Annotated in this window: 86 protein-coding genes and 2 tRNA genes (1 of these 88 running past the window's edge); 62 read left to right on the forward strand and 26 right to left on the reverse strand. The window is 61.2% G+C overall.

Going from position 1 to position 115,343, the window contains the following annotated elements; genetic code table 11:
* Positions 1-190: 190 nt before the first annotated feature.
* On the reverse strand, positions 191-1,609 hold the full coding sequence (locus tag ACTNDJ_RS01795; protein WP_441048324.1) for a citrate synthase: 1,419 nt from the start codon (positions 1,607-1,609) through the stop codon (positions 191-193).
* Between the two features lie 74 nt (positions 1,610-1,683).
* Positions 1,684-1,971, reverse strand: coding sequence for an ACT domain-containing protein (locus ACTNDJ_RS01800; protein ID WP_006235289.1), 288 nt, complete (start codon positions 1,969-1,971; stop codon positions 1,684-1,686).
* Positions 1,972-2,320: 349 nt separating this feature from the next.
* Between ACTNDJ_RS01800 and rpmE the strand changes: the two genes are divergently transcribed.
* The 14 genes from rpmE to ACTNDJ_RS01870 all read left to right on the forward strand — a co-directional run bounded on the left by rpmE (position 2,321) and on the right by ACTNDJ_RS01870 (position 18,375).
* Positions 2,321-2,746: a 50S ribosomal protein L31 gene (rpmE, locus tag ACTNDJ_RS01805; RefSeq protein ID WP_154516018.1), complete on the forward strand. Its 426-nt coding sequence runs from the start codon at positions 2,321-2,323 to the stop codon at positions 2,744-2,746.
* Between the two features lie 190 nt (positions 2,747-2,936).
* Positions 2,937-4,040, forward strand: a complete 1,104-nt coding sequence (locus ACTNDJ_RS01810; protein ID WP_441032943.1) for a hypothetical protein — start codon at positions 2,937-2,939, stop codon at positions 4,038-4,040.
* Positions 4,027-4,299, forward strand: coding sequence for a hypothetical protein (locus ACTNDJ_RS01815; RefSeq protein WP_441048323.1), 273 nt, complete (start codon positions 4,027-4,029; stop codon positions 4,297-4,299). Before ACTNDJ_RS01810 ends, ACTNDJ_RS01815 begins: the two co-directional genes overlap by 14 nt.
* A 156-nt stretch (positions 4,300-4,455) precedes the next feature.
* On the forward strand, positions 4,456-7,263 hold the full coding sequence (gene secA, locus ACTNDJ_RS01820) for a preprotein translocase subunit SecA (RefSeq protein WP_441048321.1): 2,808 nt from the start codon (positions 4,456-4,458) through the stop codon (positions 7,261-7,263).
* Positions 7,263-8,411, forward strand: a complete 1,149-nt coding sequence (gene prfB / locus ACTNDJ_RS01825) for a peptide chain release factor 2 (protein WP_441048320.1) — start codon at positions 7,263-7,265, stop codon at positions 8,409-8,411. The genes secA and prfB overlap by 1 nt, the downstream gene beginning before the upstream one ends.
* A 162-nt stretch (positions 8,412-8,573) precedes the next feature.
* The gene (locus tag ACTNDJ_RS01830) at positions 8,574-9,464 is read left to right on the forward strand and encodes a YitT family protein (RefSeq protein WP_441048319.1); all 891 of its coding nucleotides are present in this window, start codon (positions 8,574-8,576) and stop codon (positions 9,462-9,464) included.
* Positions 9,465-9,671: 207 nt separating this feature from the next.
* A complete protein-coding gene (locus ACTNDJ_RS01835; protein ID WP_154516003.1) occupies positions 9,672-10,502 on the forward strand; it encodes a transketolase in 831 nt (276 codons plus the stop codon).
* 1 nt (position 10,503) lies between these two features.
* The gene (locus tag ACTNDJ_RS01840; protein WP_441014998.1) at positions 10,504-11,445 is read left to right on the forward strand and encodes a transketolase family protein; all 942 of its coding nucleotides are present in this window, start codon (positions 10,504-10,506) and stop codon (positions 11,443-11,445) included.
* Between the two features lie 451 nt (positions 11,446-11,896).
* Positions 11,897-13,114: a cell division ATP-binding protein FtsE gene (ftsE, locus tag ACTNDJ_RS01845; protein ID WP_441048318.1), complete on the forward strand. Its 1,218-nt coding sequence runs from the start codon at positions 11,897-11,899 to the stop codon at positions 13,112-13,114.
* Entirely contained in the window at positions 13,101-14,021 is a 921-nt protein-coding gene (ftsX, locus tag ACTNDJ_RS01850; RefSeq protein WP_154515997.1) for a permease-like cell division protein FtsX, read from the forward strand. Before ftsE ends, ftsX begins: the two co-directional genes overlap by 14 nt.
* Before the next feature lie 267 nt (positions 14,022-14,288).
* On the forward strand, positions 14,289-16,424 hold the full coding sequence (locus ACTNDJ_RS01855; protein ID WP_441063538.1) for a ribonuclease R family protein: 2,136 nt from the start codon (positions 14,289-14,291) through the stop codon (positions 16,422-16,424).
* 176 nt (positions 16,425-16,600) lie between these two features.
* Positions 16,601-17,206: a recombinase family protein gene (locus ACTNDJ_RS01860; RefSeq protein WP_441063537.1), complete on the forward strand. Its 606-nt coding sequence runs from the start codon at positions 16,601-16,603 to the stop codon at positions 17,204-17,206.
* Positions 17,207-17,326: 120 nt separating this feature from the next.
* On the forward strand, positions 17,327-17,893 hold the full coding sequence (locus tag ACTNDJ_RS01865) for a VanZ family protein (protein WP_441063542.1): 567 nt from the start codon (positions 17,327-17,329) through the stop codon (positions 17,891-17,893).
* Between the two features lie 116 nt (positions 17,894-18,009).
* Positions 18,010-18,375, forward strand: a complete 366-nt coding sequence (locus ACTNDJ_RS01870; protein ID WP_441063541.1) for an arsenate reductase family protein — start codon at positions 18,010-18,012, stop codon at positions 18,373-18,375.
* Between the two features lie 212 nt (positions 18,376-18,587).
* On the opposite strand, the gene ACTNDJ_RS01875 is transcribed toward ACTNDJ_RS01870, so the two are convergent.
* Positions 18,588-18,851, reverse strand: coding sequence for a hypothetical protein (locus tag ACTNDJ_RS01875; protein ID WP_441048315.1), 264 nt, complete (start codon positions 18,849-18,851; stop codon positions 18,588-18,590).
* A 258-nt stretch (positions 18,852-19,109) separates the two neighbouring features.
* Here ACTNDJ_RS01875 and ACTNDJ_RS01880 point away from each other — a divergent pair.
* From ACTNDJ_RS01880 to ACTNDJ_RS01905, 6 genes are all read left to right on the forward strand, one after another.
* Positions 19,110-19,183: transfer RNA gene (locus ACTNDJ_RS01880), tRNA-Gln, on the forward strand.
* Between the two features lie 17 nt (positions 19,184-19,200).
* A tRNA-Glu gene (locus tag ACTNDJ_RS01885) sits at positions 19,201-19,277 on the forward strand.
* Between the two features lie 95 nt (positions 19,278-19,372).
* Positions 19,373-20,290, forward strand: a complete 918-nt coding sequence (locus tag ACTNDJ_RS01890) for a hypothetical protein (protein WP_441063535.1) — start codon at positions 19,373-19,375, stop codon at positions 20,288-20,290.
* Positions 20,280-20,750: an SsrA-binding protein SmpB gene (gene smpB, locus ACTNDJ_RS01895; protein ID WP_196025254.1), complete on the forward strand. Its 471-nt coding sequence runs from the start codon at positions 20,280-20,282 to the stop codon at positions 20,748-20,750. The genes ACTNDJ_RS01890 and smpB overlap by 11 nt, the downstream gene beginning before the upstream one ends.
* 232 nt (positions 20,751-20,982) lie before the next feature.
* A complete protein-coding gene (locus tag ACTNDJ_RS01900; protein ID WP_427717758.1) occupies positions 20,983-21,486 on the forward strand; it encodes a flavin reductase family protein in 504 nt (167 codons plus the stop codon).
* An 89-nt stretch (positions 21,487-21,575) separates the two neighbouring features.
* The gene (locus ACTNDJ_RS01905; protein WP_035137395.1) at positions 21,576-21,719 is read left to right on the forward strand and encodes a rubredoxin-like domain-containing protein; all 144 of its coding nucleotides are present in this window, start codon (positions 21,576-21,578) and stop codon (positions 21,717-21,719) included.
* 469 nt (positions 21,720-22,188) lie between these two features.
* Here the strand turns inward: ACTNDJ_RS01905 and ACTNDJ_RS01910 are convergent, their stop codons facing one another.
* Positions 22,189-23,445 carry an Nramp family divalent metal transporter gene (locus ACTNDJ_RS01910; protein ID WP_441063534.1) on the reverse strand — a complete coding sequence of 419 codons (1,257 nt, stop codon included), beginning with the start codon at positions 23,443-23,445 and terminating at the stop codon, positions 22,189-22,191.
* Positions 23,446-23,968: 523 nt separating this feature from the next.
* On the opposite strand from ACTNDJ_RS01910, the gene gltB reads away from it, so the two are divergent.
* From gltB to ACTNDJ_RS01935, 5 genes are all read left to right on the forward strand, one after another.
* On the forward strand, positions 23,969-28,666 hold the full coding sequence (gene gltB / locus ACTNDJ_RS01915; RefSeq protein ID WP_441063533.1) for a glutamate synthase large subunit: 4,698 nt from the start codon (positions 23,969-23,971) through the stop codon (positions 28,664-28,666).
* 5 nt (positions 28,667-28,671) lie between these two features.
* On the forward strand, positions 28,672-30,153 hold the full coding sequence (locus tag ACTNDJ_RS01920; protein WP_441063532.1) for a glutamate synthase subunit beta: 1,482 nt from the start codon (positions 28,672-28,674) through the stop codon (positions 30,151-30,153).
* A gap of 424 nt (positions 30,154-30,577) precedes the next feature.
* On the forward strand, positions 30,578-31,285 hold the full coding sequence (locus ACTNDJ_RS01925) for a hypothetical protein (RefSeq protein WP_441063531.1): 708 nt from the start codon (positions 30,578-30,580) through the stop codon (positions 31,283-31,285).
* Between the two features lie 438 nt (positions 31,286-31,723).
* Positions 31,724-32,800: a hypothetical protein gene (locus tag ACTNDJ_RS01930; RefSeq protein WP_441063530.1), complete on the forward strand. Its 1,077-nt coding sequence runs from the start codon at positions 31,724-31,726 to the stop codon at positions 32,798-32,800.
* 491 nt (positions 32,801-33,291) lie between these two features.
* Positions 33,292-34,662 carry an amidohydrolase family protein gene (locus ACTNDJ_RS01935; protein WP_441063529.1) on the forward strand — a complete coding sequence of 457 codons (1,371 nt, stop codon included), beginning with the start codon at positions 33,292-33,294 and terminating at the stop codon, positions 34,660-34,662.
* A 90-nt stretch (positions 34,663-34,752) separates the two neighbouring features.
* On the opposite strand, the gene ACTNDJ_RS01940 is transcribed toward ACTNDJ_RS01935, so the two are convergent.
* From ACTNDJ_RS01940 to ACTNDJ_RS01955, 4 genes are all read right to left on the reverse strand, one after another.
* Positions 34,753-35,226 carry a hypothetical protein gene (locus tag ACTNDJ_RS01940; RefSeq protein ID WP_441063528.1) on the reverse strand — a complete coding sequence of 158 codons (474 nt, stop codon included), beginning with the start codon at positions 35,224-35,226 and terminating at the stop codon, positions 34,753-34,755.
* 146 nt (positions 35,227-35,372) lie between these two features.
* Entirely contained in the window at positions 35,373-35,642 is a 270-nt protein-coding gene (locus ACTNDJ_RS01945) for a metal-sensing transcriptional repressor (RefSeq protein ID WP_441014970.1), read from the reverse strand.
* A 51-nt stretch (positions 35,643-35,693) separates the two neighbouring features.
* Positions 35,694-35,915 carry a heavy-metal-associated domain-containing protein gene (locus ACTNDJ_RS01950; protein ID WP_154515953.1) on the reverse strand — a complete coding sequence of 74 codons (222 nt, stop codon included), beginning with the start codon at positions 35,913-35,915 and terminating at the stop codon, positions 35,694-35,696.
* A gap of 147 nt (positions 35,916-36,062) precedes the next feature.
* Positions 36,063-38,405, reverse strand: a complete 2,343-nt coding sequence (locus ACTNDJ_RS01955; RefSeq protein WP_441063525.1) for a heavy metal translocating P-type ATPase — start codon at positions 38,403-38,405, stop codon at positions 36,063-36,065.
* A gap of 638 nt (positions 38,406-39,043) precedes the next feature.
* Here ACTNDJ_RS01955 and ACTNDJ_RS01960 point away from each other — a divergent pair.
* From ACTNDJ_RS01960 to ACTNDJ_RS01970, 3 genes are all read left to right on the forward strand, one after another.
* Positions 39,044-41,248 carry a DEAD/DEAH box helicase gene (locus tag ACTNDJ_RS01960; protein WP_441063522.1) on the forward strand — a complete coding sequence of 735 codons (2,205 nt, stop codon included), beginning with the start codon at positions 39,044-39,046 and terminating at the stop codon, positions 41,246-41,248.
* Between the two features lie 972 nt (positions 41,249-42,220).
* Positions 42,221-42,424 (forward strand): type II toxin-antitoxin system RelB/DinJ family antitoxin, encoded by a 204-nt coding sequence (locus ACTNDJ_RS01965; protein ID WP_117647680.1) that lies wholly within the window; start codon positions 42,221-42,223, stop codon positions 42,422-42,424.
* A gap of 88 nt (positions 42,425-42,512) precedes the next feature.
* Complete coding sequence (locus ACTNDJ_RS01970; RefSeq protein ID WP_441063519.1) at positions 42,513-43,424, forward strand: CPBP family glutamic-type intramembrane protease; 912 nt, start codon at positions 42,513-42,515, stop codon at positions 43,422-43,424.
* Here the strand turns inward: ACTNDJ_RS01970 and ACTNDJ_RS01975 are convergent.
* Positions 43,421-45,556 carry a YgiQ family radical SAM protein gene (locus ACTNDJ_RS01975; RefSeq protein WP_441083253.1) on the reverse strand — a complete coding sequence of 712 codons (2,136 nt, stop codon included), beginning with the start codon at positions 45,554-45,556 and terminating at the stop codon, positions 43,421-43,423. The two genes, ACTNDJ_RS01970 and ACTNDJ_RS01975, sit on opposite strands and share 4 nt — an antisense overlap.
* Before the next feature lie 250 nt (positions 45,557-45,806).
* Here ACTNDJ_RS01975 and ACTNDJ_RS01980 point away from each other — a divergent pair, with 250 nt between their 5' ends.
* The 4 genes from ACTNDJ_RS01980 (at position 45,807) to ACTNDJ_RS01995 (ending at position 50,716) form a co-directional block, all read left to right on the forward strand.
* The gene (locus ACTNDJ_RS01980; RefSeq protein WP_154515938.1) at positions 45,807-46,523 is read left to right on the forward strand and encodes a YoaK family protein; all 717 of its coding nucleotides are present in this window, start codon (positions 45,807-45,809) and stop codon (positions 46,521-46,523) included.
* Positions 46,524-46,752: 229 nt separating this feature from the next.
* Positions 46,753-47,919, forward strand: coding sequence for a lactaldehyde reductase (gene fucO / locus ACTNDJ_RS01985; RefSeq protein WP_154515935.1), 1,167 nt, complete (start codon positions 46,753-46,755; stop codon positions 47,917-47,919).
* Between the two features lie 265 nt (positions 47,920-48,184).
* A complete protein-coding gene (locus ACTNDJ_RS01990) occupies positions 48,185-49,204 on the forward strand; it encodes a M42 family metallopeptidase (protein ID WP_441063540.1) in 1,020 nt (339 codons plus the stop codon).
* A 138-nt stretch (positions 49,205-49,342) separates the two neighbouring features.
* Complete coding sequence (locus tag ACTNDJ_RS01995) at positions 49,343-50,716, forward strand: hypothetical protein (RefSeq protein WP_441063514.1); 1,374 nt, start codon at positions 49,343-49,345, stop codon at positions 50,714-50,716.
* Positions 50,717-50,724: 8 nt separating this feature from the next.
* On the opposite strand, the gene mnmA is transcribed toward ACTNDJ_RS01995, so the two are convergent.
* Entirely contained in the window at positions 50,725-51,990 is a 1,266-nt protein-coding gene (mnmA, locus tag ACTNDJ_RS02000; protein ID WP_441063512.1) for a tRNA 2-thiouridine(34) synthase MnmA, read from the reverse strand.
* Positions 51,991-52,008: 18 nt separating this feature from the next.
* Positions 52,009-52,947 (reverse strand): cysteine synthase A, encoded by a 939-nt coding sequence (cysK, locus tag ACTNDJ_RS02005; protein WP_154515926.1) that lies wholly within the window; start codon positions 52,945-52,947, stop codon positions 52,009-52,011.
* A 249-nt stretch (positions 52,948-53,196) separates the two neighbouring features.
* On the opposite strand from cysK, the gene ACTNDJ_RS02010 reads away from it, so the two are divergent.
* Positions 53,197-53,625 carry an RrF2 family transcriptional regulator gene (locus ACTNDJ_RS02010; RefSeq protein WP_154515923.1) on the forward strand — a complete coding sequence of 143 codons (429 nt, stop codon included), beginning with the start codon at positions 53,197-53,199 and terminating at the stop codon, positions 53,623-53,625.
* 137 nt (positions 53,626-53,762) lie between these two features.
* Here ACTNDJ_RS02010 and ACTNDJ_RS02015 read toward each other — a convergent pair whose 3' ends face one another.
* Positions 53,763-54,128 (reverse strand): phage holin family protein, encoded by a 366-nt coding sequence (locus tag ACTNDJ_RS02015; protein ID WP_441063510.1) that lies wholly within the window; start codon positions 54,126-54,128, stop codon positions 53,763-53,765.
* A gap of 326 nt (positions 54,129-54,454) precedes the next feature.
* Between ACTNDJ_RS02015 and ACTNDJ_RS02020 the strand changes: the two genes are divergently transcribed.
* The 12 genes from ACTNDJ_RS02020 to ACTNDJ_RS02075 all read left to right on the forward strand — a co-directional run bounded on the left by ACTNDJ_RS02020 (position 54,455) and on the right by ACTNDJ_RS02075 (position 76,610).
* Positions 54,455-54,754, forward strand: coding sequence for a YerC/YecD family TrpR-related protein (locus ACTNDJ_RS02020; RefSeq protein ID WP_154515917.1), 300 nt, complete (start codon positions 54,455-54,457; stop codon positions 54,752-54,754).
* Between the two features lie 213 nt (positions 54,755-54,967).
* Positions 54,968-58,066, forward strand: a complete 3,099-nt coding sequence (locus ACTNDJ_RS02025; protein WP_441063507.1) for a PD-(D/E)XK nuclease family protein — start codon at positions 54,968-54,970, stop codon at positions 58,064-58,066.
* A 3-nt stretch (positions 58,067-58,069) separates the two neighbouring features.
* On the forward strand, positions 58,070-61,696 hold the full coding sequence (locus tag ACTNDJ_RS02030; RefSeq protein ID WP_441063505.1) for a UvrD-helicase domain-containing protein: 3,627 nt from the start codon (positions 58,070-58,072) through the stop codon (positions 61,694-61,696).
* A gap of 263 nt (positions 61,697-61,959) precedes the next feature.
* Positions 61,960-65,763, forward strand: coding sequence for a DNA polymerase III subunit alpha (gene dnaE, locus ACTNDJ_RS02035; protein WP_427717806.1), 3,804 nt, complete (start codon positions 61,960-61,962; stop codon positions 65,761-65,763).
* A gap of 162 nt (positions 65,764-65,925) precedes the next feature.
* Positions 65,926-69,399, forward strand: a complete 3,474-nt coding sequence (locus ACTNDJ_RS02040; RefSeq protein ID WP_441063503.1) for a DEAD/DEAH box helicase — start codon at positions 65,926-65,928, stop codon at positions 69,397-69,399.
* Positions 69,400-69,564: 165 nt separating this feature from the next.
* Positions 69,565-69,927: a desulfoferrodoxin family protein gene (locus ACTNDJ_RS02045; RefSeq protein WP_154515902.1), complete on the forward strand. Its 363-nt coding sequence runs from the start codon at positions 69,565-69,567 to the stop codon at positions 69,925-69,927.
* Positions 69,928-70,044: 117 nt separating this feature from the next.
* Positions 70,045-72,030 (forward strand): hypothetical protein, encoded by a 1,986-nt coding sequence (locus ACTNDJ_RS02050; protein WP_441083254.1) that lies wholly within the window; start codon positions 70,045-70,047, stop codon positions 72,028-72,030.
* Positions 72,031-72,167: 137 nt separating this feature from the next.
* Entirely contained in the window at positions 72,168-72,689 is a 522-nt protein-coding gene (gene ruvC / locus ACTNDJ_RS02055) for a crossover junction endodeoxyribonuclease RuvC (protein WP_035137351.1), read from the forward strand.
* Positions 72,689-73,309 carry a Holliday junction branch migration protein RuvA gene (gene ruvA, locus ACTNDJ_RS02060; RefSeq protein ID WP_154515896.1) on the forward strand — a complete coding sequence of 207 codons (621 nt, stop codon included), beginning with the start codon at positions 72,689-72,691 and terminating at the stop codon, positions 73,307-73,309. Before ruvC ends, ruvA begins: the two co-directional genes overlap by 1 nt.
* Positions 73,309-74,376 carry a Holliday junction branch migration DNA helicase RuvB gene (ruvB, locus tag ACTNDJ_RS02065; RefSeq protein WP_128620210.1) on the forward strand — a complete coding sequence of 356 codons (1,068 nt, stop codon included), beginning with the start codon at positions 73,309-73,311 and terminating at the stop codon, positions 74,374-74,376. Before ruvA ends, ruvB begins: the two co-directional genes overlap by 1 nt.
* Before the next feature lie 144 nt (positions 74,377-74,520).
* Positions 74,521-76,188, forward strand: a complete 1,668-nt coding sequence (locus ACTNDJ_RS02070; protein WP_427794639.1) for a formate--tetrahydrofolate ligase — start codon at positions 74,521-74,523, stop codon at positions 76,186-76,188.
* Between the two features lie 122 nt (positions 76,189-76,310).
* Positions 76,311-76,610 carry a hypothetical protein gene (locus ACTNDJ_RS02075; protein ID WP_441057792.1) on the forward strand — a complete coding sequence of 100 codons (300 nt, stop codon included), beginning with the start codon at positions 76,311-76,313 and terminating at the stop codon, positions 76,608-76,610.
* 48 nt (positions 76,611-76,658) lie between these two features.
* On the opposite strand, the gene ACTNDJ_RS02080 is transcribed toward ACTNDJ_RS02075, so the two are convergent.
* Positions 76,659-76,895 (reverse strand): hypothetical protein, encoded by a 237-nt coding sequence (locus tag ACTNDJ_RS02080; RefSeq protein ID WP_035137347.1) that lies wholly within the window; start codon positions 76,893-76,895, stop codon positions 76,659-76,661.
* A 138-nt stretch (positions 76,896-77,033) separates the two neighbouring features.
* Between ACTNDJ_RS02080 and ACTNDJ_RS02085 the strand changes: the two genes are divergently transcribed.
* Positions 77,034-78,014 (forward strand): hypothetical protein, encoded by a 981-nt coding sequence (locus tag ACTNDJ_RS02085; RefSeq protein WP_441057789.1) that lies wholly within the window; start codon positions 77,034-77,036, stop codon positions 78,012-78,014.
* 110 nt (positions 78,015-78,124) lie between these two features.
* Here ACTNDJ_RS02085 and ACTNDJ_RS02090 read toward each other — a convergent pair whose 3' ends face one another.
* On the reverse strand, positions 78,125-79,306 hold the full coding sequence (locus ACTNDJ_RS02090; protein WP_441057786.1) for a cation diffusion facilitator family transporter: 1,182 nt from the start codon (positions 79,304-79,306) through the stop codon (positions 78,125-78,127).
* A gap of 218 nt (positions 79,307-79,524) precedes the next feature.
* Here ACTNDJ_RS02090 and ACTNDJ_RS02095 point away from each other — a divergent pair, with 218 nt between their 5' ends.
* Positions 79,525-80,862, forward strand: coding sequence for a hypothetical protein (locus tag ACTNDJ_RS02095; protein ID WP_441057783.1), 1,338 nt, complete (start codon positions 79,525-79,527; stop codon positions 80,860-80,862).
* 267 nt (positions 80,863-81,129) lie between these two features.
* Here the strand turns inward: ACTNDJ_RS02095 and ACTNDJ_RS02100 are convergent, their stop codons facing one another.
* From ACTNDJ_RS02100 to ACTNDJ_RS02110, 3 genes are all read right to left on the reverse strand, one after another.
* Positions 81,130-81,351: a hypothetical protein gene (locus tag ACTNDJ_RS02100; protein ID WP_441057780.1), complete on the reverse strand. Its 222-nt coding sequence runs from the start codon at positions 81,349-81,351 to the stop codon at positions 81,130-81,132.
* A 35-nt stretch (positions 81,352-81,386) separates the two neighbouring features.
* Positions 81,387-82,175, reverse strand: coding sequence for an ADP-ribosylglycohydrolase family protein (locus tag ACTNDJ_RS02105; protein ID WP_441057777.1), 789 nt, complete (start codon positions 82,173-82,175; stop codon positions 81,387-81,389).
* 139 nt (positions 82,176-82,314) lie between these two features.
* Positions 82,315-82,767 (reverse strand): helix-turn-helix domain-containing protein, encoded by a 453-nt coding sequence (locus tag ACTNDJ_RS02110; RefSeq protein ID WP_441057774.1) that lies wholly within the window; start codon positions 82,765-82,767, stop codon positions 82,315-82,317.
* Between the two features lie 210 nt (positions 82,768-82,977).
* On the opposite strand from ACTNDJ_RS02110, the gene ACTNDJ_RS02115 reads away from it, so the two are divergent.
* Positions 82,978-83,232, forward strand: coding sequence for a hypothetical protein (locus tag ACTNDJ_RS02115; RefSeq protein WP_441057771.1), 255 nt, complete (start codon positions 82,978-82,980; stop codon positions 83,230-83,232).
* Between the two features lie 171 nt (positions 83,233-83,403).
* Here ACTNDJ_RS02115 and ACTNDJ_RS02120 read toward each other — a convergent pair whose 3' ends face one another.
* Positions 83,404-85,857: a phosphatidylinositol-specific phospholipase C gene (locus ACTNDJ_RS02120; protein ID WP_441083255.1), complete on the reverse strand. Its 2,454-nt coding sequence runs from the start codon at positions 85,855-85,857 to the stop codon at positions 83,404-83,406.
* Between the two features lie 44 nt (positions 85,858-85,901).
* Positions 85,902-86,066: a hypothetical protein gene (locus ACTNDJ_RS02125; RefSeq protein ID WP_441057663.1), complete on the reverse strand. Its 165-nt coding sequence runs from the start codon at positions 86,064-86,066 to the stop codon at positions 85,902-85,904.
* Between the two features lie 251 nt (positions 86,067-86,317).
* On the opposite strand from ACTNDJ_RS02125, the gene ACTNDJ_RS02130 reads away from it, so the two are divergent.
* The 7 genes from ACTNDJ_RS02130 to ACTNDJ_RS02160 all read left to right on the forward strand — a co-directional run bounded on the left by ACTNDJ_RS02130 (position 86,318) and on the right by ACTNDJ_RS02160 (position 99,134).
* Positions 86,318-86,950: a cyclodeaminase/cyclohydrolase family protein gene (locus tag ACTNDJ_RS02130; RefSeq protein ID WP_427727505.1), complete on the forward strand. Its 633-nt coding sequence runs from the start codon at positions 86,318-86,320 to the stop codon at positions 86,948-86,950.
* 2 nt (positions 86,951-86,952) lie between these two features.
* Positions 86,953-87,807: a bifunctional 5,10-methylenetetrahydrofolate dehydrogenase/5,10-methenyltetrahydrofolate cyclohydrolase gene (locus ACTNDJ_RS02135; RefSeq protein WP_441057666.1), complete on the forward strand. Its 855-nt coding sequence runs from the start codon at positions 86,953-86,955 to the stop codon at positions 87,805-87,807.
* 99 nt (positions 87,808-87,906) lie between these two features.
* Positions 87,907-89,430 carry a C69 family dipeptidase gene (locus tag ACTNDJ_RS02140; RefSeq protein ID WP_441057669.1) on the forward strand — a complete coding sequence of 508 codons (1,524 nt, stop codon included), beginning with the start codon at positions 87,907-87,909 and terminating at the stop codon, positions 89,428-89,430.
* Positions 89,431-89,583: 153 nt separating this feature from the next.
* Positions 89,584-89,994, forward strand: coding sequence for a hypothetical protein (locus ACTNDJ_RS02145; protein ID WP_441038770.1), 411 nt, complete (start codon positions 89,584-89,586; stop codon positions 89,992-89,994).
* 8 nt (positions 89,995-90,002) lie between these two features.
* Entirely contained in the window at positions 90,003-91,766 is a 1,764-nt protein-coding gene (locus ACTNDJ_RS02150; RefSeq protein ID WP_441057672.1) for an ABC1 kinase family protein, read from the forward strand.
* Positions 91,767-92,351: 585 nt separating this feature from the next.
* Positions 92,352-98,234, forward strand: a complete 5,883-nt coding sequence (locus ACTNDJ_RS02155; RefSeq protein ID WP_441057675.1) for an InlB B-repeat-containing protein — start codon at positions 92,352-92,354, stop codon at positions 98,232-98,234.
* A 9-nt stretch (positions 98,235-98,243) separates the two neighbouring features.
* Positions 98,244-99,134 (forward strand): DUF4430 domain-containing protein, encoded by an 891-nt coding sequence (locus ACTNDJ_RS02160; RefSeq protein WP_441057678.1) that lies wholly within the window; start codon positions 98,244-98,246, stop codon positions 99,132-99,134.
* Between the two features lie 338 nt (positions 99,135-99,472).
* Here the strand turns inward: ACTNDJ_RS02160 and ACTNDJ_RS02165 are convergent, their stop codons facing one another.
* The 3 genes from ACTNDJ_RS02165 to ACTNDJ_RS02175 all read right to left on the reverse strand — a co-directional run bounded on the left by ACTNDJ_RS02165 (position 99,473) and on the right by ACTNDJ_RS02175 (position 102,490).
* The gene (locus ACTNDJ_RS02165; protein ID WP_370450581.1) at positions 99,473-99,880 is read right to left on the reverse strand and encodes a GtrA family protein; all 408 of its coding nucleotides are present in this window, start codon (positions 99,878-99,880) and stop codon (positions 99,473-99,475) included.
* Between the two features lie 219 nt (positions 99,881-100,099).
* Entirely contained in the window at positions 100,100-100,495 is a 396-nt protein-coding gene (locus tag ACTNDJ_RS02170; protein WP_427728966.1) for a GtrA family protein, read from the reverse strand.
* A 78-nt stretch (positions 100,496-100,573) separates the two neighbouring features.
* Positions 100,574-102,490, reverse strand: a complete 1,917-nt coding sequence (locus ACTNDJ_RS02175) for a fructose-1,6-bisphosphatase (RefSeq protein ID WP_441014877.1) — start codon at positions 102,488-102,490, stop codon at positions 100,574-100,576.
* A gap of 318 nt (positions 102,491-102,808) precedes the next feature.
* Here ACTNDJ_RS02175 and ACTNDJ_RS02180 point away from each other — a divergent pair, with 318 nt between their 5' ends.
* Positions 102,809-103,699, forward strand: a complete 891-nt coding sequence (locus ACTNDJ_RS02180) for a DegV family protein (RefSeq protein ID WP_441083256.1) — start codon at positions 102,809-102,811, stop codon at positions 103,697-103,699.
* 107 nt (positions 103,700-103,806) lie between these two features.
* On the opposite strand, the gene ACTNDJ_RS02185 is transcribed toward ACTNDJ_RS02180, so the two are convergent.
* On the reverse strand, positions 103,807-104,898 hold the full coding sequence (locus ACTNDJ_RS02185; protein ID WP_427728970.1) for a hypothetical protein: 1,092 nt from the start codon (positions 104,896-104,898) through the stop codon (positions 103,807-103,809).
* Between the two features lie 190 nt (positions 104,899-105,088).
* Between ACTNDJ_RS02185 and ACTNDJ_RS02190 the strand changes: the two genes are divergently transcribed.
* Positions 105,089-105,259, forward strand: coding sequence for a hypothetical protein (locus ACTNDJ_RS02190; RefSeq protein WP_154515803.1), 171 nt, complete (start codon positions 105,089-105,091; stop codon positions 105,257-105,259).
* A gap of 21 nt (positions 105,260-105,280) precedes the next feature.
* Here ACTNDJ_RS02190 and ACTNDJ_RS02195 read toward each other — a convergent pair whose 3' ends face one another.
* Positions 105,281-106,384 (reverse strand): RsmB/NOP family class I SAM-dependent RNA methyltransferase, encoded by a 1,104-nt coding sequence (locus ACTNDJ_RS02195; protein ID WP_441057684.1) that lies wholly within the window; start codon positions 106,382-106,384, stop codon positions 105,281-105,283.
* A gap of 151 nt (positions 106,385-106,535) precedes the next feature.
* Positions 106,536-108,686, reverse strand: coding sequence for a methionine--tRNA ligase (locus ACTNDJ_RS02200; RefSeq protein ID WP_441057687.1), 2,151 nt, complete (start codon positions 108,684-108,686; stop codon positions 106,536-106,538).
* Between the two features lie 132 nt (positions 108,687-108,818).
* Between ACTNDJ_RS02200 and ACTNDJ_RS02205 the strand changes: the two genes are divergently transcribed.
* From ACTNDJ_RS02205 to queA, 3 genes are all read left to right on the forward strand, one after another.
* Positions 108,819-109,388 carry a DUF3267 domain-containing protein gene (locus ACTNDJ_RS02205; protein WP_427719827.1) on the forward strand — a complete coding sequence of 190 codons (570 nt, stop codon included), beginning with the start codon at positions 108,819-108,821 and terminating at the stop codon, positions 109,386-109,388.
* Between the two features lie 132 nt (positions 109,389-109,520).
* Positions 109,521-110,096 carry an epoxyqueuosine reductase QueH gene (locus ACTNDJ_RS02210; RefSeq protein WP_441057691.1) on the forward strand — a complete coding sequence of 192 codons (576 nt, stop codon included), beginning with the start codon at positions 109,521-109,523 and terminating at the stop codon, positions 110,094-110,096.
* Between the two features lie 70 nt (positions 110,097-110,166).
* Positions 110,167-111,378 (forward strand): tRNA preQ1(34) S-adenosylmethionine ribosyltransferase-isomerase QueA, encoded by a 1,212-nt coding sequence (gene queA, locus ACTNDJ_RS02215; protein WP_441083258.1) that lies wholly within the window; start codon positions 110,167-110,169, stop codon positions 111,376-111,378.
* Positions 111,379-111,712: 334 nt separating this feature from the next.
* Here the strand turns inward: queA and ACTNDJ_RS02220 are convergent, their stop codons facing one another.
* On the reverse strand, positions 111,713-113,485 hold the full coding sequence (locus ACTNDJ_RS02220) for a hypothetical protein (RefSeq protein ID WP_441064238.1): 1,773 nt from the start codon (positions 113,483-113,485) through the stop codon (positions 111,713-111,715).
* Positions 113,486-113,718: 233 nt separating this feature from the next.
* On the opposite strand from ACTNDJ_RS02220, the gene tgt reads away from it, so the two are divergent.
* Both tgt and ACTNDJ_RS02230 read left to right on the forward strand, forming a co-directional pair.
* Entirely contained in the window at positions 113,719-114,858 is a 1,140-nt protein-coding gene (gene tgt / locus ACTNDJ_RS02225; RefSeq protein WP_441064236.1) for a tRNA guanosine(34) transglycosylase Tgt, read from the forward strand.
* Positions 114,859-115,123: 265 nt separating this feature from the next.
* Positions 115,124-115,343: the start of a hypothetical protein gene (locus tag ACTNDJ_RS02230; protein WP_441064235.1), read on the forward strand. Its footprint extends 221 nt past the window's final position; only the first 220 of its 441 coding nucleotides appear in the window; it begins with the start codon at positions 115,124-115,126; its stop codon lies off the right edge, out of view.

The raw sequence follows: 115,343 nt of genomic DNA on the forward strand, positions 1-115,343 counted from the left end.
CTCCCGGGGCCGTTTCAGTTCCAGATCGTTGTTTTCGCCCGCTGAGCTGGGCCTATGCCGGAATCTCTCCCACAGAAACCACCGAAGAGCCAAAAACAATCATTCGATGCAGCCCTTTCTGCTGGCATAAAAAGCGTGGCCGAGGGCGGTGATGCCCTGGCCACGCTCGTGTTCTATAACGGTGCGCGTCCTAACGGTCGGCGAGCGGCTTGTACTCCAGTGGCTCGATTACCGGACGGTATGCCGGGCGAATAATACGATGCGCGCAGAAGAGCTCTTCCATGCGGTGCGCCGACCAGCCTGCCATGCGCGCGACGGCGAACAGCGGCGTAAAGAGCGTCTCGGGCACGCCGAGCATCTTGTAAATAAAGCCTGTATACAGGTCGATGTTGGCACAGATGGGTTTGGTCATGCCGTGGTCCCGCATCACCTGCGGCGCTAGGCGCTCAATACGCTCGATGAGCGCGAACTCCTCGCCCAGGTCCTTCTTGGCGGCCAGCGTGCGCGCGTAGTGGCGGCAGACCTCGGCGCGCGGGTCGCTGAGCGTGTAGACGGCATGTCCCATACCGTAGATGAGCCCCGTGCCGTCGAAGGCCTGCTTGTCCAAGATCTTGCCCAGATAGGAAGCGACCTCGTCGTCGTCTTCCCAGTTGGAAACGTGCGCGCGAATGTCCTCGTGCATGGATACGACCTTGGCGTTGGCGCCGCCGTGGCGTGGGCCCTTGAGCGAGCCGATGGCCGCGGCGTAGGCCGAATACGGGTCGGTGGCCGACGACGACAGTACGCGGCAGGCGAACGTGGAATTGTTGCCGCCGCCGTGCTCGGCATGGAGCATAAGCATCACGTCGAGCAGCATCGCCTCGTCGCGGGTAAACGCCATGCCGCCGCGCAGCACCTGCAAAATGGTCTCGGCCGTGGACAGGCCGGGCGTGGGGTGCGGCACATGCACCTCGGAGCCGCGACGCTTGGCGACCGAAGCCATGTGCGCGAAGGCGGCAATACGGGGCAGACGGGCGAGCATGGAGATGGCAACATCGATCTCGTGCTCGGGGGTGATCACGTCGGGCTCGGCGTCGAAGGCATAGAGCAGCAGCACGGCGCGCTGAAGCACGTTCATGATGCTCGACGACACCGTGGTCATCGGGAATTCCTTAACGTACTCGTCGCTCAGGTGCCTAAACGCGCCCAGACGCCCGCAAAAGCCGTCGAGCTCATCCTTGTTGGGCAGCGAGCCCGTGATGAGCAGGTAGGCGACTTCTTCGTAGCCGTAGCGGTTCTCGGCCTGGGCATTGTTGACCAGATCTTCGATGCTGTAGCCACGAAGCGTGAGCTTACCCTGATCGGGCACAGCCTTTCCGTCGACCTTGTTGTAGCCGTGCACGTCCGAGATACGGGTGAGGCCCGCGACCACGCCCGATCCGTCGGCATTGCGAAGACCGCGCTTAACATTGTGCTCGACAAACAGGCCCTCGTCATAAGGCTCGGTGGGCATGCCGTAGTATAGATTTTCGCTTTCGGGCGAAATCTGGCGGCTTGCTTCGTAGTCCAAGACCAGGCGGCTCAGGTGGTCGTCGAAGCGGTAATAGATTTTCTTGGCGTCGTAGGCCATGCGCGCTCCTCTCCGGGCTATGTGGCGACGTTGCGCCTGGGCGCACGTTGGGCCGTCGTCACGCAGCCTGTTCGCTACAGGCGGTACATAAAGTTAAAGACGTCCTCGCGCTGGATGGACACGTTGACGCCCGAAAGCTCGCCGGCCTCGGCCAGGGCCTTCTGCAGCTCGGCGAAGTCGAGCTTGGACTCGGCGGTGTCGGCCAGCATGGTCATGGTGAAGATGTCCTCGATAATGGACTGCGTAATGTCGCGGATGTCGACATTGGCTTCGCCCAGGACGCGGGTGACGCCGGCGACAATGCCGGGGCGGTTCTTGCCAAGGACGGTGATGACGATACGGGAGGACGAGATCTCGGCCATGGGAAACCCTTTCGCGTGTTAGCGGCGCGCGGCGGCGCTCCGCTACGGTACAGTGTTCATCATTGTACCTGTCCCGTGCAAAAAGGGGCACCTTTGCTGCGGCGTTACACGTCTGCAACATGGAGCGCTTGTCTCGTAGGGTGTATTTTTGGCACCTTGGACAGCTCGGGCGGCTCTGTTGGCGCCGCGATCGGGCAGATTCACCTGTGTACTCCGGCGTAAAGACCGTGAACCTTTTGTGGGACGCTCGGCGCCGTGGTACCATAGCCGAGTTTGTTGTCTTGGTCGGAAACCAAGACGCCTTATGCGCTGATCGGTAACCAGCGCCTGACCAATAAGGAGTCCTACCATGAAGCAGGGTATCCATCCCCAGTATGTCGAGTGCACGGTGACGTGCTCCTGCGGCAACACCTTCAAGACGCACGCTACCGTGTCCGAGATGAGGGTCGAGCTTTGCAACGAGTGCCACCCGTTCTACACCGGCCAGCAGAAGTTCGTCGACACCGGTGGACGCGTCCAGCGCTTCGCCGACAAGTTCGGTGGCGCTGCTGCCGCCCAGCTCAAGAAGGCCGAGGAGGCCAAGGCTGCCAAGGCCGCCAAGGCTGCTGAGGCCGAGGCCGCTCGCAAGGCCGCCGCTGAGGCTAAGGCTGCCGAGAAGGCCAAGCGTGCCGCTAAGTTTGCCGAGGAGGCTGCCAAGCAGGCCGCCGAGGCTCCCGCAGAGGCTCCCGTCGAGGAGGCCGCTGCCGAGGCCGAGACCACCGAGGCTGCTGAGTAAATAGCTCGCCGAGGAATCGCTCGCATTCATGGCAAAAGGGCCGTGCACCCAATTGGTGCACGGCCCTTTTCTTATCGACGCAAAGTAGCACGTCCTCTTTGCACCGAACGGTGGGGATTTTTCGTTTGCCCAGATAAAACCTGCCAAAATAAACCTGTCCCTTTTTGGCAGGTAACCGATAGGAGGCTACGTGGACACATCGACGTCCTTGGGCAATCGCGAGCTCGCGGTGGCAAAGAAGCGTGCGCTCGATGCTGCCTATTTTAGGAAGGGTATCGCTGTCGCGGCGCTTTCGAGCTGCATGTATGCGCTGTACACGGCCTTTGTTACCGCCGGTCAGCTCTTTGGCGTTTGGGCCGGTTGGTTCGATGCATTTGCTCCCTCCGGCCTTTTGGCGGTATTCATCTTGCCCACGATCGCCTCGGGCGTCAATGACGTGCTGAGTGCCGTCTGGGCCACGTTTTTCACTGCCGGTCAGGGCAAACTCGCCGACCTAGGCCGCTGCATCGCCTCAAAGCCCGGCGTCATCGTTATCGCCGCCGCCTTCATTGGCGGGCCCATCGCTTCTGCCGCCTACGTTATCGCGCTTTCGCAGGCAGGCACGCTTGCCGTGCCCATCGCCGCGCTCAACCCCGCGATCGGTGCGGTGCTCGCCCGCGTGCTCTACCGACAGCCGCTTAGCCCCCGTGTCGTCACCGGCATCGTTGTCTGCGTGTTCGCCGGCGCCATGATCGGTAGCGCCGGCCTGAGCGGGCAGGCATCTTCCGGCATGGCGCTCGGCCTGGGTCTGGCGCTGTTAGCCGCCCTGTGCTGGGGCGTCGAGGGATGCGTGGGCGGCCGCGCCACCTGCATGATCGATCCTCAGATTGCCATCAACATCCGTCAGCTTGTCTCGGGCGTCGGCAACCTGTGCTTGGTACTGCCGGCCCTAACCTTGGCATGCGGAGAGCCCCTTGGTCAGAGTTACGTCCTTGTCGCCCAAGCGCTCACCGACAAATCCTCCGTCGTGTTTTTCGCCTGCTCCGGTTTTGCCGCCTACTTTTCGTTTATGAGCTGGTATCGCGCCAACTCCATGTGCGGCACGGCGCTGGGCATGGCCATCAACGGCACCTATACCTTTACAGCGCCGCTGTTTACGTGGATTATCGTCGGCCTGGTCTTGGGCTTTGACGGCTACGCGCTTCCGTCCGTCGCATGGGTGGCGGCCGTCGTCAACCTCGTCGGCATTTGCCTGATCGCCGTGAATCCCCTCGACATGGTTAAAAAGGACGGTGATCGGGATGCTTCCGCTTAACTATGCCATGCTCGATTATTTTGTTTGCCATGACGAGGCTTGCGTCGACGATGTGATGGCCGATCTCGCGGCCGAGTATGCATCGTTTGCCGCCTTTGCAAGGCCGCGCATGCAGGAGGCGCTCATGACCGCGCACAAGAATGGCCTGATTGACGAGGCGCGCTTTGATTTGGATGCCGAAGGCGAGCTTCGCGTCTACTATCGGGCGAGCGCCGAGCAGCGCAAAGTTATCGGCGCTTATCTGGGCCGTAGCCATTAAAAATAAAACGCCCTTTTTGGCAGGTCGGTCGTAGTTATTACGTGGGGGATGAGGTCGAGCGTATAGCGTGCGCCCCGTTTGGCTAAAGTACAACTATCTGTGTTTAACTCGCCCAGTGCAGTGCGCTACGGGCGATGGCCAAAAAAGGAAAACCACATGGGATTCATGTCAAAGCTGCTCTCCTTTGGATCCGATAAGGACCTTAAGCGCTACTACAAGATCGTTGACCAGATCAACGGGCTTGAGCCTCAGTTTGAGAAGATGACCGAGGAGGAACTTCGCGGCCAGACCGATAAGTTCCGCGAGCGTTATGCTAACGGCGAGTCGCTTGACGACATGCTCCCCGAGGCCTTTGCCACCGTGCGCGAGGCTTCAAAGCGCATCACGGGCATGCGTCACTTTGACGTACAGCTCATCGGCGCCATGGCGCTGCACGAGGGTCATATCGCCGAGATGAAGACCGGCGAAGGCAAGACGCTCGTCTCCACCCTGGCCGGCTATCTTAACGCCATCGCCGGCAAGGGCGTGCATGTCGTTACCGTCAACGACTACCTGGCAAAGCGCGACTCCGAGTGGATGGGCCGCATCTACAAGTATTTGGGCATGACCGTCGGCCTGCTGCAGAACAACATGCCGCTCGAGCTTAAGCGCCCGGCCTACCAGGCCGATGTCACCTACGGCACCAACTCCGAGTTTGGCTTTGACTACCTGCGCGACAACATGGTCACCCGCCCCGAGCAGCGCGTCCAGCGCGGCCACAGCTACGCTATCGTCGACGAGGTCGACTCCATCCTGATCGACGAGGCCAGGACCCCGCTGATCATCTCGGGCGCCGGCACCAAGTCGGCCAGCACCTACAAGGACTTCGCGCGCGCCGTGCGCGGGCTGGAGCGCGGCGAGGACGTGTCGCACGATATGCTCACCGCCACCGAGGACGTGGAGCCCACGGGCGACTACGTCATGGACGAGGCCAAGCACACCATTGCCGCCACCGAGCGCGGCCTCAAGAAGATCGAGCGCCGCCTGGGTATCGAGGACATCTACGCCGACCTTTCGGGCCAGCTGGTCAACCACCTGCAGCAGGCGTTGAAGGCCCAATACATGTTCCACCGCGACAAGCAGTACGTCGTTACCAACGGCGAGGTCAAGATTGTCGATGAGTTCACCGGCCGCATCATGGAGGGCCGTCGCTACTCCGAGGGCCTGCATCAGGCTATCGAGGCCAAAGAGGGCGTGCTCGTGCGCGAGGAGAACCAGACCCTTGCCACCATCACCCTGCAGAACTACTTCCGTCTGTATGACAAGCTCTCCGGCATGACCGGTACGGCGCTTACCGAGGACGCCGAGTTCCGCGAGATCTACAAGCTGCCCGTCGAGGTCATTCCCTCCAACAAGCCCGTGCAGCGTGTCGATCACGAGGACCTGGTGTACCGCACCATCCAGGCCAAGTACAACGCCGTTGCCAATGATGTCGAGCAGCGTCACGCCAAGGGCCAGCCGGTCCTGGTCGGTACCGTCTCCATCGAGAGTTCCGAGAAGCTATCGGCAGCCCTTACCAAGCGCGGCATCGCACACGAGGTCCTCAACGCAAAGCACCACGAGCGCGAGGCTCATATCGTGGCCCAGGCCGGTCGTTACGGCGCCGTGACCATCGCTACTAACATGGCCGGTCGTGGTACCGACATCCTGCTGGGCGGCAACCCCGACGAGCTGGTGCGCGAGCGCCTGGAGTACGAGGGCCTGACCATGGAGGACGTGACGCCCGAGCAGCTCGAGCAGTTTAACGCCGAGGCCAAGGAGACCTGCAAGGCCGAGCGCGAACGCGTGCTTGCCGCCGGCGGCCTGACCGTCATCGGCACCGAACGCCATGAGTCCCGCCGTATCGACAATCAGCTGCGTGGCCGCTCCGGTCGTCAGGGCGATCCGGGCGAGACCCAGTTCTACCTGTCGCTCGAGGACGATCTGATGCGCCTGTTCGGTGGCGACAAGATGGACCGCGTCTCCAAGATGATGGTCACGGCAGAAATGGGCGACGACATGCCCATCCAGCACAAGATCATCTCCAAGGCCGTCGAGAGCGCCCAGCACAAGGTCGAGAGCATCAACTTCTCCATGCGCAAGAGCGTTCTTGAGTACGACGACGTGATGAACAAGCAGCGCCAGGTTATCTACGCCGAGCGCAACAAGATTCTGGACGGTAAGGACCTGACCGACCACATCACCGAGGTCATGCACGACACCGTGTACCGCTGCGTGCAGGAGTTTTGCGCTAAGGACAGCCACGACGGCGAGCGCGACCTCGATGGCCTGCGCAAGTGGGTTGTGGAGCTGACCGGCCATATCGATACGCCCAAGTTCCCCGACGAGGATTACGAGGCCCTTGCTGCCGATGTCCTGGCCTACGTCGAGAAGTGCTACAACATGAAGGCCGAGCGCCTGGGTGAGGACCTCATGCGCGAGCTCAACACCCAGGTCATGCTGCGCGTCATCGATACCCGCTGGATGAACTACCTGCAGGAGATGGACTACCTCAAGACCGGTATCGGCCTGCGCGGCTTTGGTCAGCGCGACCCGCTGGTCGAGTACAAGACTGAGGCCTATGGTGCCTTCCAGATGCTCGTTGACACCATGTACGAGGATTACCTGCGCACCGTCCTGCGCATCGAGATCAAGGCCGCCCCGCAGGCTGTGGAGCGCAAGGAGGACCCCGCGCTCGAGGGTGCGCGCTTCTCCGGCCCCGCCGACGTCGATGGCGACAACGGCAACTCGGTCCTGCGCAAGGAGGCACGGGCACAGGCTCGCACGGCCGTCCAGGGCGGACCGGCAGCTGTCAACAACGGCGCTAAGGTGACCACCTACCGCAAGTCCGAGAGCGACGACCCGTATGTCAACGTGGGTCGCAACGAACCGTGCCCTTGCGGCAGCGGCAAGAAGTTCAAGTACTGCCACGGCAGGAATCGTTAATGGCGGATGCTTTAGAGGTAACGCCCGCCGAGCTGGACGCGTTTGCGGACCGGCTCGGCGAGGTTGAGTCGTATCTTCATTTGGACGAGAAGCGCACCCACGTGACCGAGCTTGAGGCCAAGAGCGTCGCTCCCGGCTTTTGGGACGACGCCGATGACGCTCGCGCCACGATGGAAGAGATTGCGCGCGCCAAGGAGGATATCGCCGCCGTGGATACCGCGCGCGGCGAGCTCTCCGATGCCCGCGCGGCGCTGGAACTTGCCGAGGAAATGGGCGATGACCCCGATGCCGCTGCACTGCGTGAGGAGGCTGCCGCCACGGCTGATCGTCTGGCGCGCGCCATCGATGAGCTCGAACTTTCGAGCTGGTTTACCGGCGAGTTCGATCACGGTGACGCGATTGTGACTATCAAGCCCGGACAGGGCGGCTTGGAGGCGCAGGACTGGACCTTCATGCTCTTTAAGATGTACATGAAGTACTGCCAGCGCCGCGGCTGGAAGGTCACCATCAACGATTGCCCCGCTGCCGAGGTCATTGGCATTGATCGCGCGACCTTTACCGTTGAGGGCAAGGATGCCTTCGGTATGCTTCGTGCCGAGGCCGGCGTTCACCGTTTGGTGCGCATTAGCCCCACCGATGACAAGAAGCGTCGACAGACTACGTTTGCCGGCGTCGAGGTCATTCCGGTGCTGCCCGACGATATCGATATCGAGATCAACCCCGACGATATCCGCGTCGACGTGTACCACGCAAGCGGCCCGGGCGGCCAGGGCGTCAACACCACCGACTCCGCCGTGCGCGTGACGCATTTTCCCAGCGGCATTGTAGTGACCTGCCAAAATGAGCGCAGCCAGATTCAGAACAAGGCCGCGTGTATGCAGATTCTCAAGGCCCGTCTGTACGAGATTGAGCTCGAGAAGCGCGCCGAGGCGCTCGACGAGATCCGCGGTCCCAAGACCACGATTGGCTTTGGCAACCAGATCCGCAGCTACGTGCTCTATCCGTATCAGATGGTCAAGGACCTGCGCTCGGGCGTGGAGACCAGCAACGTCGACGCCGTTCTCGACGATGGCGACTTGGATCCGTTTGTGATCGGCTACCATCGCTGGGCTACCGGCAATGCTGATGCGGAGTCTCCGTCCGCTTAAGCCCCGGGTGAGTCACGGACCGACACTAAACTCTGGACAGGCGGTTTTATATCCAGAGCAAACCCGCCGCGGGGTGGTTTTTCCTCGGCGAATCGGTAGAATCAAATACGGTAAGAAGTTCAAAGCGCACCCAAGGGGGTGCGCTTTTTTGAGGGAGGTAGCATGGCATATCGTCTGGATATCAAGCGCATTCTTTCAATGAACTTCTTCCGCGATCTACCCCAGATCATGCTTGGGTGCGCTTTGGCGGCCATCGCGACCGACCTGTTTTTGATTCCCAACGGTCTTGCCGCCGGTGGCGTTACGGGCCTTGCGACTATTATCCAGGCGGTCGGTGCCGCGCGGGGCGTGTCGCTGCCCGTCGGTATCCAAACCATCGTGATGAATGCCTTGCTGTTGCTGGTCGTCATGCGCGAGGGCGGCATGTTCTATGTGGTACAGACGGCGACAGGCTTTGTGCTACTGGGCTTCTTTACCGACCTGTTTGCCCCGTTTGTAGCGCCTCTGGCAGATGCAGACCTGATGCTTCCCGCTATGTGGGGCGGCATTATCACGGGCATTGGTTACGGCATGGTGTTACGCGCCGGCGCCAACACCGGCGGCTCCGACACCATCGGCCAGATTATCTCACGTAATACCTCGCTGCCGGTGGGTTCGACCGTCATGGCGATCGATGTCGCCGTATGCGCGGCATCGGCCCCCGTCTTCTCTCTAGAGAACGCGCTGTATGCAGGGCTTTCGATGGTAATTAGCGGCTATGTGATCGACGCTGTGGTCGATGGCGGCAACAAGCGCCGTATGGTGCTCATCATCTCGGAGAATTTCCCCGATATCGCGGCCGATATCATGTATGGCCTGGGTCGCGGCTGCACTAAATTTAAGGCGACCGGCATGTATTCGGGCGCTGAGAAGCCGGTGATTATGGTGATTGTTAGCCGCCGCGAGCTCAATACACTCAAGACCATCGTGCGCGAGCGCGATCCTCAAGCTATCGTGACGGTCGCCGACGTTACGGAAGCCTTCGGTGAGGGGTTCAAGGACATTAACGCGTAGGGCAGACTGCGCTCCATCCAAAAGACGTTCACATTGATAAACCGATTCATCAGCGGGTCTGCCAGCTAAATTATTCAAATAATGATAAAAACTCTGGTAAAGCCTTCAGTTTCCAGCATAATGAATGGCGCACGTGCATTGCGGCTGGGTTGGGATTACCTTCTGCGCCGTGCGCATCTTGTCTAAAGAGGATGAAAGGAAGGCACAATGAGCGACGAAGAGCTCAAAAAAGTTGCCAACGAGGTAAGGAAGGGCATCGTCACCGGCGTGCACGCTGCCAAGTCCGGCCATCCGGGCGGTTCGCTCGGCTCTGCCGACATCATGACTTATCTGTACTTTGAGGAAATGAATGTCGACCCGGCCGATCCTCGCAAGGCCGACCGCGACCGCTTTGTGCTCTCCAAGGGCCATTGCGCTCCGGGTCTGTACGCCGTGCTCGCCGAGCGCGGATTCTTCCCCAAGGAGGACCTCGAGACGCTGCGCCATATCGGCAGCCACCTGCAGGGCCACCCCAACATGAACGACACCCCGGGCGTCGACATGTCCACCGGCTCGCTGGGCCAGGGCATCTCCGCCGCCGTGGGCATGGCCGTCGCCGCCAAGCACTGGGGCGATACTTACCGCACGTACGCCCTGCTGGGCGACGGCGAGAGCGAGGAGGGCCAGGTCTGGGAGGCCGCCATGTTTGCCGGCAATCAGCAGCTCGACAACCTCTGTGTGATCGTTGACCACAACGGTCTGCAGATTGACGGTCCCGTCGAGGAGGTCAACGATCCCATGCCGCTCGCCGACAAGTTCCGCGCCTTTAAGTTCCACGTGGTGGAGCTCGCCGACGGCAACGACTTCGGTCAGATTCGCGCCGCCTTTGCCGAGGCTCGCGCCACCAAGGGTCAGCCTACCGCCATTATCGCCGAGACCATGAAGGGCAAGGGCGTTTCCTTTATGGAGAACCAGGTTGGTTGGCACGGCAAGGCCCCCAACGATGAACAGTTTGAGCAGGCCATGGCAGAGCTCACGGCCGCCGGAGAGGAGCTCTAGGATGGCAGACGTCAAGAAAATCGCCACGCGTGTAAGCTACGGCGAGGCCCTCGTTGAGCTCGCTGCCGAGCACGACGACTTTGTGGTCCTCGACGCCGACCTGGCTGCCGCCACGCAGACCGGTAAGTTTAAGGCCGCCTGCCCCGACCGCTTCTTCGATGTGGGCATTGCCGAGAGCAACCTGATGGGTGTCGCCGCCGGTATCGCGACCACCGGTCGTACTGCCTTTGCGAGCACCTTTGCCATGTTTGCCGCCGGCCGCGCTTTTGAGCAGGTCCGTAACTCCATCGGCTATCCGCACCTCAACGTCAAGATCGGCGCCACGCACGCCGGTATTTCGGTGGGCGAGGACGGTGCCACGCACCAGTGCTGCGAGGATATCGCCCTTATGCGTGTTATCCCTGGCATGACCGTGATTGTCCCGGCCGACGACGTGGAGGCCCGCGCCGTGGTCCGCGCCGCCTACGAGTGCGACGGCCCCGTGTACATGCGCTTTGCCCGTTTGGCCTCGCCGGTCATCAACGACCCCGAGACCTACAAGTTCGAGCCGGGCCGCGGCATCGTCATGCGTGAGGGCGCCGATGTGACCATCATCGCCTGCGGCCTGATGGTTGGCGAGGCTCTCGAGGCTGCCGAGCAGCTCGCTGCCGAGGGCATCGACGCCGAGGTCATCAACATGCACACCATTAAGCCCATCGACGCCGATCTGATCGTCAAGAGCGCCGCCAAGACCGGCCACGTCGTGACCGTCGAGGAACACTCCGTGATCGGTGGCCTGGGCAGCGCCGTTGCCGACGTGCTCTGCGAGCAGTGCCCGACGCCGCTCAAGAAGATTGGCGTCAACGACACCTTTGGCGAGTCCGGCCCGGGCGCCGAGCTCCTGCACAAGTACGGCCTGGATGCCGCCAACATCGTGGCAACCACCAAGGAGTTCTTGGCCTAGGGCAAGACGAGGCAAAGTATCGCTTTAGCAACCGTATGCAAGCCACAACAGGGGCGCACCCAAAGAGGGCGCCCCTGTTTTTTGTGGGCAACAAACAAATCGGGCCCGCACCAAGCAAGGGCTTCCTCCGGGAAGCGGGCCCAGACCAGCAAAGTGCAACTCAGCCCTCCCAACTTTGTATATGCGGCACCCCAAGAAAAACGCGGCGACTCCTTAGTAGCCGCAGGCCGCGCACAGGGCTACCTCCCAAATCATTCCGCAGGACGGAGGAGTCCCCGCAGCGCGAAGCGCACAGCGGGGACTCCGACATGTCCGAGGACGATTTGGGAGGTAGCCCTGTGCGCGGCCGGTGAGACCAAAACCTTGCCATGCTTCTTATGTGCAGCGAAGCTAATGCTGCTAAAATACAAAGCGCTCATGTAGTTTAAACGCACGATGATAAGGAGCACCAGTGGGTAACCACTTCCGTACCTCCGGTGCGGGCGATGAGGCCCCCAAGACACGGCAAGGTGTCCCGGGCACACGTTTCGCCACTCCGGATTCAGAGGGCCAGCATATTGCTCAGGCCCCCGCACAGCCGGCAGATCAGGCACGGCCGGCATCCGATCCCTTTGCCTACAATCCCACCAGCGATGTCGAGCTTTCTGCCGCTGCGGGCTTTGAGCCCGTCCAAAAGGTGACTGCTCGCGTGAACCAGCCTCAGACGTCAGCCGAGCCTCAGCCGACCATGGCGGGCATTCCCGATCCCATGGTTCCTGCTACGCCCGCGCCGCAGCCGGCGCAGTCCGGCCTCTTTGCCGGCATTCCCGATCCTATGCAGCCCGCTGCGCCCATAGTCGAGAATGATCAGGCTGCCGAGGTCGCAAGTCTTGACAATGCGCTCAACAACCCCGATTTTACGTCGGTGTTCGCGCCTATCGATCCGCAGGCAAGTCGCAAGAAGATGGCCAAGCAGGCCGGTGTCGAGCCCGTCATTCTGATGGAGCATGTCACCAAGATCTACCCGGCACAGCCCAACAAGCCCGCACTCGACGACATCAACATCGAGATCTATCCGGGTGAGTTCGTCTTCTTGGTCGGTCATTCCGGATCGGGTAAGACCACGCTGCTTTCCACGCTCAACCGTGATGTCAGGCCTACGAGCGGTCGCATTTTGGTCGCCGGTCAGGATCTCATGAAAATCAAGAACCGCAAGGTTCCCTTCCTGCGCCGCCAGATTGGCGCCGTGTTCCAGGACTTTAAGCTTCTGCCGCAAAAGACCGCCTATGAAAACGTGGCGTTTGCCCTGCAGTGCATAGGCAAGCCCAAGGGCGTCATTCGCAGCCAGGTGCCCGAGGTACTGCGTCTGGTCGGTTTGGCCGATCAGATGGACTCGCTGCCCGATCAGCTTTCCGGCGGCGAGCAACAGCGCGTGGCCGTCGCCCGCGCCATGGTCAACCGTCCGCCGCTGCTGATTTGCGACGAGCCAACGGGCAACCTCGACCCGGCAATTTCGCTCGGCATCATGAAGCTGCTCGAGCGCATTAACCGCACCGGCACGACCGTGATCGTGGCTACCCACGATCGCGAGATGGTCGATAGTATGCATCGTCGCGTGATCGCCCTCGAGGGCGGCCACGTAATCCGCGACCAGGAGAGGGGAGGTTACGGCAACTATGGCACCAACTAACGTGGGCTATTCGCTCAAAGAGGCAATGAGCCACTTCTTCCGTAACTGGACCACCTCGCTCGGCGCCGTCATCACGATTTTCCTTTCGCTGTTTATCATCGGCCTGTTCATCATGGGTTCCGCGATGCTGAACTCCGTGATCGGCACCGTTGAGGACCAGGTTGTTATCAACGCGTTTATTAGCGATGACGCCGACCAGGCCGACGTCCAGGCTTTCGAGAGTGAGCTCAAGACGTGGAACAACGTTAAGTCCGTGACCTATAAGGACAAGGACGACGCGCTGGCCGAGTACACGAGCAAGATGTCGGGTAACGCCGACGCCACTCTGAGCGCACTTGACGGCCAGAATCCGCTGCCTGCTTCGTTCGCGATCGAGATGGACGATCCGTCCCAGGTCGAGAGCACGGCCAAGAAGCTCAAGAAGAACTCCGATTTCCAGAAGATCGCGGATGACGGTGACGTTGATGCGAGCGTTCTGTACGGTCAGGAGGAAGTGAGCCGCCTGTTCCAGGTGACGAACTACATCCGCATCGCTGCCGTTGTGCTTGTTGGTTTGCTGACGTTTATCGCGTTCATCTTTATCAACAACACGATTCGCCTGTCGATTACGGCTCGCCGCCGCGAGATTGCTATCATGCGCCTGGTGGGCGCCAGCAATGGCTTTATTCGCGGTCCGTTTATCACCGAGGGCGTGCTGCAGGCCGTTTTGGGCTCGCTGCTTTCCATCGGTGTTTTGGAGCTGCTTCGCAACCTGTTGGTTCCGCGTCTTCAGGAGAGCATTGGCTGGATGTCGTTTGCGCTGCCGATGCAATACTACCTGGTGACGTATGCCGCACTGATCCTGGTCGGCGTGATCATCGGTCTCTTTGGTTCCGCCATTGCCATGCGTCGCTACCTGCGCGTGTAGACACAGCTGGAATAAGTTTTGCTAACGGGCCGTCCCGCTCTGGGGCGGCCCGTTTTTTGATCCCGTGCGACGGAGGAAAAGGGCTCACCGGCAGTTCGGCTTGTCTCGATAATTCGATTTTCTCCGTCACATAGGGATCATGATGCGAGGTGCGTGCCCTGTTGTTGATTGGGTAGACTCATTGATGCGTGCGGTTTAGGCCTGCACGGTGTTTTGACATGATGCGGTTGCGCCTGCGGGCCCCGCAACAGATAGTAAGGAGGCGCCATGGGGCGCAATAACAAACATAAGCGTAGCGCTCGCAACAAGCGCGCGCCAGTGCGCAGCGAGCGGCGTCCCAGCCTGACGGGCCGCGTGCAGCTCCATGAGCATAGCGCCTATGTTGTCACCGATAATGGCGACTATAAGGTTATGGGTCGCGGCAAGCGCGAGATTATGGACGGCGACATCGTGGCCGTGAGCATTAAGACCGGACCGCGCGGCGATCGCCGTGCCGTGATCGAGGGCGTTGTCGAGCGCGCGGCCATAAGCGTGGTGGGCACGTATCAGACGGCAGGCCCCCTCGGTGTGATCGAGCCGCTTGATTCGCGTCTCAAGGCCGATTTCTTTATGTTGCCCGAGGATACTTCGGCGGAGCGTTTGGGCGTGCATCCGGGCGATGCAGTCGTCGCACGCATTTTGAGCTATCCGACACGCTTGGAATCGGGCACCGTGACTCTTGAGCGCCGCATTGGCGGCGACGATGCACCCGACTTGGGCGTTCAATATGTCATGGCTCGTTACGGCTATACCGATAGTTATCCCGAGACCGCCCTTGCCGAGGCCGAGGAGCTATCGCTCGACGTGGCGACAGCTCTTAAAGACCCACTTCGCCGTGATCTGCGCGACCGTTTTATCATCACGATCGATCCGGTCGACGCGCGCGACTTTGACGACGCCATCTCGTTGGAGCGCACGACGCAGGGCGGCTACAAGCTGGGTGTCCATATCGCCGATGTATCGCATTATGTGGCCTGGGATGGACACATCGACCTAGAGGCTCGCCATCGCACGACGTCGGTGTACCTTGCCGATCGCGTGCTCCCCATGTTGCCCGAGCGCCTGTCGAATGACCTGTGTTCCTTGCGCCCCGACGAGGATCGCCTGGCGTTTACCGTCGACATCGAGCTCGATGCGCAGGGGCACGTCCGCCACTACGATCCGTATCCCAGTGTGATTCGCTCGCGCGTGCGCATGGACTATGACGGTGCCGAGGCACTGCTGGTGCGTGCCGGTGCGGTGGAGTACTCCGTGTTGAAAGGTGCCGCCGAGGATGTTGCTGCAGCCGAGGCGTCGCGCGAGGAGGCGCTTGAGCGCGGTTTGACTTGCGAAGAGACTGCCCGCGACTACGACGTGGATCTGAGCGATTTCCTAGTTGCTGCCAACGAGCTTGCCGAGCGACGCCGTCGCATTCGCCGTGCGCGCGGCTCGGTCGACTTTGACACGGCGGAGATTCGCGCTTTGCTGGACGAGGACGGCATTCCCGTGCAGATCGTGGCCCGCGAGCGCTCGTGTGCCACGTCGCTCATCGAGGAAGCTATGCTGCTTGCCAACGAGTGCGTTGCCGAGTGGCTGGCAGACCGCGATATTGAGGCATGCTATCGCGTGCATGAGGATCCCAGCCCCGACAGCTTGCACGGGGCCGCTGTGGCGCTGGCGCAGCTGGGTATCATCGACGATCGCCGCGCGGCCGGCATTGCCCTGGGAAGTCCCGATGAGCTGCAGGCGGCGGTTGACGCTGCCGCTGGCACGGCAAATGCCCCGCTTGTCAACACGTTGCTATTGCGCAGCATGCAGCGCGCGCTGTACAAGCCGCGCAACGAGGGCCACTTTGCGCTCGCCGCGCCGTGCTACTGCCACTTTACGAGCCCTATCCGACGCTATCCGGACCTTGTTGTCCATCGTGTGCTCAAATTGCAGCTGGCGTATGAGCAGCTGGGCGGCAAGGATGCCTTGGCGCGCACGCCGCGGCTGATCGGCAGGGGTCGCGAGTCGCTGCCGCGCATCTTGCCGCAGATTTGCCGTGCATGCAGCGATGCCGAGCGTGCGGCCGACGCCGCCAGCCATGCGACGCAAAAGATCAAGATCGCCCAGTATTACGAGGATCGTCTGGGCGAGCGCTATGCCGGAACCATTTCGTGGGTCAGCAGCATGGGCCTCTTTGTGCGCCTCGACCTGACACAGGTCGAGGGCTTGGTCTCGATTAAGAGCTTGGGAAGCGAGTGGTTCGAGTTTGACGAGGACGCGCTCACGTTGACGGGTGCCGACACGGGGCGCCGTTTTGAGTTGGGGCAACGCGTGATTATCGAGGTCTCGCGTGTCAATACCACGCGCGGGCACTTGGATTTCAGGCTTATTCATTAGCCGGAATTTGGTGATTGATAGAGAACGGGGCGGTCTTTTGGGGCTGCCTTTTTTTTGTGGCGGTTCAATCGTCTTGCCGCTCGCGCGCTTGCGTCTTCCGCCTGCTATAGGGGAGATAAAACCTACCAAAATAAACCTGTCCCTTTTTGGGAGGTTTACGAGAGAGCGGGGATGAGATGACAACGGTGTACGGGTATGCGCGGGTGAGCTCGCGTGATCAAAATCTGAATCGGCAGCTGGATGCGCTGGGCGCCTATGGCGTGGAACCGGCGAATATCTTTGCCGACCATGCGAGTGGCAAGGACTTCGATCGACCGCGGTATCGCGAGCTGCTGTGCGCGTTGGATTCCGGCGATGTGCTGGTGGTACTTTCCATTGATCGGCTGGGCCGTAACTACAGCGAGATCCTCGAGGAATGGCGGTGCATAACCAAAGAGCTCGGCGCCGCCATCGTGGTGCTAGACATGCCATTGCTCGACACGCGCGCCAGAGACTGTGGTGGGTCGGACGTGACGAGTACGTTGATTTCCGATATTGTTTTGCAGCTGCTGAGCTATGTGGCGCAGGTGGAGCGCGAGAACATCCACCGGCGCCAAGCCGAGGGCATTGCGGCGGCGCGAGCGCGCGGCGTGCGCTTTGGCCGGCCCCGCAAGCCCTGTCCCCCGCAATTCGAGCTGGTACGCGATGCCTACGAGGCGGGTGATATCACGCGGAGTCAGGCGGCAAAGCGGCTAGGCGTGTGCGTGGGGACGTTCGATCGCTGGATGCGCGAGATGGAGTAGGGGCGCCACGGTCCTTTGGCGCCCCGATTCGAACATTTTGGATTTCGCTACGGCGACAACTGCATTTGGGGGTACACTCGCTGCTGCTCAAAAAATGACGGAGGTTAGCCCTTGGCGCGTGTGAAGCACATGGTCGGATGGATTTCGATTGTCCTGCTGGTCGTGACGCTGGCAAGTATTTGGATGCTGACGGAGCAAAACGTGGAGCAGACGTCGTCGCTCAGCGAGTCCACCGCGCGTGCGGTGGAAGGACGGGCCGCGGACGTGCGGCCCGACGCCACGCAGGAGTTCCAGGCGGGGGATGCCGTCGAGGGCACGGATTCAACGACTGCCACTGTTCATCCCGACCCGCTTGCGCCCGTTCGTCTGTGGATGGGTGCCAACATTCGTCGCGTCGCACATACCGTTGAGTTCTTCTTTGTAGGACTGTTTGCTTCGGCGACAGTGGCATGCCTGGGCGAGTGCCTGCCATGCGCGCGATTCCGGTACGTACTCGCTCTGCTCTTTTGCGCCGTCTGCTCTGTCGGTGACCAAGTGCACAAGATCTTTGTTCCTGGTCGTCATTTCGACATGATTGACCTGGGCTTCGATGCCGCGGGTTACGTTGTCGCCATGCTGTTGGTGCTGTTGGCCGCCGCGCTGGTTCAGCGCGCGACCTGTCCCATTGGCGCCCATGCGAGGCGCTAACCTCAAGATGGAAAATCGCGACCGCCTGTACGTCGGCGCTGGTTACAATATCGGCATCGGTCGCAGATGGCCATCGATGCGCTGTTTGCCAGACACTTGTCTTTTCTAAGAAGGGAATCCCCATGGCAGTGCTGTTTGTTGAATACCCCAAATGCTCGACGTGTAAAAAGGCCAAGGCCTGGTTGGACGAGCATGGGGTTGAGTACGTCGATCGCGATATTGTTACAGACAATCCTTCGGCTGAGGAACTTGCGACCTGGATTGCTCGTTCGGGGCTGCCGGTGCGACGCTTCTTTAACTCGTCGGGCATGAAATATCGAGAGCTTGGTCTGAAAGCGCGCCTGGATGCGGGTATGACGGACCAGGAGTGCTTTGAGCTACTCGCGACTGACGGCATGCTGGTTAAGCGCCCGCTGCTGGTGGGCGACGACTTTGCGATCCCCGGCTTTAGGGAAGCGGCTTGGACCGAGGCGTTGCTGTAGCGGCTTCGGAAAGTGCGTCCCATTTTGAGTGTTGATTCTGGGATGTGCTTTCCGGTTGAGGGCTCTATCGGAAATGACATCCCGTTTCGAGCGCTGATTCTGGGACACGGTTTCCGGTTGAGGGCTCGACGGGAAAGTGGGGACCAGTTTGAGCTTGAAATCTGGGATGCGCTTTCTGCCGGCGGGCCTACTCCAGGGCGGGCCTGCCCCAGTCAGTCCTTCAGCTGCGCCCATTCGTGTGGGTCGTAGATCTTTACGTGCTTGTCGGGCGTGTCGCTCCAGTACTCTTCGTCCATAAAGGGCAGGTATGCCTGAATGCCGGGGCAGATAAACGGAATTCGTTGCCGCTGCCGCCGCTCGCGCTGCCGCCGCTCCAGGTTCGTCTCGGATATGACGGTTGGCATGCCGGACAGCTCGACGAGACTTGCCTGGATGCGCTTGAGGTCGGGGAGCGCCGCATGCCATGACGTCCGCATGATCAAAAGATACTTCGATTGTGTTGCCTGGTGCTATCGTTTTCGCGTTAGTATCTGCCAACGGTTGACGGCTACCGCCCGCGGCGTTTTGCCCTTCGTGTACAGCGGTCGGCATCACAGGTCCTTCACGGGTTGGACGAAATTAGGCCAATTTGACCGAATTTTAAAAAAGTCAAAATTGGGGCTTGCGTCACGGAGCGACTTCCCGTATATTTCTTTCTTGCGCAAAGGCACAGCCGAGCGCAGCGATGCAATCATTGGGATGTCGTCTAATGGCAGGACAGCGGATTCTGGTTCCGTCAATGGGGGTTCGACTCCCTCCATCCCAGCCATTGCATTTGCTACATATGGCCCGTTCGTCTAGCGGTTTAGGACGCCGCCCTCTCAAGGCGGAGATCACCAGTTCGAATCTGGTACGGGCTACCACAAATTGAATGCCCGGGCCTCGCAAGAGACCCGGGTTTTGTGTATACACCGCATGTGTGGAATGAGCCGCGTTTCACCTGGACCGAGGAGTTGCCATGGACCTGCCCATCAGCCTACAAGACATTACGTATGCCGAGAATTACCTGGCGCAGGGAGACCTGGCCACGGCGACGCCGCTGCTGGAGCGTTTGGTGGAGCTCGCCGAGGAGTATATCGATGCCGAGTGCAAAACGGAGGAGAACCGCCAGTACTTTAGCTTCGATAGCAAGTTTGAGCGCCTGGCCTACCGCCGCGTGGAAAAGGATCCACGCGAGCTGGTGCAGGTCGAGGTGCCGTTTGATCGCCTGTACTCCGACATGGCGTTTGCCTACATCCGTCAGCAGGATTATGTGAGCGCCCGCAATGCCTTGATGCAGGCCGTGCGCTGGGACCCCATGAACTGCAACTACCGACTGGATCTGGCCGAGCTGTTCCGTGCGCTCGAGGACAAGCAGGAGTGGGCTTCGCTTTCGTTTTCGGTGCTGGAGCGAGCGAGTGACGGCAGGTGCGCCGCCCGCGCCTACGCCAACTTGGGCCAGTACTTTTTGGAGCCCGAGACCGAGAACGTCTCGGCGGCCGTGGGTTGCGCACGTCTGGCGCTGCGCTTGGCCCCTGGCGATTCACATACGACGCGCTTGCTCAGCAAGATCCATGCCACCTATCCGGATGCCGCCGACGAGAGTGATGAGCATGTGATGGGCGAGCTGGCGTTGCAGGGCGTACCGACCTCGCCTTCGGCCGAGATTGCCATTTGTCTGATTATGTGTGCGACCGACGCTGCGGGCGACGGTGACAAGCAGGAGGCTGCACGCCTGACGGTCCGTGCCCGCGACCTGGTGGGCGAGGAGGCATGCGCGGCGATCATTAAGCTGGTGCGCGAAAGCGATGCCGAGCTCAACGCCGAGCGCAAGGCCAAACGCGAGGCCGCGAGCGGGAAAGCCGATGACGCCGAGGAGGCCGGCGATGCCCAGTAAGCGCGAGCGCAAGCTCATCTCCAAGAATCGTTCGGCGCATCACGAATACTTTATCGACGAGACATTCGAATGCGGCATTGAGTTGAGCGGTACCGAGGTCAAGTCGATTCGCGAGCGCGCCTGTCAGATTACCGATACTTTTGCGCTGATTCGCGGTGGCGAGTGCTGGCTGGTGGGTTTGCACATCCATCCCTATAGTCACGGTGGTGTGTGGAACCGTGATCCCGATCGCCGGCGCCGTCTGCTGCTGCATCGCAAGGAGATTGATTTTCTTGACGGCAAACTGCGCAACCGCGGCTATGCACTGGTGCCGCTCGAGCTCTACTTTAATGCCGATGGTCGCGTTAAGCTGCTGTTGGGCCTGGGCCGTGGCAAAAAGCTCTACGACAAACGCGAGGACATGGCCAAACGTGACGTTCAGCGCGAAATCGATCGCGCGCTTAAGGAGCGTAATCGCTAAGGGTTGATATCCGGGCGGGCGGGGATGTTCATCCATCACTGTTGTCGTACTCCCGGTCTGCTCCTCGCAAGTTGCGGTGGAATAGTTCCTGTTTGTTGGGTATCCAGGCTTAAACAGGGACTTTTTCACCGCAACTGCGTGTGGCTCATTTTTCTTACCGTTCTGACACATATGTCTCATTGTGGGTATATACGTCTGCAAGGCTCAATTCCGAGTTAGGGGAGTGATCGTTTTGGATAAAACTGCGTTCTTTACGATGCCGTGCGGGCTGTATGTGGTGAGTGCCGCGGCAGATGGATCGCGCGCCGGCTGCATTATCAACACCGCAGTGCAGGTGACGTCCACGCCGCCGCGCATTTCGGTTGCCGTGAACAAGGAAAATGTCACGTCTGGCGTTATCTCGTCTGCCAAGGCCTTTGCGCTGACCGTGATCGATCAGACGGCCGATATGCCCTACATTGGTAACTTTGGATTCCGTACCAGCAGCAACTATGACAAATTTGCCAAGTACGAGACGCGCGAGACCGCACTGGGCATGCCCTATGTTCCCGAGCATGCGGCGGCCTTGTTTAGCTGCCGTTTGATCGACACAGTGGATGTGGGCACGCATCTACTGTTTATCGGTGAGGTCGAGGATGCCGAGCGCCTGAGCGACGAGACGCCGCTCACCTACGATTACTACCATAAGGTCCTGAAGGGCAAGACGCCGCCCAAGGCGTCTTCGTACCAAGGGTAGAAATGCGGTAAAACCGCTTGCATTATATTATTAAGAATATATACTAATAAGCAAAGTACACCAGCAGCCACGTTCGAGAGGAGAACATCATGGCCGAGGAAAAGAAGACGTACAAGTTCGTGTGCACCGTTTGCGGTTACGAGGTAGAGGTCGACACGCCCGAACTGCCCGAGGATTACGTGTGCCCGGTGTGTGGCGTCGGTCCCGATCAGTTTGAGCTCGTCGAGGAGTAGCTCGTAGACACACGACTTGCAGCAACATATAGCTCTGTCCAAGGGCCCCGGTCGGATATCCCGGCCGGGGCCCTTTTCCTCCGTCCCCAAGGGATCACGGCTGCTATTAGCCGATCCTGTCTGTTGTGAGTCCGGCCGACCTTTTGTCTTAACCTGCAACATCTAACGGCTCAAAACGGGTCTTCCTGTTACAGAACGAGACAAACCAAAACCATCATTCTCAAAATCTCAATCTATAACATTTAGGCACGTAAAACCCCTCTACTTGTTACAGATCGAGACAAAAGGTTGGGGCTGAAGAAATATCTCGATCTGTAACATCTGGGCGCGGAAATTGGGTCCACTTGTTACAGATCGAGACAAACTGAAACTATCTCTCAGAAAATCTCAATCTGTAACATCTAAGGGCTCAAAACGGCCTCACGTGTTACAGATTGAGACGTTATATCTGGACAGTCACGCCATCCCATTACATCCCCGTTAGCAGCACGATGTCGAGAATCGTCACGATGACGCCGATCCCTACGAGCAACGCGTTGAGCGGGCGCGAGTTGGCGTATTTGCCCATGACGCGGGGCGAGCTGGTGAGTCGTATGAGCACAAAGACCGTAATCGGCAGCTGAAGCGACAACAGTGCCTGACTCCAAATGAGACCCTCAAAAGGATTCGGGACGATCAGGCACGCCGCCACTGCGCCGACGAAACAGGCCGCCACTCCGATCGAGGAATGTCGGTCGTGGATGTCGTATTCCTCGTCGAATATGCCCGCGGTGATGGTGCCCGCCGCCATGCCCGCCGTCACGCTACTCGATATGCCCGCAAACAGCAGTGCCACCGCAAAGATGGTCGAGCTTGCCGGGCCCAGAATGGGGGAGAGCGTGGCCGCTGCGACGGCGAGGTCGTCTACGACAATGCCGTGCGCAAAGAAGGTCGTTGCGGCCAGGATGACCATGGCCGAGTTGATTGCCCAGCCCACACCCATCGAAAATAGCGTGTCGAAGAGCTCGTAGTGCAGGCGTTCTTCGATAACCTGCTCGCCTTGGCCTTCAAAGTGCATGGATTGGATGACCTCGGAGTGCAGGAAGAGGTTGTGGGGCATAACGACCGCGCCTAGGACACTTACGATAATCGCGACTGAGCCGGTGGGCATACTGGGTGTAATCCAGCTTGTGGCGGCTTGCGGCCAGTCGACCTTGACCAGCAGAAGCTCGGCTAAAAACGAAAGTCCCACCACGCCCACGAAGGCGATGATCCAGCGTTCGGCGCGTTTGTAGGAGCTTGTCATGAGCATGGCAATCGATGCCGCCGCCACGATGATGCAGCCGGCACGTACGGGCAGGCCAAAGAGCATTTGAAGTGCGATCGCACCGCCCAGGACTTCGGCCATGGCGGTGGCGACCGTGGCTAGATACGCGCTGCCGAGTATCGCACGCCCGACGAGGCGGGGCAGGTGGCGCGTCGTGGCCTCGGCAAGACACATGCCCGTGGCGATGCCCAAGTGAGCCGCGTTGTGTTGCAGCACGATGAGCATGATCGTGGACAGCGTGACGATCCACAGCAGCGCGTAGCCAAACTGCGAGCCGGCGGCCATATTGGAGGCCCAATTGCCCGGGTCGATAAAGCCGACGGTCACGAGCAGCCCGGGGCCGATATGCCGTGCGATGTCGAGTCCGCCGTGGCCGCCGGTGCGCGGGGAGCCAAAGTGATATTTGAGATGGTCGATCATGGTGCACTCCTGCGTGCCGTTTGTTTGACGCCGCAAAGGATACCCGTTTTAGGCTCGAAATTTGACCATGACTAACAAAATTGTTGTATTTGAATAGGATGGTAAAGGGGGGTTGCCGAAATGTCTTGATCTGTAACAACTAGGGATGGAAATTGGGCCTAGGTGTTACAGATCGAGACAGGAAGAAATGGTCCTATGGAAAATCTCGATCCGTAACAGCTGACCGCCAAAACCGGCCCTTCATGTTACAGATTGAGACATTCGTAACCGTCTCTCGAGAACATCTCAATCTGTAACCGTTAGTCGTCGAAATTGGGTCTTCCTGTTACAGATTGAGATGTTTGAAGCGGTGAGTTTACAGGCCGAACCTGGGGCCCTTGTTGTTGCCCTTGAGGTCGGCGGTGTCCACTCGCAGGGCGTGCGTTACGCAATTGTTTCGAAACGGGCGGGAAACACAATGGGCCGGCGATGCTTCTAGTATGCCTATTCAACTGACTGTCTAAATATCTAGGGGAGGATCGCGATGCAGGCAGATTCCGCTCAGCAGCAGGGCCTTTATCGCCCCGAATTCGACCACGATGCATGTGGCATCGGCGCGCTTGCCGATATCAACGGTGAGCGCCACCACCAGATTCTGGACGATGCGCTGTCCATTCTGGTCAACCTGGAGCACCGCGGTGGCACGGGACTCGAGAAGAATACCGGCGACGGCGCCGGCATCCTGTTCCAGGTTCCGCATCACTTTTTCCGCAAAGAGGCTCAAAAGTGCGGCCAGATTCTGCCGGCAGAGGGCGACTATGGCGTGGCCATGCTGTTCTTCCCGCAGGACGACAAGGGCGTAGAGGATGCCCGCCGCGTGTTTGAGGAAGGCTGTGCCGAGGCCGGCGTGCCGCTGCTCTTTTGGCGCGAGGTGCCGGTCGACCCTCACGATCTGGGCGAGACGGCCCGCGCCTGCATGCCCACCATCCTGCAGGCCTTCCTGGGCCGTCCGGACGACACGCCCGCCGGCGATGCCTTTGAGCGTCGCCTGTACGTGTGCCGCCGTACCATCGAAAAGAAGGCCGACGCCGAGTTTGCCCTGCGCGACAAGATCTTCTATGTGTGCTCTATGAGCTCGCGCACCATCGTGTACAAGGGCATGCTGGTCGCCACGCAGATGCGCCGCTTCTTTATCGATCTCAACGACGCCGCCGTTAAGACGGCCGTGGCGCTCGTCCACTCGCGCTACTCCACCAACACCACGCCTAGCTGGGAGCGCGCACATCCCAACCGCTTTATTATCCACAACGGCGAGATCAACACCCTCAAGGGCAACGTCAACTGGATTCGCGCCCGCGAACCTAACCTGTACAGCCCCGTGCTGCAGCATGATCTTGAGCGTGTGATGCCCATCATCAACCGTGAGGGTTCCGACTCCGCGATTCTGGATAATGTGCTCGAGTTTTTGGTCATGAACGGCCGTCCGCTCACGCGTGCCGCGTCCATGTTGCTGCCCGAGCCGTGGGACCACAACGACAACCTGAGCGAGGAGCGTCGCGCCTACGATGCCTACCAGTCCATGCTCATGGAGCCCTGGGACGGCCCGGCGGCCATCGCCTTTACCGACGGCCGTACGCTGGGTGCCGCCCTTGACCGCAACGGCCTGCGCCCGGCTCGCTACTACGTGACGCGCGACGGCCGCTTTATGCTGGCAAGCGAGGTGGGCACCATCGAGGTGCGCCCCGAGAATATCCTGACAAGCGGTTGTTTGGGACCGGGCCAGATGCTCGAGGTCGATTTTGCCCGCGGCCGTGTGATCTACAATGACGAGCTGCGCGCCCGCTATGCCAAGGAAAAGCCCTACCGCGATTGGATTGCCGAGGAGACGCTGACCGTTGACGCGCTCGACAAGCCCGCCGCGGCAACGCCTGCCGAGGATGCCGAGGTGCCTGCCGCCGTGCGTATGGCCAAGCTCGGCTACCACTGGGATGATGTTGACGAGGTCGTGCGCCCCATGGCCCAGCAGGGCAAGGCCCCGCTCGCCTCGATGGGTATCGATGCGCCGCTGGCCTGCCTGTCCAAGAAGACGCGCTCGTTCTTTGACTATTTCTATCAACTGTTCGCCCAGGTCACGAACCCGCCGATCGACGCCCTGCGCGAGCATATGGTCACCTCGACCACGCTCTACCTGGGCAACCACGGCAACCTGCTCGAGGACTCTCGTACGGCCTGCCAACTGGTGCGTCTGGAGCGCCCGCTGCTGAGCGAGGAGGAGTTCGACCGCATTTGCGCGATTGACCGTGTTGGCTTTAAGACCCGCCGTTTCCGTGCCGTTTACCGCCGCGATGCCGACGAGGGCGCGCTGCAGGCTGCGCTCAAGCAGCTTGCAGAGGACGTTGAGGCTGCGGTCCGCGACGGCGTGAACATCGTGGTGTTGAGCGATCGCGCCGGAGCGGACGAGGTACCCGTGCCGTCACTGCTCGCCGTGGGCTGCGTGCACAACCACCTGATCCGCGCCGGCGTGCGTACCTTTGCCGACATTGTGGTGGAGTGTGGCGACGCCGTGTCTCCGCACGACTTTGCGGCGCTGGTGGGCTACTCCGCGAGCGGCATCTATCCGTACAGCGCGCATGCGTGCATTCGCGACCTGGCGGCGCACGGCGATCTGGACGTGACAGCCGAGCAGGGCATCGCCAACTACAATAAGGCTGCGACCGCCGGCATCGTTTCCATCATGTCCAAGATGGGCATCTCCACGGTGCAGAGCTACCATTCGGCGCAGATCTTCGAGGCCGTGGGCTTTACGCCGGAGTTCGTCAACGCGTACTTTGCCGGCACGGTGAGCCGTGTGGGCGGTATGGGTGTCGAGGACGTTGAGCGCGAGCAAAACGAGCGCTACGACGCCGCGCTCGCTATCCTTAAGAGCCCGGCTCCCGATCAGCTGCCCACGCTGGGTCTGACCAAGTGGCGCCCGCTCGGCGGCGAGGATCACCTCATTGATCCGCAGACTGTCTACTTACTGCAGACCGCCTGTCGTGAGGACAGCTACGACACCTTTAAGGAGTACAGCGCCCGCCTGCACCGCACCGGCCGTGCCGTGCGCCTGCGTGACTTGCTCGACTTTAATGCCAACGGCCGCACGCCGGTTTCGCTCGACGAGGTGGAGCCCGCGCGCAACATCGTCCGCCGCTTTAACACCGGTGCCATGTCGTACGGTTCTATCAGCAAAGAGGCGCACGAGTGCATGGCCATCGCCATGAACCGCCTGCATGGACGCTCTAACTCGGGCGAGGGCGGCGAGGATCCGCGTCGCGAGACCCCGCTGGCTAACGGTGACTCCAAGAACTCCGCTATCAAGCAGGTGGCAAGTGCGCGCTTTGGCGTAACGAGCCGCTACCTGTGCAGTGCCTTCGAGATTCAGATCAAGATGGCCCAGGGCGCCAAGCCCGGCGAGGGTGGCCACCTGCCCGGCAAGAAGGTCTACCCCTGGATCGCCGAGGTCCGTCAGTCCACGCCCGGCATCGGCCTGATCTCGCCTCCGCCGCACCACGACATCTACTCCATCGAGGACCTGGCAGAGCTGATCTTTGATCTTAAGAACGCCAACCCCGGCGCGCGCGTGTCGGTCAAGCTGGTCAGCGAGGCCGGCGTCGGCACCATCGCCACCGGTGTGGCCAAGGGTGCCGCCGACAAGATCTTGATCAGCGGCCACAATGGCGGCTCGGGTGCCGCGGCGCGCGATTCCATTTGGCACGCCGGCCTGCCGCTGGAGCTCGGCCTTGCCGAGGCTCAGCAGACATTGCTGCAAAACGGACTGCGCTCCCGCGTGGTGCTTGAGGCCGACGGCAAGCTCATGGACGGCACCGATGTTGCCGTCGCCTGCCTGCTGGGCGCCGAGGAGTTTGGCTTTGCGACCATGCCGCTCATCTCCATGGGCTGCCTCATGCAGCGCGACTGCCAGCAGGATACCTGCCCGGCCGGCATCGCCACGCAAAACTGTCGCCTGCGTCGCGGCTTCCGCGGCAAGCCCGAGCACGTTGAGCACTTTATGCTCTTTGTTGCCGAGCAGCTGCGTGAGGTCATGGCGAGCCTGGGCTTCCGCACCGTCGACGAGATGGTCGGCCATCCCGAGTGCCTGCGCCAGATCGAGGTACCGGGCAACCGCAAGGCCAACCTGCTTGATCTGTCGCCCGTGCTGACGAGCGCGACCTGCGAGTTCGGTGCCCATATCCCGGGCGCCGACGGTCGCCACTTCCTGCCGCAGATGGCTGCGGACAGCGAGCTCGACAAGACGCTCGACTCCACGTTGTTTGTGCCCTATACGGCCGATGCCCGTGCGCACCTGCGCCCGATTCGGTTCCGCGCCGATATCGCCAACGTCAACCGTTGCGTGGGCACCATCCTGGGCAATGCGGTGACCAAGGCACATCCCGAGGGCCTGCCCGCCGGCTCCATCACCATCGATTGCGATGGTTCGGCCGGTCAGAGCTTTGGCGCCTTTCTGCCGCGCGGCATTACGCTTAACGTGTGCGGCGACGCCAACGACTACTTTGGCAAGGGCCTTTCGGGCGGCGAGGTGTCGGTGCGCCCCAACCCGCATGCGACCTACAAGTTCGACGAGAACATCATCGTGGGCAACGTGGCGTTCTTTGGCGCCACGAGCGGCCGCGGCTTTATTAACGGCCTGGCAGGCCAGCGTTTTGCCGTGCGTAACTCCGGTGCCACTGTGGTGGTCGAGGGCTGCGGCAACCATGGTTGCGAGTACATGACGGGCGGCCTGGCGCTCATCTTGGGCGAGGTCGGGCAGAACTTCGCCGCCGGTATGACGGGTGGCGTGGCCTATGTCTTTGACCAGTACGGCACGCTCGAAGCCCGTGTGAACCACGAGAGCGTGGAACTCAAGGCCCCGACGGTTGGCGAGCTGGCGCAGATTCGCGCGCTCATCCAGGAGCACGTGGACGCGACGCAGAGTCCGCGCGGCATTAAGCTGCTCTACAGCTTCGACTCGATGAGCAAGCACTTTGTGAAGGTCATTCCGACCGAGTACGAGCGCGTGCTGGCGATTGTCGCTGCGGCCGAGGCCGTGGGCAAGACGCACGCGCAGGCCGAGGAGTTGGCGTTTGACATCGTGACCGGCCGCGCGAGCGCCGCGGATGTCGCTCGCTTTGATGTCGCGGGCGGTGCAGCGGGCACTGCGCCCGTGGCTGTCAGCCCTGCTGCTTCGACCAAGAAGGAGGCGTAAGTGCCATGGGTAAGCCCGGTGCTTTTCTTGATATCGATCGCGTGACCCACGAGCTGCGCCCCGTGGAGGAGCGCAGCCGCGATTTCGATCCGCTGTACGTGGAGCTCGACGACGATGCGCGCCGCGCCCAGGCGAGCCGCTGCATGATGTGCGGCGTGGCGTTTTGCCAGATGGGTGCGAGCTTTGGCAAGGCGCGTCCGAGTGGCTGTCCGCTGCACAACCTGATTCCCGAGTGGAACGAGCTGGTGTATCGCGGTCGCTGGGACGAGGCGGCCGAGCGCCTGTCGCTCACCTCGCCCATGCCCGAGTTTACGAGCCGCGTGTGCCCGGCACTGTGCGAGGCTGCGTGCAACCTGGGTTCGGTCGACGGCCAGCCCACAACGATTCACGATAACGAGCGCGCGATCAGCGACCACGAATGGGCAAACGGCGGCCCGCGTCGCTTTGAGCCGGCCGGGGAGGACGCGCCCTCGGTCGCCGTGGTGGGCTCCGGCCCGGCTGGCCTGGTGGCTGCATGGGAACTTGCGCGTCGCGGTGCCCGCGTGACGGTGTTTGAGCGCGACGACCGCCCAGGCGGTCTGCTCATGTACGGCATTCCCAACATGAAGCTCGAGAAGTCCGTGGTCGAGCGCCGCGTGGCGCTCATGCGCGAGCTGGGCATTGTCTTTGAGCTGGGTACTGACGTTACGAACCCTGAGGTGGCGGCCAAGCTCAATGGTTTTGACGCCGTTGTGGTGGCTGCCGGTGCTCGTACGCCCCGCGGTCTTTTGGCTACGAATGTGGATGCCCCGGGCGTGGTGTATGCCGTGGACTACCTGACGGCTTCGACCGTCTCGGTGCTCGATGGAGGTGAGCCCGCGGTGAACGCGCGCGGCCTGGACGTTGTGGTCATTGGCGGCGGCGATACCGGCAACGACTGCGTGGGTACCGCGGTGCGCCAGGGTGCACGCAGTGTGCGTCAGTTTGAGTTCTTGCCGGCCGCGCCGGATAAGCGTGCGGCGAGCAACCCTTGGCCGCAGTGGCCCAATGTGAAGAAGACCGACTACGGTCAGCAGGAGGCTATCGCTGCCATGGGCGGCGAGATGCGTGCTTGGGGCGTGGATACGCTCGAGGTATTGCTGGACAAGAAGGGCGCTGCCGCGGGCCTGCGCGTGGTCGATCTGGACTGGTCGGCCGGCAAGCCCGAGCGCATTGCGGGCTCCGAGCACGAGGTGCCGGCCCAGCTGGTGCTGATCGCCTGTGGCTTTACGGGTCCGGAGCACGGCGTGTTCGACGCTGTTGACGTGCCTATTGCCACGGCGGGCCGTCCGTTGCCCGTGATGGCCTCCGAGGACTCGCATCTTGCGGCTCGCGTGGATGGCGTTGCCGCGGATGCCGCGCCGGTGTATGTGGCCGGCGATGCCCGCAACGGCAGCTCGCTCGTGGTGAGTGCCATGGCCGATGCCCTCGCCTGCGCAGCCGAGGTCGCCGAGGCGCTGGGGCTGTAAGACAATCACGGAGTTACTCAACAATCGAATCGGCAAGGGCTGTCCCCAACGGCCGGCATATAAGGAACGTCCCCAAGTGCCGGCAGCTGGGGACGTTCCTTATATGCCGGCATCCGGGGACACTCCTTGCGGGTTTGCGAGCGTTTTGCTCGTTTGCCGACGTTTGGCTGCCTACCCGTTGGCGTTTGCGCCCGTTGCGCTCTGCTGTTTATGTGGCGGCTTTAGTTGTTTGCGGACAGCGGCGCGGGTGATTCGTCTAGTTCTACCCGCGATTTTGTGGCAATTTGTATAATCTGCAAGTATCCCGTCAAGTGCTTGGTCAGCATCTGGTTTGCAGCCCGATGCCCATTTCGCCCGTGATGGCGGCGACCACCCGCCCTCCTCGTAAGCTCAAATTGAGGTTTATCAGTTTGAGGAGGATGCCATGGCTGATCATGTTTTGGACCGGGGACGTCTGGCCGAGGCCGTCGGTGACGATATTGCCGGCATGGCCCAGTTTTGGATGCTGCGCAAGTTTCAGTTTTTGGAGTCGGCGCGTACACAGTTCGAAGTGATAGTCGATCCATGGCTCAGCTATTGCGAGGAGCCCTCGCAAAATGAAATCATGGCCTATAACATGGCATTTACCGATTGGCTGCTGTTCGAGCGTCCCTATTACCATGGCAAGACGCTGCTTGAGCTGTATGTTGACGAGCCGCCGGCGTCGCTTTCGCCCGTCTCGCTCAGACGGCTCGAGCAGGTGCGCGACACGCACTATTTTTCGCGCTTTGGCATTTTGGATAAGGATCCCGCGACCGGTATGGTCGCGCTGCGTGACACGCGTACCGACCGTCGCTTTGACGTCTACGATCCGCATATCGTGCAAAAGGAGCACTGGCGCGATGGCGCGATTGCGGTGCGCCTCGCGTGCGTCGACGATGTCTGGCTGACGGCGGGGCAGCTTTACCTCTACGACATTGCGCGCCTGAGCGATACGGCGGTCGACGGGCCTGGCGCCGTGCATCCTGAGGACCTAGAAGATGGCTTCGATACCTCGTGTATCAGCTTCTTCTTACGGCTGGTTCGCGACATCATGGGCGCCCAGGGGCGCTACGTAAAGTCACTCAACATCTACAAACAGGAATGGGAGTAGGGGATGGGCATCTGCCGCCTGCCTTGCCTTCTGCCTTTATATCTCGATCTGTAACGTTTAGGGACAAAAAACCGGTCTACCCGTTACAGATCGAGACGAATGCTTGGGCGTTGCTGGTTTGTCTAAATCTGTAACGTTTAGGGGTCTGGAGAACGCCTAACTGTTACAGATCGAGATGTTTGGAACCCGGCAGGGGGGATGTCTCGATCTGTAACATCTGCAGGCCAAAACTCGATCCAACTGTTACAGATCGAGATGTTTGGCACCTAGCTGGGGAAATGTCTCAACCTGTAACATCTACAGGCCAAAAATCGACCTAACTGTTACAGATCGAGACAAAGGTTGGGCGCGGTGCCGAACAATCTAAATCTGTAACAACTAGAGGCTCAAAGACTGTCTTCCTGTTACAGATCAAGACATTTGTCAGCGGAGGCAACGGTGACGATGGTCCATTTGTCTGACGTGGTGGTGATGGAAGTGTCTAATACCGTTTTCAAACACAAACATGCAACACGTAGCACTTTGGCGCGGAATAGGATGCTTGCCAGGCTCACGGAGGCGGCTGAACAAGGCGTGCTGCTTGCGACGCACGATAATGCCGAGCTCATGTGGCTGCGGCGCCATGTGGGCACAGACGATATTGCGGAGCCCGAATCGCACCTATTCTGTTTTCAGCATGAATGGGATGCGTTGACGCCGCCGGAGCGGGCTCGGCGGACCATCAAGGGGCTTGCGGAGTTTCATCCCGATTGGGCGTTTTGGGGGTATGACGCCGCGCTGATATGGGGTCTGGAGGTGCCGAATGATCTGCTCGGGCCGCGTTACTTGGTCAAGACGGGTTGTTCGGTGGCGTTGAGTACGGGATATAGGCTGCTGCGTCCGCAGGCGTCGGGTGCGCTTGAGTGCGTCGACGGCGTGCGAGTGACGCCGTTTTGGCGCACGGTGGAGGATTGTCTGCTGCGTGCGCCGTTTTCATATGGTCTGGCGATTGCCGATTCTGCGCTGCGGGCGAAGGGCATATCGCGCGACGACCTCTGCGAACGGCTCCAGGCCGATTGCGAGGGCAGACACGGGTATCGCAGAGCTCAGGTGATTGCGTCGCATGCGGACGGGCTGTCCGAAAATGGTGGCGAGTCTCGGTTCCGAGCGTTCTTTATTGCATACGGTTTTCCGGTGCCAGAGTTGCAGGTGGAGTTTCGCGATCCGCTCGATTCGAGCCAGGTGTTTCGGGTCGATTATTTCTGGAGGCTCGAGGACGGGACGTGCGTGATTGGCGAGCTCGACGGAAAAGGAAAGTATACCCTGCAGGATGGTGGGGATCGGGAGTCAGTCGACCCGTTCGTAGCAGAGCGTCAGCGGGAGTCTCATCTGACAATGCTCGGGCACAAGGTGCTGAGGTTCACGTTTGATGAACTCAAGAACCCGGGGAAGCTGGCTGAAAAGATGAGGCTGGCGGGTATTTCGCAGCGGGCCGATTTGGCTGAGGGATGGAAGCGTCAGTGGTATGGGCGCTGAGGGATACGACTAACGCGGATGTGGTTGTTCCTGTCGAGTTTGTCTCGATCTGTAACAACAAGAGGCCGTTTGGCCTCGTAACTGTTACAGATCGAGACAGAAGGTTGGCTGCCGCTAAAAGATCTAAATCTGTAACATCTATAGGCCGAAAACCTGTCTACCTGTTACAGATTTAGATGTTTGACGACAGGGCTGGAGAATATCTCGATCTGTAACATCTAACGGCCAAAATTCGACCCAACTGTTACAGATTGAGACAAAGGCTGGACGCGGTGCCGAAAGATCTCGATCTGTAACATCTGGCTGCTAAAACCTGGTCTACCTGTTACAAATCAAGACGTTTTGCTGGAACGGCCGGAGCATTGCCGTGCTGTCTCCGTTTGCCCTCACAGCTCTCTCGTCCCTCCGCTAACCGATATGTTCGACTTTAGTTTGCTGCATTAGGTGATAATGGACAAATGTTCAAGTTAATCGTGAGGGAGGAGCTCGATATGGCGTCTGCCGATCGTTCCACGTTGTTTATCAATGCGACCGTCCTGGATGGTTCGGAGCATATGGAGCCGCAGCCCGACATGGCCGTGGCCGTTGAGCGCGGTGTCATCACGTGGATGGGGCCGAGTGCTGTGGCGCAGGCGCCTGCAGGTGCCGAGGTCCTCGACCTGGCCGGGGCGTATCTCATGCCGGGCCTCATCAATATGCATGTGCATCTGTGCGGCTCGGGCAAGCCGGTTTCGGCGGGCGATGCGGGCACGCTGATGAAGAAGCTCGATAATCCCGTGGGGCGCGCTATCGTGCGCCATATTCTTAAGGGCAGCGCCCAACAACAACTGGCAAGCGGCGTGACCACGGTGCGCGGCGCGGGCGACCCGCTGTTTGCCGATCTGGCTGTGCGCGATGCTATCGACGCCGGCAAGTATCAGGGTCCGCGTTTGGTGGCGCCGGGAACGGGCGTCACGGTGCCGGGTGGCCACGGCGCGGGCTTGTTCGCCCAGGTGGCCAACAGTCCCTCCGAGGCGGCCGAACAGGTGCGCGACCTGTATGCGCGCGGTGCCGACGTCATTAAACTGTTCGTAACGGGCGGTGTGTTCGATGCGACCGAGGTGGGCGAGCCGGGCGTGCTGCGTATGCCGGTGGAGGTTGCCGCGGCGGCGTGCAAGGCAGCGCACGATATGGGCCTTCCGGTTATGGCTCATGTCGAGAGCATCGAGGGCGTGAAGGCCGCGCTCGAGGCCGGCGTCGATACGATCGAGCACGGCGCTCCGTTGACGCCCGAGATCCTGGAGCTGTACCGCGGCGCCGCGGGAACTCAGCTCGAGGGGCGTGCGCCGAGTGTGACCTGCACGATCAGCCCCGCACTGCCGTTTGTGCTGCTCGATCCGGAGAAGACTCATTCGACTGACACGCAAAAGAAGAACGGCGATATCGTGTGCTCGGGCATTATCGAGAGCGCTCGTGCGGCGCTGGAAGCCGGTATCAAGGTAGGTTTGGGTACGGATTCGAGCTGCCCGTTCGTGACCCAGTACGACATGTGGCGCGAGGTGGCCTATTTTGCCAAGTACGTGGGCGTGAGCAATGCGTTTGCGCTGCATACGGCTACGCAGGTCAATGCTGAGCTGCTGGGGCTGGGCGGCGAGACCGGTGCGATCGAGTGCGGCAAGGCTGCCGATATCCTGGTGACGCGCGAGAACCCGCTCGATGACCTGTGCGCTCTGCGCGAGCCGATGCACGTGATGTGTCGTGGCGATCTGGTGCGCAAACTCAAGGTGAGGCGTATTCCCGAGGTGGACGCCGAGCTCGACACGATTATGGCCATGCCAGCCGAGGCGCTTGCCGAGGAGCTTGCCCGCGACGGCGTGGCGTAGGTGTGACGGGGGCGGGCCCTTTGTCGCATTCAAAAAAGCCGAGGTCCCAGTGCGAGGCCTCGGCTTTTATTTTGTCCTGCGGTATAGCGGCTACGAGCGCGTCTCCATCTTGGCGTGGCACTTGGGGCAGGTGACGCGGATTTTGCCTTTGCCCTTGGGAACGGAGAGCATCTGGCCGCAGTTGGGGCACTTGAGGTATGCCGTGGTCTTGCGACCTTTCCACATCTTCTTGGCCGTGCGCTTGGCACGCTCAAAGTCTTCCTTACTGGTGCCGGCCGCGCGTGAGGTGCTGGCCGCTGCAGCGCCGCCACCCAAGCTGGCGACAAACTTGCCCAAGCCGGGGACCTTAGCCGAGCCGGCGACGAAGGCGTCGTTCTCCTTGCGACGTGCGTCGATGTTTTTGGACAGGCCGCGCAGCACGCCGATCACGATGACGGCGATGGCGATCCAACTGAGCCACTGGATGCGGGCCATCGATCCGATCATCGCGATGACGATGCCCGCAAAACCCATCACGATGGTGAGCTCGTCGGCGCCATTGCGGCCCTTCATAAAGTCATTCATGCAAATTGCCTTTCATTCGATATGCCGCACGCCTTTATACCCGATTTAGAGCAGGGGGGACAGGTTAATCTGCACCAATGTGGTGCAAACATACCTGTCCTCGGAACATCAAGACGGTGCAAAGTGGTTTGTCCTCAATGCGCCGATTACTTAGAGAGCTTGTCGACGACGCGTTCGATCTCGGCGAGCTTCGCGGCTTTGAGGTCTTCGTCGCCCGATTCGATTGCCGAAGTCACGCAGCCCTCGATATGCGCCTTGAGCACGTCGGCGTTAATGCGCGCGAGGAGTGCCTGTGTGGCCATGAGCTGCGTGGAAATATCGACGCAGTAGCGGTCCTCCTCGACCATCCGCAGGATGCCGTCGATCTGGCCGCGCGCCGTCTTGAGCATACGGTTCACCGATTTGCGGTCTGCCATCATGGCGGGTCCTCGTTTCTGGTCGATGGGGTCGAATGCTTCTGGTAGCAGCTAGGCTGCGGTCACGGACAGGGCGTGGAACTTCTCGCCGGCGCTCTCGACGGCGGCAGCGAGCTGCTCAGCGGCCACGGTGTCGGCGCACTCCACCTGTACCGTCTGAGTCTCGTGATCGGCATCGGCGTCGGTCACGCCGGCAACGTTGAGCAGTGCCGTCTCGACAGTAGCGTCGCAGTGGCCACACATAAGGCCGGAAGTCTTAATTGTGTAACGCATGGGTATTCCTCTCTGTTATGTCGGCTTTCCCAGGCACCCGACCTTGACCTTCAAGCCGTCGCTCGCGTACCAAAGTACGCGTCGCTCCTCTTTCAGGTCAATCTCGGGCACCTGGAAAGCCCGTTCTAAATGGACGTAATGGTGAGCCTATTTTGCCACTTTAGGCTTAAAGGATTTCAGGCGCAGAGCATTGGACACGACGCACACGCTCGACAGGCTCATGGCTGCGGCGCCAAACATCGGCGAGAGCTGCCAGCCGGTGAGGGGGAAGAACACTCCCGCAGCGAGCGGAATGCCGATGCCGTTGTAGAACAGCGCCCAGAACAGGTCTTGCTTGATGTTGCGAATCGTGGCGCGCGAAAGCTCGATAGCGCGGGCGACGTCCATGAGGTCGCTGCGCATGAGTACCACATCTGCCCCTTCCTTGGCGATGTCGGCGCCGGTGCCGATAGCAAGGCCCACGTCGGCGCGCGCCAGGGCAGGGGAGTCGTTGATGCCGTCGCCCACCATGGCGACCTTGCCGCCCGCATCCTGCAGTTCGCGCACGTGGCGTTCCTTGTCGGCGGGAAGCACGTCGGCAATGACCTGCTTGCTGCTCAGTCCTACGCAGCGGGCGATTGCTTCGGCCGTGACGCGGTTGTCGCCGGTGAGCATGTGCACGTCGACGCCGAGCGAACGCATTACAGCGATGGCCTCAGCGCTCGTCTCCTTGACCTCGTCAGCTACGGCAATGGTGCCGACAAGCTCGCCGTTCTTGGCAAAGAACAACGGTGTCTTGCCCTCGACGGCGAATCGCTCGGCAAGACCGGCGGGCACCTCCGCGCCCAGCTCGCTCATCAGGCGAACGTTACCGGCAGCGATGGCGTTTTGTCCCTCGCGCGCCGTAACGCCTCGTCCAGGCACGGCGGCAAAGTCCTCGACCATGCGCGCCACGATTCCGCGCACCTCGCACTCGGTCATAATCGCCTCGGCCAGCGGATGCTCGCTCGAGCGCTCCAGCGCGGCAGCGAGCTTCAGTAACGCCTTTTCACTCATGGCGGGCGAGCCGTCGGCGCGCGTGGCTACCACGATATCGGTCACGGCAGGTTTGCCGCGGGTGACCGTACCCGTCTTATCGAGCACCACGGTACCCACGCTGCGCAGGCTCTCCAGCGCCTCGGCGCTCTTAAACAGAATGCCCATCTCGGCGCCCTTGCCGGTGCCTACCATAATAGCGACGGGCGTGGCTAGGCCGAGCGCGCAGGGACAACTGATCACCAGCACGGCCACGGCGGAGGTGAGTGCCTCGTTCATGCTGCCGGTCAGTGCCATCCACACCGCAAAGGTTACGGCCGAGATCACGAACACCACGGGCACGAACACGCCGGCGACCTTGTCGGCCATGCGGGCGATGGGCGCCTTGGTGGCGTTGGCGTCCTCGACGAGCTGGATGATCTTGGCGAGTGATGTCTCGGCACCAACCCGCGTGGCGCGGAAGGTAAACGAGCCGGTGCGGTTGACGGTGGCGGCGTTGACGGTGTCGCCGGCGGTCTTTTCCACGGGGATTGACTCGCCGGTGAGCGCACTCTCGTCCACGGCCGAGCTACCCTCGAGCACCACGCCGTCGACGGGGATTGACTCGCCGGGGCGCACGCGCAGGACCTGGCCGGGAAGGATGCTATCGACGTCGACGGTGGTTTCGCTGCCGTCGTCGGCAACGACGGTCGCGGTTTTAGGCGCCAGATCGATGAGCGCCTCGATGGCGCCGCCGGTTTTGGACTTACTGCGCGTCTCGAGGTATTTGCCCACGGTGACGAGCGACAGGATCGTGCCCGCGCTCTCAAAATACAGATTGTCCATGCCTGTCATCATGGCCTCGTGCACCTGAGCTGTGGCCAGCTGGTCGGCCATGATGAACATAGCGTAGAGCGACCAGGCGATCGACGCGGTGGCACCGACGGCGATGAGGGCGTCCATGGTGGGCGCGCCGTGCACGAGTGATTTGAAGCCGTTGATAAAGTACGCGTCGTTGACGTAGACGATGGGGATGAGCAGGACGAGCTCGGTGAGCGCCAGCGTCATGCTGTGGGTGTGGTCGGTGAAGACGCTGGGCAGCGGCCAGCCGAGCATGTGTCCCATGCCTACGTAGAACAGTGGGATGAGGAAGACGATCGAGACGATGAGGCGGGTGCGCATGGCGGAGGCGGTGGCCTCCAGCTTTTTGGTAGGTGACTCCATATGAGCGGCGCCGGACCTGGCTTGCGCGCTGCCGTTTGAGCCGGCGGCACCGGTGCCCGTGCTGACGGGTGAGGCCGAGTAGCCCGCGCGGTCGACGGCGGTGCAGATATCGTCGGGGGAGACCTGCGCGGGGTCGTAGTCGACCATCATGGAACCGGCGAGTAGGTTGACCGCGACGCTTTGGACGCCGTCGAGCTTGCTCACGGCGCGGTCCACGTGCGCCTGGCAGGCGGCGCATGTCATGCCGCCTACGTCAAACTTATCTTGAGCCATGGCTTCTCCTTTCTGTGGTTCGGTGTTGGAATTGTTAACCTCTCGATACTATACACCCATACCCCCTGGGGGTGTATGGCAAAAGTTGAAATGTATGACATTCCGATACGGGGGTCGACTGCTAAGTTAGCGCACCATCCTCGCCCTTCGTCTCAATCTGTAACATCTAGTTCCGTTTTTGCCGAGTTACTGTTACAGATTGAGACAAACAATTCGGCGGTTGCTTAACATCTCGATCTGTAACATCTGGCAGGGAAAATGACCTCTATCTGTTACAAATCGAGATGTTGTTTTGCGAGGTTTTGGTTTGTCTCGATTCGTAACGTGTAGACCTGGTTTTGCCTCGTAACTGTTACAGATTGAGACAATTGGCCCAGACCCACCCCGTCCGCCTCGTCATCTGTGGTTTACGTGGGGGCATACGGAGTACGGGTATACTAACCGGCGGCGAATCTGCTCCATCGCTTAGAGCTGCTGCGTCTGGACGGCGCGTGATATGGCTGCCAAAGCGATCGCCAGCGTGCTGAGCAACGTCCTCTCTGTGCGCACCCGTTTTTGTATGTACTAGCGCACTACCAAGCACGCCCGCGCGGCCGCATGCCGTGCCCCTTGCGCGTGCAGATAAGGAACAACAACATATGCGTAATTCTGTATCCGACGTCACCGACGCCGAGATCCTGGACGAGACCCGCGAGGCCATGGCCCAGGCTGCCTTCGATGCGGCCGACGAGGCCAGCGCCGCCGAGACCGTCGAGTCCGCTACCGAGAACCTGCCCGCCTTTGACGAGCTGGGTCTTTCGGACGAGATACTTCGTGCCATCGAGAACCTGGGTTACACGGCGCCGACGCCCGTGCAGGCCGGTTCGATCCCCGTGGTGCTCGAGGGCCGCGACCTGCTTGCCGCCGCTCAGACCGGCACCGGCAAGACGGCCGCCTTTTTGCTGCCGACCATGAACAATCTGGAGCACATCGCTCCTCCCAAACCTGTGCGCGAGCGCGGCGGCCGTAACCGTCGTCGCGGTGCTAAAAAGCCCGAGGGCAACGGCCGCGGCCCCGTGATGCTCGTCATCACCCCTACGCGCGAGCTCGCCCAGCAAATCGACGAGGTCGCGAGCAAGATCGCCGACGTCACCGGCCATGTTGCCGTGACCGTTGTGGGCGGCGTGAGCTACAAGCCGCAGACCGCTGCCCTCAAGTACGGCTGCGACATCCTGGTCGCAACGCCGGGCCGTCTGGTCGATCTGATCGAGCAGGGCGCTTGCCACCTGGACGAGGTCAAGGTGCTGGTGCTCGACGAAGCCGACCGCATGCTTGACATGGGCTTTTTGCCCGCCGTTCGCCGTATTGTGCGCGAGACGCCGGCCGAGCGCCAGACGCTGCTGTTCTCGGCGACCCTCGACGAGGAGGCCGTGGGCGAGATTACCGACCTAGTGAGCGACCCGGCCCGCGTGGAGATCGCGCCCGCCACGTCGACCGCCGACACCGTCGACCAGTTTGTGTTCCCGGTGTCCATCGAGGCCAAGAACAACCTGCTGCCCGAGTTCCTCAAAAAGGAAGGCCCGGAGCGCACCATCGTCTTTATGCGCACCAAGCACCGTGCCGACAGCTGCTGCCGTCGTCTGGAGCGCAAGGGCATCAAGGCCGCCGCGATTCATGGCAACCGCAGCCAGGCCCAGCGCGAGCGCGCGCTTTCGGCCTTCCGCGACGGTACCGTCGACGTGCTGGTGGCAACCGACGTGCTCGCCCGCGGCATCGACATCAGCGACGTGCGCTACGTCGTGAACTTTGACGTGCCGGCCGAGCCGACCGACTACATCCACCGTATTGGCCGTACGGGCCGCGCCGGCGAGCTGGGCTGGGCCATCACGTTTGTGACCGAGCAGGACGTGGATGAGTTCTACGAGATCGAGAAGCTCATGGACAAGACTGCCGACATCTACGAGGCCGGCGACCTGCACGTGGGCCCCAATCCGCCCGCGGTTGATCCCGAGCGCGACCCTGCGGCCTTTAAGGTGAAGAAGAAGACCAAGCGCGGTAAGTCCAAGAGCAAGAAGAAGCTTGAGCAGGCGCGTCGCGACGGCAAGCGCAACGGCGACGATTACGGCGATGTGGCCGGTCGTTCCAACCGTGGTCGCGATGAGCGTCGCGGCGACAGCGAGCGCCCGAGCCGTCCCAAGCGCGGCGGCAAGACCCGCGTGCGCGAGGGCGTTCAGGCTCGCGTGGACGAGGCCGTGGAGAGCGTGGCCCGCGAGGTGGCTGCCGAGGAGCGTGCCGGTGCTGGTGCCGTCGAGCCGGCCCCGCGCGGCAACCGTGCCGAGCGCCGTGCCAAGCAGTTCCAGGGCGAGGCACATCGCCGTCGCCGCGAGGACGAGGACCGCGGCGGTCGTCGCCGTGTTGAGCGCGAGGACGAGGGCCGTGGCTCGCGCGGCGGCAAGCGCGGCGCGGGCGACCGTCGTCGTTCCGGTCGCGATGACGAGCGCGGCGGCCGCGGCGGCGAGTCCCGTGGCGGCAAGCGCTTTGAAGAGCGCGGCGGCCGCGGCGGTGAGCGTCGCAAGGATGCTCGCGGCAATGGCGGCCGCAGTGGCGCCGGCCGTTCTGGCGAGTCGCGCGATCGTCGCGACCCGCGTGCCAGTCGAGATCGTCGCGATGACTGGCGCAACTACGACGATACCCGCGAAGAGCGCCGCGGCGGCTATCGCGGCGGACGTGGCAGCAACCAGGTCGGCTCCCGTGGCGGCCGTGCCGGCGGTCGCGATAACCGTGGCAGCTATGGTAACAGCCGTGGCGGCAAGCGCGGCGGCAGCTCCCGTCGCCCCGGTGACGGCGGCGGCAAGCGCAAGTAACATACGCGTCGCGCGGTAAGGCGACACGAGTTTGGGCCTCGAGCAGACTATGCTCGGGGCCCTTTTAGTGGGCTCAGTATTAGGTGGGGCGAGTCTTCTTCGTGGAAACGCGCGGAGACGGTCGTGGCAAGAGATACGGACTATCGACCTAGTTGGAGATTCGCGTATGCGGGGGCCGACATCGACGCAGGGCATGAGGTTTTCTGCTGACGCGCGGCGGCTGCGGTGCCCGGGCGGACACGCCGGGGATTTCGCCCGCTGCCTGGCGCCCTTGCCGACATCCGGCTTTCGCGCTCGCATTCTTTTGGATGCGGGCGTGTTTTTCGTGGCGCGCACGGGTCCCCCGGGGCGCGCCGTGCATTTTCGGGAGTTTTCAGCAAGCCGGGGTGACTGCATACGCGCCGGAATCGTCTTTTTGAGCTAGCGGGATCCTTCGGCAGGCGATTTGGGTTGGCTGACGGCGTCCGGCGCGGCGATAACGCGCGTTTCGCGTCGCGCCGTGCCCCAAAACGACGCCAATCGCGCGGCGTCCACGATTCGCGGCACCGCCTGCGGGGGCCGCGATGCTGAAAACTCCGGTTTTTGCACGGTACAAGCGGGGGTACGTTGGGACGAGAAGGGGTGCCCCCGTCTTTTTATGCATGGCATAAGCGAAATTATGCAAGACAATAGGGCGCCATGCGCCGGATACCCAGCCTGGGCGCGCCATACGCCGACGCTTAGGCCCTCGATATCTCGGACATCATCACGCTCTAAATACTAACCCAGCAACAAAATCATCCGTCTTTTCTCCGTCCCCATGGGACCGGGTGTGGTATTCTATCTGCCGGGTATAACTTAGGAATACCATATAATACCAACGCCGCAGAAACAAACTCCAGATGCGGGCCAATCGGGTTGCCTTCACAGCCCGTCGCCAAGCCGCGTGCCCCGCATCTATCCGCACTACCGTTGTTTCAAAAAGGAAGCGCCATGGCAGAACACATGACCCCGGTTGTCGCGAAGGTCTTGCCCGAGGAAAAGGCGGCCTTCGCGGCGGCAACCCAGCTCGTGGGCACCACGCCGTCCAACGCCATCCGCATGTTTATCGCCGCGTTCAATCGCTGCGGCACCTTCCCGTTCGACATCTCGCCCAGCGGGGCCTTTGGCACTGCACCCGATTCTCATCAACAATGACTGTCCCAAACTGCCGGTACTTGGGGACGTTACTTGTCTGCCGGCAGTTAAGGAACGTCCCTCAGTGCCGGGTTTTGAGGAGGTTGGCATGCTCAATGCGATAGCGTGGGCGCTCGCCTGTTTTGGCGTCGTCGCTGTCGATATTGCCCTGAGCGTCGTTTTGTTCTCCGCCCTTGGCGTCGCATCGGTGTTCATGGGTTTTTCGATCGATGACCTCGACATTCAATTGCTTCAGGCCGCCGCTCAGACGGCGTCGTTTTTGATGGCGCTGCTGTGGTGGCGTTATCTGTGGCCGCGCTCGTTTATGACGCGTTCGCAAAGCGAGTATCCGCTCGGCGGGGGAGCGCGTGGGGCGTGGAAACGCATCGCCTGCGTTATCGTGATCGGTCTTGCCCTGCAGGTGGTCGTTAGCTACGTGACCGACGCCGTACTGTCGCTGTTGCCCGATGCCGCGGCCGACTACAGCGAGCTTGTCGAGGAAACGGGCATGGGCGATACCAGTCCTCTTGCCGTCCTGACCACGGTGCTCGGCGCGCCGTTTTGCGAAGAGCTCCTGGTGCGCGGTGTCATCTTTGAGTTTTCGCTGCGTGCGTTTAATCCCCAGTGCCGTCCGCTCTGGAAGCGCCGGCGTCGTGCGAGTGCGCAAGACGGCGCCATAGTGCCCTGGGCGGCCCCAAGCACGTGGGGTGTCGCCGCGGCGATTGTGCTGCAGGCGGCAATCTTCGGTTTTATGCACATGAATTGGGTGCAGGGTTGCTACGCGGGTGCCGCCGGCCTCATCTTTGGTTGGGTGCTCGTGACGACCGGAAAGCTCCGCTACACGATCCTGCTGCACTTTGCCTTTAATGCCGGGTCGTATCTCATGGGCATGCTGTGGTTTGTGAACACGCCGGTCGACGTGGTGGTCACGGTCGCTATCGCCGGCGTCATCCTCGTTGAGGCAATGCGCTCGCTGCGCCACGCGTGTGGTATGGATGCAGCGAGCGCACTGCTGCCTTAGTTGCGGCGACCGCCTCCGTTGGCACCCTGACGCCCCTGAGCCGCACGGTTGCGCCCGGCGGTGTTCTGCGCGCGCGACATGCCGCTGTGCCCTTTGCTGCCCTTGGGTCCCTTGGCTCCAGCGCCACCGTAGCCCTTGCCGCCCTTCTTGCCGGTGCCATGTCCGCCGCCGGCAGATGTCTCGCCCGGGCGTGGCGGCACGGGACGGATCAGGCAATGCTTGGTGTAGCCGATCAGGTCGCGACGGCCGGCTTTCTCTAGCGCCTCGCGCACGAGCTTGTAGTTCTCGGGCTTGCGATACTGGATGAGCGCGCGCTGCATGGCCTTTTCGTGCGGGTCGCGCGCCACATAGATCGGCTCCATGGTGCGCGGGTCCACGCCGGTGTAGTACATGCACGTCGACATGGTGGACGGCGTGGGGTAGAAGTCCTGCACCTGCTCGGGCATGTAGCCCATGTCTCGCACGGCTTCGGCAAGGTCCACGGCTTCCTTCATCGTCGATCCGGGATGGCTCGAGATCAGATACGGCACCACGTACTGCTTGAGTCCGTACTCGCGGTTCAAGCGTTCAAATTTACGGCAGAATGCGTCGTAGACGGCTCGGCTCGGTTTGCCCATCACGGAAAGCACCGCGTCGCTCACGTGCTCGGGTGCTACGCGTAGCTGGCCCGAGACGTGGTGCTCCAGCAGCTCGCGCAAAAACTCGTCCGAGGCATCGGCCATGGTGTAGTCGAAGCGGATGCCGCTGCGGACAAAGACCTTCTTGACGCCCGGCAGCTGGCGCAGGTCGCGCAGCAGCTGGGTGTAGCCGCTCTCGTCGACCACCATGTTCTTGCACACGCTCGGCCACAGGCAGCGCTTGTTCTTGCATACGCCGTGCTTGAGCTGCTTGTCGCAGGCGGGACGGCTAAAGTTGGCCGTCGGCCCGCCCACGTCGTTGATATAGCCCTTAAACTCGGGATCGCGCGTGAGCAGCTCGGCCTCGCGCATGATCGAGTCGTGGCTGCGCATCTGCAGCACGCGGCCCTGGTGGAAGGTGAGCGCGCAAAACGAGCACTCGCCAAAACAGCCGCGGTTGGAGCTGATCGAAAACTTGATCTCGGCAAAGGCCGGCACGCCGCCCGCCGCGTCGTAATCGGGATGCCAATCGCGTGCGTAGGGGAGCTCGGCCACCTCGTCCATCTCGTCGGTGGTGAGCGTCGCCGACGGCGGGTTCTGCACCACATAGACGCTGTTGGGGTAGGGCTCTACCAGGCGATGTCCGGTGATGGGGTCCATATTCTGCTGCTGCACGTTAAAGCTGCGCGCGTAGTTGAGCTTGTCGGCGGTAAGGTCGTCCCAACTGGGCAGCAGGTCGTAGTCGTAGACCTCGTCGAGCGAACCCGTGCGGTAGACGGTGCCGTTGATATAGGTAATCTGATCGACGGGCAGTCCCGCGTCGAGCGCGTCGGCGATCTCGACAATCGCGTGCTCGCCCATGCCGTAGATGAGGATGTCGGCGCCCGAGTCGAGCAGTACCGAGCGCTTGAGCTTGTCCTGCCAGTAGTCGTAGTGGGCCAAGCGACGCAGGCTTGCCTCGATGCCGCCGATGATGATGGGGGCGTCCTTGAATGTCTGGCGGATGAGGTTGCCGTAGACCGTGACGGCACGGTTGGGGCGGTGTCCCTCCTCGCCACCGGGGGTATAGGCGTCGGTGTGGCGGCGGTGCTTGGTCACCGAATAGTGGTTGACCATGGAGTCCATGTTGCCGGCGCTGACGAGAAAGCCCAGGCGCGGCTCGCCGAGCACGGTGATGCTGGCGGGGTCGGTCCAGTCGGGTTGGCAGATGATGCCCACCTTGTAGCCGTGCGCGTCGAGGACGCGGCTGATGATGGCCATGCCAAAGCTGGGATGGTCCACGTAGGCGTCGCCGCAGATGTAGACAAAGTCGCACTGGTCCCAGCCGCGCGCATCCATGTCGGCGCGGCTGACGGGGAGGAACTTATCGCGGCCCGGGCGCCAGGGGCGGACAGGCGCTGCCGGGGCATGCGCGGGGCGCGAGCCCTGGGTTTTGCTTCCACGCTTTTGCTGCTGGCCGCGTTGGGCATGCTTGCCGTGCTGGTTGTGCTGAGCGTCCTGGGGCTTTTTTGCCACGATTCCTCCCGGTGTTTGTATGCTGCACGTAATTGTAACCAGTCTTTTTGGGACGGGGCTAAAAAGACTGGTGGAGTACACGAGGTGTCGTGTGTCGATGCCGCGCCCGCCGTTTGTTTCCAGACGGTGTATCTGCGCGTTGGGGAGTCCGTCTCGCGGGCGCGCCATGTTGTCAATGGGTTACAGTATGAACGGCGGCTATGTTTCCGCCAACGCACGAGAGGGTCGTCAACAAGGAGGGCGCACGACGATGCAGCGTGCCAAACAGATATCGGAGTCTATTGAGCTGGGCATCATCTTGGCGCTCGCCGGTGGCTTTATGGACGTTTATTCGTACATTGGGCGCGACCATGTTTTCGCCAACGCGCAGACGGGCAACATCTTGCTGGTGGGCGTGAGCATCTCGGAGGGCAATTGGGCGCTCGCGGGGCGCTATTTCTTCCCTGTGGTGTCGTTTGCCGTGGGCATTATGCTTGCCGACCTGGTACACGAACGGTTTGGCAGCGTGATTCACTGGCGCCAGGTGACGGTGTTCTTTGAAGCCGTCATCTTGCTGGGCGTGAGCTTTATCCCCGGCGGCGGCTACAACTTGCTCGCCAACTGCCTCATCTCGTTTGCCTGCGGTATGCAGGTCGAGAGCTTCCGCAAGATCCACGGTCACGGCATTGCCACGACCATGTGTATCGGTAACCTGCGCAATGCGCTGCAAAACGTGGACGACTACATCATCACCCACAAGCGCGGCTTTTTGGAAAACGGCCTGCTGTACTTTGGCGTGATCTTTACCTTTGTGTTTGGCGCTGTGCTGGGAAACTGGTGTATTGAGCGCATGGGGCTGCACGCTATTGCGGTGGCGAGCGTGCTGCTGTTCGTGGCGTTTGCCATCATGTTTATCGACCGCGAGCGCGACCTGCGTTTTCGCTGGAAGCGCGCCTGCGAAGATTGGAAAGAGGCCTGCCAAAAATAGCGGCAGGATGTGGCAAGGGGCTGACCCCTTGCCACACTGATCAATAATGGGGAGGGGACGGTCATCTCGGCTGCCCCTTCTTTGTTTAGTGGTCAGGCGGTGACGATACCAGTTGTTGAAACGCTTTAAATAATCTGACATTCTCACGCGTTTTTCGCTTCAAAAGCGTTAGGATGGGAGCCATAGCGTGGGGCGTAATGGGTGCCCCGCACACGATGGGAGGCTATCAATGGCTAATCGTTTCGTTCTCAACACCATTTCTTATCATGGTTCCGGCGCCATCAAGGAGATCCCCGGCGAGCTCCAGCGTCGCGGCTACAAGAAGATTTTCGTCTGCTCCGATCCCGATCTGGTCAAGTTTGGCGTTACCGCTAAGGTGACCGACGAGCTCGATGCCGCCGGCATCGCTTGGAGCCTCTACTCCGAGATCAAGCCCAACCCCACTATCCAGAACGTCAAGGACGGCGTCGAGGCCTTCAAGGCCGCCGAGGCTGATGCTATCGTGACCGTCGGTGGCGGCTCCTCTATGGACACTGCCAAGGCCATCGGCATCATCATCAACAACCCCGAGTTCGCCGATGTCCGCAGCCTCGAGGGCGTTGCTCCCACTAAGAACCACGCCGTGTTCACCATCGCCGTGCCGACGACCGCCGGTACCGCTGCTGAGGTGACCATCAACTACGTCATCACCGACCCCGAGAAGGTCCGCAAGTTCGTGTGCGTCGACACCAACGACGCCCCCGAGGTCGCCGTCGTCGACCCCGACATGATGGCTTCCATGCCCGCCGGCCTGACCGCTTCCACCGGCATGGACGCTCTGACCCACGCCATCGAGGGCTACACCACCAAGGGCGCTTGGGAGCTCTCCGACATGTTCCACTTTGAGGCCATCAAGCTGATCAGCGAGAACCTGCGCGACTCCGTTGCCGAGGCCAAGTCCGGCCAGCCCGGCTCCGGCCGCGAGGGCATGGCTCTTGGTCAGTATGTCGCCGGCATGGGCTTCTCTAACGTTGGCTTGGGCATCGACCATGCCATGGCTCACACCCTGTCCGCTCACTACGACACCCCGCACGGCGTCGCTTGCGCCATGCTGCTGCCGATTGCCATGGAGTTCAACAAGCCGGTTTGCGCCGAGCGCCTGGCCAAGGTCGCCGTCGCCATGGGCGTTGACACCACGGGCATGAGCACCGATGAGGCTGCCGACGCCGCTATCGCCGCCGTTAAGCAGCTCTCCGCTGACGTGAACATCCCGCACGTCTGCGAGGCCATGAAGGCTGACGAGATCGAGGTCCTGGCCAAGGACGCCATGGCCGATGCTTGCTTCCCGGGCAACCCGCGCGAGGCGACGCTCGACGACGTCATCGAGCTCTTCAAGAAGATCTGCCCGGCTGCCTAACATGGTTCGGCGGGCCCCTGCCCGTTACCCCCACAATCGTCCTCGGACATGTCGGAGGCCCCGCTGCGCACTACGTGCGGTGGGGCCTCCTTCTGTCCTGCGGAAAGATTCTGGGGCCAACGGGCGGGGGCCCGCCGGCTCGTTATCGTGGCGGGCGCCGCTCTGAGAAGCTCGATGGGTTGTCTCGCTAGGTAAAAAGATGGTTCGCGGTGGTATCGTTGCTGTGGGTTTAATTCGATATGAAAGGGTGACTTTGGTGTCCAAGATGGATTCTACGCTCTCCTATATTACTGACCAGTTGAAGGCGCTGACTTCTATTGCTTCGCCTACGGGCTATACCCGTGCGGCGACTGATTATCTAATGGAAACGTTGCGCGATATGGGCTTTGGCCCCGAGCGTTCCAATAAGGGCAACGTGCTGGTTGAGCTTGGCGGCGAGGGTGAGCCGCTTGTGTTGGCGAGCCATGTCGATACCCTGGGCGCCATGGTGCGCTCCATTAAGGACAATGGTCGCCTGCGTCCCACGACGCTCGGCGGGCATCAGTGGTCTACGGCCGATGGCGAGAACTGCACCGTCTACACGCGCGATGGCAATGTGTACACGGGTGTGGTCCTCAATACCGAGCCTTCGGCGCACGTGGCCGACGAGCCGGTCAAGACCATCGAGAAGAACATGGAAATCCTGCTCGATGAGAATGTCGACAGCAAGGACGATGTGCTTGAGCTGGGCATTCAGACGGGCGACATCATCGCTATGGATCCGCGTACCACGGTGACGGAGAGCGGCTACATTAAGAGCCGCTTCTTGGATGACAAGCTGTCGGCCTCCATTTTGCTGGGCTTGGCGCGTGCCGTCGCCGCTGGCGAGGTGACGCTTTCGCGCAAGGTTTCACTGCTCTTTACGGTGTACGAGGAGGTCGGCCACGGTGGTGCCTTTGTGCCGGCCGACACGCGCGAGATGATCAGCGTTGACATGGGTTGCGTGGGTGACGATCTGGGCTGCACCGAGCGCATGGTGTCGATTTGCGCCAAGGATTCGGGCGGCCCCTACAACTACGATCTGGTGACCACGCTGTCCAATATCGCGCGCGAGCTGGAGCTCGATTACGCCATCGACGTGTACCCGCATTACGGCTCGGACGTTGAGGCCACGCTTTCTGCCGGCTACGACATCCGTCACGGCCTGATCGGCCCTGGCGTGTACGCGAGCCACAACTACGAGCGCAGCCACATCGACGGCGTGTGCAATACCTATGAGCTGGTTCGCGCCTACGTTCAGCGCTAGGGGAGCAGCTTGCGACTCGGCTGACCAATCGCTAAGGCCCGATTTCTCGGGCCTTTTTTCGCTTTGGGTCGTTTAGTATTATGATGTATGTAATCTATTAACTAAACGTGTAAATTACTTAACGAGGTGATGTGGTGTATGGATACGTCTGAGTACTTGTCTATGGGTGATGCTGCCCGCCTGCTGGGCGTTACGAAAGCCCGCATCTCTCAACTTGCCGCATCGGGAACGCTCGCGTGCGATATTGTGGGCGGACGGAAGATGGTCGAGTACAATTCCGCGGTCGCTTATCAAAAGGTCCGCAAACGTGGACGCCGTCCTGCGGCCGATGTGGGGCGCAAGTTTACGCTGATGTCGGCCGACCATGAGGTCGCGCATGTCTCATTTGATCCGTCGCGCGAATTTCCCTTCGAAATCGCGGAGGTCCTCGATGCACAACGAATGCCGTTTGGCACGTGCTCGAGCTCTTCTCCTACGGTGAATAAACGGGAGCTCAACGTGTGGTGGAGCCATCGGTCGGTGCCCGATGTTCGCCCCGGACTCGTCTCGCGCTATCGTGAACTGGGAATTGCCAGTGGCATCGAGGTCCCGGTTCAGTGCCTGGGCCTCTCGCTTTCGGATTGTTATTGGCTGCGGCCGGCCGATTGCGCCGAACTCAAATGGCGAAACCTCAATTACTTCGAGAATGATTTTGAGCGATCGGCGCCCGAGGGACGTTCGGGTTGGCTGGAGGGCATCGGTCTTAAAAATCCGGATAACACGTCCGAGGGCGAGCTCCCTAAATCGTGGATGATTCGCAACGCTGTTCGCGTTCTGGTCAAGGGGTGCGGCATGGACGATCAGCGTCCCTTTAACGAGGCGGTTGCAACGGCTCTACATCGTCGCTTGTTGTCGGAGGGCGAGTTTGTTCCTTATACGGTTGAGCGAATGTTCGATGGCCCTGTGTGTCTGTGCGACGACTTTCTTGACGGCCGCGAGGAATACGTTCCGGCTGTTTACGTTAAGGGCGCACTTGGTAGCCAGCGGGGAAACTCGACATACGACCGGTACTGCCGCTTCCTTGGTAAGCATGGAGCAGACGAGGCTGCCGTGAGAAGGTCTATGTCGCAGATGATTGTCTGCGATGCCCTTTTGGCCAACAGCGATCGCCATTGGCGAAACTTCGGCATCATCCGCAATGTCGACACCCTGGAGATAAGGCCTGCTCCGCTGTTCGATAGCGGCAACTGCCTGTGGTACAACGTACCAACTGCCGTGCTCGCAGCTGGGGAGTTTGGGTTTTCTGCTAAGCCGTTTGGGCCCGACCCTTCCGTCCAGCTGGCGCTTGCGGACTCACTCGATTGGTTCGATTCATCGCGGCTCAACGGATTTGTTGATGAGGCGATCGAGATTCTTTCGCAGAGCGAATGGGCCACAGCGGAGGGCCGGCTCGAGTCCATTTGCCGCGGCCTCGAGCGTCGCGTTATCGAGGTGAATGCTGCTGTTGAGGTGCTTCGACACATGCGGCGATAATCCTGCGGCTACTTGATGGCGGCAGTTACCGTGCCGCCGCCCAGGACGACGTCGCCGCGATAGATAACGACGGCCTGGCCGGGGGCGATGGCGCGCTGCGGCTCGTCAAAGGTCAGAAGCATCTGTCCGTCGGCGCCACGTGTAAGGGTCGCTGCCTGGTCCTTTTGACGGTAGCGGTACTTGGTGCCCACGCGAATGTCGCCGGATGTGAGCTCTGCCTCCATGCGGTCGGCAGGGGCACTCCAAATCCAGTCGTTGGCCGTGAGTGCTGTCGCCGTCAGGTCCTCAGCCTCGCCCAGATGCACAATGTTGTTGGCGGCATCGACGCCCGTTACATACACGGGGCGCGCCATCGCGACGCCCAGGCCCTTGCGCTGGCCGACGGTATAGCGCAGTGCGCCGTTGTGGCGTCCGACCACGCTGCCGTCGCGCCATACAATATCGCCCGGCTCGGCGGCATGCCCGCAGCGGCGCTCGATATAGCCCGCGTAGTCGCCGTCCGTGATAAAACAGATATCCTCGCTCTCGGCCTTCTTGGCGTTGATGAAGCCCTGCTCGGCGGCAATGCGGCGCACGTCGCGCTCTTTGTCCAACCCTGCCAGCGGAAAGATTGTGCGTGCCAGGCGCTCTTGCGTGAGCGAATACAAAAAGTAACTCTGGTCCTTCTTGGAGTCTTCGCCGCGGTGCAGTTGCCAGGTGCCATCGGGCGCTTGGCTCGTTTTGGCGTAGTGACCCGTGGCAATGTAGTCACAGCCCATATCGAGCGCCGCGTCGAGCAGCGCGCCAAACTTAATATGGCGGTTGCAGATGATGCACGGGTTGGGCGTCAGCCCCTCCTGATAGGCGGTCACGAAGCGCTCGATAACGTTGCGGTCGAAGGCCTGCTGCAGGTCGAGCACATGGTGAGGTATCCCCAGGCGATCGGCGACGGCCTTTGCATCGGCGATGTCGCGGTCGACCTTGCTCATGCCCGTGACGGGATCGGGCGCAGGGCAGGTGAGGCGCATAGTGGCACCGACGCATTCGTAGCCTTGGCACTTGAGCAGATAGGCAGTCACGCTGGAATCGACGCCGCCGCTCATGGCGACGAGCACGCGCTTGTTGTGCATGGGGAGGTTCTCCTTGGTGGCATGTGGCCAAAAAAGAAAAGCGGCGCGGGAGGCTGGTTCCGCGCCGCAGACATTGTAGCAAGTTCGGACGTCTCGTGGGACACCCTGACGGGATGGGCTCAGACCGCCGGGAGAGAGAGGAGGCAGGTTCGTCCCTGAGCTCAACCTATGGGAAAAAAGGCTCTAGTCCTGGAACAGTGCCGTGGACAGGTAGCGCTCACCGGTATCGGCGAGCAGTGCCACGATGGTCTTGCCCTCGTTCTCGGGGCGCTTGGCTAGCTGCAGCGCGGCCCACACGGCGGCACCGGACGAAATGCCCACGAGCACGCCCTCCTTGTGGCCCACGGCGCGGCCGGTGGCAAAGGCGTCGTCGTTCTCGACGGGGATGATCTCGTCATAGACCTGGGTGTCGAGGACGTCGGGCACAAAGCCGGCACCGATGCCCTGGATCTTGTGCGGACCGGCCTGGCCTTTGGAGAGTACCGGGGAGGTGGCGGGCTCGACGGCGACAACCTGAATCTCGGGGTTCTGCTCCTTGAGGAACTCGCCCACACCGGTCACGGTGCCGCCGGTGCCAACGCCGGCGACGAAGATGTCGACCTTGCCGTCGGTGTCGTCCCAGATCTCGGGGCCGGTCGTGGCCTTATGAATGGCGGGGTTGGCGGGGTTCACAAACTGGCCGGCGATGATGCTGTTGGGGGTCTCCTTCTGCAGCTCCTCGGCCCTGGCGATGGCGCCCTTCATGCCCTTGGAGCCGTCGGTGAGCACGAGCTGTGCGCCGTATGCCTGCATAAGCTTGCGGCGCTCGACGGACATGGTCTCGGGCATGGTGATGATCACCTTGTAGCCGCGAGCCGCCGCCACCGAGGCGATGCCGACGCCGGTGTTGCCGCTCGTGGGCTCGATGATGGTATAGTCGCCGCCGCGCACGAGCTTGCCGGCCTTCTCGGCCTCGTCAATCATGTTCTTGGCGACGCGGTCTTTGACGGACCCGGCGGGGTTGAAGTATTCCAATTTGACGAGTACGCGGGCCTTGAGGTCCTCATCGGCCTCAAAGTGAGTGAGCTCCAAAAGCGGGGTGTGGCCGATAAGCTGATCGATGGACGTATAAACCTTGCTCATGGTGAACCTCCAAGTGTTCAAATGACTGGATCCGTGTAGTTTACGGTGGCCTAGTAGCTAAACCCATAAACCTTATAGGTTGTTCTTTTAGCTGTTGGCAAGCATAGTAGACACTAAAGCCTAGTAATGCAATAGGAAATAGAAGATTATTACGAGCTGATTAACCACCTTGACCGGAACGGGTATTTCCAAAGCCAATTTTTCGGCTAGAATTTCAACGGATTAAAAGACCGAAAGGCAGCACTATATATGTTGGTTTCTACTAAGGGCAGGTACGCCCTGCGCGTTATGGTCGACCTGGCCGAGCACCAGGCGGCCGGTCGCATCCCGCTCAAAGAGATTGCGGCGCGACAGGGGATTTCCGAGAAATATCTCGAGAACATCTTGGCTACGCTCGTGCGCGCCAACATGCTCTCGGGCATGCGTGGCAAGGGCGGCGGCTACGTGCTCACGCGCCCGCCCGAGCAGTACACGGTGGGAGAGATCTTGCGCCTGACCGAGGGCAGCCTGGCGCCGGTCGCCTGCCTGGATGGCGACTGCAAGGGTTGCTCGCGATCTGATGAGTGCCCCACGCTCGACGTGTGGAAGAACCTGGACAAGCTCATCAACGACTACCTCGACGGTGTGACGCTCGATGCGCTCGTCGCCCCCAACGGGGGCTACGACTACGTCATCTAGCCCCACCAGCCATTTGGGGACGGGGTAGAAATGGTAGATTTTCTTGTCCTCTGAGGCTTGACAAAGGCGAAGGCCGTCCATCGTTGCGATGGACGGCCTTCGTTTTGGCGTGTTGTGGCGGTCCGTATCCGGTTGCTTTAGTTCCTGGCGATGCTGTCGAAGATGCTTCGAGTGATGGACACCAAAATGCTACCCATAAAGGCCGACCCAAAGCTGGCAATGGAGATGCCCGCGCCCAGCAGATTTACCGATAGGTAGCTGGCAAGCTCGAGCATAAAGCTGTTGACTACAAGCTGAAAAATACCCAGCGTGATAATGGTGAGCGGCAGCGAGATGACCGTCAGGAGCGGCTTGACGAGCGAGTCGACGATGTTGAGGAACAGTCCCACAAAGGCAAAGCAGACCCAGGCGTCGGCCATGCCGAAGGGCTGAATGCCGGGGACGAGGAACGTGGCGATCGCGATGGCGATTGAGGTCAAAAGCCAGTTGAGCAAGAAGCGCATGGTGGGTTCCTTTCCGGTGCGCGTGACGTGTTGGTGGCGCGTAAGCTCGTTTGCCGCGGCGAATCGGATGGTTGCCTTGGCGTGCGCCTCTGCGTTGGGCGCCCATTGTCTCAGATATTCGTGGAGCTTGCGTGCGCATTTGGTTTCAAAACGGCGTTCGTCCTAAAAAACGCGCCGCTGACAGAGAGTCTTGTCACTTTAGTTTGGTGGTGTGCTAAACTGCTACGGGCAAAAGCCACATGCGTTGCCCTATTGCATGGAATGGGCGAACGATGCCCGGTACCAGTATCAACTTCGATGCCTTTTGGCGGGTTTGGCGGTGATCGATGAATATCGAGAACATGTTTGACAAGCCTGATGTCAAGCAGCTAGTCCACGCATTTAGTCTTTTGGACGACGAGAAAGATATCCAAGCGTTTTTGACCGATATCTGCACACCGCGCGAGATTTGCGATCTATCGCAGCGTCTGCAGGTCGCGCGCTACCTGGATGAGGGCGAGCCCTATGTCGAGGTTCAGGTCCGTACCGGCGCTTCGTCCACCACGGTGAGCCGTGTATCCAAGGCGCTCAACGGCGAGTACGGTGGCTACCGCAAGATCCTCATTAAGCTGGAGGATGGCGAATAGGCCGCGGCAAAACGAATTGTGAAAAACCGCTCCTCCGGGGGCGGTTTTTATATGCCGAATAATTGGTGCAAGCGAACCTGCCCCCTTTGCACCAACGTGGTGCAAAGCGACTTGTCTCCAAAGCGCCAAAAGATGAAGCTGCGGTGGCAATGTGTCCGCTTGGGCGGGTAGGATGGATGCATTGATTATTGCGAACAGTTTGAGTGGAGGACCATGCCTGTTCGAATCTATACCACTAATGCCGGCACGGATTTGAGCGATGCCGAGTCGGCGCTGCTTGCCGACCTTATTGCCCGCCACGGGCGTGCCGTGCTGCTGGCGCCAACGTTTGCCGAGCTCGACCTGTGCCGTCATGATGCGGCGGAAGCCGGCGTTTCGCTGGGCATCGATTACAAGACGCCCGCGTCGTGGCTTCGCTCGCTTTGGGAGCTTTTGGGCGACGGGCGCGGTTTCGTCGACAACCTGCAGCGCCAGATGCTGTTTTCGGACATGGTCACGCGTCTCGATGATGTCGACCTGCAGCCGCTTTCGCGCAGCCAGGGCACGGTGCGCATGCTTGCGCGCATGGCCCGCGATGTGCTGCCAGGTGTGGCGGGGACAGCTGCCGAGCGATGCCGTGGCAACAATTGCCGGCCTGAGCCAAAAAGCGATGCCGAGGCTCGTGTGTTCGAGCTTTTGCGTGCCTACGCGGGCGGTCTGGACCGTCGAGATATGGTCGAGCCCTGCGAGGCGGCTGACATTATGGCCAGCGCTCTGGCCGATAATCTGCCGGCGTGCGCCCGTGCCGTCTGTGTACGCGGCGTCACGTCGTTTACGCACGGTCTGCTCGAGCTGCTGTCTGCTGTGGCGAACAGTGGGGGAGAGGTCGTCGTGCTGCTTGCTCGCGAGCAGGCGGCGATGCGCGAGGAACTTGCCGCGGCATTTGATGCCAGCGGTGTGCTGTTTGAGATCGCGCCGCTGGGGGAGGACGCCGTCGCGTCTGATGCCGCTTGTGGAACCACCGCTCAGCCTGCCTTTATTGAGGTCGCGGGCCCCCACGCCCGCGCTCATGCTTATGCGGACGCAATTGATGTTCTGGTAAAAGCGCGCCAGGGTTTCGGGGCCGACGATACCGCCGGCCTCTCCGCCGACCCCGTACGCGTGCTCGTTGTTTCTGCCCGGGCACCCCAGCTGTTCGGTGAGCTCGCCTCTCGTCTGGCGGCTCGTCATATCGCTGCCGAGACAACTGAATTCACGGCGTTTTCCCAATCCATTGCGGGCAGGCAGTTTGCGGCGCTTGCCAGCTTGATCGAGCGCATGAAGGCGGCCGATGAGGGTGTGGCGTCAAAGACCGAGTGGTGGCCCGCGCCTGAGCTTGCCGACTGGATCTACAGTCCGCTTTCGGGCGCTGATGCCGCCAATGCCCGTATCTTCGATAAGAATATGCGTCTCTCGCGTAGCAAGACTACCGCGGGCGTTAAGAGCCTGCTGCAGAGCGTGCAAGGCCAGGTGAGGGGCGCACGCAAGGCGGCGAGCGACGAAAACTGGTTTAAGAACGTACCGTGTGTGGTCTCGGACGTGTTCCAGGCACTGTGGCGCGACAAGCCCGTGACGGCGCTCAAGGCCATGCTTGCCGTTGCCGAGGCGTTGCCCGATCGCTCGCTGGGTAGCCTGGATGGCCAAGCTCGTCGCCAAGCGGAGACGGCCCTGCTGCGCCACGCCATCGACATCCTTATGAATGACGCCCGCGCGCTCGACGTGTCGCAGGCCGCGACCGTGCCCGTGCTCGATGGCATTCGCACCAAGGTGGACAAGCGTAGCACCGCCTACGATTACGAGACCTACGAGGTTGACGGTGCGCCACGTGCCCAGGTTCGCTTTGCCTCGCTTGCCGATGTGGCGGCTCTGCGCCCCGGCAGCTACGATGCCGTGCTGTTTGCCGATGTCGATCTGGACAGCTATCCGCTCTCACGCGAGGAAGGACCGCTGGCCACGTTGGCTGCGAGCCTTGGTCGCGAGGGCGTGACGCTTGAGCCTGCGGCCTTGTTGCGCGTGCGCTTTGGCCACGCGATGCGGGCGGCACGTGGCCCGGTTGCGCTTGCGCGCGTGACGCACGATCGCCAGGCGCGCGAGTGCTATCCGGCTGCCGTGTGGACCGAGTTGCGGGCGCATGCCGAGGCCACCGGTGCCGCTCAGGTGACATGCGTGGGCGAGGGCGATATCGTAGGTGATTTTGACCCTGCAGCCGGCAAGGGCCTCAAGCGCGAGCGCGTGGCATGCGAGGCTCCTCAGCATTTGAGCGAGGCGGCCGTGCCATATCTGGTCTTGCGCCGTCGGGACGGCGAGGGCGAGGACGCGCCGCTTGTACCGCGTCTGACGTCTGCCTCGCAGATCGAGGCCTATTCCACCTGCCCGCTGTGCTGGTTCGTCTCGTATCGCGTTAAGCCCCAGTCTATCGACGCGGGTTTTGGCAACATGGAGAAGGGCAACTTTGTCCACGACGTGCTGGAACATCTGCATGCCCGTTTGCCCCAAGAGGGCATGGAGCGTGTGACGCCCGAAAACCTGCCGCGTGCGCAGGAGCTGCTGCACGAGGTCTTTGCCGAAACCTTGGCCGAGCACGCCGGCAAGCGTGGCAACGAGGGCCCGCTGGTACCGCTCTCTGCGGTGGAGGAGCGTCAGGTGGCCGAGATCCTGCCGCAGCTGGAGGGCGTGCTTGCTTACGAGTCCGAGGCGCTTGCCCCCTTCGCTCCGCGCTACCTGGAGTTTGCGTTCAACGAGCTCCAGGTCGAGTATGCCGGCTGGCCGCTCGGCGGGCGCATCGACCGTGTGGATGTGGATGCCGAGAATCGCGCTGTGGTGATTGACTACAAGCATCGCACGGGCGTTGAGGAGTTTAAGCTCGCCGACCCTACGGTGCGCGACGAGGAATCGGGCACGGCGCCCATCGACGATCCGCGCTGGTTGCCGCCACATACCCAAACGCTCATCTACGCCCAGGCCATGCGCCGGGCGCTGGATTTGGATACCCGTGCGGCGCTCTATTTTTCGACCAAGGGCGGCAAGCCGGCGTTGCGCGGTGCCGCGAGCGCCGAGCTGCTCGAGGAAGAGCGTGGCGACGGTCGCATCCCGGGCCTTAAGAAAGGTTTCCCCGGCGAGGGTGGCAGCATGGACTTCGACGCCCTGCTCGATCGCGTGGAGGCCGGCATCGCCGAGCGCTTGCGCGAACTCGAGGCGGGCAACGTCACTGCTGTCGACCCGGCGTCGACGCAGGCCGCGCATGCCCGCTGCTCGTATAACCACGAAGGAACGTTTGTAAGGAGGGACGTGTAGACCATGGATCTTTCGACCTTGATGCCGCAACAGCTGCAGATCGTCAAGACGCTCGACCGTCCGCTGTTTGTCTCGGCGGGCGCCGGTTCGGGCAAGACCTTTACCCTCACGCGCCGCATCGTCTACGCGCTCTCGCCCGAATCCGGTCCGTTCGTCGAGCATCTGGACCAGGTGCTCGCCATTACCTTTACCAAGGATGCCGCGGCCGAGATTCGCGATCGCGTGCGCCGTGCGCTTATCGACGAGGGCATGGACGAGGAAGCGCTGACCGTCGACGACGCGTGGATCTCGACCATTCACGGCATGTGCTCGCGTATCCTGCGCGCACACGCGCTTGAGTTGGGCATCGACCCCGAGTTCACGGTGCTCACCGATACCGACGAGCTCATGGACCAGGCTGTTGAGCATGTGCTGGCCCGCGCGACGGCACCCGATGCCGCCCCCGAGCTCGCGGCATCGCTCAAGGCCCTCTACGCCTGGTATCCCATGGCGGGCGAGGGCGGCCCCTTTGGTGCCGGCACGACCATCAAGGGTCTGGTGCGCGAGATGCTGGAGCTCTCGAGCCAGCTGCCGGGCGGCATGGACGACGTGTGCGTGGCGCGTGGCCAGGCCGATACCTCGGCGCTCGCCGATGCCTATCGCGCGGCGCTGGGCGCAAGCAAGGCCGCGACCGAGAAGGCGCAGACGGCGCTCGACGCCATCGACGCGTTCGAGGCGAGCGGCAAGACCATGGTCGATGCGGCGCGACTCATGATGTCGTGCACCATGCCGCGCGCGAGCAAGGCGTTCCCCAAGGAGCAGGTCGAGCTGCTCAAGGCCGAGGCCGCCGATGCATTTATCAATATCGTGCTTGCCTGCGGTGGCCCCGCGCTCGATGCACTGGTGGGCTTGGCCCGCTCTGTAGAGGCCGAGTATCGCGCACTGAAGGCTGCCCAGTCCGCCCTCGATAATAACGACCTGCTGCGCATGGCCTACGAGGCCCTGCGCGATTACCCTGCCATTCGTGCTGCGTACGAGGGCCGCTTTAAGATGGTCATGATTGACGAGTTTCAGGATACCGATCAGATGCAGGTCGACCTGATCCGCTACCTGACCGGCGTGGGGGAGCGCGCGCTGTGCACCGTGGGCGATGCGCAGCAGTCGATCTATCGCTTCCGCGGCGCCGAGGTCGAGGTGTTCCGTCGCCAGGAGCGCAAAGTGGAATCGACGGCGGCGTCGGAGACGGTTGCCACGTCCGATGCCCTCGCCGGCGAGCTCGTCAAGCTCGTGCGCAACTTCCGCAGCCACGACGAGGTGCTGCGCTATGTGGCCCGTGTCTTCGACGGCGACGACGGCGGCCTGATGCAGGGCTTTTTGGATCTTGAGGCGAGCGACGGCCGCAAGGACACGCTGGTGGCGGATGCCTCGCGCCGCCAGGCCCTCTTTGTTGCCGGCGGCAGTACGCAGGAGCGCACACAGGCCAAGGCCCGCGCGATCGCGGAGCGATTCCGCGCGCTTGCCGATGCCGGCCAGCCCCAGGGCGGCATGGTGCTGCTGCTGGGCCGCATGACCAACGCAGACGTTTACGCACAGGCCTTCCGTGACCAGGGGCTCGACTGCGTCATCGCGGGCGGCTCGGTCTTTGCCCAAGCTGCCGAGGTGCAGACGGTGCGCGCCCTGGTTTGTGCCCTCGCCAATCCGGCCGATACGGCGCAGGGCCTTATGCCACTGCTGGCCTCGCCGATGTTTGCACTCGGCGCCCAGGAGTTCCTGGCGCTGGCGACCAAACTCGACGATCAGACGGGCGAGACGTCGCGCCGCAACATCGATGCGGGCATCATGAGCGATTCCGATGTGCCGGGCTTGCAGGGCTTGCCGCTCGTGACGCGTGCCCGCGAGGTGCTGCGCTACGCACTGCGTCGCGTGGGGCGTGATTCGTTCGCCGCCATCGCGCGCGACGCGGTCAATGCCTCCGGCTGGTTCGTGCGCCTGGCGCAGCGCGGCCCCGAGGGCAAGGCCATCGCCGCCAACGTGCTCAAGGCGCTCGATGCCGTGGCCGAGGCGGAGGCCGAGTTCGGTAACTCGCCGCGCTCCATTGCGCTTGCCTTCGATCGCTTCCTGGCGGGCAAGGAGGCCCCGGGCGCCCTGAACGAGGAGGGCGACGGCGCGGTGCGCATCATGACGGTTCATGCCTCCAAGGGTCTGGAATATCCGGTCGTGGCGGTCGCCGAGTGCTTTGGCGTGCGTAAGTCCTCGGGTTCGGCACAGATGGGTCGCGTCGAGGGCGGAGCGCGGGTCGTGGCGCTGCCGGCACGCTTCGACGGCGTTAAGCTCGCGGACGGCACGTTCGTAAAGGGCGATGACGTCAAAAAGCAGTTTGAGCATGCGTTTAAGGGCAAGGGCACGTCGCTGTGGCTACCGCCGGAGCTCATGGAGGACGTCTGTGCGACGGGTTCTCCCGCCGAGGCATTTGCTCGCCTGCGCAACGACGACCTGCAGCTTTCGCTCGAGGAGCGGGCCCGTTTGCTCTACGTTGCCATGACCCGTGCGCGCGAGCTGGTGATCTTGGCGATGGATGCCGGCGTGAGCCGTGGCAAGGTGACGGCGCCGACCTTCGATGTCGAGACCGATCTGACCTACGACGTGCTGCGCCGCATTCTGCCGACCGACGCTCTGGACATGCCGCAGCTCGATGCCGACCGCCTGGTATTCGACAACTCCCAGCCGGGCGACTACGAGCTCATTTCGCTTTCGGACTTTACCTTTGGCGAGCAGGCGTTTGAGGCCAACGCTTCGCTGAATGCCGAGGGCAGGCTCGTTCGTGGCGATACCGATGTCGCCGATAATGCTGCGCACTCAACCGTGCCCGGTCCTGCCGACCCCAAGCCCGATTCGTTTGAACTCGTATATCCCCAGGCGGCGGGCGTGCGCATGGGCACGTGTCCGTTCCCGGCGCGTGATTCGTACAGCTATTCGTCGATCGCCGCGGCGCTCCATGCCGAGACGGAAGACCGTGCCGCCGAGGCGCGTGTTCCCATGGACGAGGCGGGCGACGATGCCGAGTCGGATGGCTCGGAGATAGCCGATGCAGACGTGGCTGCTGTCGAGCCCGCCGGCAACCCCGTGGCGCTGGGCTCGGCGTTCCATGCCGCCTGCCAGTGGCTCATCGAGATGGGTGCCGATGCGCTGCCCGCTGAGCGCGCCGATGCGCTGACGCGCCTGTGGTGCCTGACGCCGGAGCAGCGCGAGCGTTTTGACGTTGCCCTGAATCGCTGGCTCAGGTCGTCGGTCCGTGCCGAGCTTCTTGCCTGGCCGTGCGTCCGTGCCGAAGTGCCGTTCTTCTCGCTGGGCTGCGAGGACAAGGACATTGCCCGCTACGGTGCATATGCCGAGGGCGCCATCGATGCGCTGGCGACCGACCCGGCCGATCCGTCACGCGCACTGGTCATCGATTACAAGACGGGTGGCACGCCGGACGAGACACCCGACCAGCTGCTCGAGAAGCACGCCCTGCAGGCGCGCGTCTATTCGGATGTTCTGCATAAGGCGGGCTTTAAGACGGTGACCGTCAAGTTCGTCCGCGTGGAGCAGACGGCCCCAGCTGTCTCAGTCGAGCTCGCCGAGCCCCAGGTGGTCACCTACAACCTCTAACCCTCAGATAACTTGCGGTGGATTCCTTTTCGATTCCACTGCAGCTCAGGGGTAGCTAATTTGGGACGGGGCTCTTTTAGCTACCCCCATACATCGGTTGAGATGTATTCCGACCCCGACTCGTTCGCCGTCAGTCAAAGGGTAGCTAAAAAAGCCCCGTCCCAAATTAGCTACCCGTGTGGGTTTGGCTAGGTTCGGGCGCTGTCCGTGCCGTGGGGTAAAATCGTTCAGTCAGAACACGAACCCGCATCGGAGCTCATCACATGGCATTCGTCCATCTGCACAACCACACTGTTTTCTCCATGCTCGACGGCGCAACCCGTATCCAGGATATGGTCAACCGTGCCGTAGAGCTGGGCATGCCCGCCGTGGCCATTACCGACCACGGCTACATGTATGGCGTGCCCGATCTGGCGCTGGCCTGCGACGCCGTCAACCACAATACGCCCGAGTACAAAACTTGGAGCCACGACAAGGCCTTCTTGGAAAAGGACCGCCGCGACGAGCTGGTGGAGCCCGATCCCGAGGCAAACCCGCGCGAGCATGCCCAGTATGTGAAGGACATGGCCATGTGGGACGAGAAGGGCAATATCGACGAGCTCAAGCCGCCTCTGGTCATCAAGCCCATCTTTGGCTGCGAGGTCTACTTTACGCCGGACGAGACGCTCGCCCGCGACCACAAACCCGAGCTCTACCACATGATCCTTCTGGCCAAGGACCAGGAGGGCTACGTCAACCTGATGCAAACGGTCTCCGAGGCCGCCGTGCAGGGCTTTTACTACAAGCCGCGCGTGACGCTCGACAACCTGCGCCGCCACGCCAAGGGCATGATCTGCACCAGCGCCTGCATCGCGGGCATCATCCCCAAATACATCGACCGGGGCGACATGGAGGGCGCCATCAAGTGGGCCGAGACCTTCCGTGATACTTTTGACCCCGGCGACTTCTACATCGAGATCCAGGAACACGGCATCACCACCGATAACGGCCTGACCGACGAGCAGATGGACCGCACGCTCATTGATATCGCCAAACAGGTGGGCGTCAAGGTCATCGCCACCAACGACTTCCACTACCTGCGCCGCGAGGACGCGCCCGTGCAGGACGTCATCATGTGCATCGGCATGAACGCCAAGGTCGACGACCCCAACCGCATGCGCATGACCGGCTCGGAGTTTTACATGAAGACCGAGGAGGAGATGCGGGCGATGTTCCCGTATTGCCCCGAGGCCTGCGACAACACGCTCGAGATCGCCGACAAGTGCTACGTTGAGCTGGACTGGGACTCCATCATCCTGCCGCGCTTTCCGCTGCTCGATCCCGGCGAGACGCACGAGAGCCAGTTCCGCCGCGAGTGCGAGAAGGGCCTTCGCCAGCACTACGGTGACGACTGGGCCACGCGCGAGATCGGTGGCGTCAACATCAAAGAGCGCTTTGAGTACGAATACAAGGTCATTTGCGACAAGGGCTTTGCCGCCTACTTTTTGATCGTCGCCGAGTACGTGCAATGGGCCAAGGACAACGGCATCGGCGTCGGCCCCGGCCGTGGCTCGGCCGCCGGCGCTATCGTCGCCTACGCCATGAACATCACCGCGTTCGACCCGCTCGAGAACGGTCTGATGTTCGAGAGGTTCCTGTCCCCGCAGCGTACCGAGATGCCCGATATCGATATGGACTTCGACGATGAGCGGCGTCTTGAGGTCGTGGAGCACGTTCGCCAGCTCTACGGTCCCGAGAAGGTCACCCACGTCATCACCTACTCGACCATTAAGGCCAAGCAGGCCATCAACGATGCCGCGCGCGTCCTGGACTACCCGGTCTACATGGGCCAGCGCCTGTCCAAGATGGTCTCGAGCGACCCCAAGGTCAAGCTCAAGCAGGTGCTCGAAAAACAACCCGGCAAAGAGGATCTGTTTAACCCCGACTTTGCCGAGGCCTATAAAAAGGACGACGACGCCCGCCGCATCATCGACACGGCGCTCTCGATCGAGGGCCTCACCCGTGGCGAGGGCGTTCATGCGTGCGCCGTTCTGATCTGCCGCGACCCCGTCAACGAGCACGTGCCCACCAAGCTCGACACCAAGGGCGGCGTCGAGATTACCCAGTACGAGGGCCATACCGTTGCCGACATGGGCCTGCTCAAGATGGACTTCTTGGGCCTGCGTACGCTGACGGTTATCTCCAAGGCCAAGGCAAACATCAAAAAGAACTTCGGCATCGACATCAAAGAGGAAGAGATTCCCTTTGACGATCCCGAGATCTTTAAGCTCATGGGCTCCGGCCACACCGCCGGCGTCTTCCAGGTTGAGTCCGCCGGCATGACGGCCACGATCAAGAACATGAAGCCCACCGAGTACAAGCACGTCGTGGCATTGATCGCCCTGTACCGCCCGGGCCCGCTGGGCGCCGGCATGGTTTCGTCCTACATCAACCGTATGAACGGCAAGGAGCCGGCCGTCTCCTACGACGACCGTCTGGACGACATCTTGGGCGAAACCTACGGCACCATGGTCTACCAGGAGCAGGTTATGCTCATCTCCGTCGAGATGTGCGGCTTCTCCAAGGGCGAATCGGACTCGCGTATCCGTAAGCCCGTGGCTAAGAAGAAGATCAAGCTGCTCACGTCGACGGTACTCCACTGGGAGGATGGCTCGGACGAGACCACCTACGACCACTGGATGAACGGCGCCATCAAGAACAACTACACGCGCGAGGTCGCCCAGAAGATTTGGGACGATGTTCTCGAGTTCGCGTCCTACGCCTTCAACAAGTCGCACTCCGCCGGCTACGCCATCTTGGTTATGCAGACGGCGTGGCTCAAGGCGCACTATCCGCACGAGTACATGGCGGCTGTCCTGACGTCCTATACGGGCAAGACCGACAAGATCGTGCACTACGTCTCGGCATGCCGTCACGACGGCATCCCCGTGCTTTCGCCAGATGTCAACGAGTCCGGTACCGAGTTCACGGCTACCAAGGAAGGTGTGCGCTTTGGTCTGGCCGGTATCCGCGGCGTGGGCACCGGCGTGGCGCAGGCGATTATCGCCGAGCGCGAGGCGGGCGGTCCGTTTAAGACGCTGCATGATTTTGTCGAGCGCGTGGACTCGAGCCAGGCCAACCGTCGCGTGATCGAATCGCTCATCAAGGCAGGTGCCTTCGACTCCACGGGGTATCCGCGTCGTCAGATGATGCACTTTGTGGACAAGAACAACCCCGAGAACATCATCGATGCCGCGGCAAAGCGCCAGAAGGATCGCGCGAGCGGCCAGACGTCGTTCTTCGACATGTTTGGCGACGTTGAGGGCTCGGGCTTTGAGGTGAGCGTACCCGATCCGGATGGCCAGGAATGGGACCGCCACCTTAAGCTGAGCCAGGAGAAGGAGGTTCTGGGCATCTATGTCTCGGACCACCCGCTGCGCCCGTTTGAGTATGCGCTCAGCAAAGCGCGCGACTTTTCGTTCTCGCAGATCGACACCGGCTACGAGGTGCAAAACCCCACGGGCGGCACCATCAACCAGGAAATTCCCGAGGGCAAGGCGCTGTGGTGGGCCGGTATGGTCTCGAGCGTGTCCAAGCGCGTGACCAAAAACGGCGACCCCATGGGCATCGTGCAGCTCGAGGACATGGAAGGCGAGGCCACCGTCGTGGTGTTCCCCAAGACCTTCAAGGAGGCCGAGGGGTATCTGTACGGCGAGGTCGACCCCGAGACCGGCGCGCAGCTGTCCGATGCGTTTGTGCGCATTAAGGGCAAGCTCGAGCGCTCGGACCGCGGCGACCAGATCATCGCGCAGGAGATCGTGCCGCTTGAGCTCAACGAGGAGAACAACAAGCCCAAGGTGTTTGAGGTCATGGTGCCCAACAGCCGCTTTAGCCAGGGCAACATGGCGCGTCTTGCCACGGTGCTCACCGCCAACCCGGGCGGCGATCGCGTAGAGATCTTTATCGAGCAGGCGGACGGGCGCGTGCTGCGTGCCGAGGTACCTGCTAAGGTCAACGCACGCTCGATTCCGCTGTTGGCCGAGGCCAAGGCCATCGTCGGCAACCAAGGTCGCGTGACGGTGATCTAAGGACGCCGTTGGCGGGGTAGCTAATTTGGGACGGGGCTTTTTTAGCTACCCTTTGGCTGACGGCGAATGAGTCGGGGTCGGAACACATCTCAACCGACATATGGGGGTAGCTAAAATAGCCCCGTCCCAAATTAGCTACCCCGGGTGAGATTGGAGGAAGCGATGGCGCAGGGGACGTTTGTGCAGGCGCTTCGTAAGGAGGCGGCGCTCAGCAGTACCTTTATGAAGGGGCGTTCGCTCATGCTCAACGGCGCCGTGCTGTCGTTTGAGGACTCCGGCTCGCGCTTCTCCAAAAACGCGAATATCGAGGGTACGGTGCGTGGTTCGCGCGGCGACCTGTATAAGACGCACGTGGCGCTCGATATGGACGAGCACGAGGTTGTCGACTACGACTGCGATTGTCCCGCCGCCTTCCGCTATTCCGGCATGTGCAAGCACGCCATCGCCACGGCGTTGGCGTATCTGGATGCCAGCGGCGCCGAGCCCGTCGAGGGTTTGCGCACGCCGGTCCGCACGTTTACGGTGTCGCCCGCACAGTCCAAGCAGCCCACACGCCCCGCGCCCAGCGCATCTGCGGTCAACCCCAACTTTCCCTTCCCGGCGCCCGTGCCCACGAGCCCGAGCCTTGTGGCAGCACTTTCCGATCTTTCGGACGCGCGCATGGATAAACTCGTGGCCATGCGCCGCAAGCTCGCCGGCACCATTGACCCCGATGCGCCCAAAGCAGTGCTGGAGCCCTCGCTGGTGCCGTACTACAATCCGCTGTTTGCCGATCGCTTTAGCTGGGCGCTCGAGTTTCGCATCCGCTGCGGTTCGGTGTCCTACGTGGTTAAGGATATCGACGGCATGGCCGATGCCTATGCGCGCGGCGGTACGTTCTCCTATGGCAAGAAGCTTACGTTTGCCCATGTGTCCGAGGCTTTCGATGACGTGTCGGCAAAGCTGCTCGACTTTGTTGCAATGACGGTCGCCTACCTAGGCGATATTACGAGCTCGCGCTCGGCATCGTACGACTTTGCCCGCAGCGGCTTTGTCGCCGAGCGTCAGTTGCCGGTATCCGAGTATTCCATCGTGTCCGTGCTGGACCTGCTGCGCGGCAGGGCCATGTCCTTTGAGCCTGCTTGGTCGCGGGGGACGACGACGCACCGCGCCTACGAGGTGACGGTCGAGTCGTTGCCGGAAGGGGAGAACGAAGTCCCGGCTAAGCGCCCGCCGCTGATTGCTGCCAAGATTATGCCGGCAGCCGGGGGCAGCTACGACTTGCGCCTTCCGGCCGATACGTACTGCTTTGCCTCGGGCGACGTCGCCTATCTGGTCGATACGCGCCGCGCGCGCCGTACCGACACGGCGTTTGCCCAACATGCCGCGCCGTTCCTATCGCACTTGTTGCCCTGCCGCACACCGGTCCATATCGCCGCCGACCAGGTGGGTGAGTTTTGCCGCATGGCGCTGCCTATCTTGCGCGACTACACCGACCTTACTGCGCCCGCTGTGCTCGATACCGTGGCGCCCGAGCCAAGCTTTGCCATGGCGATCGGCGTCGACGATGGCCTTGTGACCTGCAAAATTACGGTTACCTACGGCGACTGGTCGGCAGATCTCTTTAGCATGGGCGCTCCGGGCAGCCCCTTCGAAGAGCGGCGCCCGGGCGTGCCGCCGCGCGACGAGGTGGCAGAGTTTCGCGTTATGGATACGGCGGCTCTGTATTTCGACTTTTACGAGGGTGGCCTGGCGTTTGAGGAACGCGATGACGAGAGCCTGTTCCACTTGCTGACTGAGGGCCTGTCTGCCCTGTCCGAGCTGGGCGAGGTCATGCTCAGCGACCGTCTGCGCCAGATCTCGGTCCGCCCTGCGCCCAAGCTTTCGGTGCGCGCCACCGTCAAGAGTAACCTGCTCGACGTCGAACTGGGCGCGAGCGGCCTTTCGGCGGCAGACCTTGCCATCTACCTCGATTCCTACAAGCGTCACCAGACGTTTGCTCGTCTCACGTCGGGCGACATCATTCGCCTGGACGAGGGAGCGCGCGCCGCGTTTGGCCTTGCCGAGGACTTGGGGGTCGATGCTGTCGACCTGCTCGACGGCGTGTCGCTTCCCGCGTCGAGTACCCTGTTCGTCGACAGCATGCTTGCGCGCACGCCCGCGCTCGAAGCCGATCGCGACGCTGCATTCCGTCGCACCGTCGAGCGCCTGGACACGCTCGGCAAGATGGACTTTACGGTGCCGGCCTCGCTCAAGGCCACGCTGCGTGGCTACCAGGTCGACGGCTACCAGTGGCTCGGTTCGCTCGAGCATCTGGGCCTTGGCGGCATCTTGGCCGACGACATGGGCCTGGGCAAAACGCTCCAGATGATCGCGCATATCCTGGCGCACGTGGAGGCGGGGGACGCTAAGCCCACGCTCGTGGTATGCCCCGCATCGCTCGTGTACAACTGGACCGCCGAGCTGGAGCGCTTTGCCCCCTCGATTGATGTGTGCGCCATTGTGGGTGCTAAGGCCCAACGTCGCGTGCAAATTGCCGGCGTGGCCGAGCACAACGTGATCGTGACGTCGTATGACCTCATGCGCCGCGATATCGACGAGTACGTCGAGCAGGACTTTGCCCGCGTGGTGCTGGATGAAGCCCAGTACATTAAAAACCCGCTCACGCAGGTGGCTCGCGCCGCAAAGCGTCTGCCGGCCGCTGTGCGCTTTGCCTTGACGGGCACGCCCATCGAAAACCGCCTGTCCGAGCTCTGGAGCATCTTCGACTTTTTGATGCCGGGCCTGCTCGGCACGCGCGAGTCGTTTGCCAAGCGCTTCGAAAGCCCGGTCGAGCACGCCGAGGGTGACAGCGCCGCTCGCCTGCAGGCGCTCGTGTCGCCATTTGTGCTGCGCCGCGTCAAGGAAGACGTGGTGGCCGACCTGCCCGAGAAGATCGAGGATACGGTGATGGCGCAGCTCACCGGCGAGCAGCGTAAGCTCTACCTGGCCAACCAGGACCGCATTGCCCAGCAAGTGCAGCACCGCGAGGCCGGGGAGTTCAAAAAAGATAAGCTCAAGGTACTTGCCGAGCTCACCAAGCTGCGCCAGATCTGCTGTGATCCTCATCTGCATTACGCGGACTACAAGGCGGGAAGCGCCAAGCTCGATACGTGTATGGAGCTCGTCCACGGCGCGCTCGACGGCGGTCATCGCATCTTGCTGTTCAGCCAGTTTACGGGCATGCTCGATATCATCGGCAAGCGCCTGGCCAAGGAGGATATCACCTTCCTTAAGCTTACGGGCGCATCGTCTAAAGAGAGCCGCGCCAAGATGGTTGCGCAGTTCCAAGCGGGCGAGGTGCCGGTGTTCTTGATTTCGCTCAAGGCGGGCGGCGTGGGCCTTAATTTGACGGCTGCCGACGTGGTCATCCACTACGACCCGTGGTGGAACGTGGCGGCGCAGGACCAGGCGACCGACCGCGCCCACCGCATTGGCCAGCAGCACACCGTGACCGTGTACAAGCTCATCGCCAAGGACACGATCGAGGAACGCATCATGCAGATGCAGGAGTCCAAGCGCGACCTGGTCAACAGTGTGCTCGGCGGTGACGGCATTTCGTCGGCGCTGTTCACGCGCGAGGACGTTCTGGCGCTGCTCGGTGGCGACGGTCGCTAGCTGCGCGCGGGATGGGGCCGCCGGGCTGGGCCAGGTCGCCGGTTCGTCCTGGCCCGACCGCTTGCCTCACCCGTTATGTGTTCATTTGCAATGCCATGGATGGTTCGGCGCTCTTTGGGCATAAGAACCATTGAGAACATTGGCACATCAGCAAAGGAGAACATCATGGCGAAATTCTTTAAAGACTCCGACGGCAAGCTCGTTGCCGCTCTTGGCGACGACGTTGCGACCCCTGCCGGCTGCACGGAGCTGACGGCAAACACCGAGGACGCGGCGCACGAGAAGCACGTGCCTGTTGTCGAGATCGAGCGCGATGGCCACGTCATTCGTGCGCGCGTGGGCTCGACGGAGCACCCCATGCTGCCCGAGCACTACATCGAGTGGATCGCGCTTGAGGCCGAGGGCCGCTTGGAGGTCCATTACCTTGAGCCCGGCATGAAGCCCGCGACGTTTTTCGCTGGCGGCTCCAAGACCGGTACCGTCTATGCCTACTGCAACCTGCATGGGCTGTGGTCCGCGACGTTCTAGGAGCGCGCCCCCGCTCGGGGTATCATAGCTAGCATATGCACATGCAAGCGCCGGCTGCATTATGCGGCCGGCGCTTTTACTACGGTTTCGATGGTTTACGACGGAAAGGGCTGGGCCATGAAGCTCGCGCTTGCACAGATCGATATGCGCCTGGGTGATATTGAGGGCATTTGCGGTCGCATCGAGGACCAGGCTCGTCTGGCCCACGAGCGCGGGGCGCGCGTGCTGTGCGTCCCGGCTCCGCTCTTTATGGGTGCTCTGCCCGGCGGTCTGGTGGGTACTGCCGACTTTGAGCACGACATGCTGACAGGCCTGACCGGTGTTGCCGAGCGTATCCAAGAGCTCGATATGATCTGCATCGTGCCCGCGGCCGTTTCGTTTGAGGGCCAGCCGCTGCTCGACTACATGATGCTCAAGGACGGTCGTGTGGTGCCGGCGCGATCGAGCATTGCCCTGCAGCGTGGCGAGAACAACGACACGCGTTGGGCGCCGCCGGTGTTCGACGTGGACGGCGTGCGCATCGCCGTGATTTTTGACTTGGACCGCGAACTCGAGATGTTGCCGACCGGTGTTGACCTCATTGCGTATTTCCAATTCAACGCGTTTGACATGACCGACCGCGAGACTGCCGCCATCGCCGCCGTTCGCAGCGGTGCCTACCGCAAGATCGCGTCTAAGCGCAGCGTGTGGTTTGCCTGCATGGCGCCGGTCGGTGCGTACGACGAGTCGGTGTATACCGGCGGTTCGTTTGTGCTCGACGACTTCGGTCGCGTGGTGGCCCAGGCGCCGTGTTTTGAGGAGAGCCTGCTGGTTCAGGAGATTCAGCGCGGCGTGATGCTCGATGCCCTGGAAGATCACGAACTGCCCGAGTTTCGTTCCGAGGCGTGGCTGTGGCAGGCGTTGGTGCTCGCCGTGCGCGACAACGCCCGCGCTCGCGGCGCGTCGCGTGCTGTGGTGGCACTCGAGGGTGACTTGCCGTCGTCCCTGCTGGCGGCACTTGCCGTTGACGCTCTGGGCCCGCGTAATGTGATTGGCCTTGTGCTGGGTCGCAACCGTATCTTTACGCCGGCTCAGGAAGAGGCCGAGGCTGCCCGCTGTGCCGCCGTCCGCGCGATTGCCGAGCGCCTGCACATTCGCACCGTCGAGCGCGATGCACCGGATGCGGCGCGTGTGCTCGATCGCGACGTGTCGGCGGGCGATGCCGAGCGTCTGCGCTCGCGTGCGCTGGACCTGATGTTGGAGGACACGGCGCTCGAGCTGGGCGCCATGGCGTTGAGCCCGCTCTCCAAGACCGAGTACGCGCTAGCGGCGCCCGCACTGTCCGGCGGCTACCAGGGCGACTTTGCGCCCTTTGGCGATGTGTACCTGTCGACGCTTGAGTTTGTGGCGCGCGTGCGCAACCGCACGTCTGCCGTGGTGCCCCAAGAGCTCGTGACGCTCAACGCGGTGGAAGATTGTATGGAGCGAGTGCTGGCGCAGGCGCTCTCGACGCTCGACGGTCCGGTCGATATGCTCGACCGCGCGGCACAGCTGCTCGGCGGGCTTGAGCCGGGTGAGGTCGATGGCGCGCTCGAGGCGCACGTGGACCGCAATCGATCTTTCGACGACATCCCGATGGCCGCTGGCAAGCCTGAGGCCTGCTCGCTGCTGCTGATGCTCGTTCGACAGGGTGAGGCTGCCCGTCGCATGTTGCCGACGGCGCCGATCGTTTCGGCCCGTTCGTTTGCCGAGCGCGCTTGGCCGTACATGCTTGCGTGGTCCGATTTGGGGCTCAACGGCAAGGAGCGCATGACGGTTGATTCACTGGCGCGCGCCGAAGTGCGCCGCTTTGCCGATAGCGATACGGGCGATCGCATGCGCGGTGAGATGATGGGTCTGTTGGGTGAGCTGTTGGGTATTTCGCCCGAGCAGATGGAGGAGCTGCGCTCTGAGGACGGTCAGCGTCGTTTGCACGAGGGAATGAAAAAGTTCGAGGGCGAGGTCCAGGACGCCATCGAAAGGATGATGGGCGGCCAGGGCGGACCGCAGGGCGGGCCCCAGGGCACGCCGATGCCACATCCGCCGGTGGATCCCCGTCAGTTTCCTTTTTTCTCGCAGAACTAAACTGGGGATAGGATTCGCTCCCAACCCCGATGCTTTAACTAAGCATCTTGGCCCTGTTGTGTTATTCTAGAACAGACGTTCGTGAATAGTGCGTGGGGCCTTGCCTTGCGCTGCGCTTGTGGCGAGGGGAGGTTGGCTTGGTTATCTTGGGTATCGACCCTGGTTTGGCCCATACGGGGTGGGGGATTATCGAGGAGAGACGTGGCGAGGTTCGCTGTCGTGCCTATGGCTGCATCGAGACCAGTGCGGGCAGCCCGCTCGCGGTGCGCCTGTCGCATATCGCCCGCGACCTCAAGGGCGTTGTCGAACGCTATCGTCCCGATACCGCTGCTATCGAGAGCATCTACTTTGGCGCCAACGTTCGTTCGGCCATCCCCACGGCGCATGCCCGCGGCGCTGCGCTTGTGGCGCTTTCGGAGTGCGCGCTCGAGATTGGCGAATACACGCCTATGCAGATTAAGCAGGCTGTTGTGGGCACCGGCGCCGCAGATAAGCGACAGGTCGCCTACATGGTGCGCACGCTTACGCAGCTCGATCACGACCCGCACCCCGACCATGCCGCCGATGCCCTGGCCTGCGCCATCTGTCACGTTAACCTCAGCCGCACCCGCGCGCTTACCGGCGGCGAGTTCTATCAACAGAGAGGAACCGGATACTGATGATCTCCCAGCTCCACGGAACGCTTGTCGAGGCCACGATGAGCTCTGCTGTCGTCGATGTGTCGGGCGTGGGCTTTGAGCTCGGCATCTCGGGCAGCACTGCGGCCACGTTGCCGACGCCCGGCGGCGAGGTCCGCCTCTACACGCGCATGCAGGTGCGCGAGGACGCCATGACACTTTTCGGATTTTCCTCAAAGGATGAGCGCACAATGTTCGACCGGCTCGTGTCCGTCTCGGGCGTTGGCCCGCGCTTGGCGCTCGCCGTGCTTTCCACCTATACCGTAGGGCAGCTGTATTCGCTGGTGATGGCCGAGGACGACAAGGGCATGGCTAAGGTGCCCGGTGTGGGTAAAAAGACAGCTCAGCGCCTCATTCTGGAGCTCAAGAGTACCTTTGCCAAGGATAAGGGCTTTGTGCCGGTCGACGTGATTCCCGGACAGGTTGCGATGCCCGTGCCCGCTGCCGCTCCCTCGGCCATCGATGATGCCCGCGCGGCACTCCTTTCCATGGGCTTTAGCCCGCAGGAGGCCGATGTCGCTCTGAGCGGGTATGATGGGCAGGATATGCGTGTCGAGGATCTGCTCGGCGCGGCGCTTAAGCGACTCGGAATGGATGCGTGATGTGGGAAGCCGATGACTCTCAGGACCTGTGGGCGACGCCCGGCAGCTCGCCGGCGGCATCCATGGCGCACGGTGAGCGCATGGTGGGCTCGGAGCTAACGCCCGAGGACCTCGATGTCGACCGTACCCTGCGTCCCCAGCGCCTGGACGACTACTGCGGTCAGGAGCATATCAAGCAGAGCCTTCGCGTGCTGATCGAGGCGGCGCAGAGCCGTGGCGAGACGCTCGACCACGTGATCTTCTCGGGCCCTCCGGGTCTGGGCAAGACCACGCTGGCCACCGTTATCGCCAACGAGCTGGGCGCTCAGATTAAGACGACGAGTGGCCCAGCCATCGCGCGCACCGGCGACCTGGCGGCCATCCTTACCAACTTGCAGCCGGGTGACGTGCTGTTTATCGACGAGATCCACCGCCTCAACCGTTCGGTCGAGGAAGTCCTGTATCCCGCGATGGAGGACTTTGCGCTCGATATCGTGATTGGCAAAGGTCCGGCGGCGCGCTCGATTCGCCTGGATATCCCCAAGTTTACGCTGGTGGCGGCAACGACCCGCTCGGGTATGCTGACCGGCCCGCTGCGCGACCGTTTTGGTATTTCGTATCGCCTGGACTACTACACGGTCGAGGAGCTTGCCCAGATTGTGACGCGCTCGGCAACCATTTTGGGCGTGACAATAGACCATCCGAGCGCGCTCGAGATCGGCTCACGCTCGCGTGGCACGCCACGTCTTGCCAACCGCTTGCTCAAGCGCGTGCGCGATTACGCCCAGGTGCGCGGCAACGGTCCTATTGAGCTTGATATCTGCCGTCAGGCGCTCGAGTTCTTTGAGATTGATGAGCTTGGTCTGGACTGGATGGACATTCGCATCTTGGAGACGCTCGCCAAGACGTTCTCCGGCCGTGCCGTGGGCCTGACGACCCTTGCCAGCGCGGTGGGCGAGGATCCGGGTACGCTCGAAGATGTCTACGAACCCTACCTGTTGCAGTGCGGCTTGATGATTCGCACACCGCAGGGTCGCCAGGCAACCCTGCGCACCTTTGAGCACTTGGGGATTGAACCTACCGTTTAGGGCGCTTTGTTTTGGCTGGTCTGTAGGCTATCGCTGGGCATTGGATAAACATATCGCCGTTCATCGGTTATGGGCGTTTTACTATCGCGCGCCCGTGCTATGCTGAATTGGTCTTTTTCTCATCCGGTAACGAAAGGACCGCCCATGCCTACTGACATCGAAATCGCACGTTCTGTTACGCCGCTACCTATTACCGAGGTGGCCAAGAACGCCGGCGTCGACGTTAAGCACCTGATTCCGTACGGCTTCGACAAGGCTAAGGTCGACTATTCCCTGCTCAACGAGCCGACCGATCACCAGGCCAAGCTTGTCCTTGTGACCGCTATCAATCCCACGCCTGCGGGCGAGGGCAAGACCACCACGACCATCGGTCTGGCCGATGGCCTGCGTCGTCGCGGCGTCAAGAGCGCCGTGGCCCTGCGCGAACCTTCGCTCGGTCCCGTCTTTGGCGTAAAGGGCGGTGCCGCCGGCGGCGGCTGGGCCCAGGTCATCCCCATGGAGGACATCAACCTGCACTTTACCGGAGACTTCCACGCTATCGGTGCCGCCAACAACCTGCTGGCCGCCATGCTCGACAACCATATTCAGCAGGGCAACCAGCTCGGCATCGATGTTAAGCGCATCACCTGGAAGCGCGTCGTCGACATGAACGACCGTCAACTGCGCCATGTTATCGATGGCATTGGCGGCAAGGCCCAGGGCGTGCCGCGCGAGGACGGCTTCGATATCACCGTTGCCTCCGAGGTCATGGCGATTCTGTGCCTGTCCACGAGTATCAACGATCTCAAAGAGCGCTTGGGCGAGATCGTCGTCGGCTACAGCTATGCCGGCGAGCCCGTCCGCGCCCGCGACCTCAAGGCTCAGGGCGCCATGGCCGCGCTGCTTAAGGATGCGCTCAAGCCCAACCTGGTGCAGACGCTCGAGGGCACGCCCGCGTTTGTCCACGGCGGCCCCTTCGCCAATATCGCCCACGGCTGCAACTCCATCATGGCCACCCGCATGGCCATGCGTTTTGGCGACGTTGCGATTACCGAGGCCGGCTTTGGCGCCGACCTTGGTGCCGAGAAGTTCCTGGACATCAAGTGCCGCATGACGGGCGTTCGTCCCAGCGCCGTCGTGGTCGTCGCCACTGCCCGCGCGCTTAAGTACAACGGCGGCGTTGCCAAGGCCGACCTCAACGACGAGAACCTCGAGGCCCTTAAGGCCGGCATGCCCAACCTGCTGCGCCACGTCGACAACATCCAGAACGTCTATGGTCTTCCCTGCGTGGTCGCCATCAACCGCTTCCCGACGGACACCGAGGCCGAACTTGCGCTCATCGAGTCCGAGTGCCAGAAGCTCGGCGTCAACGTTAAGCTGTCCGAGGTTTGGGCTAAGGGCGGCGAGGGTGCGCTCGACCTGGCCGATGAGGTCATGCGCCTGATTGAGCAGCCGAGCGAGCTCAAGTTTGCCTACGAGGACGGTGCCGATGTGGCCGACGCCCTGGAGGCCGTTGCCACCAAGGTCTACCGCGCCGATGGCGTCGACTTTACGCCGGCTGCCAAGCGCCAGCTCGCCGAGCTGCGCGAGAACGGCTTTGGTAACCTGCCGGTGTGCGTCGCCAAGACCCAGTACAGCTTTAGCGATAACGCCAAGGCTCTGGGCGCACCCGAGGGCTTCCGCATCACCGTGCGCGAGCTCAAGGTTTCCGCCGGTGCCCACTTTGTGGTCGCGCTGACCGGCAGCGTTCTGACCATGCCGGGTCTACCCAAGGTTCCCGCGGCCGAGAACATCGACGTCGACAACGACGGCAACATCACCGGCCTGTTCTAAGCCTGCTGCTCATAGCCGCTTGCCCGCCCCGCCGCGCCTACCAAGGCCCGGCGGGGCTTTTTGATCCCTTGGGGACGGAAGGATTACGGATCATTTTGTGGCTGTTGGGTCAATGAGGTGAAGTGTCCGAGCTGAGCGCCGTGCTTACCAGCACCGAGGAGAGCGTGGCCAGCACCATCGCAACGGTGGCCACGACGCTGGAGCAGCTGAAGTCGAAGGACGATGACAGTGCGCAGGTGGGCTACGAAGCCGTCTCTGCTACGCAGGATGTTGACTTTACGGCTGCGGTTGGCGAAGGCCCGCTGGACCCGTCCCCCGATGACACGTGCCAGATCACGGCTACGTGGACCTATCCTCAGGTAAAGGGCCAGGGTATAGGTGTCGCCAAGTTCAACAAGGATATGTTGGTACCCTTGGGTTAAACGTAGTAGATGGGCGCATTTTATGGTTCACAGCCCAAGAAGAGGTCGTTAGCCGCGCTGGAGGCCGAAGAGTTTGGCGTTGCGCTCGGCGACCATCATGTTGATATCGGCGATTTCCATCTCACCGTCAATGTAGGGCTGGTAGGTGCCATATGGATCGCCGGCTCCCAAGCTGCAGCTTCCGCAGTTGTCGCAACTGCCGTTGCCGCAGCCAGCGAGCGCTAGCTTGATGATCTCCTCACGCTCGGCACGCGTCGTGTCCTTGATGAGCTTGCTTTTTGCCATGACATATCCTCGATTCGCTTGTGACCGTCGGCCGCGCATGTCTTGTAGATACCGGCGGGCTTTGTCCATCATAGGCTTTTGCGCGGGTAGAATGCATGGATAACTTGATGCTTACGGGCGACGGAAAGGAATCGTTGCATGGACCAGGACAAGACGACTGTGATGAGCGGATATGGCTCCGCACAGGCCGGCGGTAGCGCCGACACGACCCGTATCGTGCCGAATCCCGGCAATGCTGTCCCCGATGCGACACAGATGTCTGCCGAACCCACACGAGTTATGGGCTATGGCGATACACCACGGGATCCGTTTGATTATGCACCGCAGGACTCGTATGGCAACGCGACGCCGGACCCGTATGGCAATGCGGCGGCAGATGCCTATAACAACCTGCCGCAAAATCCCATTCCGCAGCCCCAGCAGACGACGTATATGCCGCGCACGGCACAGCCGCGCTACGAGTCGCACGACCGATACGCGCGCGAGCCGTATCGTGAGTATCCCAAGTCCATCCCCCAGTATGGCGAGGACGAGGAGAAGAAGCCTTCGCGTTCGTCGAGCGTGATTAAGAAGATCCTCATCGTGCTGGCGATCTTCTTTGCCTTGTCGGTTGTGTTCGCCATTGTGTCGGGCATGCTCAACAAGCGGGGCGCCACGACTGATACCACGGCCGAGCAGACCGAGACTGCCCAGTCCGGCACCGTCGACCTGAGCGATATCCCGGGTCAGTACTGGTCAAACGCCAAGAAGCTCCTCAAGTCGCGCGGGGCCGACCTTTCGAACGCTGTGATCCTGACCGACGACGGCTCGACGCCCGTCGTCGATGCCAACTGGGTCGTCACATCTGCCTACTACAACGGTGACGGCAACCTTGAGATTCAGCTCTCGCGCAAGGACGGCTCGTCGGGCAATGCGTCCGCTGATCAAGGCGCCACGGACAGCTCGAGCTCTAACACGCTGGAGGACCTGAGCAACAAGGCGCAGGAGCTTGGGGATAAGGCCCAAGAGCTGGGCGACACAGCCCAGAACCTCGGTGATACTGCTCAGAATCTGGGTGATATGGCAACGAACGCCTGGGATGCCCTGCAAAACGGCATTTTGGGCGCGCAGGGAAACTAGCGGCCGAGCGGCTAGAGCCTTAGCGGTGCAAACAAAAACGGGACGTAGGATCGCGTGACCGGGCGCATGGGCGCGTTGGTCGGCGGTCCTGCGTCCCGTTTTGCTGTCGATTACAGCTGTTCTGCCGGACGGTCGGGCGAGCTAAAGCCCGAGTCAAACGTGACAACGCATGATGCATCGGGCCTGCGCTCGTGCACGATATGCGTTACGCGCTCCAACAGCTCGTCGTCGGAGATGCGAAAGCCGTCGGGACGCACCAGGTCAAATGACACAAAGCCATCGTGCTCGTGCAGGTCATGGATGGAGAGCGCGGGATCGATCTGTATGACGCCACGCTTGACCCAGCCGCGCAGGTCGTCGCCGGTGGTGGCGATGGGGTCGCAGTGCAGCGTGATGTCGATGCCCATCTGGCGTTTAATATCGTGTTCGATGGCGTCCAGGATCTCGTGGTGCTCAAAGGCATCGCCCTCGCCGGGCATTTCCACGTGTGCGCTGGCAAACTGACGGCCGGGGCCGTAGTCGTGCACCATGAGGTCGTGTGTGCCCAAGACCTGGGGGTACGACATGATCCTGTCGCGGATTTCCTGGACGAGCTTGGGGTCGGGCGCTTGTCCCAACAGCGGGCTGATGGCGTCGCGCACCAGGCCCATGCCGCTGATGCAAATGAAGATGCCCACACCCAGGCCTGCCCAGCCATCGAGGTCAAAGCCGGTCGTCTGCGAAATAAGCGCCGCCGCCAAGACCGAGCCCGAGGTGATGACGTCGTTTTTGGAGTCCTGCGCCGTGGCGATGAGCGTCTCCGAGTCGATGCGGTCGCCCAGCGCGCGGTTGAATGCGGCCATCCATAATTTGACGAGCATGGACAAGACGAGGGCTGCTAGGGAGACCAGCGTGTAGGCGGTGGGGGAGGGCTTGATGATCTTGGTAATGGACTCGAGCACCAGGTTGATGCCGACGGCACAAACGAGGACGGCGACAAACAAGCCGGCGAGGTATTCGTAACGGCCGTGGCCATAGGGGTGGCCTTCGTCTGCCGGGCGGCTGGCAAGGCGGAACCCGAGCAAGCTCACAATGTTGCTCGAGGCGTCGGAGAGGTTATTAAAGGCGTCGGCGACAAGTGAGACAGAGCCGGCGAGCAGACCCGCGATGCCCTTGGCCAAGCACAGGGTAATGTTGAGGCCAATGCAGATGAGGCTTGCGGCAAAGCCCGCGTTGGTGCGACAAGATGCATCGACCGGCTCGCCCTTGCTGCCGGGAACAAGTGTATGTACCAGCCGATTTACAAATAGCATGGCGTACCTCCTCGCATCCTCGTTTAAGGGGATAGTGTAGCTCGCATGGGCGCGCCGTGCGCCGATGCTCAGAAAATGCAGCAATGGTCTGCTGGAGCTAACGAGCGGGGCTTCTTGTCCGACCGGGTGCTCCATTTTGGGCCACATGGGTATGGGCTTGTGCCTGCCTGCTCGACATACTTAATGTCGACAGCCCCTGCGTAAAGGAGGACGTATCCATGGACGAGATGTTTGCCATTAAATGCCAAAACTGCGGCGGTCCCATGTACTCACACCAGGCTCAACGCAGCTTTGAGTGCGCCTATTGCGGCACGGTCGTTCCGTGGCAGGCCGATGCGGGGGAGCCCAAGAGCGCGCTGGGCATTCGCCATGCGCCGCTGACGGTTGTCGATGGGTTGCTTAAGCTCACCCATGTGTCGCAGCTCGAGCGCCCGGTGGACCCCGACTGGTATTTCTTTCATGCGCACTGGCGCAACCAGTCGGTTCTGGAGCATCTACTGTGGGAGGACCGCGGCACGGCGCAGGAGTTCCAGGAGGCCACGCACGTGAGCATCCCGTGCCCCTTCTGTGGCGCATCCTTCGAAGGCGAGTCCACGCAGCGCGTGTTTGAATGCCCGTCCTGCGGCAATAAGATCGGCGTTGCAGACCTACTCAAGCCCGGTACCTTTAGCAAGCGCCTGACCATGGGCGTTGGTGCGGAGTATGTACCCGAGCAGGGTATTCCCTGTGAAATCTCGCCGCAGCAGGCACGTGCCAACGCGCTGCAGCTGGTGCGCCAGTATGCGGAAGCCTTTGCCGGTCACGATGTAGAAGACGCGATCCAAAACGACATGATGCTCTTCTACTTTCCCATGGCGCTCGCGGATTTGCGCATGATGGCGTCCTTCCCGGGCAAGGGGCTGAGCAAGGAGACCTTGGTGTACTACGAGGTGCTCGACTGGGCATATCCGCGGGCAAACTACCTGGACGTTCGTCTTATGGGCATTTTGGAGCCGTGGGACTTTGCCAAGGTTGGGCCGTTCGATCCCGCCATGCAGGAAGGCGACTTCCGCGTTGTCTCCGTCGATGCGTCTACCAAGGACCAGGTGGTCATTGATAAGTTGGCGCTCGACATTGCCGGCAACGATGCCGAGGCGGTGCTGGGGCTCAATAAAAAGAGTATCCGCACGTGGGCGCACAAGGCCCGCAAGCATAAGGACGGTCTGGTGATGGTGCCGGTCTACTTTGTCGATCGTCCGGCAACGGACAGCCGCGAAGGCGAGCAGGTGCGCATTGCCGTAAACGGCCAGACGGGCCGCGCGGCCGCGGTGGTGTTTAGCGATAAGCGCGAGACACATGTGGTGGCACCGCTCAATCCCAACGTGATGCTGTCGAGCGAAAGCACCGTGCACGCCACGCCCATCGAGGTCAAATACGTTAAATCGCCGTTTCTGTACCAGATCGTGCGCCGTGGAGGTGGCGAGCAGCCGCGTCAGGCGGCAGCGGTGGCCGAGGGCTCCTACCGAGAAGAGAAGTCCAAGCGCAAGGGTTTGTTTGGCGCGATATTTGGTAAGTAGGGGAGTGGTACGGGACAGTACGCAGTAGTGCGAGCTGTCCGTCGTAGTAGATCTAAATAAACGGTGGGACGGCTGCAAAAGAGCCGCCCCACCGGGTAAAATCAAGGTGTGCCGCGGAACCCGCTCCTCAGCGCTTAAACTTCGGAGACGCGGGCAACGCAGGAGCTAATGTCTAAAGGGCCGGCTGCAACCGACCCTTTTCTATGACTCCCTTCGCTACCCATCCCATGGTTTGGAGCAGTGTCGATCTAACGGGCAATCAAACCTCTAGCGCTCATTGAATTGAGCAAGCATCTGCCCGAAGGAGCTGAGCCCGGATGGCTCATAAATGAGTGAGCTGCCACCTTCGGTTCGGTAGACCCCGCAGGGGAGGTAACGCCCGTCGGGGAGGACGTATAGGTTTCCTTCCTCCCTCAGCCCCGCCGGGAGCATTGGGGTCTCGTTTTCGTCCATTTGGAACTCAGCGATATTCGCGATCTTCCTCTCCATGATGCCTCCTGGCTTGCTTCTGCTGCCGACGCGCCCTAAAACAAGCAGTTCTCAATCAGCTCTTTACCGCGCAGGGTGTCGACCCATTCCTGCGGGACGGCCTCGATACCGTATGCCGTGCCGGCGAGGGCACCTGCGACGGCTGCGGTGGTGTCGGTGTCGTCGCCCAGGTTGACGGCGGCAAGCACGCAGTCTTCGTAGCTGCTGGTGTTGACGAAGCACCAGGTGGCTGCCTTAAGTGTGTCGCGCACGAAACCGCCGGATCTGATTTCGTGCTCGGGCGCGCTTTTCAGCTGCAGCGCCCACGAGGGGAGTGCGCCGCTCAGCACGTCTCTCATCAGCTCAACAAATATGATGCATGACTCAGTTGACGTTCTGTGAGCGTGCGTTATCGCGGAGACCTCGCAGATCTCTTCGTCCGTCGCGTCGACAAACGCCAGGGGCGCGATGCGCATGAGCGAACCGTTGCCGTTGTCGCGCTCTCCGGAGCCTCCTTTGCCGGTACGCAAGGCGCGGGCGGTCGTGCCGCCGTAATCGAAAACACCGTCGATCGTATATTCGCCACGGGCAATCCAGTCTACGAACTTGTCGCGCATGTCCGCGGTGTCGATATGTCCGAGCTCCCTAATCGAGTCACAGGTAGCAAGCGTCATAGATGTGTCGTCGCTCCAGGTGCCGGCGGGTTGCCCATGCGTGCCGTAGCCGATCATGTCCATGCATTCGAACGTGCCGCGAGGCATAAACTCGTATGGAACGCCCAGCGCGTCGCCGACGGCAAGTCCGTAGATGCAGTCGCGCAGTGTTGTTTTCGGTCTGTCTGTCATGGAAAACTCCTCTTACACTTCGGATTGGAGATGCGCGGCAATCAGCGGCAATATGTCCAGCTCGATTCGCGACGCGGTGCGTAGCGAATCGAGAGAACTCAATGGTCAATATGTCAAAATGGTATGCATAGACGTCTCTTTACGCGGCAACAGGCATTTCTTTCGGACGTCCTGCCTTTGGGGTGCCGGCGAGTCGTGCCTCGATGGAAGCTTTGGACACCATGCGCTTGGTGCCATCCTTCCATGAATCCAACAGTCCTGCATTTATCAGTTGCGATACCCGTGCTGAGCTAACACCGAGCATACGAGCGGCATCCGCTGCGGTGACGGCGGGGATGTCGCCGAGTTCGCGACTGACGGCCACGGCGATAATCTTGCCACCGTGCTGCGGCTCGTGGCCAAAGTCCGGCGCAGGCAGGTCGACGCCGCCCATTAGGTGATCGTCGACCATACATGCGAGAAAATCGGCGGCGCTTTCGACAGCGTCGTTTAGGTCGGAGCCAAACGTTCCTTCTCCGCCCAGCGAGCCACATGGCACGGCATCGACCATGCCGTCCGAATCAAAGAACTCGGATTCCCATACGTAAACCATGCAAGACCTCCTCCGATGCCGGCGATTTGAGGAACATCCTAAGAGCTCACCAAGCGAATCAAACACCTTTATTGGCTCTAGTTTAAAGCCTCGTGCGGACACGATTTGGTGTTCTGCGCGCGACCGCGAAAAGGGTTTGCGGTGGTTAAAATGTGGCCATAGAGATGGTTTTATCGAACTCCATGGGGTGGCGCGCGTGGATAACAACACGTGCTGTTTCACGATAAGGGTGCCGGCGTTTTCAAAGGAATAAGCATCTATCCCAATCGTATCGAGGCGGTCGTGAAGAACAACTTCCTCGGTACCCATACCAAGATCGTCTACCTCAAGGACATTACGGGTGTCAACAGGGTCAAGGGTAAGCGCGTGCTCCTCCGTAATAGGTTGCTGACCGCCTGTTCCCACAGGCTGAGCAGTCATTCCCAGGCTCAGGAACTCGTGAACGTGCCGAACTCGGTGATGTAGCCGATAGCGACGTTCGGGCTAAAATTGCGGCTGTGCATTGGACGACGCAGCGGCTGAGCGCTCGACCTGTGAGTGCGCTGGACACGCTGCTCACTCATCTGCAAAAGCTAGGGGCGCAGAACGGTATTCTGCGCCCCCGATTGAGTCGATGTGTCCAAACGGTCGGCTTGCCTATTCGCTAGCGCCTTCGCTGTCTTCGCGGTCGTTGACAAGCATTGCTGCGCCGGCGACCGTTGTAGCTATGGCGGCGGCAGCGAGCCCGGCGGCAATGCCAGAGCCGTCGCCCGTGTCGGCGAGCTTTCCGCCCGAGCCCTTGCCCTTGTTGCCCTTACCGTTCTTGTTCGCGCTGCCCGCGTTGGCGCCGGCGCCGCCTGCACTGTCCGAGGCCGCTACGGTAAAGCTTGCGGCTCCGTCGCTGGCGAGCGTGTAGTTCTGCGCCGCGTCGCCCAACAGGTCTTTTTTCGCACGCACCCAGTACGTTCCCGCGGCAAATGCCTCACCCTCGGCCATCGCTGTTCCCGGAGCGCCGTTTGCATCGTGCATAAACTCGAGTTGGGCGGTGCAGGCATCGTTTTCGAGCTTGCCCTCGAGTGATGCCGTAATCTTGGCGCGCACGTCCTCGCCGGCCTTAAGGCCCTCGAGCCCCTTAAAATGGGGTGTCAACGCGCGCGGATCGATATCGATGGGCACGGAGCCCCGCAGCGCCGTAACGGTCTTGTTGCCCAAGGCGTCGACATCCACATATACGATTTCAAACACATGGCCCGAAGCCGCCACGTTGAGTACGTTGCTGCTGTCGACGAGGCGGAAATAGCCCTCGCCAGCGGTCTTGCCATCCTGGAGCGAGGCATCGCTCAGCGAGTCGCCGTACGTCATGCGCATGCGGGTCGGGAGGTGGTACGAAGCCGTCTGCTTGTGCTCCGTATCGTAATTGCGCTGATAGATGCTCCGGGCCAGCGCTGCATCAACAAAGTCGGATGCGATGATGCCAATGTGCTTGAGGTAATCTGGCTCTGTTTCCTCGGTGCCGTCGGGATTGATGTACGGGCTCTTGTACAGATGCTCGTTGACCACTCGCGCTGCGGTAAAAGGGTTGTTTTGCGTGCAGCTGGTGTAGTTGATAGACCAGCAGCGCTCCGTTGCCTGCATCGTTGTTCCATCCGCGGCAGTGATATCTACGGTGTTGCGCTTGAGTTCGGACGCTGCCTTCAGGGCGCTATCGACCCATGCTATCTTACTGGATCCCGTGCAGCTGTAATGGTCTTGGGCATATACCTTTGTGCAATAGGGCTCTTTGTCGCCCGCATTGCCCGTAGTCTCAAAGCCTCGCACGTCTTGGACGAGACACATAGAGGAGCTGTCGGAGTGTGCTGCGATTTTTTTGTCCCATTCGGTGAGGTCGAGGCCCCACGTGCGGCCGTTTGCGCTGCTGCCGGCGAGTCCAAATCGACGCAGCAGGACGATCTTTCCGCGCGCGTCGCCCAGTGTGGGAACGTGGCTCGACGTGTAGAACAGATTGGGATTATCGTCCATAACCTTGGCGAAAGCCGTCGTAGCACTTTCGTCGGTGGCTTCGTTGTTGCCTCGTGACACAAGCATGATGAGCGCTTCTGACGAGTGTTCGTTCAAAAATGTTTTGAAGTAACCGATGACATCGGAGAGCTGCATATAGTGCCCGTTTTTTTTGAACAGGTAGCATCCTCCATGGACGATACCGGGGTTGTCGTGCTCGTTGTTCTTTCCGAGTCGGATATCAAAATAGCGAATGCCTTCGAGCAACTGCGTGGGTATGTAATCCTGCTGGCACTTTACAAGCGAGGTTTGGGGCTCGGTGTCGTTGTCGACGCTGCAGGTGCTCGTATCATGCGTGCCCGGGATGCTCAGCTCGTCGAGGTACTTGTTGTCGTCGACGTGGCTCATCCAACATGGTCCGTCGATGTAGCTGCTATACGTGGTCCAGTCGATGCTGCTAACTGTGGCATTGGTCTCGCCCATGTCGTAACCGACAAGTTCGAGTTCCCACGGAATGCTCGTCCTCTTGTGGCAGATCTTGTTGTCGTCTTGGTCTTTGCCGTCCTTTTCTATGGCCAGGTAATTAAAGTCTTTGTCCTCGTTTGTGCGGTCTCGGATGATGTAGGTTCCGTCTTGCTGGCGGTCGAACGCAAAAGAGCGGCTGGGCTTGTCGTCATGCTCGCCACTCCATACGTGGATGACCTTTCCATCTTCGTCCGAGTCGCCATCGACCGACCAAATGCTGTAGCCCGTCTTCTTGTGCTCTTCGAAATTGAGCAGGGTGCGGATGGCATACCATTTTGTATTATCTGTATCGGTCGCTACGTGCTCAAGGATGAGCTTGCTGGACGTTCCGTCATTAAATAGGTGGCAGACGTTGCCGATGACGTTGCCGTCTTCGTTGACGCTCGCGGTGCGAAAATAGCCCGCGGGGCGAAGGCGAATGACGAACTTGTCGAGGCTGGCCGCTGGATCGGCCGTGCCGTCCGCAAAGGCTGTCCGCGGACTAATGCCCAGCATGGCGGTTTCGGGCAGGCTTGCCAGAGGCGACAACGCTGCAAGTCCAAGGCCCAGCGTAAACGCTCGGCGACTGATGGCGTGATGTTCGGTCATAACTCCTCCATTCGCAGGGTGCGGCTGCGCGCTCGTTGTGGCCACTATACTGCCCAGACGTTTAAAGAAGCCGGTTTAATTGTCTGCGCGGCGCAATAAATCGGCGGGCGGACGTGTTGGGGTGCCTGCCGTTTTCGTACTGTTGCCACATTTAGGGTGGTTCCGGCATCCTCGCGTTCGTCGGCTACCGGCATAAGAAAGTTTTTCATGATCGTGTCTCCTCGATCTGTAACCGCCCATGGATTACCTGCCTTTACTGTACGCGCGGGCGGCTCGCGCGGGTGGGCCATGTGTCCCATGCTTGCGGTGCCGACGCCTATCGTGTGTCATAGAAATCCGCGATGGCCAGGTTCGCTGACGCTCATGTGCTTATGGGCTAGACTTAGCACCATTACTTGATCGATACAGTTGGCCGGCGGTTGCCGCCCGACCGATCTATATGACTTGAAGGTGCGTGCGTATGAGCCAAGAGATGATGGATAAAACCTGTCGCGGATTTGCCGAGGCACTTGCCGCGCGCGAGCCGGTTCCCGGCGGCGGTAGCGCGAGCGCCTTTGTGGGCGCGCTGGGCGCCTCGCTTTGCGGGATGGTCGCGCGCTACGGGGCGACGAACCCTGCGCTTGCCGATCGAGCGGACGATTTGGCGCACGCGTTTGCCCGGGCGGATGAGTTGGCGCAGGAACTTGTGGACCTGGTCGCCGAGGACGTTCGTGCCTACGGGCAGGTGTCCGCGGCGTACGGTATTCCGCGTGACGATCCGGCTCGACCGGCTGCGATTCAGGATGCGCTGCACGTGGCGGCTATGCCACCGTATCGCATTATGGATGCCTGCGGGCGCGCGCTGGCGCTGCTCGAGGACATGGCCGATAAGGGTTCGCGCCAGCTGCTGTCCGACGTGGCGTGCGGTGCCGTGTTCTGCCGCGCCGCCATGCAGGGTGCGAGCCTGACGCTCTTTGCCAACACCACATCTATGAAAGACCGGGCGCGCGCCGAGGAGCTCGAGGCAGCGTGCGATGATCTGTTGGATACGTGGCTGCCGCGCGCCGATGCGCTGGCGCGCCGCGCCGCCGACGCAGCCAGGAAGAGGGGATAGCCATGGCAGAGCTGCTCAAGGGTGCTCCCGTTGCCCGTGCCTTGACCGAGGAACTCGCTGCTCGCTGCGCCGTCCTGCGCGAACGCGGCGTTGTGCCGACGCTGGCCATCGTTCGTGTGGGCGAGCGCGAGGACGATCTATCATACGAGCGCGGCGCCCTCAAGCGCTGTGAAAAGGCTGGCATCGATGCTCGCCGCGTTTTGCTTCCCGCCGATGCTTCGCAGGATGAGCTGCTGGCGGCTATTAAGGACATCAATGCCGACCCCGCCGTTCATGGGTGCCTAGTGTTTCGCCCGCTGCCCGCTGGGCTTGACGAGGATGCGGTTGCCGCGGCACTCGATCCCGCCAAGGATGTCGACTCCATGACGCCGGCTTCGCTACTTACCACGCTTTCGGGGCGAGGCGAGGGCTTTGCTCCTTGCACGGCCGAGGCCGTGTTGGCGTTGCTGGACCATTACGGTGTTGAGCTGGATGGGGCCAAGGTCGCGGTCGTCGGTCGGTCTCTGGTGATTGGCCGTCCCGTTGCCGCCATGCTTACGGCTCGCAATGCCACGGTGACGACGTGCCATACGCATACGCGCGACCTTGTTGCCGAGTGTCGTGCGGCTGATGTAGTGGTTGCGGCCGTTGGACGCGCGCGCACGATTGGCGCGGATGCGGTTCGCGAGGGTCAGACGATCATCGATGTGGGCATTAACTGGGACGAGGCCGCTGGCAAGCTGGTCGGCGACGTCGATTTTGATGCTGCGGAGCCGATCGTTAACGCCATCACACCCGTGCCGGGCGGCGTGGGGGCTGTGACCACCGCGATTCTCGCCAAACACGTGATCGAAGCGGCCGAGCGTACATCGAAATAGGCTTTTGACCACGGGGGCTGCCGAGGCCGTGGTTTCGCCCTTTTTGCACCAAAGCGATACACTATTGCCGTTTGATTTTTTCGCTCAAGGAGGATGCGCATGCCGTGCACAACGATTTTGGTCGGTAAGAACGCGAGCTATGACGGGTCGACGCTGGTTGCCCGCAACGAGGACTCGCCCAATGGGGTATTTGAGCCCAAGCGCATGCGCGTAGTGCATCCCGACGAGCAGCCGCGTGTCTACACGAGTGTCCTGAGCCACCTGACCGTTGAGCTGCCCGACAATCCCATGCGTTACACAAGCGTCCCCGACGTTGTCCCGGGTCATGGCATTTGGGCCGAGGCCGGTTTCAACGAGCTCAATGTTGGCATGTCCGCAACCGAGACGCTCACCACCAACGAGCGCGTCCGCGGCGCCGATCCGCTCGTGGATTTCGTGCCCGCCAAGGGTAACGAGGGCGAGGACGGCTATGTGCCGGCGCAGCCCGGCGGTTTGGGCGAGGAGGATATGGTGACCCTGGTGCTGCCATACGCCAAATCCGCCCGCGACGGTGTGCGTATTCTGGGTGAGCTGCTCGAGCGCTACGGCACCTACGAGAACAACGGCATCGCCTTTAGTGACGTTGACGAGATCTGGTGGCTCGAGACCATCGGCGGCCACCACTGGATTGCCAAGCGCGTACCCGACGACGCCTATGTGACCATGCCCAACCAGCTGGGTATCGACAGCTTTGACCTGGACGACGCCGAGGGCGCGCAGGTCGACCACATGTGCTCGTCCGACCTGCGCTCCTGGATGGCCGAGTGGCATCTGGACCTGACGCTGGGCGTTAAGGGCGACGGTCCCGCCGCGGTCTTTAACCCGCGCGAGGCCTTTGGCTCGCACAGCGACAGCGACCACGTCTACAACACGCCGCGCGCCTGGTACATGCAGCGCTGCCTCAACCCCAGCGATGTGTGGGACGGTCCCGACGCCGACTACACGCCCGAGAGCGACGACATTCCCTGGAGCCGCGTGCCCGAGCGCAAGGTGACCCTCGAGGACATCAAGTACGTGCTTTCGAGCCACTACCAGGGCACGGAGTACGACTGCTACGGCAGCAAGGGTACGCCCGCCACGCGCGGCGCCTATCGTCCCATCGGCATCAACCGCAACAGCCAGCTCGCCGTGCTGCAGCTGCGCCCCTATGCGCAGCCGGCGTATCGCGCCGTGCAGTGGATGGCGTTTGGCTCTAACTCGTTTAACGCGCTTGTGCCGCTGTACGCCAATGTCGAGACCATGCCCGAGTACTATGCCGACACGCAGGCTCGCGTGACGTCCGAGAATTTCTATTGGGCGAATCGCCTGATTGGCGCCTTGGCCGATGTCCGCTTCCATGAGTGCGGTCGCGCGGTCGAGGATTATCAGGAGAAGGTCGGCGGCATGGGCCACAAGCAGATTCACGACGTTGACGCCGTTGTCGCCGTACTGCCCGAGGCCGAGGTGCCCGCCGAGCTCGCCCGCGCCAACGAGGCCTTTGCCGAGCTTGTGCGCGTGGAGACCGATGCCCTGTTGGGCAAGGTGCTCTACACCACGAGCTGTGCCATGAAGAATTCCTTCGCGATGAACGATAACGTAAGGTAAAGATAACCTTGCAACGAGCGAGCGGGGCAAACGCCGTCAAAGGCTTTGCCTCGCTCGATTTTTATCCCGGTGACAAACGATTTTGTGTCGTTTGCCCAATCTTGGGTACAAGTAGGCCAATGAAGTTGTTCACGATTGGAGCCAACCATGGTTATGAAATTCGATCAGCTTGTTAACGGTGCCATCAACGTGGGCTTCGGTGCCGCCGCCGTTGCCGTCGAGGGCGGCAAGAAGGTCCTCGACGACCTCAATGCCAAGGGCGAGCAGGTGCGCAAGGACGCCGGCACCCCCGATATCGCCCGCAGCGTGTCCGACATGTTCGAGCAGGCCGGCGGCACCATCTCCGACCTTACCGAGCGCTTGGGCATGCAGGGCGAGACCGCGGCCCAGCGCGTGCTCGACGAGCTCATCCTCGCCCGCGTGCGCGTCATGACCGCCCCCGATCGCACGGCCTTTTTGGCCCATGTGCGCGACATCGTCGATTCGGTCGAGGATAACGTGACCTCGGTGCCCGTCGAGTCCGTTGAGCCCGACGACGCAGAGGACGCCGAAGAGGCCGAGTAGCAGCGCAGATGGCAGATTCCACCACCGATTACAACAATCTAGACCCCTTGGGTGACGAGGCGGCGGTTGTCGACGAGGTCGATGCCGCCGTCTCGGGCGCTCGCAAGAAGCCGCGCGCTGTCGATATGGTCCCTGAGGAGCCCGACGCGATGGCGCCGGACGAGGAATACCAGCTCACGCCGGCAGGTCGTCGTGAGCGCATCGGTCAGATCGTTCGCCTGATCAAAAAGTACCGCGTGTGGGATAACCTCACGCCGGTGCGCCTGCGTCGTCTGCTCGAAGAGCTCGGCCCCATGTTCGTTAAGATGGGGCAGATTCTGGCTAACCGCTCCGAGATTTTGCCGCAGCGGTTTTGCGACGAGCTGCGCCGTCTGCGCTCCGACGTAGAGCCGGTGCCGTATGAGGTAGTGCTCCGCTGTTTGGAAGAGGAATACGGCCAGCGCCTGGGGCAGATATTCGACGCGATTGACCCCAACCCGCTCGGTAGCGCGTCGCTCGCGCAGGTGCACCGCGCCCGTCTGGTGACTGGCGAGGACGTGGCCGTTAAGGTGCAGCGCCCCGGCGCGCAGCAGGTGATGGCTCAGGACATCGACATCATTCGCTCGGTGGTACGCATCGTTTCCAAGTTCGTCAACACTGATCAGTTTGTGGACCTGCATGGCGTGGTCGAAGAGCTGTGGACCTCGTTTCGCGAGGAGACCAACTTTTTGGCCGAGGCCAAAAACCTCAACGATTTCTATGACTTCCACAAAAGCGTGCATGGCGTCTCGTGTCCCAAATCCTACTTGGATCTTTGCACCGAACACGTCGTGGTCATGGACTACATCGACGGCATCTCCATTGCCGACCCCAAGCGCCTTGAGGCCGAGGGTTATGACTTGGAAAAGATTGGCGCCGCGATCGTCGAGGACTACTCGACGCAGGTGCTCGACGACGGCTTTTTCCATGCCGACCCGCATGCGGGAAACATCATCCTCAAGGACGGCATCGTCTACTTTATCGACCTGGGCATGGTCGGGCGCATGTCGAGTCACGACCGCGGTATCGTCAAGGACATGATTTTCGCCGTGGCCGAAGGCGACGTTCCCAAGCTCAAGGATTCGCTTATGCGCTTTGCCGTGACGCGCGGCGATTCTGCCGAGCTCGACCATTCGGCCTTTTTGTCCGACTTGGACTTTATCGTCGCCGACTTTGCAGGGCTCGATCTTAAGGACCTGGATATCGGCGAGTTTTTGACCTCGCTGTTAAATCTGGCGCGCAAAAACGACGTTGAGCTGCCGAGCGTGGTGACGATGTTCGCGCGCGGCATGGTGACGCTCGAGGGTCTGCTGACCGAGTATATGCCCGATGTCAACATGATCCAGATCATCCAGACGCACATCAAAAACGAGAAGAGCACCTATGCGCGCGTCCGCGAAATGGGGCACGATCTTGCCGCGAGCAGCTATCGCGCGGCAAAAGGCTCGCTCGAGGCGGCCGAGTATCTGGGCTTGGCGTCGCGCATGCTCACGCGCGGCCAGCTTAAGGTGAACACGCAGATCATGAGCAGCGATAAGGCGCTGCGACAGCTGGGTGGAATTATCGACCGCATGTCGATGGCAATTGTGATCGCCGGCCTGTTTATCGGCTCGTCGGTGGTGTACTACGCGCGCATCGAGCCGGTTGTGTTCGGTATTCCGGTCATTGGCTTTATGGGCTACGTGAGCGCGCTGGTGCTGGCGCTGATGCTGGGCCGCGAGATCTGGCGCAACAGTCACGGCGGCAAGCGTTAATGGCCCCTGGGGGACGGAGGAAAACGGATCATTTTGCCTTGCGTCGCGCCGGCGTGGGCTGGTCCGAACAAAACTATGCCGGTTTACGGGGCTGGAGCGCCGAACCTCGAGCATACCGAAATTTGCGCTTTTAAAACCGCAGGTAGATGAGTCGTTGGTTTTCGAAAATGGCAGATATGGTTGCGAAGTGCTGAATTAGCCCCGTAAACCGGCATAGTTTTGAAACGGGCTGTTCTTGCAAGGTCCGACGACAGTCCTTCCTATCGCAAACCATAGCTTTTACCTTGGGCTTCGCCTGTGTGCGGGGTCCTTTTGCGTGCTACCATACTGACAGTAATAATCGATGGCCTAGATGGTGGTGCGGAGACGCACGAATGCGCGGTTTTCCTGCGTGTTTGGGAGAATCGGGGTGCAAGTCCCCGGCTGTACCAGTAACCGTAATTCCTCTTGGTCCGGGATGGTCGCGTCGCAGATCGGACGGCGTGCCCGGGCCGGTAAGGTTAAGTCGGATCGCCTCCCATCTTGTACGCGGCCGCGGCGCATGCCGCCGGTACGCGTTGGGCTCTGGAGGGAAGGGGGACCCCGATGGGGGTACTCGAGCGCAATGTGCGCGATGACGTGGGGCAGCCGCTGGGCAATGCTCCAAGTGCAGACAGTAGGAGACAAATGGATATGTTTGAGGACGAGTGCCAGCGCGCCTCGTGGCGTCGTCATGGAGCGATTGCCCGCGGCATAGCCAAGCGCGGTCTGGTGGCGTTCCTGGCTTTTGCCATGGCTTTTGGCACCACGCCGGCGCAACTCTGGGCCGAGGGCGCCGAGGGCATCGCCGAGGCCGTGACGCAGACTGCGGAGACGAAGTCGGCGGAGGAGCAGGCTGCCGTCGAGGGTGACGCCGATGCTGCCGGTACGGATGCCGCCGCGTCTTCCGGTACCGTTGCGACCTCCGAGCAGTCGAGCACACCGCAGCCGAGTGCTGTCCAGAGCGCAGCGGGGAGCAGCGCCGTCGCGGTGCAGAGCGATGACGCACTTACGATTTTCTCTCTAACGTTCGAGAACCTATCGACCGGCGAGCAGTCTTATGTCGGTTACACTACGTCGGATACGATTTTGGTCCATGCCTTTCAAAAAGTTAATGGGGCTAGGACCGAAATTGATTCATCCGATCTCAGTTATCAGTGGCAAGAGGGTCCTAAACAGAGCAGGAAAGACTCGGATTACACCGATATTCCCGGCGCTACTGAGCAGACCCTAAAGCTTGCCGAGTATGCCGGTAAGTCTGTCCGTTGCGTGGTGACACCTAAAGCGGGTGGCGACTCATATGCTAATCGCGGGACGACTCTGGTCACCGCCGCCGATAGCGTCAGTGTTTCGAGCGTCACCCTCGATAAGAGCGGTAAGGTTTACGCCGGAGATGTGATTTCTGCAACGGCGAAGTCGGGTACAACGGACGTCTCCGCGGACTCTCGCGTTTCCTGGCAGTGGTACTACGGCGACTCGAGTTCCGTTAGCGCTTGCACCAATAAAATCACTGGGGCAACGAGTCGTACTTTTACGGTTACGGCTGACCTGTTTGGCAAATACCTCGTTGCCAAAGCTACGAGCGCTTCTGGCGAGACTACTCCTTACGTTGCCGTTGGTCCTGTTTCGGAGGCTGGCGCGGTCGAGCTGTACGGCGTTACGGTCGAGGGCGCTTCTTCTACTGGGGCCGTGCATGTGGGCAACGTGCTCACGGCTAAGGCGACCAAGGGCAACTCTTACACGAACGTTGGATCTACCGATACCGTTCACTATCAGTGGCAGTACGCCGACGCCAAGTCGACGTCCGACGCCGCGTTCAAGAATATCGACGGTGCCGCCGACTCTGCCAGCTATACGGTTGCGGCCGATATGGTGGGCAAGTACATCCGCGTGATCGCCACGAGTGAAAACTCCGTTAAGAGCACACAGAAGAAGTACTACGGCAGCACCACCTCGGTTGACCCCGTGGGTCCGGTGACGCTTGCCGGTCAGTACACGCTTAAATCTGTCGAGCCGGCAGAGGCTTCGACGGCTACGCTCAACGTGGGCACGACGCTTACGCCCAAGGTCCGTATCCCCGACTCTTCGAGTTGGTCGGATTCCGCTCTGCCCGATGACGCCAAGCTGACCGTCACCTGGTATGCCAAGGGCGCCGATGACGCTAATTGGACCAAGGTCACCGATAACCTTGACGCCTCCACCGGTGCGCTGACTATCACCGATGCGCTTGTGGGCAAATCCCTCAAGCTCGAGGCCTCGGCGCTCGACAACACCGTTACGTGGACCTCTAAGGACACGGTGCTGCCGGTGGGGGAGTATAACCTGCTGCGCGTCGTGAGCACGCCTCAGCTCCAGAGCAAGTCGACCAACCTTGTCGCGGGCGATAGCGTCTCTGCCGATGTGTACGCTAAGCGCGTCGACGGCTCGACCACTAACGGCTCGACCACTAACGGCGTTAAGCTTTCTGCCGACAGCGCCGATATCTCTTGGTATGCGGCCGACGCCTCCGATGCGGCGGATGATGATTGGACTAAGCTCGAAGTAACGGGTGCCAAGATCCAGGTTCCCGATGCGGCCGGTAACAAGTACCTTAAGGCTGTTGCTGCGAGTGGCTCTTCCGAGGTCGAGGTCGTCTCGGCCAACAAGGTCATCAAGGCCGGTTCGCTCGAGGCTGCTGTTCAGAAGCTCAGCGATAAAAACGCGCTGATAAGCGTCGCCTACAGTGCTGATGGCGGTAACGTCAACGACGCGTTGAAGGCTCAGCTCAAACAGCTCGGCTTTGATGATATCGACGTTAAGACTAAGACCGCCAGCTTCAGCTCTTCGTATGAGGGCGCTGAGGTCGGCATCTCCTCTACGTACGATAAGACTAACGGCGATGTCACGTTCTTCTATCTCGATCCCAACGCGTCTAGCGGCTGCAGCATTGACCAGCTGCGTCGCGCGAGCGTTACGTTCGTGCTCTCGCGTGATGGCAAGTCGGTTGAATACAAGCCGACTAAAACTGTTGAAATCGCTTGGAACGAAGGCAAGCTTCAGGACCTGCTCGACAACGCCGCCGAGCAGCTTTCCATCGGCTATGCCACGGGCGATACCGCCGAGAGCGTTACCCAGAATCTGACGCTGCCATACAGGGCGGGCGCCAACAAGAAGTTCTCCGTCGAGTGGACGAGCTCCGATACCGATGCCCTGTCTGTTTCGGGCAACGGCTGGGACGACTACACGGGCAAGGTCGCGCGCAAGTCGAGCGACCGCGAGGTCACGCTGACCGCCAAAGTCTCGGTGTTGTCGAACGTCTCCGATGTCAAGGTGACCGGTGGGGCCACGCATGCCGTTACTGTCAAGGGCGACCCCGATAAGGTTGCATCCGACAAGGCCGACCTGCAGGCAAAGGTCGATGCGGCCTTTACCTACGACAATATCAAGTACTACGGCACCAAAACGGTTGCCGACAAGGACGGCCTAACCGCCGACCTGCAAATGCCACAGCCCAAGAACCTTGGCGTCGACGGCAAGTATTACAAGGTCGAGTACTCCGCCAGCACCGATGACATCACGTTTAACGGTTACAAGGGTACGGTCTATCAGCCGCTGCCTGGCGCCGAGGCAGCGAAGACCAAAGTCACCCTTACGGTGACCGATAAGTCCAACGCCGAAGTCACGGCAAGCAGGACCCTCGACTTTGCGATTTCTCCGCAGAATCAGGACGAGCTCAATGCCGAGTTGTTCCACCTTAGCCTTGCGAAGTCTTCGTTCTACTTGGGTATTCTTGATGGCCAAAATGCCTCCAGCGTGACGGGCAACCTGCATGCACCGCTTAAGGTGTATGGCCAAGGACTCGGCGTTAACTGGTGCTATTCCACCGAAGAGGCTTCGGGACATTACGGCTTCGTGTTTAGTGAGCTCCCCGGTGGCACGGAGAACACCTATCGTTTGCTCAAGTCGAGCAAACCGAGGGTTATCGCGCATGAGAACCTTATCCTCACTCAGCCCGAATACAACACGAAAGTCACGATTAGCGCCCGTCTAAAGAGCGAACGTTTTGCCCGTTATGCCGAGCGCTATCCCGACAACTCGGACTACGCGGTGCTTGCCGGCTTGGATGTTTCTGCGACGGTAAACGTCAAGGGAACGACGGGGCTCGACAACCCGAACGAGGGCAAGACCATTACGGTGACGGCCAAGGTCACGGGCGTCTCTGCAAGTGATGCCGACGGCAACTACACCGAGCAATCGGTGGTGCCCTTGACCGAGCTTACGCTTCCCGCCGACGATGACACGACGGCCGAGTCGGTACTCGAGCAGCTTATGACGGCTGCCGGTTGTACGAACCTTGAGGCAAACGCCTTGGGTCTTACGAGTGCGACGATGCCCGATGGCCGCGTGCTGGGCACAACGAGCGCCGCGCCGTACAGCTTCTGGTCGTTTTACGTAAACAATGGGTTTGCGAACTTCGGCGCCTCGAGCTATTGCCTTAAGAACGGTGATTGCGTCGAGTTCCGTTATGTTAAGGGTGACGGCACGCAGAAGCCCTCGACGGCTCCTGCTACCAATCCCGGAACGGAGCATCCCGATGTCGATGCGGCATGGAATGGTTTTGCGAACGGTGGCTCGGGATCCTCGACGGACGCCCTTACGCCTACAACAAAGACAGATACGCCTTCTTGGGCGCTCAACCTTTTAACCGAAGAGCAGCAGAAGGCAGGCGCAAGCGCCTCTGCGTCTGACCCCATTGTCGCGAACGGAAAGGTGTACCTTGTCACGGGCGCTTCGGTATGGGGCGGAAAGACGTGGAATGCCGTTCTGAATGAGATCGACCCCGAGACGGGTTCCGTCGTACGCTCGCTTGAGCTTGGCTCTTCCATGGATAGCACCTGCCGTCCCGTTATTGCGCAGGGCATCATTCTGATTCCGCTTTCCGGTGGCTATCTGCAGGCTGTTTCGGCGAAAACGTTTAAGACGCTGTGGTATTCCGATGCCTTCGCTATGCAGAATCAATCTTCGTTGACCGTTGACGGCGACTACGTCTATATCAACACCCTTGATTGTTGGTCTGCCAATGGCAATGATGTGCAAAACGGTACGGTCAGGCGCATCAATATTCACACGGGCGCCATCGCCGGTAGCGCCTCCGTCACTGACGGAGGTTACTACTGGTCTGGCGGCCTGATGGTAAATGGCTACTACGTTGTCGGCAGCGACTTCGGCCAGGTGCGCGTGTATTCCGCCGATCTGTCGAAGCTTGTCGCCTCGTTTAAGCTATCTGGTGGCAATATCCGCTCGGCGCTTACCGTCCACGATGGCTATGTATACGCCGTTACGCGCGATGATGGCACGTTGCACAAGCTGACTATTGGTTCGGATGGCTCTATTACCGAGGCCGGGAAGGTGCAGTTTGCCCCATACTCGACTTCAACGCCCGTGTTTAGCGGCAAATATGCCTTTATTTGCGGTGCGACTGCGAACAATTGGAAGGCTAAGGGCCTGCTTTCGATCATCGACCTTTCCGATATGAGCGTGAAGCAGATTACGAAGGCCGATGGCGAAGAGCTCGGCTTCGAATCGAAGAGCACGCCGCTCGTCTCGACGCGTGATGGCGAGACGTACGTGTACTTCACCCTGAACGGCGCCAAGGGTAACTGGCCTAATTACACGAGCGGCGGCGGCGTGTACATGTACAGGCTGGGCGATGCCGAGGCGACCGAAGTGTTTGTTCCCGGTTCTGGTTATGCAAACTACTGCATGGCGTCGGTTGTCTGCGACGAGTTCGGTAACCTTTACTACACGAACGACTCAGGTCACTTGTTCTGTGTGAAGTCCCAGGCCCATCGCGTTAAGTTTGATGCTCGGGGCGGCTCTGCGACTGGCGATCAGACGCCTGCTTCTGGCTCGACCGTCACCAAGCCGGCCGATCCGACGCGTGAGGGCTACACCTTTGGTGGCTGGTATACCGATGAGGCTTGCACAAAGGCGTATGACTTTAGTGCCGCGGTGACGGCCGATATGACGCTCTACGCCAAGTGGAACAAGAATGCCGTTACCCCTGGCGGTAACGGCGGCTCTGGCTCCAACGGCTCCAATGGCGGCTCGGGTAATGCCGGTGCTGGTTCTGGCTCCGGTAACGGCACAAATGGCCAGCAGACTGGCGGTGCTGTTGCTCCGGGCCAGAAGCCGGTGTCCACCACGACCACGACCGAGACCAAGGACGGCAAGGATTCCAAGAAGGATTCCGACAAGTCCGACAAGAAGGACGGCAAGAAGTCTGACGAGAAGTCCGGCAAGTCCAGCTCCAAGTCCGATACGGGCTCGGCTGCCGCGACTACCGCTAAGAAGTCCGCTGAGGCTCTGGCACAGGAGTCTGGCTTCAACCCGCTCGCCATTGTCGGCGTAGCGGCCGGCGTGATCGGGCTTGCGGTCATTGGCGTGTTCGTGTTTACCAAGCGTCGGTAGGTGAGAGCTGTGTCCAATAAACCTCAGGATGCCGACTCCAAGCAACCCGACACGTCGTTCATTCAGCTCGACGATGCTAAGCAAAAGGGCGCCGCCTCGGCGGCGTCCGCCTCTCGGCGCAAGGCGCTGCTTGGCTCTCTGACGGCCGTCTGCATCGCACTGATTGTCGTCTCGCTGGGCTTTGTTCACCCTTCTGCCAGCGGCGCCTGGTCCATCGATTGGATCGCTCGGGCCGTGGCGGGGAGGAGCGTTGCCGACTCTGGCTCTATCGCCTCTCGCAAGACGGAGACAGTGGGCTCCTCGTCTTCCGACGCTGTGGACTCCGAGTCCAAGGATTCGAATGAATCGGATTCCAAGGACGCTTCCGAGTCTTCGGACGAGAAGTCAGACAAGGATTCGAAAGAGAAGAAGTCCGAAGACAAGGGCGGCAAGAAGTCCAACAACGCGTCTGCCGGACAGGGATCCGAATCCGCTGGTGGATCGAGTTCTTCTGACGGCTCCTCTTCGGGCGGCGGCTCGGTGCCTGGCGGTGGGTCTGTATCCAACGGCGACAGCGCCTCTGCTGGCAATCAGGGCGGCTCGCAGCAGCCTGGCTACATTACTGTGACGGTCTCTGTGACGTCGAGTGCCGTGGGTAACCCGGTGTCTTCTGGCGGTACGTTCACCTTCAACGAGGGCGCTACGGCCTACGATGCTTTGTGTGCACTGGGCCTTTCCGTAAATGCGCACGGCTCATCGTACGGCACGTATGTCGCCGCTATCGGCGGCCTGGCCGAGAAGGAGCACGGCGGTACGAGCGGCTGGATGTACTCCGTTAACGGTGTGACGCCTAACACGGCGTGCAGCAACTACGTTCTCTCCAATGGCGACAGCGTCGTCTGGTATTACGTAACGGGCTAAATGCCTCGACATAACATGCCAAACGGACGGTTCGGACAAACACCCGAGCCGCCCGTTTTTATGCGAATGGGGCGTCGTTTCCCAATCGAGGCTCAACCGGAAATTGCATCCCACCCTAAAGGTGAATTCCGGGACACAGTTTCCGCTAGGACGGCGTTGCGGAAGCTGCATCCCATTCTGAGGCTGCAATCTGGGATACACTTTCCGGAACGGCGTTCATGGGGAAACTGCGTTCCATTCATGCACCGTAGCCCTCCTTCCTCGGCAGACTCTGCAAACAAAAAACCGGCTGGAACGAGAATTCCAACCGGCTGCGAAGCGAGATTATGTTGAGCCGTCTACGACCGTGCGCCCTCGAGGAAAAAGCGACGGCTAAAGTAGTTGTACCAGGTGACCAGGAACGTGGCGATGGCCTTCATGGCCTGGTAGCCGATGCTCAAAAACGTGACGCCCACAAACATGTACAGGTCGTTGAGGCCCAGACCGATCACCGACAGGATGGTAAAGATCGTGAACTCGCGCTTACGGCTCATGCCCTCGCGATGGTCGAACACGTACTTCATGCTGAGCCAGTAGTTAACCACGACGGACGTGGTAAACGAGACCGTCGTGCTCATCAAAAAGTCGAGGTGGAACAGCTCGACGAGCGCAATAAGCATGCCCCAGTCGACGCCAAAGGAGATAAGACCCACGACAGCGAACTTGAGGAACTGCTTGGTATGAGGTTGTGCCAGCGCGTTGCGCACGTAATCACATCCAATGCGTTGATGAATCGAGCAACGAGATACTTTAGAGCTTTTGCATGGCAAACGTAAGGTCTTTGGCAAGAACTATACGAACTCGCCAAATATTCAAGTGGAAATCCGCAAACGCTGCAAATCTTCCCGTAAACGAGCAAGGCCCAGGCAACGCTACGTTCGACGCGCGTCATCCGCAGGTCCCCGTAGTGCAACGAGGAGGCCGAGCTATTTGGTCTGCTCGCCCTCTAGGAAGATCTTTCGCGTTACAAAGTTGTAGACCATGACGAGCGCGGTAGCGCAAATCTTGGCGATATTGGCCTCGAGGCCCAGGCCGGCGTTGAGGGCAAGCACGATGCCGTCGTTGAGCGCCAGGCCAATAACGGATAGCACGACAAAGATGATGAACTCGCGGCGGCGGCTCATGCCCTCCTTGTGTGCAAACACGTACTTCATGCTCGCGACGTAGTTAAAAATGAGCGAGACGATAAAGCCGCTGGTGTTGGCGATCAAGATGTTGAGGCCCAGGCCGTAGTGGAGCAGATTCATGATGCCAAAGTCGATGACGGTGGCAACGACGCCGACGACGCCAAACTTTATGATCTGCGCAAGGAGCTTTTGCATGGTACCTGCCTTAGGGTGGCGCCGGGGCGCCGCGGGGATGACAAACCTAGCAAGTTTAACCAATCCCCGCAGGCGGGGCTAGGCGCGCTCCTCGATAGCACCGTTTCTATATGCATCGAGGAGCTGGCGCAGGTCTTGGATCTGACTGCGAATCTTGACGCCGGTATCGGTGTCGCTCACCATGCGGCGCCGGTCGGCCTCGTCAAAGCGGTTGGTCTCGCTCTCGATATCGATGTTGCGGGTGAGCGCCTCGGCAACGCTGGTAAAGGCCTGGTGCGACTTGAGGCGGCATCCGCGCGAGCTCGAGATGAGCGTGTAACCGGCGATGCCCGTTTTGGGGTGGTAGGCGCGACAGAAACCTCCGTCGATGACCAGCAACTTTCCGTTGGCGCGGATGGGCTGCTCGCCCTTGGTGGTCTTGACGGGCGTATGGCCGTTGATGATATGGCCCGTCGGCGAGCAAGCCATGGGGGCGACGCCAAACTCTCGCATGATGTCGTCGCAAACGGACGAGGACGTGGTGAGCGTGTAGTACGGGTCCATCGGCTCGACCCACGTGCTCTTGTCGGCAATGTAGGCGCGCTCGAAGGTGCGCACCACGCGTCCGCTGGCGGGTGAGTTAAAGCCGATCCACAGGTACCACATCCAGTCGAGGGCATCGCGGTCGCCGACGCGCCAGGCGCGGCGGGCGATATAGTCGCAAAAATCAAAATAATCGCGGCCGGCGTGCCAGGTACCCAGGCAGTTCATGCTGCTAAAGGTGCCGTCTTCGTTGAGCGGTACGCAGCCGTGGAACAGCAGATTGCCGTTGGCGACCTTATACATGGAGCCGTGGGTATAGAGGAAATCGATGTGGCGATGCAAGTGATCGGCGGTGACAAATTCGGACACGAGCTTGTCGATGATGTGCTGCTCCTCGGGCGTGAGCGTGTAGGGGTCCGCCGGATCGACGGTGGGGAAGTCGTTGGTCGTGAGCGGCCACACGCTGCCGTCGGCGAGGGTGACCGTGCCGGTGTCGTGATCGACCTTGTCGAGCAGAAGACGGTCGGCCATGTCGAACTCGGGGTGGCGCTGGATAATCTGGCCCTCGAGCTTAAAGAGCAGAACGTTGATGGCTTTGATGAGCGGGCTGATGGGCTCGCCGGCGGTATAGGTAGCGTTGGCAAAGGCGACAAGCTCGCGCAGCGAGATGCCGTAGTCGTTCTCGAGAATCTCGTAGTTGTCGTAGCGCAGGTTGTTGCGTAGCACCGTGGCGATGCAGGCAGGCTCGCCGGCAGCGGCGCCCATCCACAACAGGTCGTGATTGCCCCACTGAATATCGAGCGAATGATAGGTGAGCAGGCGGTCCATAATCTTGGCCGCGCCGCCGCCGCGGTCGAAGATGTCGCCCACCAAGTGCAGGTGGTCCACGGCGAGGCGCTTGATGAGTGAGGCGAGCGACTCGATAAAGTCGTCGGCGCTGGCGGTCTCCAAGATGGATTCGATAATGCGCTCGTGATAACGCACGCGGTAGTTGTTCTCGTCCGGATGCGTGTGCAGCAGCTCGTCGATGATGTAGGCGTAATCGCGCGGGATGGCCTTACGTACCTTGGAGCGGGTGTAGCGGCTCGAAAGCGAGCGGGCAACCACAATGAGCTGGTTGAGCATGGTCTTGTACCAGGTGGGCGAGTCCTCGTGCCGGCTGCGGACCAGATCGATCTTCTCGCGCGGGTAGTAGATGAGCGTGCACAGCTCGCCCTTTTCGTTAAAGGAGAGCGTGTCGCCAAAGATTTCGTCGACATGCTCGCGCACGACGCCCGAGCAGTTGTTGAGGATGTGCATAAAGGCTTCGTACTCGCCATGCACATCGCTCATAAAATGCTCGGTGCCCTTGGGCAGGTTGAGGATGGCCGAGAGGTTGATGATCTCGGTGAATGCGGATTGCTCAGTGGGGAACTGTCTCGACAGCAGGCGCAGATACTTGAAGTCTTGCGGATTGCGATCGAATGCGACCATGAAACACCTTCCGATGTGGTTGGTAAAACTGATAAACAGCGTCAAACGTTTATCAGTATGCGCCGCTTTTGTTTCGATTGGGGTTAGGAGATTGAATTGTTGGCCGAACGGTTTGCTAAATCGATTTAGTCGAGGTAGATATGGCGGTTGAGTGGAGACGTAGGGTCGTTTTTGCAGGCGCATACCTCCGGGATCGCTAGAGATGATGGCGGTAAAGATGTTCACTACCTTTGGTTCAATTTGGTAAATAACGGACATTTGTACCGTATTCACGCATGCTGTGCGATAATTTGCGCAGCAATGAGTAAGGAGCCTCATATGAGTGATTTTGTCCTGACCTGTGAATCCGCCGCCGATCGAACCCGTGAGTTCTTTGCGTCGCGCAATATTCCTGTCGTGTGTTTTCATTACGAGATCGACGATGTTGTCTATACGGACGATCTGTATCAGTCGATTACGCCGGACGAGTTTTTTGCTCAGATTGCCGCGGGCGCCATGCCCAAGACGTCTCAGGTGAGCGTGGGTGAGTACGAGGAGTTTTGGGAGCCGTTTATTGTCGAGGGTAAAGACGTGCTGCACCTGACGTTATCGTCGGGCATTTCGGGCACGTATGGATCGGCCTGCGTTGCGGCGCAGATGCTCGCGGATCGCTATCCCCAGGGCGGCAAGGTGCGCGTCATCGATTCGCTGGCGGCGTCTTCGGGCCTTGGCCTGCTGGCGGAATGTGCCGCCGACGTTCGCGATGGCGGCGCTTCGCTCGACGAGACGGCCGCTTGGATTGAGGAGCATAAACTCAACCTTCACCACTGGTTCTTCTCGACCGATCTGTCGAGCTACCTGCGCGGCGGTCGCATTTCGGCCGCGAGCGCGATTATCGGCACGGCACTCAAGATTTGCCCGCTTATGACGGTCGATTGCGAAGGTGAGCTGGCGCCGCGTGAGAAGATTCGCACCAAGAAGCGTGCGATTTCCGAGATGGCTAAGACCATGATGGCACACGTGCAGGGCGGTGCGGATTATTCGGGTAAGTGCATCATGTCGCACTCGGCGTGTCGCGAGGATGCCGAGGCAGTTGCGGCGCTGATCGAGGAACAGGTTCCGCAGCTCAAAGGCAAGATTGAGATTAATGACATCGGTGCTCTGATTGGCTCGCATACCGGACCTGGTACGGTGGCGCTCTTCTTTATGGGCGACAAGCGCGTGGACTAACGTTTGTGGGCTGGCTGACGGTTTTAACGGCTACGCCTGTCCTCCTGACATTTGATAACAGAAAAAGGCCCGTCCCGTTGTTTGCGGGGCGGGCCTTGCTGTTGCGGCTAGCGTTTCTTTCCACGGAAGAAGAAACCGTGTAGCGAGGGCTTGAGTCCGCGATTGGCACGACGCTCCTCGATATGATCGTGGATCGAGGCGACGCGCTCGATGACCTCGTCGGGAATCGGCACGTCGGGATTCATGTTCTCGACCTGGCTGACCTCGGCGGCGGCGACCTGGTCGATAATGGGCACATCGTCGCGCGAGATGACAGGCGTGGCGTCTTCCTTCATCTTGCGGTAGCGCTCCATCATGTCGGTTTGCAGCTGCTGGGCCGAAGGCGGCGTCCAGATGATAGCGTTGGCGCCGGCGGCGATGGTTTCGCGGATGCTCTCGGGCGTCTTGCCACCCGGTGCGATGAGCGGCAGGCTGGGATAGTGCTCTCGCAGCTCGCGTAGGACCTGGGGTGTGTTTTTGCCGGCGGCGATGTTGAGGATCTTGGCCCCGGCGCGCACCTTGGCGTGGGCATCGTCATCGCAGCGAACGACCGTGGCGATGACGGGGATGTCGGCGATGTTGGTGATGTGCTCGACCATCTCGGCGGTAGCGGGGGAGTTGACCACGCAGCCCGCCGCGCCTTGCATCTCGGAGACGGCCGCCATCTGCACGGAGCGCTTACCGGTGGTGGTACCGCCGCCAACGCCCACAAAGACCGGGCACTCGGCAACAGTCAGCAGCGCCTGCGTAATGGCGGGCTGCGGCGTGAAGGGGTAGACGGCAAACACGGCGTCGGCATTGGAGTTGCGGATGACCGCCACGTCGGTGGTGTAGATGAGCGATTTGATGCGGCGTCCAAAGAGCGTAAAGCCGCTGGCCTCCTCGATCTCATCGGGCATGCGGAGGGCCGCCTTGCGCAGGCGCCCGTCGATGGGCAGCGGCTCCATGGGCAAAAGGCCGCTGGGGGTTACAGCCACCTGGGGCTCGGTAAATTCGTCCGCAAGCTCAACCTCTGAGAAATCGACCGAGGCGACGATGTCCTCGTGAACCTCGGCGGGAACATCGATGGGGGCTTGGTCGTTCGTCGCGGCGGGCGTGTCGAAGGAGCTGGTGGCGACAAAAGCGTCAACACGCTCGTTCAAATCGTTGAGAGAATCCATTGCGGTCCGTTTCTATAATGTGCGGTCGGCAGCGTGCGACCGGCGCTACGTTGCTAAAACGTTTGACGAGTTGATTTTTCCCCGCCGCGCCATCCGTTAGACTGAAGGGCCGCGAACGTGAAGGAGCTGTGGTGGCGGGAATCGAGGTGCTATCTTGGATGTCCCGTATACAAAAGAGAGGTGACGCGGTATGGAAATCTCGACATTATTGGGCTCGATTGGCCTATGTGTGGGCGCAATCGTAGCCGCCGCGGTCATCTACTTTGTGGTTACGGCCATTAAGGGCAAAAGAGCCGAGCGCAAGGAACGCGAGGCACTTAAGCAGCACCGTGACCAGCAGGACAGGCGCGCACGGAGATAGCTTGTTGAGTTGGTCCGTGCGCTAGCTGCGTTTTCGGATCAGAGCGATGTAGAAGCCCTCAAAGTCGCGGCTGGGCGGGATGGTCAGCGTGCCGGGCATGCCGTTGGCGACGGTCGAGACGTGGCCGGTGGCGATGGCCTCGGTGAGGGCGTTGAACTCGATATGCGGCTTGTCGCCGGCATCCTGGGCGCGACGCGCTTCGCTTTCGCTCGGCGTGCCGTCGAGGGGGATGAGCTCGCAGTCCATGTGTTTGTCGAGGGCCTCTTGCAGGGCGTCCTCGTTTTCCTGCGGCAAGATCGAACAAGTCGAATAGACGAGCGTGCCGCCCGGCTTGAGGGCGCCCATGGCGCGGTCCAGAAGCGTGCGCTGCGAGCGGGCGCACTTGCAGAGCAGCTGCTCGGTCAGGCCGCGCAGGCTTTTCTCGTTGCCGCTGATGACGGTGCCCGTGCCGGTACAGGGGGCGTCGAGCAGGATGCGGTCAAAGCGGAAGAATTCGTTGAGCTCGCGTGCGTCGATGCGCATGACGGGAACGTTTTTGGCGCCCTGGCGGCCCAAGTTGGCCTCGAGCTTTTCGGCGCGGGGAATGCTCATCTCGCAGGCGGTGAGGTGCGCCTGTCCCCGGGTAAGGGCGGCGATCTGCGTCGTCTTGCCGCCGGGGGCCGCGCACATGTCCAGGATATCCTCGCCGGCCTGAGCGCCCAGCACCAAAGGAGGCATCATGGACGACAGGCTCTGCAGATAGATTTTGCCGTTGCGGTAGATGTCGAGATCCCACAGATCGGATACCTGGGCCTCGGGCAGGATGAAAGCGTCCGGGTACCAGGCAACGGTTTGGTGGGCGATGCCGGCTGCGTCGAGCGCGGCGGCGATGTCCTCGGCGGTCGCCTTGAGCGTGTTGGCGCGCAGCGTGACCGGTCGCGTGGCTGCGGCGCCAAAGCCTTCGATTATGAGCTCGGCATTGGCAGGCGCATAGGCGCCGGCGACCGTGTCGACCAGAAAGCGCGGCAGGTCGGCGGCGGAGTGTTGGGCGGCAAGCTGGTCGGAAAGCTCGGTAGCGGCAAACTGCCTAAGCTTGAGCTCGGGCTTAACCTGCTTTTTCTGCTTACGACGACGCGGCTTAGACATCCGTCTTTCCTTCCCATTCCATTAAAAGTAGTCAATTTGGGACGGGGCTATTTTGGCTGCCCGTCCGTTTCGGCAGGCGTTGCAGTTAAATTTGGGACGGGGTAGCTAAAATAGCCCCGTCCCAAATTGACTAGTCTGCCTTGGCGTTTGTCTAGTACTGGCTCTCGTGCTTGCTAAAGAAGTCGAAGCGCGGGGGCAGCGGCTTTACGCGGTGCTCGCCGGGCTTCTCGCCCAGGCTCTCCACAAACTCATCCGTGGAGGCAAAGATGTTATCCCAGCTAAAGAAGGCGACCGGGTCAACGTCGAAGTACTCGCAGATGAGCTCGCAGCCGGCCGGCACAATACCGTGCATGAGCACGGTCGCCACGCGCAGCTCGGTGAAGGCGTCGACCAGTGCCTGCGTCATTGCGGCGTTTGCCTCGCTACCCTCGAGCTTGTTGGCAGCCTTGGAGGCATCGCTCCAGCGCTTGTTGGCGGCACGCAGGTAGTCGTCGCACACGGCGAGCGCGCGGTGCGTCTCGAACTTGTACATGGCCTGCTCAAAGGCGAGAGCTGCCTGCTCGGCGGCTTCGACCACGGTGGCGGAGGCGGCACCGGCGGGGATGCAGCCGTTGCGGTAGGGGCTCTCGTCGCCCTCCTTGACGGCGACGCCGTAGAAGCAGCTGCGGGCCAGGCGGTTGAACACGCCGGTCAAAAGCGCGCTCTCCTTAAGGGCCGGGTCGATAACGCGCTTGTCGTCGCAGGCGCGCACCTCGTTGCCGTCCTTGTCCTTGCCGGTCACGCGTGTGTCATATGCCTTGGGGCTAAAGCTCACCGGCTTCTCGGACAGGCCGAGCGACAGCCAATGCGCACGCATCTGCTCGCAGGTGTAGTGGTTGAGCAGGTCGTCTGCAGGCGGGGGAGGCGTCTGCGAGGACGAGCTGGCCTTTTTGCCCATGTAGAGCAGGTGATAGCAGGCGCTGACGGTGCTCTGCGTGAGGTTCCAACCCAGGGCCTCCCACATGGCGGTCTGCGCGATGCAGTAGAAGTAGATGTTGTCCTGACCGATAAACTGGTAGATCTGTGCGTCATCCGAGCACCACCAGTCGCGCCAGTCGAGCGAGCTGTGCTGGTAGGTGGGCGCGGGGACCTGCGTGGAATCGGCGGCGGGCTCGCCCATAAGGGCGGCGTCCTGGGCGGCGACGCCCTCGGTCACTCCGGCGGCGCGGGCGTCGCGGGCGAGCACGGTGCGGGTGTAGCTGATGGGCGCCCACAGACTCTCGGGCCAGCACCAGCAGGTGACATCGGTCACGCCATCGACCTCGGGCACCGGAACGCCCCAGTCGATGTTGCCGGTGATGCGGAAGGGCACGAGCGCCTTGCCGCTACGGAAGCGCACGCCGCCGTTGGCGAGTACCGCGTGGGCGTCGTCGCGCTCCTTCCAGCTGGGGAAGGTGACGGTAAAACTGCTCTTGTTGCCCTCGGGCTCCAGCACGGTGTGCTCGGGGAGCTGGTCCTCGACGGCGTCGAAGGCCTCGCGGAACTTATTCTGGATGTAGAGCTGTGCCGGCAGCAGCCACTCCTCCATGGTCTTGGAGACCACGGAGCGAACCTGCGGGTTCTGGGCGAGCTTGGCAGTATAGGTCTTCATAAAGTCGAGGTAGGCGGGCAGGTCGAAGTAGAGGTTGTCGACCGGGCGCAGCTCGGGCACCTCGCCGGTGAGCTGGCTCTTGGGCGCGATGAGCTCCTCGGGCTCAAACTGGTGGCCCAGGTCGCACTCGTCGGCATAAGCCTTCTCGGACTTGCAACCTTGGATGGGGCAGCGGCCGATGACTTGGCGACCGTTGAGGAACGTGCCGGCCTTGGCGTCGTAGAACTGCAGGGTAGAGCGCTTGGAGATGGTGCCCTGCTCGTGCAGGCGCTCGATAATCTCGGCGGTCACCTTGTTGTGAATCTGCGCCGCCGGCTCAAGGCCCGAGCCGCCGTAGATATCGCAGCTGATGTTGTAGTTGTTGAGGGTCGCGGCCTGACGAGAGTGATTGGACTCGACATACTCGCTAATGGACTTATCGTAGCCCTCGTTTTCCTTGAGCTTGCGGTAACTCTCCATGATGGGCGAGCCGTAGCAGTCGGTGCCCGAGGTGAAGATGACGTTCTCGCGGCCCAGGCGGTCGCGCAGGAAGCGGGCGAAGAAGTCGGCCGGGACAAAGACGCCGCCAACGTGGCCAAAGTGAAGGCCCTTGTTGCCATAGGGCTCGCCGGCGGTTACGATGGCGCGGCGAGGCCAGCTGGGACGGTCGTTCATGGAGTATTTGGATGCCATGGGACTCCTTCGCATATGGTAAGAGCGTGGCCGGGCGCGGGGCTCGGCGACGCGGTGGTCAATTCGTGCATATCGTTCGACATTATCGCACATGCGGACGGGTACGTGGCAGGGGCGCTATCCTAAGATGCTATGAATGAGATTTCCAACATACATGCGTTTGAAGACGAGGATTTCCTGCACGCTTGCTTTGTGTGGGGGATGGCCGTGCTTGGCGCATTTGCCGTGTGCCTGGTGCCGGTGTTTATGCTGCTGGGTGGGCCCGCGGACTTGGATGCGGCTGACGCGGGTGGCTGGACGGCTGTCTTAGGCTGGATAGTTGGCTTGGCTGCGGTTTCGGCGGCGTCATTTGCCGTGCACGAGTTGGTGCACGGCGTGTTCTTTAAGCTGCTGGCTCCTGCGGGCGCGCAGGTGACCTTTGGGGCGAACCTCGAGACATGCATGATCTATGCCTGCGCCGAGGGCGTTGTGTATTCGCGCCGGCGGTACATGGCAGTTTGTCTGGCGCCGACGGTTGTCGTGACGACAGCGTTTACCCTGGGGTTTGCGTTTTCGGGCTATCCGCTGCTGTGCTACCTGGCGGCCGGCTTGCATTTGTCGGGCTGTGTGGGCGACTGGTATTACGTGCGGACCATTTTGCGCGACCGCCGCATTGTCGCCTGCGAAGATACGTCCTTTGGCGTTCGCTTTTTTGGTCAGTAGTCTTTTTGGGACGGGGCTATTTTGACTACTTTCCTGTTGATGCAGGTATTTGGAACTGCTTGACGTTAAAAGTAGTCAAAATAGCCCCGTCCCAAAAAGACTACCCTGGGCAAAGATTGGGAGGAGATGTCCATGAAGCCGTTGCTGTTGCACGCGTGCTGTGCGCCGTGCTCGCTGGAGCCGGTTCGTCTGCTGCGTGAGGAGGGGTTTGAGCCCACGATTTGCTGGACCAACCCCAATATTCAGCCGCGCGATGAATGGCAGCGCCGCTTGGACGAGCTTCGCCGGTGGTGTGCCGATGGCGACATCGAGCTCATCGAGGCGGGGGAGGACCGCGAGCGCTGGGAGGCCGGCGTGGCCCCGCTGGGCGCCGATCGACCCCGTCGCTGTCGTGCGTGCTATGCCCTGCGCCTGGCCGAGGCATGCCGTGTGGCCCAGGAGCGCGGGTTTGAGTTTGTGGGCACGACGCTCGCCGTCTCGCCGTATCAGTTGTTTGACACCTGCAACGATGTGTTGGAGCGCTTGGCGGCGGCACATGGTCTCGCCCCGGTGATTCGCGATTTTCGCCCGTATTATCCCGAGGCCACGCGTCGTTCGCGCGAGCTGGGTATGTATCGGCAGAACTATTGCGGCTGCCGATTCTCGGCCGTCGAGGCGGCCATGGACCGCGCCCGCATCCGCGACGAGCGCAAAGCCGCCAAAAAGTAGTTCTTTTGGGCTGGCAGCCTGCTAGGATGTAGAGCGGATTTTAGCTATATAAGGAGTATTCGACGTGTCTATGCGTACCGATGATTTTGACTACAACCTTCCTGAGGAACTGATTGCCCAGGCTCCTGCCGAGCCGCGCGACTCCTGCCGCCTGCTGGTGGTGGACCGCAAGGGCTCCCAGGCGGGAACGCCGCTGGAGCATGGCGGCACCGTCGAGCACCGCATCTTCCGCGACATCATCGACTATATCGAGCCGGGCGACGTGCTCGTCATCAACCAGACGCGCGTGATGCCGGCCCGCCTTATCGGTCGCAAGGCCGGCTCGGGCGGCGTGGTCGAAACGCTGCTGCTCAAGCGCCGCGAGGACGTGGACCCGCTGGGTCACGTTTGGGAGTGCTTGGTCAAGCCGGGCAAGCGCTTAAAGCCCGGCGCTCAGATTGAGTATCGCGCCGGTGGCGCCCATGCGCCCGAGGGCGCGCCCGTGGTGCTGACGGCCGAGGTCGTCGACTTTGTCACCGATAGCCGCGGCGGCCGCCTGGTGCGTTTTGAGCCAGCCGGTTGCAATGCCGCCGGCGAGCCGCGCACGCTCGATGAGGCTATCCATGCTGCCGGCCACGTGCCGCTGCCGCCCTACATTACCGATTACGAGGGCGATCCCGAGAAGTACCAGACCGTCTACGCCATGAAGGAGGAGCACTCAGCTGCCGCTCCCACGGCGGGCCTGCACTTTACTCCCGAGCTCATGGCCGCTATCGAGGCCAAGGGTGCGAAGTTTGCCGCTGTCGAGCTCGAGGTGGGCATCGATACCTTCCGTCTGGTGGAGGAGGACGACCCCACGCAGCACGTGATGCACACCGAGCGCTATCACGTGTCGCAGGAGGTTGTCGACGCCGTGCATAAGGCTAAGGCCGAGGGGCATCGCGTGATTGCTGTCGGTACCACCGCAGTCCGCTCGCTCGAGAGTGCGTTTGACGCGGACGCGCCGGTGTCCGATCCGGCTGTGACGGCGCGCTATTTTGAGGGCCGTAAGGACGGGGCCGACACGCTCGGCCGTGGTGACATCGTGGCGCGCGAGAACGCGACAACGCAGCTCTACCTCATGCCCGGCTCGACCTATCACGTGGTCGACGCGCTGATCACTAACTTCCATGTTCCGCGCTCCACACTCATGATGCTCGTGAGCGCACTTGCCACCCGCGATCAGATCATGGATGCCTATGCCGCCGCTATCGAGCAGCGCTACCGCTTCTTCAGCTTTGGCGACGCCATGCTCATTTGTTAGTTACGCGGTTCTACGAACCGCGTAACTGCTCGACGCTGCGCGGGCCGCATTTGGACAATCTGACGTTCAACTTCAAGGGCGCGACCAGAAGGTCAGCGCCCTTTCGTTTCACGTCACCTTGCCTCAAATGCGACCCGCTCGCTGTCCGCGCCAAAACATTGGCGTTGCCGTGGTTCAACCTGCCAAAAAGGGACAGGTTTATTTTGGCAGGTTTTATCTGGGCAAACGTTGTTGGTGCGATGGGGACTGTTTTATATGCACCAAGTTGGTGCAAAGTAGCCTGGCCCCTTTGCACCAATCAAAACGTTGCGGTGAGTGTTTTTTGGCAGCTGGTTTACTTGCTCGCGAACAGCCAGATTAGGACAATCACGAGGATTACGGCGACAATGCAGACGATTGCGCCGGTGAATTTGACGCGTGAGTCACGGGTGCGCTCGCGCACGTCGTTCTCGGCGGCTTCGAGCTGAGCCACTTCGCGCTCGGTTTCGGCGCGCTCGGCCTTATCGCGAGCCAGGGAGCCCGCGAGCGATTCGGTGATCTCGGGATGGTTGTGCACCTCGGTCGCCTGCTCGATGATCGACTGCGCATGCGCGACGTCCGCCTGGGCATTGGCGATAGCCTGCTCTTGCTCTTGACGCGCTTTGTCCTCGGTGACGATCTTCTCGCGTAATTCGCGCTGGCGCGTTGCAGCGGCCGCCTTTGCGGTCTGCAGCTCGTCGCGCGCGGCATCGGCCTCGGCCGTCACGGCCTGATGGGCGCGCTTGGCGTCGGCGATGGGGGCTTGCGCCTGCTCGACGGCGTGCTCGGCGGCTGCGAGCGAGTGCTCAAGATCGGCGGTGATGCGCGGGACATCTTCCTCGGCTTTGCGCAGGGCATCAGCCGTGTCGGAGATCTGCATCGAAAGCTCGCTGGTGCGCACCGTATAGTTGGCGGGATTTGCCGAGGGATTGCGCTGCAGCTCGGCATACTCACGGCGCAACGTTTCGAGTTGAGCACGCGTGGCGTCGACGGTTTGCTGCGCTGCGGCAACGCCGGCGTCGCGCTCGGCCTGTACCTTGTCGCGGATGCGCTTGGAATCTTCGAGACGTCGTACGAGGCGGTTACCGGTCTCGCGCGAGCTGGCTTCGAGCGCTTCGACGGCATCGAGTGCGGCTTTGAGACGCCGCTCGGTGGCGTCGTCCTCTTCTTTTATTTGTTCGAGCTGCGCTTTGAGCTCTGTTGTCTTGGCGGCATGGGTATCGCGGCCGATTTCTGCCGCCGCGGCGGCCTTTTGTGCCGTGTCGATAGCGTGGCGCTGGTCGGCGACAATCTGGTCGTAACGCCCTGCGATATCCTGGCGCGTCTCGAGCTCCTCGGTCTGATCGGAAATGCGCTGATCAAGTTCGGCCAGGTGGGCACGAGCGTCCGCGAGCGCCTTCTTTGCGGCGTTCATCTCGCGCATGGCAGAGGCGCCCTGGGCGATAAAAGTGCCTACGGCGTTTGCTGTATTTGAGACGGCGGTTCCCAGATCGCGGCTGGCTGCAGGGGCGTGTGGAGCGGTCGGGTGACCGGCGTCGGCCGTACCCGCATCGGGCGCCTGCGACGTGGCGATATTGCCGGTGCCACCCTCGATCACGGAAAATCCGGCAGTGTGCGGGTCAACTGCATCTGCGCCAATTGTAGGGTGCTCGAGCTGTAAGAACGAAGGTACGGTGCTGCCTTGGTCGGCAACGGGGGTCTCGCCAGGCACGAAGGTCGATGCGGCCTCGGCGGCCTTCTCTTCTTCGGCGTCCACATCGGCGTCGGCCACGGCGTCTTTCATTGCTTTGACGGCATCCATCATGGAGTCCATGACGGCATCGAGCTCTTCTTCCGAAGATACCTCGATGGGGCCTGCCGCCTGTGGCGCGGGGTCCGCGTCGGGCTCGGCGTCGTTCGACTCCGGTTGCTCGCCTTCGTCATGCTCGACAGTATCGCCTGTGTCTGTTGCCTTATCCGCACCGGCGTGCGCATCTTCGGCGGATGCATCGACGGAAGCGGCGACGCAGGTAGGAGTGCTGCAGTCGTCGACGGCGTCTGCGGAATCATCAATATGCTGCTGAGTCTGGGGGTCCAGCTCGTCTGTCATAGGCATGTGCTCCTCATCGTTGATTGTCACCCTATGATAAAGTCTCGCGCCGGCATCCCGCGCGCCGCAGCAAAGTTTCAAAACGTGTTCGATGGCTCGCTTGGATAGCAAAAATTCGGCCGCTCTATTCAGTTTGCGCTTGACATTCCCTTCTCCGAAAGACGTTATGCCGTTCACCTGCCGCGGTCTTTATAATGGTTTGCGTATGAACCGCAACCAAGGAGTTCCAGTTTATGGACCAGAGCCTATTTAAATTCGACCTGATCGCCGAGGATCCGACGACGCATGCGCGTGCCGGCGTGCTGCACACTCCGCACGGCGACATCGAGACGCCGATCTTTATGCCCGTGGGCACCAAGGCAAACGTCAAGGGCATTCCTACCGAGACTGTCAAGCAGCTCGGCGCCCAGATCGTGCTCGCCAATACCTATCACCTGTCCATGCGTCCCGGCGAGGACACCATCGCCGAGTTGGGTGGTCTGCACAAGTTTATGAACTGGCATGGCCCCATCCTCACTGATTCCGGCGGTTTCCAGGTGTTCAGCCACAACGACGCCGTCAAGCTCACCGACGAGGGCGTGCGCTTTATCGTCAACGACTACGACGGCCGCCACGTGTTCTGGACGCCCGAGGACAACATGGAAATCGCCATGAAGCTCGGCTCCGACATCTGCATGCAGCTCGACCAGTGCCCGGGCTATCCCGCCACGCGCGCCTACGTTGAGCGCGCCGTTGAGCTGTCGAGTATGTGGGCCGAGCGCTGCTATAAAGCTCATACCCGCGACGACCAGGCGCTCTTTGGCATCGTTCAGGGTGGCATGCATCTGGACCTGCGCCTGCGTTCGCTGCGCCATCTGGAGGAGTGCGGTGACTTCCCCGGTTACGGCATTGGCGGCTACTCGGTGGGCGAGGACCACGAGACCATGTTTGAGACGCTGGCACCGCTCGCGAGCGAGTACATGCCCAAACATAAGCCGCGCTACCTGATGGGCGTCGGCAACCCGACGACGCTCGTGCGTGGTGTAGGCGTGGGCATCGACATGTTCGACTGCGTGCTGCCGACGCGCACCGGCCGCATGGGGACGGCGTTCTCGAGCGAGGGTCGCCTTAACTTCCGCAATGCCCGCTTTGCGCACGACGACGGCCCCATCGATCCCACCTGCACCTGCCCGGTGTGCACGGGCGGCTACAGCCGTGCGCTCATTCGCCACATGGTCACGCAGAAGGAGATGCTCGGCGGCATTTTGCTTTCGATGCACAACATCTACTACCTGCTCAACCTTATGAAGCGTGCCCGCCAGGCCATTATCGAGGGCCACTACGGTGCGTTCGTGAGCGACTGGATGAACAGCCCCGCGGCAGTGGATTACTAAGAGCTGCGGGTGCGCTTACGGGGGCGCTCGCGCGGTGTCGAGGCTGCGTGCCAATCGACCGTGCGTAACCGGCGCCGGGCATCGCATGCGTCGGCATCGGTTGCACGACCTCTGACCGATGCCTTGCAAGCGTTTGATGCATCTACCATTTTATTATGTATTTCAGATACTAAGATTTATTTTTAGTCGTTGATAGGTCGAGCACTTATTGTGATGTTTAACTAAGCGTTATCCAGTGAATTGATGTTTGTTCAGGTGACAAAAAATGTTTGCCGTTGAAAAATGCCTCTACCCGAAGGCCGACGGGGGAACGATGGACGGCTGGATCATCAACCATCCGGACGCCTACCCCTTCTGGGCCAACAAGTTCCTCCACAAGATGAGCATGGGCTCGCCCCAGACGGCGAGGCAGTACGCCTACAAGCTGTGCAAGTACCTCAACTACCTGCAGGACTGCTGGCACATCGGCTACGCCGACGCGACCG

Source organism: Collinsella sp. HCP3S3_D1, assembly GCF_052064015.1.
Taxonomy (GTDB): Bacteria; Actinomycetota; Coriobacteriia; order Coriobacteriales; family Coriobacteriaceae; genus Collinsella.

What these genes read in the sequence shown, in the direction of transcription:
- ACTNDJ_RS01795 (WP_441048324.1), bottom strand. Translation starts at nt 1,609, where the DNA reads ATGGCCTACGACGCCAAGAAAATCTATTACCGCTTCGACGACCACCTG.
- ACTNDJ_RS01800 (WP_006235289.1), bottom strand. Translation starts at nt 1,971, where the DNA reads ATGGCCGAGATCTCGTCCTCCCGTATCGTCATCACCGTCCTTGGCAAG.
- rpmE (WP_154516018.1), top strand. Translation starts at nt 2,321, where the DNA reads ATGAAGCAGGGTATCCATCCCCAGTATGTCGAGTGCACGGTGACGTGC.
- ACTNDJ_RS01815 (WP_441048323.1), top strand. Translation starts at nt 4,027, where the DNA reads ATGCTTCCGCTTAACTATGCCATGCTCGATTATTTTGTTTGCCATGAC.
- secA (WP_441048321.1), top strand. Translation starts at nt 4,456, where the DNA reads ATGGGATTCATGTCAAAGCTGCTCTCCTTTGGATCCGATAAGGACCTT.
- prfB (WP_441048320.1), top strand. Translation starts at nt 7,263, where the DNA reads ATGGCGGATGCTTTAGAGGTAACGCCCGCCGAGCTGGACGCGTTTGCG.
- ACTNDJ_RS01830 (WP_441048319.1), top strand. Translation starts at nt 8,574, where the DNA reads ATGGCATATCGTCTGGATATCAAGCGCATTCTTTCAATGAACTTCTTC.
- ACTNDJ_RS01835 (WP_154516003.1), top strand. Translation starts at nt 9,672, where the DNA reads ATGAGCGACGAAGAGCTCAAAAAAGTTGCCAACGAGGTAAGGAAGGGC.
- ACTNDJ_RS01840 (WP_441014998.1), top strand. Translation starts at nt 10,504, where the DNA reads ATGGCAGACGTCAAGAAAATCGCCACGCGTGTAAGCTACGGCGAGGCC.
- ftsX (WP_154515997.1), top strand. Translation starts at nt 13,101, where the DNA reads ATGGCACCAACTAACGTGGGCTATTCGCTCAAAGAGGCAATGAGCCAC.
- ACTNDJ_RS01855 (WP_441063538.1), top strand. Translation starts at nt 14,289, where the DNA reads ATGGGGCGCAATAACAAACATAAGCGTAGCGCTCGCAACAAGCGCGCG.
- ACTNDJ_RS01860 (WP_441063537.1), top strand. Translation starts at nt 16,601, where the DNA reads ATGACAACGGTGTACGGGTATGCGCGGGTGAGCTCGCGTGATCAAAAT.
- ACTNDJ_RS01875 (WP_441048315.1), bottom strand. Translation starts at nt 18,851, where the DNA reads ATGCGGACGTCATGGCATGCGGCGCTCCCCGACCTCAAGCGCATCCAG.
- ACTNDJ_RS01890 (WP_441063535.1), top strand. Translation starts at nt 19,373, where the DNA reads ATGGACCTGCCCATCAGCCTACAAGACATTACGTATGCCGAGAATTAC.
- smpB (WP_196025254.1), top strand. Translation starts at nt 20,280, where the DNA reads ATGCCCAGTAAGCGCGAGCGCAAGCTCATCTCCAAGAATCGTTCGGCG.
- ACTNDJ_RS01905 (WP_035137395.1), top strand. Translation starts at nt 21,576, where the DNA reads ATGGCCGAGGAAAAGAAGACGTACAAGTTCGTGTGCACCGTTTGCGGT.
- ACTNDJ_RS01910 (WP_441063534.1), bottom strand. Translation starts at nt 23,445, where the DNA reads ATGATCGACCATCTCAAATATCACTTTGGCTCCCCGCGCACCGGCGGC.
- gltB (WP_441063533.1), top strand. Translation starts at nt 23,969, where the DNA reads ATGCAGGCAGATTCCGCTCAGCAGCAGGGCCTTTATCGCCCCGAATTC.
- ACTNDJ_RS01920 (WP_441063532.1), top strand. Translation starts at nt 28,672, where the DNA reads ATGGGTAAGCCCGGTGCTTTTCTTGATATCGATCGCGTGACCCACGAG.
- ACTNDJ_RS01925 (WP_441063531.1), top strand. Translation starts at nt 30,578, where the DNA reads ATGGCTGATCATGTTTTGGACCGGGGACGTCTGGCCGAGGCCGTCGGT.
- ACTNDJ_RS01935 (WP_441063529.1), top strand. Translation starts at nt 33,292, where the DNA reads ATGGCGTCTGCCGATCGTTCCACGTTGTTTATCAATGCGACCGTCCTG.
- ACTNDJ_RS01940 (WP_441063528.1), bottom strand. Translation starts at nt 35,226, where the DNA reads ATGAATGACTTTATGAAGGGCCGCAATGGCGCCGACGAGCTCACCATC.
- ACTNDJ_RS01945 (WP_441014970.1), bottom strand. Translation starts at nt 35,642, where the DNA reads ATGGCAGACCGCAAATCGGTGAACCGTATGCTCAAGACGGCGCGCGGC.
- ACTNDJ_RS01950 (WP_154515953.1), bottom strand. Translation starts at nt 35,915, where the DNA reads ATGCGTTACACAATTAAGACTTCCGGCCTTATGTGTGGCCACTGCGAC.
- ACTNDJ_RS01955 (WP_441063525.1), bottom strand. Translation starts at nt 38,405, where the DNA reads ATGGCTCAAGATAAGTTTGACGTAGGCGGCATGACATGCGCCGCCTGC.
- ACTNDJ_RS01960 (WP_441063522.1), top strand. Translation starts at nt 39,044, where the DNA reads ATGCGTAATTCTGTATCCGACGTCACCGACGCCGAGATCCTGGACGAG.
- ACTNDJ_RS01965 (WP_117647680.1), top strand. Translation starts at nt 42,221, where the DNA reads ATGGCAGAACACATGACCCCGGTTGTCGCGAAGGTCTTGCCCGAGGAA.
- ACTNDJ_RS01970 (WP_441063519.1), top strand. Translation starts at nt 42,513, where the DNA reads ATGCTCAATGCGATAGCGTGGGCGCTCGCCTGTTTTGGCGTCGTCGCT.
- ACTNDJ_RS01980 (WP_154515938.1), top strand. Translation starts at nt 45,807, where the DNA reads ATGCAGCGTGCCAAACAGATATCGGAGTCTATTGAGCTGGGCATCATC.
- fucO (WP_154515935.1), top strand. Translation starts at nt 46,753, where the DNA reads ATGGCTAATCGTTTCGTTCTCAACACCATTTCTTATCATGGTTCCGGC.
- ACTNDJ_RS01990 (WP_441063540.1), top strand. Translation starts at nt 48,185, where the DNA reads ATGGATTCTACGCTCTCCTATATTACTGACCAGTTGAAGGCGCTGACT.
- ACTNDJ_RS01995 (WP_441063514.1), top strand. Translation starts at nt 49,343, where the DNA reads ATGGATACGTCTGAGTACTTGTCTATGGGTGATGCTGCCCGCCTGCTG.
- cysK (WP_154515926.1), bottom strand. Translation starts at nt 52,947, where the DNA reads ATGAGCAAGGTTTATACGTCCATCGATCAGCTTATCGGCCACACCCCG.
- ACTNDJ_RS02010 (WP_154515923.1), top strand. Translation starts at nt 53,197, where the DNA reads ATGTTGGTTTCTACTAAGGGCAGGTACGCCCTGCGCGTTATGGTCGAC.
- ACTNDJ_RS02015 (WP_441063510.1), bottom strand. Translation starts at nt 54,128, where the DNA reads ATGCGCTTCTTGCTCAACTGGCTTTTGACCTCAATCGCCATCGCGATC.
- ACTNDJ_RS02020 (WP_154515917.1), top strand. Translation starts at nt 54,455, where the DNA reads ATGAATATCGAGAACATGTTTGACAAGCCTGATGTCAAGCAGCTAGTC.
- ACTNDJ_RS02025 (WP_441063507.1), top strand. Translation starts at nt 54,968, where the DNA reads ATGCCTGTTCGAATCTATACCACTAATGCCGGCACGGATTTGAGCGAT.
- ACTNDJ_RS02030 (WP_441063505.1), top strand. Translation starts at nt 58,070, where the DNA reads ATGGATCTTTCGACCTTGATGCCGCAACAGCTGCAGATCGTCAAGACG.
- dnaE (WP_427717806.1), top strand. Translation starts at nt 61,960, where the DNA reads ATGGCATTCGTCCATCTGCACAACCACACTGTTTTCTCCATGCTCGAC.
- ACTNDJ_RS02040 (WP_441063503.1), top strand. Translation starts at nt 65,926, where the DNA reads ATGGCGCAGGGGACGTTTGTGCAGGCGCTTCGTAAGGAGGCGGCGCTC.
- ACTNDJ_RS02045 (WP_154515902.1), top strand. Translation starts at nt 69,565, where the DNA reads ATGGCGAAATTCTTTAAAGACTCCGACGGCAAGCTCGTTGCCGCTCTT.
- ACTNDJ_RS02050 (WP_441083254.1), top strand. Translation starts at nt 70,045, where the DNA reads ATGAAGCTCGCGCTTGCACAGATCGATATGCGCCTGGGTGATATTGAG.
- ruvA (WP_154515896.1), top strand. Translation starts at nt 72,689, where the DNA reads ATGATCTCCCAGCTCCACGGAACGCTTGTCGAGGCCACGATGAGCTCT.
- ruvB (WP_128620210.1), top strand. Translation starts at nt 73,309, where the DNA reads ATGTGGGAAGCCGATGACTCTCAGGACCTGTGGGCGACGCCCGGCAGC.
- ACTNDJ_RS02070 (WP_427794639.1), top strand. Translation starts at nt 74,521, where the DNA reads ATGCCTACTGACATCGAAATCGCACGTTCTGTTACGCCGCTACCTATT.
- ACTNDJ_RS02080 (WP_035137347.1), bottom strand. Translation starts at nt 76,895, where the DNA reads ATGGCAAAAAGCAAGCTCATCAAGGACACGACGCGTGCCGAGCGTGAG.
- ACTNDJ_RS02085 (WP_441057789.1), top strand. Translation starts at nt 77,034, where the DNA reads ATGGACCAGGACAAGACGACTGTGATGAGCGGATATGGCTCCGCACAG.
- ACTNDJ_RS02090 (WP_441057786.1), bottom strand. Translation starts at nt 79,306, where the DNA reads ATGCTATTTGTAAATCGGCTGGTACATACACTTGTTCCCGGCAGCAAG.
- ACTNDJ_RS02095 (WP_441057783.1), top strand. Translation starts at nt 79,525, where the DNA reads ATGGACGAGATGTTTGCCATTAAATGCCAAAACTGCGGCGGTCCCATG.
- ACTNDJ_RS02100 (WP_441057780.1), bottom strand. Translation starts at nt 81,351, where the DNA reads ATGGAGAGGAAGATCGCGAATATCGCTGAGTTCCAAATGGACGAAAAC.
- ACTNDJ_RS02105 (WP_441057777.1), bottom strand. Translation starts at nt 82,175, where the DNA reads ATGACAGACAGACCGAAAACAACACTGCGCGACTGCATCTACGGACTT.
- ACTNDJ_RS02110 (WP_441057774.1), bottom strand. Translation starts at nt 82,767, where the DNA reads ATGGTTTACGTATGGGAATCCGAGTTCTTTGATTCGGACGGCATGGTC.
- ACTNDJ_RS02120 (WP_441083255.1), bottom strand. Translation starts at nt 85,857, where the DNA reads ATGACCGAACATCACGCCATCAGTCGCCGAGCGTTTACGCTGGGCCTT.
- ACTNDJ_RS02125 (WP_441057663.1), bottom strand. Translation starts at nt 86,066, where the DNA reads ATGAAAAACTTTCTTATGCCGGTAGCCGACGAACGCGAGGATGCCGGA.
- ACTNDJ_RS02130 (WP_427727505.1), top strand. Translation starts at nt 86,318, where the DNA reads ATGAGCCAAGAGATGATGGATAAAACCTGTCGCGGATTTGCCGAGGCA.
- ACTNDJ_RS02135 (WP_441057666.1), top strand. Translation starts at nt 86,953, where the DNA reads ATGGCAGAGCTGCTCAAGGGTGCTCCCGTTGCCCGTGCCTTGACCGAG.
- ACTNDJ_RS02140 (WP_441057669.1), top strand. Translation starts at nt 87,907, where the DNA reads ATGCCGTGCACAACGATTTTGGTCGGTAAGAACGCGAGCTATGACGGG.
- ACTNDJ_RS02145 (WP_441038770.1), top strand. Translation starts at nt 89,584, where the DNA reads ATGAAATTCGATCAGCTTGTTAACGGTGCCATCAACGTGGGCTTCGGT.
- ACTNDJ_RS02150 (WP_441057672.1), top strand. Translation starts at nt 90,003, where the DNA reads ATGGCAGATTCCACCACCGATTACAACAATCTAGACCCCTTGGGTGAC.
- ACTNDJ_RS02155 (WP_441057675.1), top strand. Translation starts at nt 92,352, where the DNA reads ATGGGGGTACTCGAGCGCAATGTGCGCGATGACGTGGGGCAGCCGCTG.
- ACTNDJ_RS02170 (WP_427728966.1), bottom strand. Translation starts at nt 100,495, where the DNA reads ATGCAAAAGCTCCTTGCGCAGATCATAAAGTTTGGCGTCGTCGGCGTC.
- ACTNDJ_RS02175 (WP_441014877.1), bottom strand. Translation starts at nt 102,490, where the DNA reads ATGGTCGCATTCGATCGCAATCCGCAAGACTTCAAGTATCTGCGCCTG.
- ACTNDJ_RS02180 (WP_441083256.1), top strand. Translation starts at nt 102,809, where the DNA reads ATGAGTGATTTTGTCCTGACCTGTGAATCCGCCGCCGATCGAACCCGT.
- ACTNDJ_RS02185 (WP_427728970.1), bottom strand. Translation starts at nt 104,898, where the DNA reads ATGGATTCTCTCAACGATTTGAACGAGCGTGTTGACGCTTTTGTCGCC.
- ACTNDJ_RS02190 (WP_154515803.1), top strand. Translation starts at nt 105,089, where the DNA reads ATGGAAATCTCGACATTATTGGGCTCGATTGGCCTATGTGTGGGCGCA.
- ACTNDJ_RS02195 (WP_441057684.1), bottom strand. Translation starts at nt 106,384, where the DNA reads ATGTCTAAGCCGCGTCGTCGTAAGCAGAAAAAGCAGGTTAAGCCCGAG.
- ACTNDJ_RS02200 (WP_441057687.1), bottom strand. Translation starts at nt 108,686, where the DNA reads ATGGCATCCAAATACTCCATGAACGACCGTCCCAGCTGGCCTCGCCGC.
- ACTNDJ_RS02205 (WP_427719827.1), top strand. Translation starts at nt 108,819, where the DNA reads ATGAATGAGATTTCCAACATACATGCGTTTGAAGACGAGGATTTCCTG.
- ACTNDJ_RS02210 (WP_441057691.1), top strand. Translation starts at nt 109,521, where the DNA reads ATGAAGCCGTTGCTGTTGCACGCGTGCTGTGCGCCGTGCTCGCTGGAG.
- queA (WP_441083258.1), top strand. Translation starts at nt 110,167, where the DNA reads ATGCGTACCGATGATTTTGACTACAACCTTCCTGAGGAACTGATTGCC.
- ACTNDJ_RS02220 (WP_441064238.1), bottom strand. Translation starts at nt 113,485, where the DNA reads ATGACAGACGAGCTGGACCCCCAGACTCAGCAGCATATTGATGATTCC.
- tgt (WP_441064236.1), top strand. Translation starts at nt 113,719, where the DNA reads ATGGACCAGAGCCTATTTAAATTCGACCTGATCGCCGAGGATCCGACG.